Consider the following 115,343-nt stretch of genomic DNA (forward strand, 5'->3'; position numbering starts at 1 on the left):
AAGGCAATAGCGTTACTTACGGCAAATGAAGTAATTACCCACGTACCCTGCTCCGAACTCACCCCCAGGTTGCCGGAGATAGTGGGCAACGCCACGTTGGCGATGGTGGTATCGAGCACCTGCATAAAGGTCGCCAGCGACAGGCCAATGGTGGCAAGCACCAAGCTGGGCGGGGAAAAAGACGCGTTTGTACTCATCGCAAATCCTTTAAAACTCGGGCTGCAGCCCTGCCCGTGCGGCAGAGCTTATGGATTGGCGAATCAGCGTTGAGCCGCAGTGTTGCCCGTCAAGGCGCTGTTGCTGTCAATCAAGCGCGTAATCATGGCTTCGGCGTCCGCCAGCTGCTGCTCGTACACATTGGTGGTGAACGACGCTTTTTGCGGCGGCTGCTGGGCCAGCACCGGGCCACTCTGGTCACGCAGGTTCACATCGACCGTGGTCGACAAGCCGACACGCAGTGGATGCTTTTCCAGCTCCTGGGCATTGATATGAATACGCACCGGCACCCGCTGCACGATCTTGATCCAGTTGCCGGTGGCGTTTTGCGCCGGCAAGAGGGCGAATGCGCTGCCGGTACCGGCACCGATACTGTCGATGCTGCCGCTGTACTTGACGTCACTGCCATAGATGTCCGACTCGATGTCCACCGGCTGCCCGATGCGCATCTTGTGCAACTGGGTTTCCTTGAAGTTGGCATCGATCCACAACTGATTCAGCGGAATGACGGCCATCAAGGCAGTACCCGGCTGAACCCGCTGCCCCAGCTGAACCGTACGTTTGGCCACATAACCGGTCACAGGAGCAATCAACGTGGAGCGGGCATTCGCCAGATAGGCCTGACGCAACTGCGCTGCAGCAGCCTTCACATCGGGATGATCGGCAATCGTGGTGTTATCCACCAGTGCACTGGTGGTATCGAGCTTCTGCTCGGCATTGCGCAAGGCACTTTGGGCAGAGGCCAGATCATCCCGGGCGTGGGACAGCTCTTCCTGGGAAATCGCCCCGCCTGCGGCCAGACTTTTACGACGGTTGTAATTGTCCTGGGCTTTTTGCACCTCGACTTTTTGCGCCGAGACCTGGGCCTTCATGCCGTTCACATCACTGAACAGGCCGCGGACCTGACGCACGGTGCGGGCCAGATTGGCCTCGGCACTCTGCAGGCCAACCAGTGCATCGCTTGGGTCGAAGTTGAGCAGCACCTGCCCCTCATGAACCAGATCGCCATCATCGGCGCCAATACTCACCACCGTTCCGGTGACCAGCGGGGTGATCTCCACCACATTGCCGTTTACATAGGCGTCGTCCGTGCTCTCACTCCAGCGACCATAGAGCTCATGCCAGGCCCAGACGCCCAACGCGACCAGGATCACCAGAATCGCCAGCCCGCCGAGCCAGAGCTTGCGTTTGCGCTGATTGCCAGCGTCCTGGTTTTGTTGCGTTTCATTCGGTGTTTGCACAGTGGCCATGACGAGTACCTAAATTTATTCTGCCAGCGAGGCTTGAGTGGGAACGGCCGCAGCCGTGTTGCCGGGCTCAAAGCCACCGCCCAGGGCTTGCATCAGTTGAATCGAAAGATCGATCTGCTCAGCATTCAGGTCCGCCAGCTGGCGCTGGGCCTGGAGCAGTTGTTGCTCAATGCTGAGGACATCAAGGTAATTGCCCACGCCCGATTCATAGCGCTGCAACCCGGTGTTGTAGGACTCTTGAGCAATATCCGCCGCACGCTGCTGCGCGCCGATTTGCAGCCCCATGGCTTTTAGCTGCTCCAGGGTATCGCTGACATCACCGAGTGCCGCCACCAGGGTCTTGTTGTACTGCGCCACGGCCAGATCGTAGTTGGCGTCTTCAGCATCCAGACCGGCACGCAGGCGCCCGCCATCAAAGATCGGCAGCGAAACCGCAGGTGCAATATTGAAGAAGCGGCTGGCCGAGCCGAACAGCGCATCCCCCAGCAACGACTGGGTACCCGCCGCCGCAGTCAAATTGAGGTTGGGATAAAAACGCGTTTTGGCGGCAGCAATGTTCTTGCTGGCAGCCTCTACCCGCCAGCGGGCAGCGACCAGATCGGGACGACGACCCAGCAGCTCGGCCGGCAAAGTGCTTGGCAACGCCACGGCACCGGGTGCCAGAATCTTCGGCCGGGCAATCTCGATGCCCCGGTCAGGCCCCTTGCCCAACAACACTGCCAACGCAATACGGGCGCTTTTGAGTTGTTTTTCGGCATTGATTACCTGCTCCTGGGAGCTGGCTTCAAGGCTTTCGGTTTGCTGGTATTGATAGTGACTGTCAATCCCGGCTTGCAGGCGCCGCTTGCTCAAGTCGAGCATTTGGCGAGTACGCGCCAGATCGTCATTGGCCAGATCACGCACGCTGTAGGCATGCCCCAGGCTGCTGTAAGCCCGCGCCACATCAGCAGCCAGAGTCAGGCTCGCGGCCTGGCCGTCGACCTCGGCGGCACGGGCTTCGCCCAGAGCGGCCTCCCAGGCATCACGCTGACCGCCCCACAGATCGAAGGTGTAATTGAACGTCAGATTGACGTCGCGCACCGTGTCATAAACACCGCCGCGACCGCTCGGATCCTGGGAGCGCGCCAGGCGCGAACGCGTAACGTCCGCCTCGGCATCCAGGGTCGGCATGCGTGCGGCATTGGCTGCACCGGCCGCTGCGCTCGCCTGGTGAGCCCGGGCACTGGCAATCTGCATATCAGGGCTGTCGCGCAATGCTTCCTGAATCAGGCCGTCGAGCTGCCCGTCGCCCAGGCGTTTCCACCAGTCCTTCTGCGGCCAGGCGGCAGGCGTGACGCTGACACCCTTGAGCGTCTGCGCTGCCTTGAGGCTTTTGGCTTCAAGGCTGGCACCCTCGGTGCCCAGGCCGCTATAGCTGGCGCAACCGGCCAACGCCATGCAGACAAATACCAGGCTCAGGCCTGTACGTAGCGTTTTGTTGCTCATTTTTCACCCAAGCGCATGACAGTGATCGGATCACCGGCCGCCAGCAGTATTTTTTTGAGGATCTGTTCCAGGCTCTGTAACTCTTGCGGGCTGATAGCAGCCGCCAACTGGTTCATGGCATCGGCGCCAACCTGCGGTAGCAAGGCCGCCAGTGCTTGCCCGTCATCGGTGAGTACCAGTCGCACCTGACGCCGGTCAGCCTCGGATCGCTGGCGTATAAGCAGGTTTTTTTGCTCCAGCCGATCAAGCATGCGAGTCATCGAGCCGCTGTCCAGTGACAGGTGGCGGCAGAGTTCGGCCGGGGTATCGACGTCGAACTGGGCCATGATGATCAGCACTTTGAACTGCGCCGCAGTGATGCCGAAAGGCTCCATGTGGCGGTCAATGATGCGGTCTTTGAGCATGGCAGTACGCCCCAGGAGCAAACCCAGGGTGCAATTTTGAAAAGTATCGGGATGGAAATGCTTCATCAGGAAGCTGCCCAGGCAGTAATGTTTCTAAATGTTACTGCCTAGGCAGCTAATGTCAAGCCGACTATTAGCCGGCTATCTATTTGCCTGTCTGAATGTGCGTAGCCGCTGACGCAGGGAGGAGGCTTATGCCTGGGCTGGAACGCCGCTATGGAAACGGAACTCAACATCCGGCGACTCGATCAGTTCCTGCTCGGCCGCCCGCACCCGTTCGATGACCTGGGCAATATCCTTGGCATCGCCGTATTGGTAGGCGAGTTTCAAGTAGCCCTGGAAGTGTCGCGCTTCGCTTTTGAGCAGACCGAAATAGAACTTGCCGAGCTCTTCATCCAGATGCGGCACCAGGGCTTCGAATCGCTCACAGCTGCGCGCTTCGATAAAGGCCCCCACCACCAGGGTATCCACCAGCTTCACCGGTTCGTGATTGCGCACTACCTTGCGCAGCCCTGAGGCATAGCGCCCGGCCGAGAGCTGACGCAGTTCGATCTTGCGCTTTTTCATCAGGCGCATGACTTGCTCGTGGTGAACCAGTTCTTCACGGGCCAGACGCGACATCATGTTGATCAGATCGACGTGGGAATGGTACTTGGCGATCAGGCTCAACGCGGTGCTGGCTGCCTTGAACTCGCAATTCTTGTGGTCGATCAGCAAGGTTTCCTGATCCGCCAGGGCAGCCGCAATCCAGCCGTCAGGGGTACGACAGCCCAAAAACTCATGAATTTCTGGAAGAATCACGGGCGCGCTCCCGAACATGGGGGGGTGCACAGCAGACCGGCAGTGTTTTGAAAAATCGCTGACATGTGGCTCACAAAGACTGGATTGAGGCGAGGGCCGCTGATTATACGGGCCCCGCGTCGCAGCACCAGCCGCACGACTTGATATGTATCAACACGGCTACAACTGACGAGCAACTATAGTGACTTCAAATCGCCTGAAAACATTTGGAGCTACCGGTCATGCAAACCATACGCAGCCTTTTGGTCGTCATCGAACCCCAATTGATGGAAAGCCTCTCCCTCAAGCGTGCCAAGGAAATCGCCAACAGCACCAAGGCGCACTTGCACCTGTTGATTTGCGATAAGGAAAATGACCATTCAGCCTTGCTCAGCGTGTTGCAAAGCAGCCTGGCGAGCGAGGCTTACAGCGTAACGAGCAACCAGACCTGGTACGAAAACCAGCACACCACCATCATCAAGGAGCAGCAAGCCAGGGGTTGTGCGCTGGTGATCAAGCAGCACGCTCCCGATTCCATGCTGAAAAAACTGCTGCTCACGCCGGAAGACTGGAAATTGCTGCGCGATTGCCCGTGCCCGGTATTGATGGTCAAACACGCCAGAAGCTGGAGCGGCGGCGTGGTGCTGGCGGCAGTGGATGTGGGCTGCAGCGATGACGAACACATGGTTTTGCACAAAACCATTATAGACCAGGGTTTTCGTGTCGCCAGCCTCGCCCACGGCCAGCTGCACGTGGTCAGCGCCCATCCAGCACCCATGCTGGCAGCAGTCGATGCGGTCTACCCCGTGGACACCCAGTACGAAGCCAGCTACAGAGCGGCCTGCAAAGAGTTCCAGAACCAGTACGAAATCGACGACAGTCGCCTGCACATCAATGAAGGGCCGGCGGACATCATCATTCAACAGGTCGCCAAAAAGCTGGATGCCGTGGTAACAGTCATCGGCACCGTAGCCCGTACCGGACTGTCCGGGGCGCTGATCGGCAATACCGCAGAAGTGGTGATCGACAAGCTTGAATGCGACATTCTGGTGCTCAAGCCCGATGACATCATCCAGCACCTGGAGCAAAAAGCGGCCAAGGCCTGATCCTTATGGCTACAACCTCACCACTGCAGGAGCCTGCCGGCGATGGCTGCATCGCTGGCAGGCCAGCACCTACAAGATCGCATCCTTGAGAAAGCCGGGCGCGATATAGCGCTCGTAGTGCGCTTCGGAAAGCAGGAAGAATTCCCGATCAATGGCGTCGCGCAACTCGGGCAGACCCCAGTCACGAAACTCCGGCAACAGCACCATGCCGTACATCTCCAGCTGATTGATCACCCGCGCCCCCCGGGCAATCAACTGGTAGGCCCAGCAATATTCCGACTGATGCGGCACAAAACGGATCTTGCGGGCCACCAGCTGAGCGCGCAACGCAGCCGGGTCGAAAACCTCCACCTTGCCCGTCATCACCTGCACCAACAGTTGCTCAAGACGTAGCCAGACCGCACGTTTGGCCTGTTCGTCATAGCCGTTCCAGTTGATCACTTCGTGATGGAAACGCTTGCAACCGCGGCACACAAGGTCGCCGTAAACCGTAGAGCAGAGGCCGATGCAGGGAGTCTTGATGGTTTGATTGGACATGGCGAAATAGAGCACTGCAGAGCGAAACAGGTGCACATGTTAGCCCTTTGTCTAACGCAGATCACCCCTCAACCTTCAGGGGCTAACTTACCTTTAACAATTTTTTACCGTAGAATCGGCCTGCCTTTTAAGGCGCCAATGTCCGTTAGAAGCTGTTTTCAAAGCGTCACGAGCACAGTTGATCCCGAAGAACGGTGTTGGTGTGGGGTGTTTGCACTGCAAATGCCCGCATCAACATTCATCACCCTCCCCGTTCGGAAGGCGTAAAACTTTGAAAACAGCTTCTGTTGGGAATCCTTGAACTCTGGCTAAGCGGCTCAAAAAGCCCCGCAGCGCATGGGTGCTCGGCATTCCTGGATGAGCGTCCCGGACACCCATTTGGGACCAATGATGAGGGTAATAACTGTGCTTGAAGCCTACCGCAAACATATCGAAGAGCGTGCAGCCCTGGGTATCGTTCCCCAGCCGCTTAACGCCGAACAAACCGCAGGCCTGGTCGAGCTGCTGAAAAACCCGCCTGCAGGCGAAGAAGCATTCCTCGTCGACCTGATCACCAACCGTATTCCACCTGGTGTTGACGAAGCCGCCTACGTGAAGGCCGGCTTCCTGTCCGCCATCGCCAAAGGTGAAGCGACTTCCCCGCTGATCGACAAAAAACGCGCTGTTGAACTGCTCGGCACCATGCAAGGCGGCTACAACATCGTGACTCTGGTCGAGATGCTGGACGATGCAGAGCTGGCACCGGTTGCCGCCGAGCAACTCAAGCACACCCTGCTGATGTTTGACGCCTTCCACGACGTCGCTGAAAAAGCCAAAAACGGCAATGTCCACGCCAAAGCCGTGGTGCAGTCCTGGGCTGACGGCGAGTGGTTCAAGAACCGCCCTACCCTGGCTGACAAAATCAGCCTGCGCGTATTCAAGGTTACCGGCGAAACCAACACCGACGACCTGTCGCCGGCACCGGACGCCTGGTCACGCCCTGATATCCCGCTGCACGCCCTGGCCATGCTGAAAATGGCTCGCGACGGCATCGTGCCGGACGTGCAGGGCTCCATCGGTCCGATGAAGCAAATTGAAGAAATGCGTAACGCCGGCTTCCCTATCGCTTACGTCGGCGACGTAGTCGGTACCGGTTCTTCGCGTAAATCGGCAACCAACTCCGTACTCTGGTTCTTCGGCGACGACGTTCCTTACGTGCCGAACAAGCGTGCCGGTGGTTTCTGCTTCGGCAGCAAAATCGCTCCGATCTTCTACAACACCATGGAAGATGCTGGCGCACTGCCAATCGAATTCGATGTCAGCAACATCAACATGGGCGACGTGATCGACCTGTACCCGCACGCCGGCAAGGTTTGCAAACACGGTACCGACGAAGTCATCACCACCTTCGAAATGAAGACCCCGGTTCTGCTGGACGAAGTTCGCGCTGGCGGCCGTATCCCGTTGATCATCGGCCGTGGCCTGACCGAGAAGGCCCGCGCCGAACTGGGTCTGGGTCCATCCGACCTGTTCAAAAAGCCGGAAGCGCCTGTTGAAAGCACCAAGGGTTTCACCCTGGCGCAAAAAATGGTCGGCAAGGCTTGCGGCGTGACCGGCGTTCGCCCGGGCACTTACTGCGAACCGAAGATGACCACCGTAGGTTCTCAGGACACCACCGGTCCAATGACCCGTGACGAACTGAAAGACCTGGCGTGCCTGGGCTTCTCGGCCGATCTGGTCATGCAGTCGTTCTGCCACACCGCGGCCTATCCAAAGCCGATCGACGTGACCACGCACCACACCCTGCCAGACTTCATGATGACCCGCGGCGGTGTTTCCCTGCGTCCGGGCGACGGCATCATCCACAGCTGGCTGAACCGTATGCTGCTGCCGGATACCGTCGGCACTGGCGGCGACTCCCACACCCGTTTCCCGATGGGCATTTCGTTCCCGGCCGGTTCCGGCCTGGTGGCCTTTGCCGCAGCCACTGGCGTAATGCCACTGGATATGCCGGAATCGATTCTGGTTCGCTTCAAAGGCGAAATGCAGCCAGGCATCACCCTGCGTGACCTGGTTCATGCCATTCCTTACGTCGCTATCCAGAAGGGTCTGCTGACGGTAGAGAAAAAAGGCAAGGTCAACGAATTCTCCGGTCGCATCCTGGAAATCGAAGGCCTGGACAACCTGAGCATCGAGCAAGCGTTCGAACTGTCCGACGCCTCGGCAGAACGTTCGGCTGCTGGCTGCACCATCAAGCTGTCCAAAGAATCCATCACCGAATACCTGAACTCCAACATCACCCTGCTGCGCTGGATGATCGGTGAAGGTTACGGCGACGCCCGTACCCTTGAGCGTCGTGCTCAAGCGATGGAAGCCTGGGTTGCCAACCCTGAGCTGATGGAAGCCGATGCTGACGCCGAATACGCTGAAGTCATCGAAATCGATCTGGCTGATATCAAGGAGCCTGTGCTCTGCGCGCCAAACGACCCGGATGATGCACGCCTGTTGTCCAGCGTTGCCGGCGAGAAAATCGACGAAGTGTTCATCGGTTCGTGCATGACCAACATCGGCCACTTCCGCGCTGCGGGCAAGTTGCTGGACAAGGTCAAGGGTCAGCTGCCAACCCGTCTGTGGCTGTCGCCGCCGACCAAGATGGACGCTCACCAGCTGACCGAAGAAGGCTACTACGGCATCTTCGGCAAAGCCGGCGCGCGCATGGAAATGCCAGGTTGCTCGCTGTGCATGGGTAACCAGGCACGGGTTGAACCGAACTCCACCGTGGTATCGACTTCGACCCGTAACTTCCCGAACCGTCTGGGCGACGGCGCGAACGTTTACCTGGCTTCGGCCGAGTTGGCGTCGGTAGCCTCGATCCTGGGTCGCCTGCCTACCGTAGAGGAATACATGGTCTACGCGGCAGAGATCAACACCATGGCGGCGGACGTGTACCGCTACCTGAGCTTTGATCAGATCGCCGAATTCCGTGAAGCGGCAGCCACTGCCAATATCCCGGTTATTCAAGCGTAAGCTGATGCAGTAACGAAAAAGCCCCGGCTCTTGTGAGCCGGGGCTTTTTTATGTGCGGGGTAAAAGCTCTAAAGCAGTGGTGCGACGATTTGCTGCTCCCGCGGCCAGGCATCCAGTACGGCCTTGAACAGGGTCGCCAGCGGTATCGCGAAGAACACCCCCCAGAACCCCCACAACCCGCCAAACAACAGCACCGCGCAAATGATTGCCACCGGGTGCAAGCTCACTGCCTCGGAGAACAGCAAGGGCACCAGCACATTGCCATCCAGGGTCTGAATGATGCCGTAGACCGCCATCAGATAGATGAACTGGTCACTCCAGCCCCACTGAAACAGCGCAATCAGCAGCACCGGAACCGTCACCACCACTGCCCCCACATACGGCACCACCACCGAAACGCCCACCAACAGCGCCAGCAGCGCCGCGTAGTTCAGGCCCATGGTGACAAATGCGATGTAGGTCACACCGCCGCAAATAATGATCTCGATGACTTTGCCGCGAATGTAATTGGCAATCTGGCGGTTCATTTCTTGTGCGACACGGGTAATCAACGCCCGCTCACGAGGCAAATAACCACGCACCCAACGGCCGATCAGCGCCCGGTCTTTAAGGAAGAAGAACACCAGAATCGGCACCAGCACCAGATAGATCATGATGTTGACCAACAACGGCAAACTGGACAGGGAAAAGGTCAGTGCCAGCTGCCCGAATTTGCCGATTTCACCGCGGGCGACTTCAATGGCCTGCAGCACTTGCTCATCCGACACCAGATGGGGATAGCGCTCCGGCAACAGCAACAACAGTGACTGCCACTTGGCCAGCATGCCCGGCAGCTCGTTGAACAGCGTGATCAACTGATGCCAGAGCAACGGCAGCACCACTACGATAAACACCAGCAGTAACCCCATGAACAGCGCAAATACCAAGCCGACCGCTGCGGCAGCCGGCACCCGCAGCCGCTCCAGAGCCACCACCAGCCCCTGCATCAGGTACGCCAGCACCATGCCTGCCAGTACCGGCGCCAGCATGCCGCCCAAGGTCAGCACGGCGGTAAAGGCCAGCACCAGCAACACCGCCAGCACCACCGCCTCTTCATCAGAGAAATAGCGCTGAACCCAATCACGCAACACTTTGAACATCGATATTCCTTAGAAGAAGGCCCGCATCTCAGGCCTTGCGTAACCAGTAGCAATAGGTGCCGGCATCATTCTCTTCACGCAGCAGTTCATGGCCTGCCAAACGTGCAAAGGTCCGAAAATCTCGCTGCGAACCGGCGTCCGTGGCGATCACTTTGAGGGTCTGACCACTGACCAGGCGATTAAGCTCCAGCTTGGCCTTGAGCAGAGGCAACGGGCAGTTCAGGCCACTGGCATCCACCAGCGCATCATGCGCCAACGCATCAGTCATTACGTGCTCCTTCAGAGTCGGCATTTTGCGGCCGGTTAGAATACCCCAAGCGGACCCGCTACTGGTCGCCAGACACGTGTGCGGCTACAGTAAGCGCTTTACCGACCAGAGCTTTGTGCATGACTTTTCTGCGCCCGACCCTATTGACGCTCGCTTGCCTGCTCGCATCACCGAGTTTTGCCGACGATTTACCGTCTCTGGGTGACGCCAGTTCGTCCATCGTCTCCCCCCAACAAGAATACCAACTGGGTCGCGCCTGGCTGAGCATGCTGCGCGGCCAGGTGGCGCAACTCAACGATCCGCAGCTCAAGGACTACGTCGAAACCAGCGTCTACAAACTGGTCGAAACCAGCCAGGTACAAGACCGGCGTCTGGAATTCATTCTGATCGACAGCCCGCAGCTCAACGCCTTTGCCGCGCCCGGGGGGATCATCGGCGTCAATGGCGGCCTGTTCCTCAACGCGCAAACCGAAGGTGAATATGCCTCGGTGATGGCGCACGAACTGGCTCACTTGTCGCAACGCCACTTCGCCCGGGGCGTAGAAGCCCAGCAGCGCATGCAGCTGCCGATGATGGCAGCCTTGCTCGCAGGGATCATCGTCGCGGCCTCTGGTGCCGGCGATGCCGGGATCGCCGCCATTGCCGGGAGCCAGGCTGCCGCGTTACAGGAACAGCGCCGCTTCTCGCGACAAAATGAACAAGAGGCCGACCGCATCGGCATCCTCAATCTGGAAAAAGCCGGCTACGACCCGCGCTCGATGCCGACCATGTTTGAACGCCTGATGCGCCAGTACCGCTTTGACGCCAAACCGCCGGAATTCCTGCTGACTCACCCGGTGACCGAGTCGCGTATCGCCGACACCCGTAACCGCGCCGAACAGGCAAGGGTCGGTGGCACCGAAGACAGTTTGCGCTACCAGCTGATTCGCGCCCGCGTACAGCTCAACTACGAAGAAACACCGGGTATTGCCGCCAAGCGCTTTCGCCAGCAACTGGATGAAAACCCGAAAAACGATGTGGCGCGTTATGGCCTGGCAATAGCCCAGATCAAGGGCAGCCAGTTCAACGAAGCGCGAGAAAACCTCAAGCCGCTGCTGGACAAGGCACCGAACGACATCACATACAACCTGGCGCAGATTGAGCTGGACACCGACAGCAACCGCCTGGCGGAAGCCCAGCAACGGGTCGATCGAATGCGCACCCTGTATCCGGGCAACTACCCGCTCAATCAGGCCAGGGTCGATCTGTTGCTCAAGCAAAACCGCCCGGCCGATGCCGACAAGGCGCTGGAAGCATTGCTCAAGAGCCGTCCGGATGACCCGGATGTGTGGTACTCGGTCGCCGAAACCCGGGGGTTATCGGGCAACATCATTGGCCTGCATCAGGCCCGCGCCGAGTATTTCGCTCTGGTCGGTGATTTCCGCCAGGCCATACAACAGCTGGATTTCGCACAAAAGCTCACCAACAACTTCCAGCTGTCATCGCGCCTGGATGCCCGCAAGCGCGAGCTGATGGATCAGGAACGTGCGCTCAAGGACATGATGAACTAACCCGCCCCACCCCTGTAGGAGCGAGCTTGCTCGCGAGCTCTATTCTCGCGAGCACCTCGTTGGTACATAGGGAAAAGCTCGCGAGCAAGCTCGCTCCTACGGTTTGTTTAGTCGTTATCAGGCATTGCCCGCCAGTTTCAAACGCGCGGCCTGGGTGAAATCCAGCATGCGTTTAAGCGGACGAATGGCCTGAGGCACCAGCGCCGGATCGACAAAGATCTCATTGCTCCCCTGCTGCAGGCACTCAAGGGTGCGCTCCAGGGTGTTCATCGCCATCCACGGGCAGTGAGCGCAACTGCGGCACGCGGCACCGTTACCTGCGGTAGGGGCTTCAATAAACACCTTGTCCGGGCACAGCTGCTGCATTTTGTAAAAAATGCCGCGATCGGTGGCCACGATAAAGGTTTTGTTCGGCAGGTTTTGCGCCGCCGCGATCAGTTGGCTGGTAGAACCTACCGCGTCAGCCAGATCAATCACCGACTCCGGTGACTCCGGATGCACCAGAATGGCCGCATCGGGATACAGCGCCTTCATGTCTTCCAGCTGCTTGGACTTGAACTCTTCGTGGACGATGCAAGCGCCGTCCCACAGCAACATGTCGGCTCCGGTCTGGCGCTGAATGTAACGCCCGAGATGCTTGTCCGGCCCCCAAATGATCGTCTCGCCGTTGTCCATCAGGCTTTCGACGATTTCCAGTGCGCAGCTGGAGGTCACCACCCAGTCAGCCCGGGCCTTGACTGCCGCCGACGTGTTGGCATAAACCACCACGGTGCGCTCGGGATGCTTGTCGCAAAAGGCCGAAAACTCTTCAACCGGGCACCCCAGATCCAGCGAACAGGTCGCCTCCAGCGTGGGCATCAGCACGCGTTTTTCCGGGGTAAGGATTTTGGCTGTCTCGCCCATAAAGCGCACGCCGGCCACCAGAATGGTTTTGGCAGGATGGGCAGCACCAAAACGGGCCATCTCAAGGGAGTCGGACACACAACCACCGGTTTCTTCGGCCAGGGCCTGAATGACCGGATCACAATAAAAATGCGCCACCAACACCGCGTCGCGGGCTTTAAGCTCAGCCGCGATCTGTGCCCGCAGGCCCTGTGCTTGAGCCTCGGTCAAAGGCTTGGGCTGCCTGGCATCGAGGTGGGCTTGAACCAGAAGTCGTTCAGAAATTTGCGTCATGTTCGCAAGACCTGCAAGCGCTAGTGCGCGAAAGTCGAGTGTACCACCAGCTCTGGACCCTTCGAGTCCCGCTGGGAGAATGTGTGTGTCATCAGGCACGGACAAGCAATGAAGCGCGACAAGGCTACAGAATATCCTTGGGATTCAAAAGTTTATTGTTGCCATGAGCGGCGGATAAGCGATGCCGGACGGACGGCCCGGCATCGGTCTGAAACGGCTGCTATCTCAACCGCAAGGTTTGGCAGCGGCCGGGGTTACTTGATGGCGGCCAGCACCAGATCTGCCACCGGACCGCCGGACGCAGGATTTTGCCCGGTAATCAGCCGCCCGTCGGCAATGGCAAAGGGTGCCCAAGGCGTGCCGGCCTTCAGATACTGAGCGCCACGCTTCATCAACTCACTCTCGGTCAGATACGGCACAACGTCAGCCAGGCCTGCCAGTTTCTCTTCTTCATTGGAAAAACCGGTGAGCTTTTTGCCCTTGATCAGCAACTCGCCGTCAGACAGTCGGATATTGAGCAGCCCCACTGCACCGTGACAAACCGACGAAACCACCCCGCCCCGCTCATAGATATGGCGACTCAACGCCTGCAACTGCGGGTTGTCCGGATAGTCCCAGATCACCCCGTGGCCGCCGGTGTAATAAATGGCGACGTAATCATCCGGGTTGACCTGGTCCGGCTTGAGCGTTGCCCCGAGGCGATTCATGAAGCCCTTGTCGTGATACCACTCCCAGTCAATCTGCGACGCCATGTCCTTGGCCAGACTGTGGGGATCGATCGGCGTGTAACCGCCCTGCGGACTGACATAGTCAACGGCATACCCCGCGGCCTCGACCTTGTGCACAAAATGCACTGCCTCGCCCAGCCACAACCCTGTGGCGCGATCGAGGTCGGGGTATTTTTCGACACTGGTCAGTACCACCAGAATTTTCTTGCTCATCGTTAACCTCCTGCTGAGAGAGACAACCCATAGGTGCTGCAGGGTAGACCATGCTGATCAGGCAACCGTTCAGCCGCTGCCGCCCCGTTGGTCCCTCAACAGGCCCGCAGTGCTTTGACCGAAGTGCCCGCTTTTGAGCCAGGGACCAGAACAGGCCATAAAGACAGGAGCGAATACAAATTCACTGCATATGGTAATAATTACTATTTACATATGCGAATAAATCTCTACCATTCCGCCCTGCGTAGTCTTTGCCATACGTCTGGCGCCCCGCTGCAAGGTGTCCGCAAAGGCGACACGTCTCCCTCCCCTCTACAGGATCTCTGAGATGCTTCGTCCCTTTATGCCCGTGATGACCGGTTCTTTGCTGTTGGCTTTTTCGGCGGCGGCCCTGGCGGCTGACGAATCCGCCGACCGGCAAGCACCAGCCGCAGGCCCGTTGACCCTCGACAGCGTCAATGTGAATGCCGAAGCCGGTATTTCAGGCACCGCCACCACCGAAGGCAGCGGCTCGTACACCACCGGGGCCATGAGCACTGCCGTCGGCCTGCCGTTGTCGATCCGCGAAACACCGCAGTCGGTGAGCGTCATGACCCGCCAGCGCATGGATGATCAGGGCATCAAAGACCTCAACGATGTGGTCAAGTACGCACCGGGCATCACCCTGCGCAAGTTCGGCGGTGACCGCCAACAGTTTCTGGCCCGCGGCTTTACCATCGATAACCTGATGTACGACGGGCTGCCCACCAGCCTCAGTACTTTCACCCTGGACACCATCGCCGGGGCTGACCTGGCGATGTATGACCGCGTGGAAGTGGTACGCGGCGCCACCGGCCTGATGACCGGTGCCGGCAGCCCCTCGGCCACCCTGAACCTGGTGCGCAAGCGCCCCACTGCTACGCCGCAAGTGAGCATCACCACCAGCGCCGGCAGCTGGGATCGCTACCGCACCGAGGTCGACGCCTCGAACAGGCTCAATGACACGGGGACCATTCGCGGGCGGGTAGTGGCCGCTTATGAAGACAACAAGAGCTATATCGACGTACGCGACAATCAGCGCCAGACCTTCTACGGGGTTATGGAAGCCGACCTGAGCGACGCTACCACCTGGACCCTCGGGGCCTCGAAACAGCGTGACGATGCAACCTCGGACTGGGGCAGCCTGCCGGCCGGACCCAATGGTGAAAACCTGCACTTGCCACGCTCGACCTTCCTGAGCAACGACTGGGCCTACTGGGATCGGGACAACGTCTCGCTGTTCACCGACCTCACCACCCGCTTCGACAACGGCTGGACCTCAAAGCTGGCATTCGCCAAAATCTGGGCCGAGTCCAACACCTTCTCCAGCTACCTGAGCGCTGCCAAGGGCGGCGGATTCAACCAATCGTCAGGGCAATATGACACCACCGACGTGCAGACCAATCTGGATGGCTCGCTCTCGGGCCCGTTCAGGTTGTTTGGCCGTGAACATGAACTGACCCTGGGCGCGAGCCGGCGTCAGGAAAAGTTCGACCAAAAAGGCGGCTTCTGGTCCAAGGCGACTCCGATCGATATCTACAACTTCGATCCGGGGGTCATTCCCAAGCCGGACATTGCCGATCGCACCCCGTACCAGAGCCAGAATACGGCTACCGAAGAAGGCGTTTACGCCGCCGCCCGCTTCAACCCCATCGACCCTTTGCACCTAATAGTCGGCAGCCGGCTGAGCTGGTACGACTACGACAATCGCTCGGGCACCGGCGATTACAAAGTCACCCAGCAAGTCACGCCCTATGCAGGCGTCATCTACGACCTCAACGACACCTACTCGGTTTACGCCAGCTACACCGAAATTTTCAAACCGCAAACCCAGCAGGACGTCAGCGGCGCGGTGCTCAAACCGATGACCGGTGAAAGTTATGAAGTGGGGATCAAGGGTGAGTACTTCGACGGCGAGCTGAATGCCTCCCTGGCGCTGTTCGACATGACCCAGGAAAACCGTGCCTATGCGCTGGACACCCAGCCCGCCAGTTGCCTGGCCACCAACCGCACCTGCTATGAAGCCGCCGGCGAAGTCCGCAGCCGCGGGCTGGACGCTGAAATCAGCGGTGCCCTCACCCCGTACTGGCAAGCCTCGGCTGCCTACACCCTGGTGCTGAGCCAGTACGTCAAGGACAAGTCCTTTGACAAAGGCAACCTGTTCGCACCCAACCAGCCCAAGCACCTGTTCAAGGCCGCCACCACCTATCACTTGCGCGGCGACCTGGAAAAACTGCGCATCGGCGCCGACGTACTGGCCCAAAGCGAAACCTACGGCCGGGTCGGTAATGGCCATGCGGTACAGGATGCCTATGCAGTTGTCGGCTTGATGGCAGGCTATCGCCTGGACGAGCACTGGGACGCCCGGGTCAACCTGAACAACCTGTTCGACGAAAAATACTGGCAGGGCATCCCCACCGCCAGCGGCAGCGGGACCTACGGCGACCCGCGCAACCTGATGGTCTCGCTGAAGTGGACGTTGTAAGCCAGCACCTCAGACACCGCGCGGGCCTCAGGCGGTCAGCGCGGCAATGACCTGAACTTCAATGCGATAATGCTTTTTCGCCATGGGCGATTGCACACACACCCGCACCGGCGCCCCCACGCCTGTCAGCCAGGCATCCCAGGCCTGATTCATGGCCTCATAGTCCGCCATGTCAGCCAACCAGATCTGCGCCGACAGTAGATGGTTCTTGTCTGAACCTGCGGTGGCCAGCAAGGCATCGATTTTACCGAATACGTCCTGCGCCTGGTCGCTGATATCACCCTCAATCAATTGCGAGACCTGACCTGCCAGATACGCGGTGTGCTGATGGATGACGATTTGGCTGAAACGCGTGGTGGTGCCGAGACGTTGAATAGCAGAGGTCATGATGCAGATCCGTTTGGGTTAAAAGATGGGTATTTAGTTGTTGTCGCTCAGTCCGGCACCGGCGCCCAGTAGCCGCGATGCTTCGGTAGCGGGCACGTAGGTACGGGCGGCCAGTGATTGCAGATAGGCAAGGTCAGATTCGGCGACCGGGCGAACGCTGCCGGCAAGCGCACTGGCCGGATCCAGAGCATCCGTGCCTTGCTTGCAGCACACACTGACTGCGCGCTGCTGGCCGAGCCCCCCTGCGTCATTCAGAAAAACCCCGCCCAGACTGTCGAAGCCCAGGCTGCAACCCGGCCACGAGAGCTCGACGGGCGCCTTGAGGCGTCTGGCCATGGCGCTGACAAAGGGGATCAGTAACTGCGGGCTGGCCACATCGTTCAACAGAATCTGTCCGTGGCTACCCAGCAGATAAGCGTGGTCACTGAGGGCCGCGCCTGTGATCAAGGGGCACAGCGCAGCGCTGGCCCCGTGCCAGGCGCCAGCGCCGATCACTGGCGCCAGCTCGCTATAAACAACCCCGTCGTCACGCCGCAACTGCCCGGCAATCACCTGCGGGCCATCGAGACCATGGGCCGACAACCATTTCGCCGCCTTGCCGGCCTCCTCCGCCAGCCCCCAGGACATGCCCGCACCACGGGCGGCCTTTTTGCACAGACTTTCGATCTCATTCAACGATGCATGCATGGCGCTGCTCCTGACTGCCAAGACCGGGATAAGACCAGTCATCGGCCAACACCTGACTCAACTCATGGGGAAAGGGGGCGTTCTGATACATGTTGATGCGCACCCAACGATCGGAACGCGGGTCGAACCGGGTGGCGCCGAAGAACGAAAGTTTGCAGCGCAGCAAATCGATCGGCAGCAGAGCCCGGTCAATCAAGTTGTCCTGTATATCGGCGTACGGGCAGCCCGGCGCCAGCTGCACACGCCTGACCACATGCCGGTGCTCGGGATGCTCCAGCAGGAAGGTGGCCACCGTCTGCCCGTCGTCGCAACCATTGAGGGCCTGCTGCAGCCGGGAAATATCCCGCGCCACTGCCAAAGGCTGCTCCAGTGCTTCGCCCGGCTCGCTGAAGCGCTGCCCGATCCGCGGCTCGAGCTTTTCCTCGGACACATACCAGAACAGCGAGTGACTCTGTTCGGTGGAAAAATCGATGGCCGCGACCCAGGCGTAATCAGTGGCAAGAATCTGTTTAAGGGCACCCACCCCCATGCTGCCGTCCACCGCGAAACCCAGCTGTTCATCGGCCTGCATGGTTTGCCCCAGATCGTCGATCAAATGCCCGTAGGGCTCGAGCAACAAAGACACCAACTGCTCTTGTGCCTCCAGCGACAGCCGGTTTTCGGCCCAGCGATAAAGCGCATCCCATGGATACTCGCGCTGCAGAATGCCTTCGCCCATACACAGTTGCAGGGCCTTGAAGTCCTGTTGCAACTCGAGGATGCGCTGCCCTTGCAACGGGTGGTCCGAGTGCCAGCTGCGGGCGTCGGCTTGTGCGCGGCGCACAAAATCCACAAACATTCCCTGCTCCGCAGGCGTTGGCCGGCGCACTGCACGCACCCGCTGCAGCGCTGTTTCCCGGGCTTGCACCCAGTTGTTTAAAAGCATCGGGTGATTCAACAGAAAAGGTGCCATGCCCAGGCCCGTGGAGTTGCCTAGGCCGAAACGGCGGCGAATTCCGGGCTCCAGCACTACCGCCGTGCCCGGGGCCTGAACCTGTGCCAGATGCTCCACCAGATCGACGCTAAAGGCCCGAATCAGGAACACCGTGAGCATTTCCGCCTGAAAAGGTGCCGACAGCTCGGGGCGCGCGGCCACCGACTCACGATCGGCCGCGCCAAACTTGCCGCTGCCATAGACCGCCGTGGTGCGCATCAGGTAACCCACCTGCTCGACAAAAGCGCAGTCCGGCTGGCGGCCTGCGGCCAGTTCCTGCAGCACATGGTCAAACAGGCGCACCGAGCGGTTAGCTCGCGCCATGCACAGCTCACGGGACGACACGCGGCCCGCTTCCTGTTTCGGCACATTGGCTTGCAGGCGCTGCAGCTCGACTTCATCAGGAACCCCGTCGAACAAAGCGAAAGTGGCATCCCAGGCCGTGGCAATCACCCGGTCAGAGCGCAGCGCAGGGTCCAGATCATGGGCAAAGGCCACCAGGCTATATGCGCGCTCCGGCCCCCGGGCCACATACACGGCCCGGCCGACGCCCTGCCCGTCGATGCTCCAGACCGTGCGCTGGAACTGCCACTGCTCGCGCTTCAAGCGGCGCAGCAGTTGGCGCATGAACGACAGCCGGGACTGATGAAAGGCACCCAGGCGCGCGGCCTTCATGACACTGGAAGGTGGTCGCAGTTGCATATCAGATCACTCCCTGGTCACGCGCCATCTGCCGGGCAATGCGCACGGCATCCCACACAGAGGGCAAAATCAGGATCGACACAGGTACTGCCGTGATCACGATAAACGACTGCAAAGCTGTGATTCCGCCTTCACCCAGGGTGATCAGAATGGCGCCGACCACTCCCATGCCGACCGCCCAGAACACCCTCAGCCAGGTTGGCGACTCGCCATGATCGGTACTGATGGCCATGGCCACGGTGTAGGACATCGACCCGGCACTGGTCACCACCGAGAAAAAACTCAGGAACAGAAACAGTGCTGAAATCAAAGTAGGCATCGGCATCGCTTGGGCAACCCCCAGCAACAGTGCTTCAGGTTGCACCCCGTGGCTGACCACACTGCCCGGCGAACTCAGTTCCAGGCCAATGCCGGTACCACCCACCAGGGTGAACCAGACCATGGTGATCAGGGGCGCCGCCACCGACAGCAAGCCCACCACTTCGCGGATGCTGCGGCCGCGGGAGACCCTGGCGACGTAGATCCCCATCATCGGTGCATAACCGATAAACCAGCCCCAGTAGAACAGCGTCCAGCTGTTGAGCCACTGGCTGTCGTCACGGTACAGGGCAGTCTGGAAAAAACTGGTCACATGCAAGGCCAGGCCTTGCACGAAGGTCTCACTGAGAAACAGAGTCGGGCCAAAGATAAACAGAAACGCGGCCAGCCCCAGCATCAGCCACACATGGACCTTGCTGACCAGACGCAGACCGCCCAGGCCCACCACGCACGACAGGGTGTAGATGGTCGTGACCGCCAGAATCACCATGGCCTGGGTAGTAATGGTATCGGGCACGCCCCACACCGAGTGCAGGACAAAGGCGATTTGCAACCCCAGAAAACCCACTGGCCCGATGGTGCCGGCAACCACGGCAATAATCGCCGAGGCATCCGCAATCACGGCGATGGGCCCTTTAAGCGCTCGCTCTCCCAGCAATGGATAAAGCAGGGTTCGCGGCATCAGCGGCAGTTTTTTCTCGTAGTGCAGGTACATGTACACCACGGTCAACAGGCTGCCGAGAACGGCCCAGGCCATGAACCCCCAGTGCAGGAATGACTGCGAGAGTGCCGCCACCGCGGCCGGCGCACTCTGCGCCGCCACGCCGAAGTAAGGCGCAGGTTTCATAAAGTGCGACAAGGGTTCGGCAGCCGCCCAGAAAGCGCCGCCACCGGCCAGCAGTGCACACATGATCATCGACACCCAATTGAAGGTGCTCATGCCCGGTGTGCTGTTCACCCCGCCAAGGCGGACCCGGCCGACCCGGCTGAAACCGATATACAGGCTGGAGGCAAATGTCAGCAGCATCAGCACTTGCCAGTACAGGCCAAAGTAATGGGTGCCCCAGGAAAACGCTCCGCCGATCAGGCCGGACAGGGTTTTCAAATCAATCAGGGCAATGATCAGGAACAGCAGGAAGAAGCCGCCACTGATCCAGAACGTTGACCAGTCGAGTTTGCCGATAGCACTTTTACGAAGCGTGCAGGGTTCACTCCCCACCAAAACTTCAGTTGGAATTTCCATTGAGCCTCCCCTCCGAAGAGAGTTGTCGATCGCCAGTATTGTTATTGTTGGAAGTACTTTTGTTGTTATTGCGCGATGTCCTTGTCGGCCTTGCAGTTGCGAATCCGGGTGGCTGAAATACTTTAAATCGCGATATCTACGGTGCGAGCCGTGGTGCTATTGCGGGCATCTTCGGGTACAAAGCCCGCTTCGAAAAACCGTAGCCAGTTGCCACCCATCAGGGCCGCTATATCGGCAGGCCCGAAGCCTGTGGCAGCGAGGCCTGCTTCAATGTTCACGAAGTCGCGATTGTCACGGAACCATTCGGGCTGGTCTGGAAACCCCGGATTTGCCGCAGAACCTTCGCCGTAGTCGACTTCCTTGGTCCAGCGCCCCACCCGCATCCACTCAACCACGCTGTAAGGCTGGTCCTGGCACAGGTCGGAACCCAGCCCGAGGTGTTCGACCCCCACCAGATCGGCCGTGCGGGCGACCATCTCGCAAAAACTTTGCAAGGTGCAGGCGCTCTTGCCGTGCAGGTGATGGGGGTACAGAGAAAAACCGAACATGCCGCCGCTTTGGCCCAGCGCCTTGAGCACCTGGTCGGACTTGTTGCGCAAGGCCGGATGCCAGAACGCCGGGTTGGCATGGGTGATCGCAATCGGTCGCTGCGAGTGCTCAATAGCCTCCAGGGTGGAGCGGTCGGACGAGTGCGACATGTCCACCACCAGCCCCACACGGTTCATCTCGCGCACCACCTGCTTGCCCATGCGGGTCAGCCCGGTGTCATGTTGTTCATAACAGCCGGTGGCCAGCAGCGACTGGTTGTTGTAAGTCAGCTGCATAAAGCGCGCACCCAGGGCATGGACCACTTCCACCAGGCCTATGTCGTCTTCGATCGGCGACGGGTTCTGAAAGCCGAAGAAGATCGCCGTGCGCCCGGTCTGGCGCGCCAACGCGATGTCGCCGGACCATTTGCCGTGCAGGATCAAATCGCTGAAGCGCTCGAACAACAGGTTCCAGGCTTCGATATTGGCCACCATTTCACGAAAGTTTTCGTGATAGGCGATGGTGACGTGCACCGCATCAACCCCGCCGTCGCGCATCTGCCGGAAGATTTTCTCTGACCAGTTGCCGTATTGCATGCAGTCAACCCGGGGCCCGCGCACAGCGAATGGTCGGGCCGGATTCATAGCGGCTCTCCTGCGGCGATGTAGCCGGTTTTTACATGGGTATAAAACTCGACGGCCGACCGGCCTTGTTCCCGCGGGCCATAACTGGAATCACCGCGCCCACCGAAGGGCACGTGGTAGTCAGTACCGGCGGTTGGCAGGTTGACCATGACGCAGCCGGCCCGGGCATTGCGCCGGAAATGGCTGGCACGGGCCAGCGAGCGGGTCATGATCCCGGCAGTCAGGCCAAAACGCGTGTCATTGACCAGCGTCAGGGCTTCATCATAACTGCCGATCTTGATTACACAGGCAATAGGCGCAAACAGTTCCTGGCGATTGATCAACATGCTGTTGCGGGTTTCAACGAACAACGCGGGGGCCATGAAGTGACCGGGTGTGGCCAGTTCCAGAGGATTGCCTCCGGTGATCAATTCAGCGCCTTCCTGGCGCCCCAGCTCGACACTGGCCAGGTTGCTGGCCAATTGCGCAGCGCTGGCAACGGGGCCGATCTGGGTTCCCGCTTCCAGGGCGTGCCCCACTTTCAACGCCCGGGTAGCGGCGACCAGCTTTTCGACAAAGGCATCGTGCACGCGCTCGTGCACGATCAGCCGCGAGGACGCAGTGCACTTTTGCCCGCTACCGCCGAACGCACCGTTAACCGCGCAGGTCACGGCAAGGTCCAGGTCGGCATCATCCATGACTGCGAGGGCGTTCTTGGAGCCCATCTCCAGCTGCACCCTGGTCATATTGGCCACGGCAGCGGCGGCAATCCCCTTGCCAACTTCAACCGAGCCGGTAAAGGAGATGGCACTGATGCCCGGATGTTCGATAAGGGCCTGACCAATTTGCGCCCCGGCGCCCATCACCAGATTGAACAGGCCTTTGGGAATGTCCTGGCGGGAAATGATTTCGCTGAGGATGACAGCACAGGCCGGGGTCAGATTGGCCGGTTTCCAGACCACGGCATTGCCGAAGGCCAGTGCCGGAGCAATCTTCCAGCAGGCCGTGGCCATCGGGAAATTCCATGGCGAGATAATGGCCACCACACCCACCGCCTCGCGACGCACATCGATTTCAATGCCATCACGTACCGAGTCTGCGCTATCCCCCATCTGGCGCAGGGTTTCGGCTGCGTAATAGGTGAAGAACTGGCCGGCCCGATACACTTCGCCAGCACCTTCAGCCAGTGGCTTGCCCTCTTCACGGGACAGCATCTGACCGATTTCGGCGCTGCGATTGATCAACTCCTGACCAATGGCCATCAACACTTTGTAGCGCTGTTCGATACCGCAACGGGCCCAGAGTTTTTGCGCATGGGTGGCGGCTTCGATGGCTGTTTCCAGTTGCTGCGAAGAAGCCTGTGCGTAGAGGCCAATCAGATCCCGGGTATCGGAAGGGTTGCGGTTTTCGACTTCAGCCTGGCCCTTGAGCCACTCACCGGCGATGTAATTCAAATTGCTGTACGTCATGAATTCCTCCTGACTGGCATGCCATGAATCGGCATCGCCTGTAACTGTTATGGAGGAGATTATGAGCGGCCAGACTATTAAGTAAATCTAGTAAATTTTAACGATAGTTAAGTATTATTTAAACAAAGCCTTAATCTGCGAACTGACCGCCATGAGCATCAAAATCACCAATTTGCAGTTTTTCGTCGCTGTCGCCACCAGTCAGAGCCTGACCCAGGCCGCCCAACGGGTGCATCGCACACCGGCGGCCGTCTCGCTCTCGCTCAAGCAACTGGAAGAGGAGTTGGGCGGCGCGCTATTTGAAGGCGAGCGCAAAAACCTGCTCAGCCCCCTGGGCAGGTTTGTCTTGCAGGAGGCGCAACGCGAGCTGACCCACTTCGAGCGCACCATCACCACCATCAAGACCTATGCCAAGGCCGAAACCGGGCTGGTGCGGGTGGCAGCGGTGCCGTCATTCGCTATCACGCTATTGCCACCGCTGCTCAAGCACTTCCATGAGCAATACCCGCAATTCCACCTTGATATCCGCGACATGGACTCCGAAAAAGTCGTCCAGGCGGTACTGGCCGGCGAAGTGGATATTGGCATCGCCACCGTGCCGGCCAGTATTCCGAACATCAATCAGGACTTTCTGTTCTCGGACGCCTTTTGCGTGGTCTGCGCGGCCAATAACCCGCTGTGCTCACTCGCCCGCCCGGTACGCTGGAGCGATCTGGAAGGTCATAACTTCATCAACAGCGGCCTGGGAGCAGACATCAATGCCGCGGAGTTTCGTCACATCAGAGACCAGTCGACCCTCAGCGTCAGAAACACCACTTCATTGCTGGCTCTGGTTGCCCAGGGCATGGGCGTGACGCTGCTTCCCGAATTGCTCAGGCGCTCGGCCAGTAGCACCGACCTGCGCTTTCTACCCCTGGAAGACGAGCGGATCATGCGCTCGGTCAGTGTCATCACCCCGCCCAGGGACTCGCTCAACCACGCCTCGTACACCTTTGTGAAAGCCCTGAAGGCCAGTCGTTTTCCGTAGGGACGCCGCTGGCTGTACGACTTACTGCACCAGCAACAGTGATCCCGAAACGAAAGCGAAGATCAGCACGAACCGGCGCAGGCGTTTCTCGTTGATCATGTGCCGGGCCCGGTAACTGGCAAGCACGCCGAGCGCCAGGGGCAAGCACAGGATCAGCACCGGTTCGACTTGTCCGGCCCGTAGATGACCGCCTGCCGCCAGTACCGCCAGCGAGATCAATTCGCCCACCAGAAAGCACAGGGCAACCGAGCCTCTCAAAGTGGCAACCGGAGAATGCTGGTACACCAGAGCCAGAGGCGGACCGCCCACCCCGGTGGCCGTTTCGGTGATGCCGGTAATGACTCCCGTCGAAATAAGCGCCCGCCGGCCGGGGACGAATGAGGGGGCCACCCAGGTGGCGATGCAGGCCGCAATCGTAGACAGGCCGATCAATATGTTGAGTTGCGAGAGCGGCAGCCAGAACAGAATCCAGACCCCGCCAAAGGTTCCTGCAAAGCGCCCCAGAGTGATCCACGAACTGCCTCTGAAATCGATTGCCGCCCGTTCGCGCCAGGCGATGGCGGCATTCAGGGGCAACATCAGGATCAATAAACTGATGGGCAATGACTCTGGAGCCAGCAAGCCCATGACCGGCGCCACGATAAGGGCGAAGCCCATTCCGGTGGTGCCCTGGATCAGGGCACCACATGCGACGGCTATAGCGATGATGTAAATCGGATCGAAAGGTAAGCTCATGTTTTACTCATCTACTCGCCGCGCAAAAGCACAGACGGTAACGGATGGACTTTATGAATGGGTGCCCGACTCACAACATCCCGGGCCAGAGCATCCACTTGACGCATGAGGGCCCGGGCATCCCAGTCGGTGGGCCAGCCCTGCCACAACCGCACCTTGCCCTGCACCACAACGGCCTGGATCTGATCGCGGTTGGCCAGCCGGACCAGGTCCCAGGTCAGGTTCCAGGACGGCAGCAGTTCCGGTACCGCCAGGTCCACCAGCAGAAAATCGGCCGCCAGACCGGGGGCAATTTGCCCCGTGACCTTGCCTAACCCCAGCACCTGGGCTGCGTCCCGGGTGCCCATGTCGAGCCACAGTTTGCCGCTGCCGCACACCGAGTCCCCTACTGGCAAGCCGTGGGCGAAACGCTGGGCGGCTTCGGCATAATCCAGAAGGCGGAACCCGTCACCGCGGGTACCGTCTGTGCCCAGCCCCACTGGAATACCCAGGCAGTGCATCAGATGCGCCTGTGCCACCGCATTGCCTTTCCAGGCACTGGCAACCGGGTTGTAGCTCACGGCGGCGCCACTATCGCGCAACAGGCAAATTTCATTCGGTGTGAGCAATGTGGCGTGTGCAAGCAGAGCCCCGGGGCCCAGCGCTCCGGCCCGGTGCAGGTGCTCCAGGGGGCGCACGCCATAGAGTTCCAGCGAACGTTCGACGGCCACCAGGTGTTCATTGACATGGCTCTGGAATATGCGTCCCGCCTCGTGGCACAGACCGTAGACCGCCTTGAGGGTCGAGTCGGTGGCTATTTCCGGAATGGGGATTGCCAATGAAGGCGTGACCAGTGTGTCGTTGTCCCACTCTGACAGGTGCTGCTCTGCCCTGGCGAGAATCGCACCTGCCTCCAGTACCTGCCCGCCCTGAAGGTCATTGCAGGTCTTGGCCAATACACAGCGGATGCCCACTTCATGGACGGCCCGGGCAATTGTCTCGACCCCCTCTCTGGATCGGGTACCCGCATCACATACGGTGGTGAAACCACCCCGCAGGGATTCAAATGCCGCCAGCTTGCTGGTCAGGTACAGCAGGTCGGTATCGAGGGAGCCTTCCAGTGGTATCCAGATACGTTTGAATATTTCTGAAGGCTCACCGAACACCAGCCCCTTGCCGAAACTCTGGCTCAGATGGTGATGGGTATCGATAAACCCCGGCATCAATAATTGATCATCAAGGCGCAGCACTTGATGATCGGGATAACGGCCCTGCAAAAGTGCCAAAGGCCCCACATCGGCGAAGCAGCCATTTTCAATCAGCACGGCATGTTCGCGGCGCGGCCCCTCAGGGAGCATTAGCCATTGGGGAGCCAATAATTGACCAGAGGCAACAAGCTGTTGCGGTGAAGACAGTAAGTGAGTCGCAGAGCTGGAATCCATGGAGATGCCTTTTTGTTTGAATCAGTTAATCAGCTTGGTCTTGGCGGCAACTGAGGCTGGCTGGCGACCAACGCAATGGAATACAAAGTTCATCAGTGCCGCAGTCAAGGCCCCCATGGCGACGCCGTTGCCCAGCAGGCCGGCAAGGCCGTCCGGGAAGTGGCTGTAGACCCCCGGGACCAGAATCGGCAGCAGCCCCACGGCCAGGGCCACAGACACCACGTACATGTTGCCGTGGTCGCGCAGGTCCACTTTGCGCAGCATGTCGATGCCCATGGTGCCGACAATGGCAAACACGATAAGGCTGGTGCCGCCGACCACGGCTTGGGGCACGCCCTCGATCAAACGCGCCAGTGGCGCAAGCAGTGCAAAAAGCAGTAACAGCAGCCCTGAAACGGCAGTGACATAACGGGAGCGGACCCCGGTGGCACGAATGACACCTATGTTTTCTCCGCTGGTAATAATCAGTGAGGTGCCCATAAACCCGCCCAGAATCGAGGCCAGCGCATCCCCGCGGATGGTTCGCACCACATCGCGGTTTATATCCAGGGGCTTGTCGACGGCTTCACTGATGGCGACGGTCTGGCCCGTTGCTTCGACCATGGACACCAGACAGAACAGCATCAGCGGAATGGAGGCGAACAGATCGAATTGCGGGACCCCGAACGGCATCAACGTGGGCAGGTTCAGCAGGGGCAACAGGCTCAACCGCGAGCTGTCGAATGCCCCCAGAGCCACGGCCAGCAAGCTGCCACCAATCAAGCCAAGCAAAATAGACAGCTGACCGAAGGTTCCACGCAGCAGGCGTGAACACAGCACCGTGATAAAGATGGTTGAGAAGGCCAGCAGGAGTTGCTGTGGCGCGGCGAAACCGGCAGTGCCCGGCTCCCCCACAATGAGCTGGCCCGAGAGTTTGACCAGATTGACCGACACCAGCAGCAACATGGTACCGACCACCACAGAGGGAAAAAAACGCAGCAGCCGGCGAAAAACCGGGAGTACCAGAAAGTAGAAAAAACCCGTCAGGATCACTGCGCCCGAAGCAGTGGCGACCCCGTTTTGCTGGGCAATCAATATGAACAGCATGATCGGGGCTCCGCCGGGGAGCATGATGAAAGGCAAGCGCGAGCCACATCCGCGCAAGCCCAGTGACTGCAAGAGCGTCCCCAGGCCGCAGACCAGAAAGGTGGCACTCAACAGCTGAAGGGTTAAGTCGCTGGAAAATCCAAGGGCGGTCGCCATCAGAAAAACCGACGCTATGGGTGACGCCGCCATCACCAGCACATGCTGGCCGCCAAACAGCAGCAGTTGGCGCCATGGCAGAAACTCATCAACAGGGGAAACGGGTTTCTTATTGTTATCCGACATATCCCACCTCTACGTTAAGCCAGCATCAACGGCTCATTGAGTGATTGTTCCAGACGCAGCCTTAACGATGAACATGCAGATAAATCCGCGCCAAAATCGATTTACACATGCCGCCCAAATCGATTTGGGTGGAATGTAGTCCTGTTCAATTAACCTGTCAACGGCAGACACCGGGCAACCCGGCTTGAGTAGCTGATCCGGGTCAGGAGGCGTATAACTCGGCCCATCGTTTATTGAGTTTCCCTACCTATGCCCAGCAGCAGCTCTCGTCGCCCCACCATTGCTGATGTAGCCAGTGCCGCTGGTGTGTCGCGTACCACCGTCTCCCATGCGCTCAATGACCGCGGCCAGGTCGACCCCCAGACCCGGACCCTGGTAAAGGAAGTCGCCGCCCGCTTGGGCTATAGCCCGAACCTGCGGGCGCAGCGCCTGCGCACCGGGCGCGCCAACTCAATAGCCCTGCTGTCATCCATGCCCTTTGCCGTTGCCGGCGGATCTTCACGCCTGGGGTTTTTGATGGAAATCGCTGCCACCGCGATGGAGGCTGCATTACGTCAGGGCGTGGCTCTGGTTCTGGTGCCACCGATGGAGGGAGCGCAGGATTTGCTGGATACCCTGGATATTGACGGGGCAATCATCATCGAGCCGGTGGCAAACGACCCGCACATTGCCCGCTTGCGCAAGAGAGGAGTGAAGCTGATTTCAATTGGACGCCAGCCCGAGACCGACGATCCGGTGCCGTACATTGATATGCATGCAGACGTTGCAGGTGCCCTGTTGCTGGAGCACTTGCACGCACAGGGCGCCCGCCGGACCGGTCTGATAATCGGCGCTCAAAGCAGGCACTCCTATGTCGATATGGAGCATGCCTATCGCGCTTACTGCGCCTCCACTGACCAGCCCGTCGCCATCGTGCGGGCGGATGAAGCCGGAGGCGAATCAGCCGGCGCTGAGGCCTGCCTGCAATTATTGGAGGAGTACCCGCAACTGGACAGTTTGTGCGTCCCGGTGGATGCCTTCGCCACTGGCGCCGTACAGGCGTTGACGGCAAGAGGCTTGAAGGTGCCGCAGGATGTAAAAGTGGTGACGCGCTATAACGGCTTGCGGGCGCGGGAATGCAACCCGCCCTTGACGGCCGTGAACATGCATCTCGAACAAATCGCGGCCCAGGCCATCGAGTTACTGTTCGAGCAAATCAACAATACCGGGCAACGTCAGCGCATGGATGCGCCCCTGGTGACCCTGGTGGTGCGAGACTCAAGCGCACAGTCAGACGGCCCCGCCCGGCACTGACCCCTACAGCGGCACCACAGCGGATGGACCGCCCTGGCCGACAGCGCCGGTCACAAACTTCGCCACCTGGGCATGGGACAATGCCCGGGCGTCCGCCAGCTTCTGCAGCCACATTGCCAGGCGCGTCACGCAACCGGGCTCCTGTCGGGCGACCGGGTCCAGATGGGCAAACAGATCCTGCACCAGCACCTCGGCCGACTGGCTCAGATACTCCGACTTTATTGCCCCGGCAATTTGCCCGGCCAGTTGCGCGACATCCGGGTTACTGGCTTCCAGCTCGAGCATTCGCTGCGCATAGGAGGACGTGACGGGTAACGGCATAAAGGGTTTTCCTGGGTGATGGAGGGTTAATAGAATTCTTCCCGGGATTTAACCACGCTCACCGGCTTGCGCTCCCCCGTGCCCGTAATCTCGTAAACCGTCATGACGTAGTTATCTGCTATGACTGTTTCGATGAGGTAAGCGGTCTTGGGTTTTGGGGTAAAGACTTGAGTCTCAGGCTGAGCCGCTATGGCGTAACCGAACATCGAGTGCATGGGAATGCCGTTGAGGGTCGCAACCTGTTGCTTGACCAGCGCATTGACCTTCAGCGGTTTATTGGCCTCTACCAGCGTGTCGATACTCGACGTCCCACCGGCCATTTTTTTCAGGTACCCGGGTATGCGCTTGAAATAAGCCGTGTCATACACCTGTTCGCCAGCAGACTGCATGCCGAATCGACCGGCGTCACTCGGCCCGGTGGAGTAGCTGACGGGATGGTCACCTGCGCCGCCGACAGTGCGGAACGCAAGGCTTGCATGCTGCTCATCCGCGGGTATCGTCACCAGCGGCTCTGGCGTGGATTGAACGGCAGACTGGCGGCTGGCGCAGCCGGTAATTGACAGGGCCAGGGTTATTGCGAGGGTAAAAACCAGAGTTGTTTTCATTCGATCCTTGAATTTTCATGTGTCGGGAGCAGCTATGGACTTCAATTTCTCCGGAAGGTGCCACAACCGGCGGATCAGTCAGCGCCGAGTTGCAGTTCCATTGCCTGGGACATCAGGCCGCAGCCATCACGCAGGGGTTCCAGAGGGCCGACCGGACGAAAGCCAGATGCCTTGTACAGGCCCATTGCCGGCGTGTCTGCGGCCGTTACGCCCAGGCAAACACGGCGTACACCAACACTCTTTGCCCACTCCAGCGCTTCATGCAGCAGTGCACCGCCAGCGCCCAGGCCACGGCGCGCAGGATCAACCCACATCTGAAAAATTTCGGCCACGCCGGCTTCCGGCAACTTGCACCAGACCAGCCCGCACATTTGCTGGTGATCGAGCGCAACAAATATTCGCGCCTGCCCCGAGGATACGGCACCTGCAAGCCGTGAAGCCCAGACCTCATCGGTCCTGCCCGCCTCTGACTCATAGGTGCTGGCGAAAGCATCGGGAGAGTCTTGCAACGACTGCAGACGAAGGTCCCGGTAACTGCGCCACTCACCGGCCTCAACCGGACGTACTGAAATCATGCTGCTCCCCCTCCCTGTACCAGTGTCAATACGAAGTGGCGCAGACTAGCGTGCGCCCGGGTGAGGGACAACCTTGCGCTACACCGCGTTCACAATGGCGCTTGCCAATCCGCAATGGGGTGGCTACCTTCCAGTCCATGAGCACGTACCGTATCGCCTCGACCACCACCACTACCACGACCGCACAAGGCGGGCCGTGAGAAGTGTCGTGAGCTGAACCAAAACGAACTTCAAAGGCCCGCCAGCAATGCGCAGGGCCTTTTTTGTGCCTTGCTGTCGCTGGCTCACTCGCAAGGAAATGCACCATGTATGCACTACTGATTCTCGATATGCAGGTCGGTCTGGTTCAGGGCCCGGACCAGCCCTGGCAGGTGCCAGCGCTGATAAACACATTGAACAGGCTGATGAGCGATGCACGGCAATCCCGCGCCCCGATCTTCCTGGCCCGACACACTGGCCCGTCGGGGTCGCCCATCGAACCAGGCAGCCCGCTGACGCAAATCGTTGAAGAACTGGAGCTGCAGGGTGACGAAGTTATCTTCAACAAAAGCCGGCCAAGCGCATTTTGCATGACTGAGCTGGAGCAACAGCTGCAAGTGCGTGGATGCACGGGCATAGTCGTCACCGGAATGAAGACTCAATATTGCGTAGACAGCACCTGCCGGGCAGCCAGGGATCTGGGCTTTGATGCGGTGCTGATTGCCGACGGTCATACCTGCTCCGACACACCCTTGCTCAAGGCCCGGCAGATAGTGGCACATCACAATGCGACCCTGGCCGGACCTTTCTGCCGTGTTGTCCAGGCACAGGACTGGAGCTTTCAGGACCCCTGCGCTGACTGAATTGCCAGCAAAAAAACGCCGAAGCCGAGGACACAGATCATGCAAAGAACGGTAAGAATCGCCAATGAGACGGATATCGAGGTGATATTCGACATCCGCACCAGCGTGACAGAGAACCACCTGTCCCGTGATCAGTTAACGCAAATGGGCATTACCCCCGAAGCCATACGCCAGGCGATGTCCCGGGCGCCGTGCCTCTGGATCGCGGAGGCCGATGGCACCCCGGTGGGGTTTTCCATGGTTGATCTCGAAGAAGGCTGCGTGTTTGCGGCATTCGTGCGGGCTGAATTCGAGGGTCACGGCTTCGGCCGACGCCTGATGGAAAAAGCCGAAGCCTGCCTGTTCCGGCAGCACCCGACGATCTGGCTCGAAACCGCCGGGGCTAGCCGCGCCAGTGGCTTCTACCGCAAGCTCGGCTGGCAAGCGGTGGAGAACCTGGAGCAAGGTGATGTGCGCTTTGAGAAGCAGCGCCCATAAACCCTGCACGGCGGTCGCCTGATGTTCATTGCCGGACAGCAGGCGCCCGCCCGGTACTTCGCGCTAGCATTGCGCCCCTTCCCCCCGGCAATCGGACATCACATGCAAAGGCTCGAAGACAACGCAGCACTGGTGATCATCGACATGCAGAAAGGCATTGATCATCCCAAGCTGGGCAGACGCAACAACCCCCAGGCCGAGTTGCGGATCGAGGCGTTACTGAGTGCATGGCGACGGTCTGCAAGGCCGGTGGTTCACGTGCGGCACATATCGCGATCAGCCGACTCGGTATTTCACCCGGGACAACCCGGCTGCGAGTTTCAGGAGGCGTTTGTGCCTCTGGCCCATGAACACGTTGTGGAAAAGAACGTCCCGGATGCCTTTACCGCCACCAGCCTTGAGCGCTGGCTGACCACCCGTTCAATTCGGCAACTGGTGATCTGCGGTGTTGTTACCAATAACTCGGTGGAGTCGACGGTGCGCTCGGGAGGCAACCTGGGCTTTGAGGTGATAGTGCCTGCGGACGCTGCTTACACGTTCGATCAAAATGATCTGACAGGCCGCCACTGGAGTGCAGAGGATATACATGCAATCTCTCTCAGCAATCTGGCAATGGACTACGCGACCATTGTCGAGACCGGGCAGATTTTAAACCTTATCTGAAGCCCCGCTGGTGTTGACGCCACTTGAAGTGCAATCCGGCCAACAGCGAGCCGGCAAGATCGCCCACCCCCCTGGGCAGGTGCTTTTGGCTGGCTCCGGAGCAGGTGATTTCCCTGCGCGAAACCTTGCACAGCATCGACCGCCGATGCCGGCTGAAATAGTTTAGCGATGGAAAAACGATTTCCGTTCATACAGCCCATCATGGCCACTACAATGCCACCCCACAATGGACGTGATATTGGGCAGGACGATGGAATTTCGAAATAACATCAATGCGTTACGGGCACTCGCCGTTATTTCGGTGGTGCTTTTCCACTTCAAGGTTCAAGGGTTTGGTGGAGGATTTGCAGGGGTCGACGTATTTTTCGTCATCTCGGGCTTCCTGATGACCGGAATCATTTTCACCGGTCTACAAACGCAGCGCTTCTCCCTCCTGGGGTTTTACGCATCAAGAGCGCGCCGCATCATCCCGGCCCTTTTGACCCTGTGCATTGCACTGTTGATATTCGGCTTCGTATTTCTGCCCCTGGATGATTATCGGGATGCCATAAGGACGCTCAAAAGCAGTCTGCTTTTCAGCTCGAACTTCACATTCGCCAAAGGCGGCAGTTACTTCGACGCTCCGCTGCACGAAAACTGGCTACTGCATACCTGGTCACTTTCGGTTGAGTGGCAGTTCTATATGCTTTATCCGTTACTGCTGATGGCGCTCTACAAGTTTGTGGGTGCCAAAAACACAAGAAGTACCTTGGTACTGCTGGCTTTGATCTCGTTCGCGGCCTCTGTCGTTCTGACCAGGACCAGTCCCGTATTTGCCTTTTATATGCTGCCCACCCGAGCCTGGGAGATGATCGCAGGCGGGCTGGTATTTTTGTACCCGCTGCAACTTGGCAAGCGCAGCAGTTCGATTTGCGAAGGCCTGGGCCTTGTGGCCATCCTGGCCAGTGTGATGTGTTTTTCCGAGCAGGATCAGTGGCCCGGTTATTTAGCGTTGCTGCCGGTTCTCGGAACAGCGCTGGTGATTTACGGAAATACCCAGTCGGCTTTCAGTACCAACAGAGCCCTGCAATACACCGGCAAGATCTCTTACTCGGTTTACCTTTGGCATTGGCCGCTGGTGGTATTGCTCTATACCTGTGGCCTGCTGACGAGCTGGCCGTACGTGACCGGCGCAATTATTCTTTCGTTCGTGCTGGGTGCCCTGTCGTTCTATCTGGTGGAGTCACGGGCGAACAGCGCTACCTCCGCTACGAAAACCATCATCAAGTACGCCTCATATGCGCTTGGCGCAGTCGCCTTGTCAGCCGTCACGTCCTCGGTAGTAAAAGACTACCCTGGCGTCAGGTTTGCCTTTGTGGACCTGGGCCAACCTGCGTATTCCGGCACACTGTACTCGCAGGAATGCTTCCCCAACGACTATGCCGCCGCCGATTGCAAACTCGGTACGGGCGAAGTGTCGGTCATTCTGTTTGGTGACAGTCACGCTCAATCAACGGCAGCAGCGGTCCAGCTCGAGAACAAGCAAGCCGCTTTATCCTGGGCGCGCGGTGGTTGTCCGACCCTGCAAAACTTTGAAATGCGTGACAAAGAACTGCAGCGCCAATGCCAGGCGTTCAACCAGGAAAAACTGGAAGTCCTGAAGAACTCCTATAAGGGAATCCCAGTGGTGCTGTTCAGTCGGGCAGCGCTGTACTGGGACCAGAGCCGAAACAACAAGCACCGAATTTTCTTCCCTGAGGCCAAAGACCCGGATGGCTCATCTTTTGTCGAAACCTACACCGCGAAATACATCGACGTCGTCTGCTCGATCGCACAAAACCATCCGGTTTATATCGTAAAGCCGATTCCGGAAATGCCCTTCAGTGTCTATAAAGGCCTGAATCTGCACAGGCGAATATTCCAGCACACCACGGATATTTCGATCCCGCTGCATGAATATGAAAAGCGCAACAGGATTGCCATTACCGCGATCGAAACTGCAGCAAAGCGTTGCAACGCAACCGTAGTGGATCCAACCCCATATCTATGCCCTGACGGCAAATGCATGGGGTCCAGGGACGGGGTTCCGTTGTATTACGATGACAACCATCTCGTAGACGCAGGCAACGAACAGTTGAAGGGATTGTTTAAAGACGTGTTCAAAGGAATTTAGCCGCGTACAGGCTCGTGGAGGCTCGACAGGGGGGCCGAAGCAACTGAGGCTGGACTCACCCCGGAAACGACGCCAACTTGCGTTGTCGACCTGTGCGGGCCTTGGCCCGCCATGGTGGCTCTTCTCTGCGTGCCACCCTGCACCCACAAATCCCGGGCACAAAAAAGCCGGTTAATCCTGAGGATTAGACCGGCTGTTTTGGTGTTGCATATGGTGGGTCGTGTGGGATTCGAACCTACGACCAATTGGTTAAAAGCCAACTGCTCTACCAACTGAGCTAACGACCCGCTTCGTTGTGGGACGTATAATACTGATTTTTAACGAGAATTCAACACCCAGTTAAAAATAAATGCGAAATAATTCAAAAATAGCGGGTTGGGTCAGTAATTCCGGCCGCTGCAAAGCCTTCAGCACGCAGTCGGCAGCTGTCGCATTTACCGCACGCACGGCCCTGAGCGTCTGCCTGATAGCAGGAAACCGTCAGGGAGTAGTCAACACCGAGCTTTACACCGGTCTGGACGATTTGCGCCTTGCTCAGGTTTTGCAGCGGAGCCTGGATGCGGAACCCGTTCCCCTCCACGCCGGCCTTGGTCGCAAGGTTTGCCATGACTTCGAATGCCTGAACAAATTCAGGACGGCAATCCGGGTAGCCCGAATAGTCCACCGCATTGACGCCGATGAAGATGTCCCGCGCTTGCAGCACTTCTGCCCAGCCCAGCGCCAACGACAGGAACACGGTGTTACGTGCAGGCACGTAGGTGACCGGGATGCCTTCGCCAAGGGTCTCTGGCACGTCAATGGAACTGTCAGTCAGAGCCGAGCCGCCAATGCCGTCCAGGTTCAGGCCGATGACTTTGTGCTCTATCGCGCCCAGGTCACGGGCTACACGCGCAGCGGCGTCGAGTTCGGAACGGTGACGCTGACCATAATCAAAGCTCATGGTGTAGCAGCTGTAGCCTTCGGCGCGCGCCATGGCCACCACAGTCGCGGAGTCAAGACCGCCAGACAGCAGGATTACGGCTCTTTTTTCGGTGACAACAGTTTGTTCGGTCATTTCAGCGCCCCGGCTCGTCGTTCCAAAGATATTTGTGCAGCTGCATTTGCAAGCGTACTGGCAGGTTATCCGCCACGATCCAGTCCGCCAGATCGCGGGCCTTCAGGTCGTGGTGACTTGGCGAGAACAAGACTTCGCCAGCCCGTCGCTCCAGGCCGTACTCGATCAGCTTGGAGACCGCCCAGTCATAGTCTTCCCGCGAGCAGATCACAAACTTGACCTGGTCATTGGGTGTCAGCAGCGCAATGTTTTCATAGAGGTTGCGATGGGACTCTTTGGAGCCCGGCGTCTTCAGGTCGAGCACCCGACTGACACGCGGGTCGACCGCAGAGATATCCAGCGCTCCGCTGGTCTCGATCGAGACCTCATAACCCGCATCACACAGTTGCTTGAGCAGAGGGATGGCATTGGGCTGCGCCAGAGGCTCCCCTCCCGTCACACAAACATAACGCGGACGAAACCCGGCCACTTGCTCAAGGATACTGTCGAGGGGACGTACGGTGCCGCCACTGAACGCGTAGGCACTGTCGCAATATTGACAGCGCAAAGGACAGCCGGTCAGGCGTACAAAAACGGTGGGCAGGCCAGCCGTTCGCGTTTCACCCTGTAAAGAGTAAAAAACTTCGGTAATTCTCAATGTGTCTTGCATATCCGCCACGGGCGTAACAGCTAAACAGGCTGTCCGCCTCCGTCAGGCACTCCAAAGAATCTGCCTGCGCAGGACTCAGAAGAGCGTATTTCATAAAAGGGCGTGGATTCTAACGAAAAAACCCGCGACAGGCGCGGGTTTCTCGATGAAAGCATTGTGTTGCTTACATGCGCTGCAGATCTCGCTGCGCCAGCTGTGCCGCCGAAGTACCAGGGTACTGGGCGATCACTTGCTGCAGAATGCCTTTAACCTTGTCGGTATGACCGAGGCGGCGCTCTACATCAGCGAGCTTGTAAAGCGAATCCGGCACTTTGGCATGCTTGGGATACAGCTGACTGACCTTGGCAAATGCCTGGCCAGCGGCCTGCAAATCACCTTTGGCCAGATTCACTTCACCCAACCAGTACTGGGCATTGCCCGCATACTGACTGTTCGGGTATTTGCGCAGAAAGGCAGTGAACGCCAGACTGGCCTTGTCGAAGTCCTTGGCTTTGATCAGGTCGAAAGCAGCATCGTAATAGAGCTTTTCTTTCGCCGGATCGCCAGGTTCCGAACTGGCAGCGGCCTGAGAAGCAGGTGCTGCGCTATTACCGGCGGCATTAGCACCACCGGCAGAAGAATTATCAGGAGCGGCAGCAGGAGCAACGCCGGTTCCTATTCGCCGATCAAGTTCCTGGTATCGCTCCAGGCTTTCTTGCTTCATCCGCGAAACATCATTTTGCAGAACTTCGATCACACCTTGTTGGCGGGCAATCTGCTCCTGCATTTGTTGCAACTGGTTGAACAGCTCGCCCTGTGCCGAGATAGGGGTCGAAACCCCTCCCCCGGCATAGGCGCCGCTCGCACCGTAACCCGTAGCCGGATTACTCCCCCCGCTATTGTTATAGCCAGAGTTGTCATCGACCACAGGAACCGCAGCCCATGCCGCTAGCGGCATGAGGCTGAGAGTCAGAATAGTTACAGCACGGCGGCACGTTCGCATGACGAATTACTTACGCAGTTCGACGCGACGGTTTTGAGCCCACGACTGTTCGTCGTTGCCAGTAGCGATTGGACGCTCTTTACCGTAGGACACCAGCTCCAGCTGTGCTGGAGAAACACCTTGCAGTACCAGGTAGCGTTGAACGGCTTTCGCACGACGCTCGCCCAGTGCCATGTTGTACTCACGAGTACCACGGGCGTCAGTGTTACCTTCCAGAACAACGCGAGCGCCGTTAGCTTTCAGGTCTTTAGCGTGTACGTCCAGAGCGCGCATTGCTTCTGGTTTCAGGTCCGAACTGTCGTATTCGAAGTAGAAAACAGTGATCGCGCGCAGAGCAGCTTCTTCACTCAGGGAGCCATCAACAGCGCCTGTGTTTGCGCCGTAACCAGCGTTTGGATCAACAGCAGCGCCTTCACCGGCATTGTCGCCGCCTTTGGACGAGCAACCTACAGCTACAGCCATGGCCAGTGCCAGCGCAGCGAATTTACCAAACTTCAGCATTTCCATCGTAAAACTCCTAATGAACCCCAAGTGTTATATGCAACGTAAAGCTATCACCACGTCAGTTCAGGTAAGGGGACCAGGAAGGTTCTCTGACTTCGCCTTGAGCGGTAGGAAGAGGGAGCCTTACGCGTCCGTTAATGGACACGAGCATCAAGACTCCCCGGCCCTGCTGGCGGGTGGCGTAGATTACCATGGTGCCGTTGGGTGCAACAGTAGCTGACTCATCAAGGTTGGTATCTGTGAGGATTTTCACGGTTCCACGCTGCAAATCTTGCGCTGCAACACGGAAATTAGTGAAACCGTCCTGACGATGGATCATTACCAGGGTCTTTTCGTCAGCCGAAAGCTTCGGACTGGCGTTGTAGTTCCCGATAAAAGTTACGCGCTCTGCATTACCGCTACCAACTGTGGTCTTGTAGATTTGCGGTTTACCGCCCCGGTCAGAGGTGAAATAGATGGTATTGCCATCTTTACCCCAGAACGGTTCGGTATCAATTGCCGGATTGTTCGTCACGCGAGTCAGCTGACGCGAAGCCAGTTCCATCACGTAGATCTCGGCATTACCGTCTTTGGACAATACAAACGCCAGCTTGGAACCATCCGGCGACCAGGCAGGCGCACCGTTCAGGCCTTCAAAGTTGGTGATCTGCTCACGACGGCCAGTATCAATGTTCTGCATGAAGATACGCGGACGCTTCTGCTCGAACGATACATAAGCGATACGCTTGCCGTCCGGAGCAAAACGCGGCGACAGAATAGGCTCGCGCGACTGCAGCAGGGTAACGGCACGGGCACCATCGTAGTCCGAACGCTGCAAGGTGTAGCGGGTGTTGGTCGCACTGGCACGTTCAGCCGTTACATAAAGCAGACGTGTAGAGAATGCACCTTTAATACCGGTCAGTTTTTCAAATGACTGGTCAGAGATGTAATGCGCCATGTCCCGCAGCTGATCAGTGGTACCCGACACGCTGCCGGTCAACACTGGCTGCTCGGTCGCCACGTTGAACAAGGCATATTGAACCTGCAGGCGACCGCCCGCCGGGACAATATTACCAACCATGACGTACTGGGCGCCCAGGGCTTTCCAGTCACGGAAAATGACTTCGCTGGCCTGGGTCGGCAAGCCAATCATGTTCTGCTTTGGAATCGGCGCGTAATAACCCGAATTGCGCAGGTCATTGCCAATGATTTCAGCCATGTCGTCGGGCAGGACGGTACCGCCCTGCCAGCCGAAAGGAACAACTGCAATTGGCGTTGCCCGGTCGCTACCACTGGTAACCAGAATGTTCTTTTCATCTGCTACCGCCATCCCTGCCACGCAGCAGACGATGACTAGCAGTCCTCGAAAAAATTTAATCACAAGGCTAGATCCTCAGGTGTGAATGTCATCTTGAATGATCGGTAAGGATTAAAATCGCTGGGCTTCATGCCCTGCATTTCCGTTAAACGGCCAATATTCTTGACCGCTGCCACAGCCGAGCTATCAAACGGGCCATCACCACTGGACTTGGCAACCGTCACCGACGTTACCGTGCCATCTGGCAACATGCCAATTTGCAGTACCACTGTCATATTCTTGCGGGCCGAAGGTGGACGAGCCCAGCCTTCTGCTGCTCGAGCACGAATCAAGTCATCGAAACTGCCGGCGACCTCATCGCCCTGCTCATCAGCCAGGGCTTGCTGGCGTTGTGGCGTATCGGAAAGCAAATCAGCCAGTGCTTGCGCCTTTTTGTCTTCGGTCGATTTACGCGCTGCTTCTACGGCCTTTTTCTTGGCAGCATCGGCAGCCGCCTTTTTCTTCGCATCTTCGGCGGTTTTCTTCTTCGCCTCGTCTGCTACGGCCTTTTTCTTGGCATCTTCAGCAGCTTTCTTCTTCGCATCTTCGGCCGCTTTTTTCTTCGCGTCTTCAGCGGCCTGTTTCTTGGCCTCTTCTTGCGCAGCCTTCTTGGCCTCTTCCTCAGATTTCTTCTTGGCTATATCAGCCAGTTTCTTCTCTTCGGCTTTTTTGGTTTCTGTAGCCTTTTTGGCATCGTCGGCTTTCTTGGCGTCATCTGCCTTCTTCGCCTCGTCTGCCTTTTTGGCTTCGCTCGCCTTGGCTTCATCAGCCTTCTTGGCATCAGCAGCTTTTTCGGCAGCCTCTTCTTTCTTTTGTTCCGCGGCTTTTACAGCCTCTTGCTCAACCTTCTTTTGTTCCATCTGTTCGACTTCGGTCTGGCGTGCGGCGGATTTCTTCGCCTCACCCGCAATCTTTTGATTGGTCTGGGTGGTCGCCTGACTTTTGGACTTCAGTTGATACAAGGTTGCCTGAACAATCGGCTTGGACGGCGGCAGTTCCGGAGTCATGGCAAAGCTGGCGAACAGCATGCCAAAAATCAGGATGTGCAGCCCTACCGCCCAGACTGTAGGCCAAAAATAGTTTTCAGAGGCGGACGGCTCCCGCTGTTCGCGCATCAGGGAGCCTCGGTTATCAGGCCAACGTTACCGACCCCGGCCTTCTGCAGGCCACCCATGGCGCCCATCACCGCGCCGTAATCCACAGTTTTGTCACCGCGGATAAAGACTTGGGTGTGCTTGCCGCCTTCGTTGCCCGCGCGAATGATTTTAGTCACTGCGTCAGTCATCTGCGGCAAGGTCATGGCCTTGTCCATCTGCTTTTCGGTGTCGACTTCACTGCCAAGGTTCCAGAAATAGGTCTTGTCAGCCTTGATCGAAATGGTCAGAACCTGAGTGTTGTTGTCCTGCGGCAAAGCCTCGCTGGAGACCTTGGGCAAATCAACCTTCACACCCTGGTTGAGCATCGGTGCGGTCACCATGAAGATGACCAGCAGTACCAGCATCACGTCGATGTATGGCACTACGTTCATCTCGGCAACCGGCTTGCGCTTTTTGCGCGCTCGAGCGATTAAAGCCATTGGAAATTACCTGCTTATTCTTCGCTGGTGTGCACTTTGCGGTGCAGGATCGCCTGGAACTCATCGGCGAAGGTGTAGTAGCGGCTAATCAAGGTTTCGCTACGTGCAGCAAAACGGTTGTAAGCGATAACTGCCGGGATCGCAGCGAACAGACCAATCGCCGTGGCAACCAGTGCTTCGGCAATGCCCGGGGCAACAGTCGCCAGAGTCGCTTGCTGGGCAGTGGCCAGACCCCGGAAGGAGTTCATGATGCCCCAGACCGTACCGAACAAACCGATGTACGGGCTGACAGAACCCACGGTTGCCAGGAACGGCAGGCTTTGCTCAAGCTTCTCTTCTTCACGGGAGATGGCTACACGCATGGCACGTGCAACACCTTCCATAACGGCTTCCGGATCAACACCCGACTGCTGGCGCAGACGAGAGAACTCTTTGAAGCCGGCACGGAAAATCTGCTCGACTCCGGAGTCCGGGTCCGGGTTGCTACCCGCCTGACGATACAGCTTCGACAAGTCGATACCGGACCAGAAACGCTCTTCAAAGCTTTCCAGGGCACGTCGACCGGCGCGCAGCATGGTGCTGCGCTGAAAAATCATGACCCATGAGGTAACCGATGCGGCCAGCAGGATCAACATTACCAACTGCACAACAATGCTGGCATTGCTGACCAAGCTCCACATGGAGGAATGGTCGACGACGTTAGCTTCCACGCTTTATCTCCTGCTCTAAATGTTTACCCGCGCCGCTCACGTCGGCAAAGGCCGTACGTAAAGCTTCGGGAATGGCCCGGGGTTTAAAACTATCGGCGCGCACACAGGCCACCAAAAACTGCCCCTCACAGAGCAGTGTTGCATCTGTCGCCCGCCAGACCTGCTGCTTGAAACGCAGGCTTGCACGGTTGAGCTCTGTCACTTGCGCACTAACCAACAGTTCATCGTCCAGTCGCGCCGGAGCGTGGTAACGCGCCTCGCTGGAATGCACGACAAATAACAGGTTCTCCCCCACCAGCTCGGACTGGGAAAAACCCAGCTCCCGCAGCCTTTCGGTTCGAGCCCGCTCCATAAACTTTAGATAATTTACGTAATACACGACGCCACCCGCATCGGTGTCTTCGTAATAAACGCGACAGCGATGTGCGAACGGCTCCAGCCTGTTTTGCGCGCGCATACTCTAGTGCTTACTCCTCAGGTTGCCAATCCGCCAATCGACTGTTTTTTCATTCTTCCCGGACTTTAAGACCCGGGATTTTCAGCGCCAGCCCTTGAGACAGCAAAAACGCCGAAAAAATCGACTGCCGACCGCTTATTAATCATCTAAAGCATTCAAAAACTCGTCTACGACCGGCATTTCGCCCAGGCGCGACGGAATGTTCAGTCCGAAGTGCAAATACGCGTGCCGGGTCACAACGCGACCACGGGGCGTGCGCATGATATAGCCCTGCTGGATCAAATACGGCTCCAGCACATCTTCGATCGTATGGCGTTCTTCACTGATTGCAGCGGCCAGACTGTCGACTCCGACCGGACCGCCGTCGAACTTCTCGATCATGGTCAACAACAGGCGCCGGTCCTGATGATCGAAACCATGCTCGTCGACATCCAGCAGATTCAACGCCAGGTCGGCCACCGGCTTGGTGATATGACCCTTGGCCCGCACCTCGGCAAAGTCCCGTACACGACGCAACAAACGGTTGGCGATGCGCGGTGTGCCACGTGCGCGCCGGGCAATTTCGTAGGCGCCTTCCGGATCGAGGGGCAGACCGAAGATTTTGGCCGAACGGCTGACAATCGTTGCCAGGTCATCCGTGCTGTAAAACTCCAGCCGCTGCACGATGCCGAACCGGTCACGCAACGGATTGGTGAGCATCCCCGCGCGGGTAGTCGCTCCCACCAGGGTGAACGGTGGCAAGTCGAGCTTGATCGAGCGTGCGGCCGGCCCTTCACCAATCATGATGTCGAGCTGGAAATCCTCCATTGCCGGGTACAGCACTTCCTCAACGATGGGCGACAAGCGATGGATCTCATCGATAAACAGCACATCGTGCGGCTCAAGGTTGGTCAGCAACGCGGCCAGATCACCCGGTCGTTCCAGCACCGGACCCGAGGTGCTTTTGATCGACACCCCCATTTCCTGGGCAATGATATTGGCCAGCGTAGTTTTACCCAGCCCGGGCGGACCGAAAATCAGGGTGTGATCCAGCGATTCCGAGCGCCCGCGGGCAGCCTGGATAAACAGCTCCATCTGCTCGCGCACCGTCGGCTGACCAATATAGTCGGCCAGGCTCAAAGGACGAATCGCCCGATCCTGAACCTCTTCGCGGTCCCGCCCGCCTGAGGCGGTTATCAAACGGTCAGCTTCAATCACTTAAATCATTCCCTTGAGGGCACGACGAATCATATCTTCACTGCTCAACGTTTTATCCTTGATCGCGGATACCGCCTTGCTTGCTTCCTGAGGTTTATACCCCAGAGAAATCAAGGCGCTGACCGCATCGCTTTCTGCACTGGCCACCTGCAACGGCGCGTCCGGCTGGTTTGGCACCAGCGCAAACATGCTCGGCACCTGCTCCCAGGCCTTGAAACGATCCTTGAGCTCAACCAATAGTCGCTCGGCGGTTTTCTTGCCCACCCCCGGAACCTTGGTCAAGGCAGATGTGTCCTGCGCCTGCACGCAGCGCACCAACTCGTCTACCTCCAGGCTCGACATCAACGCCAAAGCCAGTTTGGGGCCGACACCGTTGAGCCGGATCAGCTCACGAAAGAAGTCACGCTCACGCTTGCCGATAAAACCATAGAGCAACTGGGCGTCTTCGCGAACCACCAGGTGGGTGTGCAAGGTCAGCGGCTCGCCTATGGACGGCAGCCGATACAGCGTGGTCATCGGCACTTCAAGCTCATAGCCCAGGCCATTTACATCAAGAATCAGGTGCGGCGGCTGTTTTTCAGCCAGAGTACCGCGCAAGCGTCCAATCACGTTTTAGATCCTTTTCTCTGGCCAGATCAATGGCTCACAACTGCAACGAGCAGGCTGCATCATTGCAGATAGAGCCCTGCCAGCAAGCTTAATTACATTAATAAACGTGTTTCAGAGCCGCAAACGCCCACCCCGGCTACGCGCCGCACCCAGGCCGTGGGGCAACAGGCTGGAACGAGTATGTGCATGGCACAAGGCAATCGCCAGCGCATCCGACGCATCGATTTGCGGCTTGGTCGTGAGCTTGAGCAAATGCATGACCATCATCATCACCTGCTCCTTGTTGGCTCCCCCGGTACCCGCCACGGCCTGCTTGACCTGAGTGGCCGAGTACTCGGCAATCTCCAGGCTTTCTTCAGCACCCGCCACAATGGCGGCGCCCCTTGCCTGGCCCAGCTTGAGCGCCGAGTCGGCATTGCGGGCCATGAACACTTTTTCGATGCCCATGGTTACCGGCCCGTAAGTCTGAATCACCTCGCGCACTCCGCGATAGACGATCTGCAACCGCTCATGCAACTCGCCACTGCCCGTACGAATGCATCCCGACGCCACGTACACGCAACCACGCCCGGTGTCTCGCACCACGCCATAACCGGTGATTCGCGAACCAGGATCAATACCAAGAATAAGAGTCATAACGCCTACAGCTTATGAAGTGACGCCCACGGGAACATGCCCGAACAGCTTAAAGGCAGAAGCCGGAGGTGCACAGCGTAGCGATCATCGCAACGTTGCACCTCCGGCCTCAGGTTTGTAGCACGTTATCAGGCTAGCTGTTCCAGCACCGCATCAGGAATTTCGGCATTGGAATACACGTTCTGTACGTCATCCAGGTCTTCAAGCATATCGATCAGCTTGAGCACCTTCTGCGCACCGTCCAGGTCCAGCTCGGCGCTGGTGGTCGGCAACATCACAATCTCAGCGTCTGCCGGGGTGAAACCCGCGGCTTCCAGTGCGTTGCGAACCGCGTAGAAGCTTGAGAACGAAGTGAATACATCCATGGAGCCGTCTTCGTTGGTCACCACGTCGTCGGCATCCGCCTCCATCGCAGCTTCCATCAACGCATCTTCATCAATGCCCGCGGCATAGGATATCTGCCCTTTGCGCTCGAACAGATAAGCCACCGAGCCGTCAGTACCAAGATTGCCGCCACACTTGCTGAACGCATGACGCACGGCGGCTGCGGTGCGATTACGGTTATCCGTCATGCACTCAACCATCACTGCAACGCCACCCGGACCGTAGCCCTCGTAGCTCAACTCGACCATGTCGTCGGTATCGGCGGCACCGGCACCGCGAGCGACGGCACGGTCAATGATGTCACGGCTCATGTTTGCACCAAGGGCCTTGTCCAGCGCCAGACGCAGGCGCGGGTTCGAACCCGGATCAGCCCCGCCCTGACGGGCAGCGACGGTCAGTTCACGAATCCACTTGGTGAAAATCTTGCCTTTTTTGGCATCCTGACGCTCTTTGCGGTGCTTGATGTTCGCCCACTTAGAATGACCTGCCATAACGCACTCCGAATCCTTTATGAAACCTTGCCGGTCCTGACACGTGCCACGAACCGGCAATAAAAATTCTCGACCCGAATAGCAAAGGCGCATCCGGAGATGCGCCTTTGCAGGTCAGCTTTACTCAGCCTTAGGCTGTTCGCGCAAACGAATGTGCAACTCGCTCAGTGCCTTGGCATCAACTACACCAGGAGCCTGAGTCATGACGCAGGCAGCGCTCTGGGTTTTCGGGAAGGCAATAACTTCACGAATCGACTGGGCACCGGTCATCAGCATCACCAGACGATCCAGACCGAACGCCAGACCACCATGGGGTGGCGCGCCGTATTTCAGGGCATCCAGCAGGAAGCCAAATTTCTCTTCCTGCTCGGCTTCACCGATACCCAACAGACGGAAGACCGCCTGTTGCATTTCCTTGCGGTGAATACGGATCGAACCGCCACCCAATTCGGTACCGTTGAGCACCATGTCGTAGGCACGGGACAGCGCGGTGGCCGGGTTGGCCTCCAGCTCTTCAGGCGAGCACTTGGGTGCGGTGAACGGGTGATGCAAGGCGCTGAAGCTGCCGTCGGTGTTCTCTTCGAACATCGGGAAATCGACAACCCACATCGGAGCCCACTCACAGGTCAGCAGGTTCAGATCGTTACCGACCTTGATACGCAGTGCACCCAGCGCTTCGCTAACGATCTTGGCCTTGTCGGCACCGAAGAACACGATGTCACCATCAACCGCACCGACGCGATCGAGGATCACATTGAGGTTGGCCTCAGGGATGTTCTTGACGATCGGCGATTGCAGACCTTCAACACCTTTGGCGCGCTCGTTGACCTTGATGTACGCCAGGCCACGGGCACCGTAGATGCCGACAAACTTGGTGTAGTCGTCGATCTGTTTACGCGGCATGCTCGCGCCGCCAGGAACGCGCAAGGCAGCAATACGGCATTTAGGGTCGTTGGCCGGGCCGCTGAACACCTTGAATTCCACATCTTTAAGCTGATCGGCAACGTCAACCAGTTCCAGCGGGTTACGCAGGTCAGGCTTGTCGGAGCCGAAGCGGCGCATGGCCTCTTCCCAGGTCATGTGCGGGAATTCACCGAATTCCAGACCCAGCACTTCCTTGAACAGGTTGCGGATCATTTCTTCGGTCAGACCCATGATCTCGGCTTCGTTCATGAAGCTGGTTTCGATGTCGATCTGAGTGAACTCAGGCTGACGGTCGGCACGCAGGTCTTCGTCACGGAAGCACTTGGCGATCTGGTAGTAGCGGTCAAAGCCGGCAACCATCAACAACTGCTTGAACAGCTGCGGCGATTGCGGCAGAGCAAAGAAGGAGCCGGCGTGGGTACGGCTTGGCACCAGATAGTCACGCGCGCCTTCCGGTGTGGCACGGGTCAGGATCGGTGTTTCGACGTCCAGGAAGCCGTTCTCGTCCAGGAAGCGACGGATGCTGGTGGTCATGCGCGAGCGCAGACGCAACTTCTCGAGCATTTCCGGGCGACGCAGATCGATAAAGCGATAGCGCAGACGGGTTTCTTCGCCAACGTCGGAGAATTCGTTGAGCGGGAACGGCGGGGTTTCCGCTTCGTTCAAGACTTCCAGCTCGTAGCCCAGTACTTCGATCATGCCCGAAGCCATGTTGGCGTTGCCGGCACCGGCCGGACGCAAGCGCACCTTGCCGGTGACCTTGACCACGTACTCGCTGCGCACACGGTCTGCGGCGGCGAAGGTCTCGGCGCGATCCGGGTCAAACACCACCTGGGCCAGACCATCACGATCACGGATATCGAGGAAAATCACCCCACCGTGGTCACGGCGACGATGGACCCATCCGCAAAGGGTAATTTCCTGGCCTTCCAGGCTTTCGTTCAGTTGGCCGCAATAATGGCTGCGCATCATGGTAGTGGTTTCACTTCTCGTAATTCGAAATTCGGTGGAGGTCTTGCGCACCGTCAGTGCTGGTAACAATGCAAGAGCCCGCTTGTGTTCAGACTGCTTTGGTTCAGCCTCAGTCGGATTTGTCGCCGCCTGCCAGATTCTTTTTCGAGCCTGTCTTGAAGTCTGTTTCATACCAGCCGGTGCCGCTAAGGCGGAAGCCTGGCATGGACAGCATTTTCTTCAGCTCAGGGGCCTGACAGGCAGGACAATCAACCAGTGGCGAGTCACTGATCTTTTGAATGGCTTCCAGTTGATGACCACAGGAAGCGCACTGGTAATCGTACATGGGCATTGGCGTGTCTCGACAATCCGTTAGCGGCAACCCATAAGGAGGGTTACGCAGCAAAGCGCGAGATTATATCTGGTAAATCGAGCCATTGCAGCCGCATGAACAGCCATAAGACCTTAAAGGCACCATGATTCGCAAAAGATTACAAGCCACCGAACAACCTGCTCCGGCCCCACACCCCGAATCGCCCGGCAAACCGGTATTTTTCAGCAGCTTCGGGAGAAGCTCTCCGAGCCTGGGTACATGCCAACCCAATGAGGCAGTCAACGTCTTGCACCCTCCATGCCCCACTATCAACTTCCCGATCAATGCAAGAACGCCAGGCATTTATCAAACAAGGGTTCTTACCCTCAATATAAAACCCCACCTGCTGATATATATCGGCAAACCGGCGACAGTCCTCCAGCCAGACCAAACTGGAAAGGGGCCAGGGCAAGTTCTTTTCGAAATCAAAAAATACAAACATCCATCCCGCCCTGCGCCCTGCACTTCTGCGCCAATATCAATCAACATCCAGCACAATCAAAGGTGGTTTTTTTGAAACAACCCCTTATGAAACACAGACCGCAAGCCTCTCAAGGCGGCATGCGCGCCCCGGGCCCGACCAAAGAACATGAACCTCTGAGCAAACTAACCGGGAACGACCAGGCTAAAGCCCTCGCGCCCATCCAGAACAGTTAAGGAAAATACAATACCCCCACTCAGCGTCTGGTACTTCAGCGTTAAAAAATACCCGCCCGCAACGACAACTGACACTTTATGCATGATCAAAAAACCACAAAACCGTACTCATCCAGATCATGCTCGGCACTCAAGCACCGCCTTTTAAATCACATACTACAAGCCCCCTATCACTCATAGTTTAAATACGAGCCAGCACGACACTTTCAGTACTTGAGCAACCCATTATTTTTGTCAATTCATAGCAGATTATAAATACAACTCCTTCCAGGGCTCTGCCCCCTGGAAATATGACCAACGGTCATGCCTGTACCAACATCGGCATAGGATGCTGTAACCAGCCACAATCACCCGACGCCATCAGATGCCGCCTGAAATGGGCTGCACACCTCTAGAACAAGGCTCTACCACTAAAAAACGCGGGGGATCATCATGTGCTGTGCAATCACATCAACATCCCATCAATACGCTTAATTTGAGAAGGCCCAAGCTTTGCTGTTAAATAGGCGGCGTGTCGCCTTCGTCAAGCCTCTGGCGACGGCGCATAGGCTGATGCCCGTACGTGTCTAGCGCCTCCATCATTTTCAGAAGCGAACCGTACGCAATCAGCTCTTCCTTGCGATCCGTCTTAAATGTGAGTTTATTGAAATGTTGAAAATCGTCCACCTGCTAACGGGCGCAGCTGCATTGCTGCTGTCCTTCATTCCTAGCCTGCAACCTGAAGCTATACCTTACCTGCAACACGCCGATGCTCTGTATCTGGCTTTTTTTGGTCTCCTTAACCTGACACTGGCTCCAGTCATTCCGTTCTGGAATAAAGGCCCCCGTCATCAACTGCAAAATCTGGTCAGCGCTCTATTGGTGCTGGCTGTTGTCCTGCAAACCCTAACCCTGTTCGGCCTGTTGTTGCCGATCGGCGATCAGCCAGCAATTTTGATCAGTCTCGTTCCTGCTGTAATTGCCGTGTTGCTGCATCTTGTAGTCAGCTTCTACAAATCATCACCTTCGTCGACTTCGCAAAGCTATGACATGACCAACCGCGATACAGGCACTGTAAAGTGGTTCAACACCTCCAAGGGGTTCGGCTTTATTTCCCGCGACTCCGGGGATGACATTTTTGTCCACTTTCGCGCCATTCGCGGCGAAGGTCACCGGGTACTGGTGGAAGGACAACGTGTCGAGTTCTCGGTGATGAACCGCGATAAAGGCCTACAAGCTGAAGATGTGATTGCAGCGTTGCCACGCCGCTAATTTCAGCAAAAAAAAACCGCGATCCAGCCCTGGCTGATCGCGGTTTTTTATTGCCTGCTCAAAAATCAATAATGCGGCGGCGGAGCTTCTTCCTCAAATGATTCGAACTGTCCGCCCATTTCTTCCTGGCGCTTGAGCAGCGCAGCCATCTGCATTTGCAAACGGTCGACGGCGTTCTGCTGCATCACCAGTACATCATTCAATGCCTGAATGGTGTCATCCTGAAAAGCCAGACGGCTCTCAAGGTCCATTACCCGCGCCTCAAGGGTCATCATTGCACCTCTGAAAAAGTGAACTCGACACCAAGGACCGATTTCAACTTGTCCTGGATCGCGCCCACCTCTGCCTGGGTATACGGCCTTGCCGGGTGCTTGCCCCAGACCGGACCGGGCCATGCAACATCGGCCTGGTACCGAACAATGACGTGCATGTGCAGCTGGCTGACAACATTACCCAGCGTCGCGACATTCATTTTGTCCGCGCCGAATGCATCCTTCAGCGTCCGCGCCAGGGCTGTTGTCTCAGCCCACATCAACTGCTGATCATGTTCATCCAATTGAAACAATTCACTTATACCCTCGCGCCGTGGCACCAAAATAAACCAGGGATAATTCGAATCATTGGAGAGCAACAGACGGCACAAGGGGAAGTCCCCTATCAGCCAGGTATCCTCGTGAAGGCGTGTATCCAAAACGAACACTGGGTGTTCTCCTGTTCAACGGGCAGTTTCAGTTCAACCGGCGCCTGACGACACGTATCAACCGCCAGGCGAAAGAGCTGCAGGATACCCTTGATTGCTCCATACATCACGGCAGCAAGCATTGATTTCCACCAGCAGCGCAGCAACAAGGGCTCAATCAACAGTCATCAAACACTTGTGCACCAAAAACGCACAATATGAATGTTTTTAGTGCACCAAAACGTCACCGACCACCCCAACAGGTGTTTACCGGTAACGTTTGAGGTGTTTCCCTGCGCCAGAACCTGGCCTTTACAACGGAAAAACTGGCAGCCAGCCCTGCAATATTCCCGTTTAACCCAAGCAGCGTCTGGATTTTCAGACTGGAAATGCCCAAAAAAATATTTTTCGAGCTATTGGGTAATTTGAGCATGCTTGTTGCATAAGCCACTGACACAGTCGTCCAAGTGTCTGCCGGAGTGCGGTCACCGGGCGATAAATAACAATAGCTGCGCCGCTAGAGTCCGGGATTTAAATGTGTAGGCGCAACGTAGTTTCCATGTAGCCACAGCTGTAAACAGCACTTTAAACATGCTGAAAAACGGCATACAGCTATGCGCCTGCGACATGCGGGGTAGCAATTTGCGACACGGCTGTAAAGAAACTGAATGCTTATGAGAGCAAGTATCGCCAACATGGCCGGCGTGATATAAGTTTGCGCCGACACAAAAAGAAAGAGCCGCCCCAGATAATAATTCAGGTGGGACGGCAGTACTCTTCCTAAAAACCAAAGGAGCAAATCACGATGCGCGTGATGAAGTGGAGCATGATCGCCCTGGCTGTTTCAGCCGGTACTACCCAGTTCGCAATGGCCTCATCGCAGGACGATGCTAAAGGTTTCATTGAAGACAGCACGCTGACTTCCAAAACTCGCATGCTGTACATGAACCGTGATTTCCGTAACGGCGCTGGCAACATCGCCAAGCCAGGTGGCGGCTTCAAAAGCGGCTACCGCGAAGACTGGGGCCTGAGCGAACTGCTCAACTACCAGTCCGGCTTCACCCAGGGCACCGTCGGTGTCGGTGTTGACGCTTTCGCCATGGGCACAGTACGCCTGGACGGCGGCGCTGGTCGCCAGGGCAACGGCCTGTTCGCTACCAAGGGCGACGGTTCTCCGGAAGATACCCAATCGAAAATCGGCGGTGCTGTAAAATTCCGTCTTTCCGATACCGTTCTGAAATACGGCAACCAGTTTGTTGCCAGCCCGGTTTTCTCTACCGATGACAGCCGTTTGCTGCCAGAAGTAGCTACCGGCACCTTGCTCACCAGCAAGGAAATCAAGGGTCTGGAACTGAGCGCCGGCCGCTTCACAGCGCTGAGCTCGCAAACTGGCATGGCTCGTGACAGCATCAACGGCCCAGGCCAGCCTGGCCTGACCTCTGCCAACATTGCTGGCGCAACCTACCAGTTCACCGACAACCTTGTCGGTGGTGTGGCGGCATCCGATGTTGATGACTACTTCAAGAAGCAGTACGTCAACCTGAACTACACCCTGCCGATCGCAGACTCTCAAGCCCTGAACTTCGACCTCAACGGCTACAGAACTTCGAGCCAGGGCCAGGAACTGGCTGGCAACGTAGACAACAAAATCTGGAGCTTGGCAGCTGCCTATAGCCTCGGCGCCCACAAGTTCACCATTGCTCACCAGCGCTCCACCGGTGACAGCGGTTACTACTACGGCGTAGACGGCGGCGGCACCATTTTCCTCGCCAACTCCGTGCAGTACTCCGACTTTAACGCCAAAGACGAGCAGTCCTGGCAGGGTCGTTATGACCTGAACATGGCCAGCTACGGCGTTCCAGGCCTGAGCTTCATGGCTCGCTACGTTCGAGGCACCAACATCTCCACCAATGACGGTGAAGGTAAAGAGCACGAGTTCGACTTCGAAACCAAGTACGTGTTGCAGGAAGGCCCGGCCAAGGACCTGTCTTTCCGTCTGCGTAGCGCTATTTACCGCACCACCAGCAACTACGGCAATGACGTCAACGACGTTCGCCTGATCGCTGAGTACCCACTGAACATCCTGTAATCGATGCCTTCGGGCTTTAGTTACAAGTACTGTGTTTAGTAAAAACCACGCCCCTGCCTCAGGGGCGTGGTTTTTTATTGCCCGGGGCAACGTATATATAGCAAGCTAACTAACAACCCGGTAACCAACAACTTCTTGGCCCCTGCCCCCATCGCCCCGTATGAAGGTACTAAAACAAATAAAGGGGCATATTCGCCCCTTTAATTGTTCCTGCACCTGATGATCAAGTGTGGTGCGCAGTATTAGTTCGCAGCCACTTCCTGAACCATACGGATGACTCGCTGAGGAAACGGAATGTCCACACCCTCTGCCCGCAGGCGATCACGTGCGTGCTCGTTGAACATGAACAGAACATCCCAGTAGTTCGGCGTATCCACCCAAACCCGCAGCGACATCGTGATAGCACTCTCACCCAGGGCGGATACCACCACCACCGGGGCCGGATCTTTAAGTACCCGCGGATCATCTGCCAGCATCAGCAGCACCTCACGCACCTTCTGCAGATCCGCGTCGTAATCAACACCGACGTCAAACACCACCTTGCGTGTCGGTTGACGGTTGTAGTTGGTGATGATGCCGTTGGACAGATTACCGTTTGGCACGATCACGGTTTTGTTGTCACCGGTACGCAACACCGTGTGAAAGATCTGAATGCTATCGACGGTTCCGCTCACGCTTTGCGCTTCGATCCAGTCACCGATCTTGAACGGACGGAACAACAGAATAAGCACTCCGCCGGCAAAGTTCGCCAGGCTGCCCTGCAACGCCAGGCCAATAGCCAGGCCTGCCGCACCAATGGCCGCGACGAACGACGTGGTCTGGATGCCAATCATTGAGGCAACGCTAACAACCAGCAACACCTTGAGAATGATATTGACCAGGCTGCTGATGAAACCCTGCAACGCCAGATCAGCCTTCCTCAACGCCAGCAAGTGCGCCAGTTTTGCCGTCAACCGGTTGATCAACCACCAGCCTACCGCCAGGGTGATCACTGCCAGCAGCACACGGCTGCCGTATTCCATAATCATCGGGATCCAGGCCTGTGAGGCCTTGATCAACTGATCAACTTCAGCATTCAAATCCACTTGTATCTCCTTGCACCCATATCCGGCGACTTCATTCGTTCAGCGAGACGATAGGACTGCTCAATCGTTTTTGCAGGTCCAGGGAAAATCGGACGTAGATAATCGCCATAGGTTCCCCCGTATTCAGTCACGGAAGTTATTGAACTGCAGCGGCATATCGAAGGTTTTGGCCCGCAGTGCAGCGATCGCTTCTTGCAAGTCGTCACGCTTCTTGCCAGTGATACGCACTTGCTCGCCCTGAATGGAAGCTTGAACCTTGAGCTTGGCGTCCTTGACGTGAGCAACGATTTTCTTCGCCAGCTCCTTGTCGATGCCTTCCTTCAATACGGCTTCCTGCTTCATCAATTTGCCAGAAGCGTAGGCATCCTTGATCTCAAGACATTGCGCATCAATCTTGCGCTTGATCAGGGCCAGCTTGAGGATCTCAATCATCGCTTCAAGCTGAAAGTCAGCCTCGGCGGTCAAGTTCACGGTCAGGTCCTTCTCCTTGAACTCAAAAGTACCCTTACCCTTGAGGTCATAACGACGATCCAGCTCCTTGACCGCGTTTTCAACGGCGTTGGTGACTTCGTGCTTGTCCAGTTCGGATACCACGTCGAACGACGGCATGTAGTTTTCTCCAATAATAAAGGGCGTGCTCAACACAGATGGAGCACGCCTGACCTGACAGTTAAAATGCGCGGGCATTATAGCGGTTCTTCGACTTCATTCACTTGCGAGTACACATGCCAAATTCGGCCTTGCCTCAAACTTCCTCCAATATGCCGACGCCGTGGCACATTCTCGGCGCCGGGAGCATGGGCATGCTGTGGGCCGCGCGACTGGCGCGTGCCGGCCTGCCTGTCACGCTGATCCTGCGCAACGGCGCGCGCCTGCAAGCCTATCAAGCGGCACAGGGGGTAACTTTAGTTGAAGGTGAGCACTCGCAACTGATACCCATCCGCGCCCAAACACCCGAGGCCGACGAGCCAGTTCAGCGCCTGCTGGTGACCTGCAAGGCCTATGACGCAGAGCACGCCGTCAGGCAGATTGCCGGACGGCTCAGCCCCGATGCCGAACTGATCCTGTTGCAGAATGGCCTTGGCAGTCAGCAAATCGTCGCCGACCTTGTCCCACACAACCGCTGCATCTTTGCCTCAAGCACTGAAGGCGCATTTCGCCAGAGCGACTGGCGCGTAGTATTTGCCGGCCAAGGCCAGACATGGCTGGGAGATACCAGCGGCGGCGAAGCACCGCAATGGCTTGAAGAACTGCAGCGCAGCGGCATAGCCCACCAGTGGAGCCCGAATATTCTGAGCCGTTTATGGCGAAAACTGGCCCTTAACTGTGCGATCAATCCGCTGACCGTACTGCACGACTGTCGTAACGGCGGTTTGCAAGCACACAGTGGCGAAGTCGGCACGCTGTGCACCGAACTCAGTCGCTTGCTTGAACATTGCGGACACCCTGAGGCTGCGATCGATTTGACTGCCGAAGTCAACCGCGTCATCCAGGCCACTGCCAACAACTTTTCTTCCATGCACCAGGATGTCACCCAAGGCCGGCGCACCGAAATCAGCTATCTGCTGGGCTATGCCTGCGCAGCCGCTGCCAATCACCAACTCGCGGCCCCGCACTTGCAGGCGTTGCAACAGCGGCTCAGCAATCACTTGAAGCAGCGTGGATTGCCCTGCAACTGAGGCCCGCGCTACTCTGCGGCCTTGTTCTTCTTGAATGCGACGACCCATGCCCTTGCGCCAGCGCCTTGAAAACCTCCCGGTAGGCCAGAAGTTGCTGGCCGCCCTCCTCGTATTGCTGGCTACCGTGTTGCTGGTGGCCAACCTGACGTTTATCAGTGCTGCGTACTGGATCTCCCACGAGAGCACTGCACCACAAGCCTTGCAGACACTGGGGCAGCTGGCGTCGAAACCCGCACTTATCGCTCATGCACTGGACTCCGAACACAACGCCGAAGCCCTGCTTGAGGAAATTGGCAGCTACGCCCCTCTGCGGGCCGCTGCGATTTATGACAGTGCGGGTAATCTTCTGGCGCAATTGCAGCACGGAGAGCACCTGCCGCTGCCCGAGCACTACCGCCAGATCGAAGCCTGGCGCCTGACCGAACTGCGCAGCAATCAACTCGCGAAACTCCCCCGGGACCAGGGCCCTCCAGGGCATTTACTGCTGGTCGCCAGCAGCGAACTGCCCATGGCGTTTTACACCGGCACACTCACCGCCAGCCTGGGGATTTTGATCTTCAGCACCTTGCTCTGGTTCGTGATTGCCCGGCAGATCAAACGCCTGATTACCCAACCCATTTACCGACTTGAAGAGCTGTCGCGCCAGGTCACCCGGGAAGAGAACTACGCCTTACGGGCTGCGCCGGGCAACAACGACGAAATCGGCAGCCTCGCCGAGGCATTCAACACCATGCTGTCGCGCATTGAAGCGCGTGAACAGGAACTCAAGCGTGCGCGGGATGAAGCACAAGCAGCGTACGATCAAGCGCAGGCACTCGCAGAAGAAACCCGCAACACCAATCGCAAGCTGGAGCTGGAAGTCCAGGTACGCAGCAAAATCGAGAAAAAACTGACCGGGTTTCAGAAATACCTGAACAGTATTATCGACTCCATGCCTTCGGCCCTGATCGCTCTGGACGAACAACTCTATGTCACCCAGTGGAATCAGGAGGCCAGCGTACTCTCGGGAACGCAACTGGATGAGGCCTTGAATCAGCCGATTGACCTTGCCTTCGAACCCCTCCAGCCCTTCCTGCCACAGCTCAAGGACACCATCGAAAACCACCGGGTCGCTAAAATTGAACGCGTGACCTGGGGCCAGGGCGAAGATGCACGGCACTATGCTCTGACGTTCTACCCGCTGATGGGCGGTGGCGGCCGCGGTGTGGTTATCCGGATTGACGACATTACCCAGCGCCTGTCACTGGAAGACATGATGGTGCAATCCGAGAAGATGCTCTCCGTGGGCGGCCTGGCCGCCGGCATGGCACACGAAATCAATAATCCGCTGGGCGCCATCCTGCATAACGTGCAGAACATTCGCCGGCGCTTGTCCAGCGACCTGCCAAAGAATGTGGAACAGGCGCAGCAGGCCGGTATAGAACTGGAGGCTATCAATCGCTACCTGCAAGCCCGTGAAGTACCCAAACTGCTGGATGGCATCCAGCAGGCAGGGGCCAGAGCCGCAAAAATTGTCACCCACATGCTCAGTTTCAGCCGGCGCAGCAATCGACAAATGAGCCCCTGCGATCTGTCTGCGCTCATCGATCAGGCCATAGATATCGCCAGCAATGACTTTGACCTGAGCATTGGCTTTGACTTCAAGGGGCACGCCGTTACGCGCCAGTTCGATCCGCAGCTAGGCCCCGTGCCCGTTATTCCCAACGAGCTTGAACAGGTGTTGCTGAACCTGCTGAAAAACGCCGCCCAGGCGATTCACCAGCGCACCGACAAGCGCGAACCGGGACGCATCATCCTGCGTACCAAGCTCAACCCGCCGTGGGCGCAAATACAGGTTGAAGATAACGGCGTCGGCATGCCGGAGCACGTGCGCAAACGGATTTTCGAACCCTTCTTTACCACCAAGGAAGTTGGCCAGGGCACAGGGCTCGGCCTGTCAGTGTCGTACTTCATCATTACCAACAACCACAAGGGCCAAATGGAAGTGCATTCAACCCTGGGTCAGGGCACCTGCTTTACCCTGCGCCTGCCGTTGGCTGGTAACCTGATAGCCGCACAGGAATCAACCAAGGTGGAACTCTAGACATGGGCTTTCGTTTATCGAAAATTTATACCCGCACGGGCGACAAGGGCGAAACCGGCCTGGGTGACGGGCGCCGTGTCCCCAAGGACCATCCGCGAATAGAAGCCATTGGTGAGGTCGACAGCCTTAACAGCCAGGTCGGCCTGTTGCTGGCCGGACTCACCGAGCACAGCGCGCAATGCCCGGGGCTCAATGAGCTGATTGAAGTACTTGAGCCGTGTCAGCATCGGCTGTTTGATCTGGGCGGCGAGTTGGCCATGCCGGCCTACCAGGCGCTCGACAACCTTGAAATCGAAAGACTTGAAGCGGCGATTGACCGCTGGAACGAAGAACTGGGCCCTCTGGAAAACTTCATTCTGCCCGGCGGCTCGAGCCTGATCGCACAAGCTCATGTTTGTCGCAGCCTGGCACGCAGTGCCGAACGTCGCTGCCAACAACTCAATGCAGTTGAGCCCATGACCGGGGCAGGCCTGGCGTATATCAACCGTCTGTCAGATTTACTGTTCGTCGCAGCCCGCCTGATCGCCAAGCGGCAGGGGATCGCTGAAATTCTATGGCAGGCAGCAGCAAAGCCCGGGGCTTGATGGCAGCTCAAAAAGTGCCACCCGCGCGAAGTCACGCACAAGGTTGCGGTCAAAAAGCAGAAAGAGACTAAAGCGCTGCCCGAAGCGGGCCAGATGCAGGCGGGGGTAAAACATGAAGGCAGCCACTGGGGCTGCCTTCATTTGACATCAGGCTACCGGATTGATTGGCTTTTCCGGGTACCACACGTCCAACAGCGGGCTAACTTCAACGCTGGTCAGCTCTGGGCGAGCTTTCAACCAGGCTTCAACAGCGGCACGCTGCTCTTCGCTGACCGAGCCGCGCTTCTGCAGGCAAACCAGACCGTAGTCGTCGCCGCCAACATAGCCCAGACCGTTAGCTTCCATGGCTTCTTTCAAAAACGCTGCGAGGAATGCATCGATAGCCTCTTCCGACAGGTCTTCTTTGAAATCCAGGTTCAGCTCAAAACCCAGCTCCTGAAATTCATCAACGCACAGTTTTTTGCGCAGACGCTGGGAACGATTAGTAGCCATTGAACAATCCTCATAAGTAATTACGGGCGGCACTTTAGCAGCTTAAGGCCGCAGTTGCCCGGTTCCATGTGAACGGTTCATCGTTTTCTGTATTTAATCAGCCAATACCTGCATCACAGCGATGCACAAGCCCGCTGACCTTGGGGCATAATGCCGATACTTTTATGACTATCGAGGGCTTATTTATCATGCCCTCTTATTTTCTCCCCTCGCCTGCAGGGTTTTACTTCATATGATCAAATCTTTACGACCATTGCTTCTGGCCAGCCTGTTTTTGCCGCTCGCCTTCGGCGCCAACGCCGCCCCCGTCAACACCACCCTTTCGCCAAAAGTCCAGCAAGCCCTCAAGACCAACAAGCTGCAAAATGATGCACTGTCATTGGTCATGATCCCCCTGGATGGCCCCGGCACTCCAACAGTCTTCAATGCCGACGTATCGATGAACCCCGCCTCCACCATGAAGCTGGTGACCACCTACGCGGCCCTGGAAATGCTCGGCCCGACCCATCAGTGGAAAACCGAGTTCTATACCGATGGCACCCTGAGCAACGGCATCCTGCAGGGCAACCTGTACCTCAAGGGTGGTGGCGATCCCAAGCTGAACATGGAAAAACTCTGGCTGCTGATGCGCGACCTGCGAGCCAACGGCGTGCAGCAAATCACCGGCGACCTGGTGCTTGACCGCAGTTTCTTCGAGCAACCACAGCTGCCGGTGTTTGATGACGACGGTAACGACAAGAACAAACCGTTCCTGGTCAAACCCGACTCACTGATGGTCAACCTTAAAGCCCTGCGCTTTGTTGCACGTAATGATGCCGGCAAGGTGCTGATCTCGGTCGAACCACCGATTGCCAGCATCCGGATCGACAATCAGGTAAAGGCCGTCAACACCAAGCAATGCACGGGTGATGTTCGCTACAACCCCGTTACCCAGGCCGACGGGTCGGTCCTGGTCACCGTCAGCGGCCAGCTGGCCGATGGCTGCAACTCCCAGACCTACCTGTCCTTGCTCGACCATGCGACTTATACCGCCGGTGCGGTACGCGCCATCTGGAAAGAACTGGGCGGCAGCATTCAGGGGCAGAACCGTCAGGCCGCCGTGCCCAAAAATGCCAAATTGCTGGCCCGGGCCTACTCACCGGATCTGGCAGAGATCATTCGCGACATCAACAAGTACAGTAACAACACCATGGCCCAGCAACTGTTCCTGAGCCTGGGCGCGCAGTTCCGTAGCGATGCCGATGGTGACGACGCCAAGGCTGCACAGCGTGTCATACGCCAGTGGCTGGCCAAGAAAGGCATTACCGCGCCCCATCTGGTCATGGAGAACGGCTCCGGACTGTCACGGGCCGAACGTGTCAGCGCGCGGGAAATGGCGCAAATGCTCCAGGCCGCCTGGAAAAGTCCGTATGCGGCCGAGTTCATCAGCTCTATGCCCATTGCCGGTAAAGACGGCACCATGCGTAAACGTCTGAAAACCACAGCCATGAACGGCCAGGCCCATATCAAAACCGGCACCCTCAATACCGTGCGCGCGATTTCAGGCTTTAGCCGCGACAGCAACGGTCATACATGGGCAGTCGTGGCCATCCTCAACGACCCTCGCCCATGGGGCGCTTCATCGATTCTCGACCAGGTACTGCTCGACCTGTATCGCCAGCCTGCCTTGGCCAACAGCTCGGTATCTATCGCGCAATAAATTTGCAGGCCATAGCCACTATGATTCTGTAGCGCCGCGGGCATTTAGCCCACAATTAAAAACGCCCCCGATCACAAGATCGGGGGCGTTTTTATTTATGCCGGTGTCACTGCTCTTAACGAGCCGTGATTTTCCAGGCACGGTGGATTTTGCTGTTGCGGGCAAAGTCCGGATCGATGGTGCTGGCGGTAATTTCTTCTACCGCATAACGCGCTTCCAGATTTTCATCGAGGATGAATTTGCGGAAGTTGTTCGAGAAGTACAACACGCCACCCGGCGCCAGACGCGCCATGGCCAGGTCCAGCAACTGCACATGATCACGCTGGACATCGAAGATGCCTTCCATGCGCTTGGAGTTGGAGAAGGTCGGCGGATCGATAAAGATCAGGTCGTACTCTTCACGGCAGGCATCCAGCCACGCCATCACATCGCCCTGCTCCAGACGGTTCTTGTCCGAGAAACCGTTAAGGGACAAGTTGCGTCGCGCCCAGTCCAGGTATGTTTTCGACAGGTCGACGCTGGTAGTGCTGCGTGCGCCGCCCTTGGCCGCGTGAACGCTGGCGGTTGCGGTGTAGCAGTACAGATTGAGGAAACGCTTGCCGGCCGCTTCTTTCTGAATGCGCATCCGCATCGGGCGGTGGTCAAGGAACAACCCGGTGTCCAGATAGTCCGTGAGGTTCACCAGCAGCTTCACGCCACCCTCATTGACCTCAGTGAACTTACCCTGGGCGCTTTGACGCTCGTACTGCTTGGTGCCGCTCTGGCGCTCGCGACGTTTGACGATGACGCGGCTTTTATCGATGTTCAGCGCCTGCGGAATTGCCGCCAGGGCATCGAACATACGGGCCGAGGCTTTTTCCGGATCGATGGATTTTGGCGCCACGTATTCCTGGACGTGAACCCAGTCGTGATACAGGTCGATAGCCATCGAGTACTCAGGCATATCGGCGTCGTATACACGGTAGCAATCAATACCTTCGCGCTTGACCCACTTGCCCAGCGCTTTGAGGTTCTTTTGCAGACGGTTGGCAAACATCTGCCCGCCTTCGCTCAAGCGCGGCTGCTCGATCACCACAGGAGCCGGCTTGATCGGGTTGCCGTTCTTGTTGAACTTCTCGTACTTGCCCGGAGCTTCGATGTTGGACGGCAGATCAGATTCGACCTGCTCACGCTCAGCCTGACGCTGCTCAGGCGTGCGGCGCTCGCCAGTGACGAACTGATCCGGGACGACCTTGATCAGCAACAACTTGCACGGCAAGGCGCCGTTCCAGAACGAATACTGTTTGTGACTGCGAATACCCATGCGCTTGCCCAGATCCGGGGCGCCGGTAAACACTGCCGCTTCCCAGTTCAGACAGGCCTGACGCAGGCGCTCGCCAAGGTTCTGGTAGAGATAGAGCAAGCTAGCCTCATCCCCCAGACGCTCGCCGTACGGAGGGTTACAGATAACCAGACCTTTCTGGTTCTGATCAGGACGCGGCTCAAAGGTCGCGACTTCACCCTGGTAGATCTTGATCCAGTGACTCAAGCCCGCACGTTCAATGTTGTTGCGGGCAGGCTGGATCAGACGCGGATCAGCTTCATAGCCACGAATCCACAACGGCGGTTTGGCCATGCCAGCCTCTGCACGCGCCGTGGCTTCTTCATGCAGCTTCTTCCAGATTGCCGGCACATGGCCCAGCCAGGCGTCAAAACCCCAGTGAATACGGTTGAGGTTTGGCGCCATATCGGCAGCAATCATCGCGCCTTCGACCAAGAAGGTACCCACACCGCACATCGGGTCAGCCAGGGCTGCGCCTTCGGCGGCCATACGCGGCCATCCGGCACGGATCAAAATGGCTGCTGCCAGGTTTTCTTTCAGCGGTGCAGCACCTTGCTGCAGACGGTAGCCGCGCTGGTGCAAGCTGCTGCCCGACAAGTCCAGGGACAAAATCGCTTCGCCGCGATCAAGGCGCAAGTGAATGCGAATATCGGGACTGATCTTGTCGATGGAAGGACGCTCGCCGGACGGCGTGCGCAGCTTGTCGACGATGGCGTCTTTAACTTTCAGGGCGCCAAAGTGGGTGTTATCGATGCCTGAGCCATGGCCACTGAATTCAACGGCGAGGGTGCCGTCCGGAACCATATGGTCTTGCCATTCGATATCCAGCACACCGTGGTACAGGTCTTCCGCATCTTTCATCGGGAAGCGCTTGAGCACCAGCAACACTCGGTTGGCAAGACGCGACCAGAGGCACAGGCGGTAGGCAGTTTCCATAGTTGCCATGCCACGAATGGCCGAGGTGTGCTCGCGGGCTTCCTCAAGACCAAGGCCGGTAGCCTCCTCAAGGAGAAGGCCTTCAAGGCCTTTGGGACAAGTAAGGAAGAATTCGTAACGATCCGACATGGGATTCCTGAGCTTTTAGCTATCAGTGAGCAGACAACGCATTGCCTGCTCCGTTTTCAATCAAGCGCTTTTCTTGAAGAGCGCTCGTGTGGCACGAAACTGTGCCGTTCCACCCCCGCGATCAGTCATGCCCTGAGGCACGAAGAGTTTAGACGCAGAGGCAGGTCATTCATCGAGAAACAAATGGTCATGATCAGACCCTTCGTCGAATAGTCTCCCAGCGCTATGGATAGGTATTCGCAGCAGAGAATGAAACACATCATCTTTGTAAACACTCGCCCTATCAGGCTTTGGGCGAAACCGGCCATGCAAAAGCAGCCGTTCTTATGGCCTTAACACCATTATCGTTACGTCCTTATGACAAAACGATCATTCACACGCCTTGGCGCATTGGTTAGAACTGAACCTAGGTTGTCGCCGCACAGGCGCCAACAAAATGCTCGCCACGCCGGCAGCGAGCACACCAACGGCAGAACACTCTGCCCCGACCCTTGGTAGGTCGACGCTATATAAAACAGTCAACAAGTGAGGGCAACACCCTATGAGAAGACTTAAGCGTGATCCGTTGGAAAAAGCTTTTATACGCGGATATCAATACGGCGTTCATGGAAAGTCCCGTGAGCTTTGCCCTTTTACTCTACCGTCGGTACGCCAAGCCTGGATTAACGGCTGGCGCGAAGGACGCGGCGACAACTGGGACGGTATGACTGGCACTGCGGGCATCCACAAACTCAACGAACTCCACGCCGTCGGCTAACACCGGGCATAATCCGACATCACCTCGAAGATGTAACGACTTAACCATGCCGTCCTATCCGGGCGGCGGGCTTCGGCCCAAGGGCTCCTTTTGGGAGCCCTTTTTTATGCCTGCCTGTCGACGCAATTACCCTTTTGCAAACTGTTATTTTCGAACCAGAGCAGAAATGGCGTCGACCGACTCACGAATCAAGGCTGGCCCCTTGTAGATAAAGCCCGAGTAGAGCTGGACCAGGCTAGCACCAGCAGCGATTTTCTCGGCTGCGTACTTGCCTTCAGTGATCCCGCCGGCGGCAATGATCGGCATGCGCCCTGCCAGCTCTGCCGCCAGTACCTTGACCGTATGGGTGCTCTTGTCGCGAACCGGCGCGCCAGACAGACCACCGGCCTCGTCACCATGCTCCATACCCTCAACCCCGACACGACTCAGGGTGGTGTTGGTCGCAATCACTGCATCCATCCCCGTCTCAAGCAGTGCCTGGGCTACCAGGACGGTTTCTTCGTCAGTCATGTCCGGGGCAATCTTGATCGCCAGCGGTACTCGTTTGCCGTGGCGTTGCGTCAGTTCGTTCTGACGCAGTTGTAGGGCTTCAAGCAATTGCTTGAGCGAATCACCGAATTGCAGGCTGCGCAATCCAGGTGTATTCGGCGAACTGACGTTGACCGTTACATAGCTGGCGTGGGTATACACCTTGTCCAGGCAGATCAGGTAGTCGTCGACTGCGCGCTCAACCGGTGTATCGAAGTTCTTGCCAATATTGATGCCCAGAATACCGCTGTACCTGGCAGCCTGAACCCGCGTCAGCAGGTGATCAACCCCAAGGTTGTTAAACCCCATACGATTGATGATTGCCTGTGCTTCAGGCAATCGAAAGATTCTCGGTTTCGGGTTGCCTGGCTGAGGGCGCGGCGTAACCGTACCAATCTCGACGAAGCCAAAACCCAGCTGTGCAAAGCCATCAATGGCCGCACCATTTTTATCGAGACCTGCCGCCAACCCCACCGGGTTCGGAAAATCGAGTCCCATGACGGTCACTGGCAGTTTTGCCGGTGTCTTGCACAACAAACTGTTGAGCCCCAGACGGCCACCCGCACCGATCAAATCCAGGGACAGATCGTGAGAGGTTTCTGGGGATAGTTTGAAGAGCAACTGGCGGGCCAGGTTATACATGGGCTCAATGGTCTCGAAGATGACTTGAATAGGGGCGCGATTATAGCCGCGCATCCCCTGCGCAAGCGAGGGGCAGACGCATCACAATGCCCCTGCCGGGCTAAATCGCAGGCAAAGAAAAACCCGGCCTAAGCCGGGTTTTTCTGAACAGCCTAGCTAAAAATTACTTAGCTTCTGCTTGAACGGTAGCTTCTACGCGACGGTTCAGAGCACGGCCTTCTTCAGTTGCGTTGCTTGCAACTGGGTTAGCTTCACCGTGACCAACAGCGTCTACACGGTTAGCTGCAACACCTTGGTTAACCAGAGCTGCACGAACAGCGTCAGCACGACGTTGCGACAGTTTTTGGTTGTAGGCGTCTGGACCGATGCTGTCAGTGTAACCAGCAACAGTAGTGTTGGTCGCAGGGTACTGCTTCATGAAATCAGCAACGTTGTTGATGTCAGGCATGTACTGCGATTTAACAACCGACTTGTCGAAGTCGAATTTCACGTCAAGTTCAACGCGAACCACTTCAGCGATCGGAGCTTCTGGCTCTGGCTCAGCAACTGGTGCTGGCGCTGGAACTGGAGCAGGAGCTACTTTACCGCCGTTGCCGCCGAAGTTCACACCCAGGCCAACGGTAGGAGCGTAGTCCCACTTGCCGTTGTCCAGTTTGTAGTCAGCTTCAACGCCTGCACGGGCGAACAGGTTGTCAGTGATGTACCACTTAACACCAGCGCCTGCAGTCAGGAAAGTCGACTTGTCGCGACCGCTGTGGCCATTGGCCTCAACGCCGGTCATGCTCTTGTGAGCAACACCGCCGGAAACGTATGGACGCAGAGCGTCACCTACGGTGCCGAAGTGGTACTGAGCGTTCAGACCAAAGTTGTCGCCTTTGATTTTCTGATGGTCACCCTTGGTGGAACGGGTGTGGTTAGTCGTGTCGTAGGTCAGGTTCAACGAAACGTCGTCGGTCAGGAAGTAACCGATCGATGCGCCTGGGTTGTAACCGTCTTCTACGGACTTGACGCTGTCGTTGTACTGTTTTTTGTAGAACAGTTCACCCTCGACCGCGCCTTGGCCTTGTGCCAGGGCACCGAACGAAGTTGCGGCTACAAAGGAACCAATGGCAATGCCCAAGGTGTTTTTCAGTTTCATCCGTTAAATCCCCATCTGGTGATTGTAAAGCAGTCCCACATATCCGGGGGACAACTCGGCGACAAGTCTATCAGACCTTGCCTACACGTAGAGCAATTTGCGCTGAACTAAGTTTCAGCAATACCTGCAAATTTCTCACGTAATTTATCAAGAGCACGCTTGTAACGCATCTTTGTCGCACTCAAACCCATATGCATTATGTCTGCGATTTCCTGAAATTCCAGTTCTGCGACAAAACGCAGCACTAAAATTTCACGATCTATCGGGTTCACATGCACCAGCCAGCGATCAAGTCCGCCCTTTTCCTCAGGTTTCGGCGCCTTTTCTTCGGACGCTTCCTCGAGGGGGTCAATACTTAATGCGTCCATCAAGCGACGCTTTCGCCGTTCCTTTCGATACTGCGTAATACATTCGTTGTAAGTAATACTATATAGCCATGTTTTGAATTTCGATTTGCCCTCGAAATTCTTCAGACCATACAGCACCTTTAGCATCACTTCCTGACAGACATCATCAGCGTCCCTATCGTTCCCTAAATATCTTGAACAAACGTTGAACAAGGTGCGCTGATAGCGTCGCATCAGTTCTTCATAGGCGCGCGTGACGTGAAACAACTCATCATGCGCGCGCGCCACCAACTCCTCATCAGAGAGCTCGCGGGGGTCGTAGCGCATGGATAGCGATTGGGCTTTATTCAAAACGAGTCGTGCCGACAGTCAGGTCAATGTCCGCCGCAGCCTTGGAAACAGGCTTTTTTGCGGTGGCATACATTAGCAGGGTTTGCCGCATCAGCGGCTGGTCACGTGCTGCTCCAGCAAGATCCGATTAGAGATGGAGACTAGCTCACCCTCATCAGTCAGCAACGTGGTTTTAACCGTGCCTATTTCTTCAATCTGACCTGCAACCTCACCCACTCGAACGTCCTGCCCAACCTGATACAGCTCACGCACATAGATCCCGGCGAGGATCTGCCCTGCAATCTCCCGACTTCCCAGCCCCATGGCCAGGGCCACAGCCAGGCCAACGGTAATCAGTACAATCACAATTACATGGTTAAGCAGGTCAGTCTTGACCTCCAGCTGGCTGATTGCCACGGAAATACTGATGATGATCACCAGACCCTGTGCCACACGCCCCAGACCGCCTGCGTAATCAAACCCGACACTCTCGGCAGCGCCACGTACAAGACCGTTGAGCAACTGTGCAACCAGCACACCTACCAACAACACTAGCAGCGCACCAAAGACCTTGGGCAAATACAGCGTAAAGATGTCAAGCGTAGCAGAGACACGTTCCAGCCCCAGCGACTGCGCGGCGGAGACCAGAAAGATCAGCAGAATAAACCAATAGACGATTTTGCCAATCAGGGTCGAAATCGGGACCTGAATGCCTGCGCGCCCCAGAATCTTGGTGAGACCGGTACCGCCCATCAAACGGTCAAGACCCAACTTGGCGAGCAGCTTCGACAGCAGGGTATCCAGCAGCTTGGCTACAACGAAGCCCAGCAGCACCACCACCAACGCCCCGAAAAGGTTAGGGATGAAGTTGGCAATTTTAGTCCACAAGGCAGTCATTGCCGTGACCAGGCTCTGGGTCCAGAGATCAAGTTCCATGTTCAATCAGCCTTATCAGCAGGGCGAGCAACAGGTTTGCGTCGCGAAACGGGCGCAATATGAGCCGAACCGCTGTTCAAAGCAATCATCAGTGCTTGCACCCAGCGCCCCAGCAAGCTGAAAAGATCGCCCGCGCCTACCTGGCGGTTAGCGGTTTTCAGTACTCGGCCCAGGCAGGCGTCATCGTCCCGCGTGGACGGCGGCGCCTTGAGCATTTCACGTAATGACTGTTCAAACGGATCGTGCATAAGCACCTCTCGGTATGTCTGTAAAAGACGCGAACAACTTTATCGGCGTCACATGCGCCCCGTTCAAAGCCACTGCAAACGACGATAAAACCACCACTGACCGACACCAATGATCAGCATCAAAATGCAAATCACGGCAAAACCATAGGGGTCGTTGGAGAGCGGTACACCGCCCACGTTGATCCCGAGCAAACCGGTAAGAAAGGTGATGGGCAGGAATATCCCGGTAAGCACGCCGAAGCGATACATGATGCGGCTCATGCGCACATTCAAACGACGATCTTCAGCCTCAAGTACCAGCCCCACGCGCTCGCGGGTCAACTCGAGTTCTTCCAGATAGCGGGTCAGGCTGTTGTTCAGTTCGTTCCAGTAATCAGCATCATCAGAGCTGAACCACGGTAATTTTGTCCGAGTGAGCTGTCCGAAAATATCCCTTTGCGGTGCCAGAAAACGACGCAAAGCGGCAGCCCTCCGACGAATCTGCAGAATAGATCCATGCTCCGGCGTATACCGTTCGTCGGCATCTATTTTATCTTCTTCATCATCGACGATTTCTGACAGCTCGCTTATCAAATCCTGCACCTTCAATGTCAGGTGCTGAGCCAGATAAAGGATCAGTTCAGCCGGATTTTTTGGGCCTTCACCCACGGCAAACTCACCGAGCAGCTCGTCAGTGGCCCGCAACGGACGCATCCGCAAAGAAATAACCCGCTGGGCACTGCCAAAGATCCGCAGCGAGACCATGTCTTCGGGCTCTGCTCCGGGGTTCAGATTGACCCCGCGCAAAAACAGCAGCAGCTCACTGTCGGGCAGTGACAGCAAACGAGGACGGGTGTTTTCTTCAAGCAGCAAATCACAGCTGAAGTCACTTAAACCACTGGAGTCCCGCAACCAGCTCTGGGTTTGCGGGTGACTGCGATCCCAATGCAACCAAATGCTTTCATGCGCCTGCAACTGCAGACCGTTCAGCTCGGTACGAGCGATCGAGCGCGCACCGCCTTCACCGTCCAGCACCAGCGCATGCACCAGCCCCCATTGAGCGTTTTCGTCCTCGAACATCCATGATCCTTAGTGTTAAAGCGTTTAGTCCGGCATTTTCAGAGCAACTGGAGAAATGATAACGCCATTGTTATCGGCGTAAATGAATTCTCCGGGACGAAATGTGACACCTGCAAACGTCACTGGCACATTCACATCACCAAGACCACGCCTGACGGACTTCAGCGGGTGGCTGGCCAAGGCCTGCACCCCCAGGTCAGTTTGAGCGAGAACATCGACATCACGGATACAACCGTAAATCACCAGCCCTTCCCAACCGTTCTTCGATGCTTTTTCGGCAATCATGTCGCCCAGCAGGGCATGACGCAGAGAGCCCCCGCCATCAACAACCAGGACTTTGCCCTTGCCATTGAGCTCGGCTTGCTCCTTGACCCGGGAATTGTCCTCGAAGCACTTGATGGTCACGATCTCACCACCAAAGGAGTCCCGTCCGCCAAAATTGCTGAACATCGGCTCAAGCACCTGGACAGACTCAGGGTAGGCATCACACAGATCGGGAGTGATGTAGTGATTCATGGAATAACTCCTGTTTCGGATGGCGCAGCAGGGAGAAATACGACAACACTACTTTATAGACGCTCTGGTACAGGCTGACTGTATATGTTTACGCATCCATCAGCGAGATCAGAGCACAAGCCAGGACGCCAAATGTGACCATAATCACAAGCGGCGTCACCGACCTGCCAGCACCTGCAGCACTCAGCGCCCCGGATTAAAAACCGCTGACCCGGGCATGCCCTTCTTCGGCCGCCGGCACGGAGTGCTGCATCAACCAGTTACGCACCAACGGCCAGACTTCCTGCCGAGCCGCCTGGCTAACCAGCATTTCTACGTGACTGAAGTCAGAAGTGAAACCCTGCTGGCGCCCCAACGTGACAAAAGTACGCTGCTGCGAGCCCAACTGATCGTAGAGTTTTCGGCACGCCCACTCCGGCGTTTGCTGATCGCCCGCGGCAGCAACGGCCAGTACCGGCACCTGAACCTCGGCCAGCCCTGCCCACCAATCTCTTTGCGCATCTTTGAAGCCACCCATGAAACCATTCCAGCGCAAGGTTTCCAGGGCCATGCTGATGGGCTCGTCTTCCGGACCACGCTTAAGCCGCGAACCCGAGAGCTGCGCAAAGCGCTTCAACAGCAGATAAGCGCACCACTGCACCGGCGGAATTTTCAGTGACCAGTAACGGCGGTTGATCTGGCACCCAAAAAATGCCGCCGAGGCCACGTCCTCATCCCCCAGATACTGTCCACCAAGGGCCGCTGCCAGGCTGATGCCGCCTTGAGAGTGACCGATCCAGTGCGGGATATCCCCGCTTTGCTCGCGCACGAATGCGCCGATGGCCGGCAAATCATAACGGGCGTAATCCGCCACCCGATTCTTGCCCCAATGGATATTGCGTGACGAAAGACCATGACCGCGCATTTCGGGCAACCACACATCAAAGCCGGCCCGGGCCAGAAATGCCCCCAACCCCACACCTTTGGGCGAGTACCAGAACCGACGATTGGAAAAGCTGCCGTGCAACAGGATAACCGGCACACCGCGCACTTCGCTGGCGTCAGCCATGCCCAGGCGCGTCACCACCAGCTCCACGGAAATGTCCGGGCTATTGGCGGGTTTCAAGCGATAAACGTCTTCGCTTAGATCACCCCGACGCTCAGCGCTAATCAGGGCAACGGGAAAAAGATGACTGCTGCTTTGCATAATGCTCTTGCACAAAAAAGGGCGACTCCATAGAGGAACTCGCCCTACCACTGCTTATAAAGAGCAGAGCAGCCCATTGGCTGCCCCGCCCTTCTCTCAACGACTCAAGCCTGGGCTTGACCTTCCGCCAGGAAGAACCAGGTTTCCAGCACGGTGTCAGGGTTCAGGGACACACTTTCAATGCCCTGCTCCATCAACCACAGCGCCAGATCCGGATGATCGGACGGGCCCTGACCGCAAATACCGATGTACTTGCCAGCCTTGTTGCAGGCCTGGATAGCATTGGACAGCAACTTTTTAACTGCCGGGTTACGCTCGTCAAACAAATGTGCGATGACACCGGAGTCGCGGTCCAGTCCCAGGGTCAACTGGGTCAGGTCGTTGGAGCCGATGGAGAAACCGTCGAAGAACTCAAGGAACTCTTCAGCCAGAATCGCGTTGGACGGCAACTCGCACATCATGATGATGCGCAGGCCGTTTTCGCCACGCTTGAGGCCGTTTTCAGCCAGCAGGTCGATGACCTGGCTCGCCTCACCCAGGGTGCGCACGAACGGCACCATGATTTCGACGTTGGTGAAGCCCATCTCGTTGCGCACACGCTTGAGGGCGCGGCACTCGAGCTCGAAACAATCGCGGAAGTTTTCGCTGATGTAACGCGAAGCACCGCGGAAGCCCAGCATCGGGTTCTCTTCTTCCGGCTCGTACAGCTTGCCGCCGATCAGGTTCGCGTATTCGTTGGACTTGAAGTCCGACAGACGCACTATCACTTTTTTCGGAGTGAAGGCACCGGCCAGGGTGCTGATACCTTCAACCAGTTTCTCGACATAGAAACCGACCGGGTCGTCATAGCCAGCGATACGCTTGTCGACGCTGTCCTTGATTTCCTGAGGCAGACCGTCGTAGTTCAGCAGTGCCTTGGGGTGCACACCGATCATACGGTTGATGATGAATTCCAGACGGGCCAGACCCACACCTGCGTTCGGCAACTGTGCGAAGTCAAAGGCGCGATCCGGGTTACCGACGTTCATCATGATTTTGAACGGCAGTTCCGGCATGGCATCAACCGAGTTTTTCTTGATGTCGAAGCCCAGTTCGCCTTCGAAGATGAAACCGGTGTCACCTTCGGCACAGGAAACAGTCACGCCCTGGCCGTCTTTCAACAACTGGGTTGCGTTGCCGCAACCGACCACGGCCGGAATCCCCAGCTCGCGCGCGATGATCGCCGCGTGACAGGTACGCCCGCCACGGTTGGTGACGATGGCGCTGGCGCGCTTCATGACCGGTTCCCAGTCCGGGTCAGTCATGTCAGAGACCAGAACGTCGCCCGGCTGGACTTTGTCCATCTCGGACACGTCCTTGATGATGCGCACCTTGCCTGCGCCGATACGCTGACCGATTGCCCGACCTTCCACCAGCACCGTGCCGGTTTCTTTCAACAGATAGCGTTCCATGACATTGCCGGCACTGCGGCTTTTCACGGTTTCAGGACGCGCCTGAACGATGTACAGCTTGCCGTCGTCACCGTCTTTGGCCCATTCGATGTCCATCGGGCACTTGTAGTGCTTCTCGATGATCATCGCCTGCTTGGCCAGCTCGCTGACTTCAGCGTCGGTCAGGCAGAAGCGGGCACGGTCGGCCTTGTCAACGTCGATCACCTTGACCGACTTGCCGGCGCTGGCTTCTTCGCCGTAAATCATCTTGATTGCCTTGCTGCCCAGGTTGCGGCGCAAAATCGCCGGGCGACCGGCTTCCAGAGTCTGCTTGTGGACGTAGAACTCGTCCGGGTTGACCGCGCCCTGCACAACGGTTTCGCCCAGGCCGTAGGCGCCGGTGATAAACACTACATCACGGAAACCCGACTCGGTGTCCAGGGTGAACATCACACCCGCGGTGCCGGTTTCGGAGCGCACCATGCGCTGCACACCTGCCGACAGGGCGACCAGTTTGTGGTCAAAACCCTGGTGCACGCGGTAAGAAATCGCACGATCGTTGAACAAGGAGGCAAATACCTCTTTGGCCGCACGGATCACGTTCTCGACACCACGGATGTTCAGAAAAGTTTCTTGCTGACCGGCAAAGGAGGCATCCGGCAGATCTTCGGCGGTGGCCGAGGAGCGCACGGCAACAGCCATGTCCGGGTTGCCCTGGGACAAGGTTGCGAAAGCGGTACGGATTTCTGCGTTGAGCTTTTCCGGGAACTCGGCTTCCATGATCCATTGACGGATCTGGGCACCGGTGCGGGCCAGGGCGTTCACGTCATCGACATCCAGCGCGTCCAGCGCCGCATGAATCTGATCGTTCAAGCCGCTCAGCTCAAGAAAATCACGATATGCCTGGGAGGTGGTGGCAAAACCACCGGGAACCGAAACACCAGCGCCTGCAAGATTACTGATCATCTCGCCGAGGGATGCGTTCTTGCCCCCCACATGCTCTACATCATGGACGCCGAGCTTATCGAGGGAAACTACGTACTCTACCAAGGTGATCTCTCCACTAACTGTGTTGGAAAAGCTCAGGGCGCTGAATGCTCATCTGGGGGGCATCGCAGCGATTGTGGCCTGGACCTGGAAAATAAGTGACACTGCCGGCCATGTAGCGCGACAAATCGCACCTATCATATCCAACAATCGTCACCAGCTTAAGGCCCAAGGCGCAAATGAAACGATCTGCTTTCTTTATCTCCGATGGCACCGGCATTACTGCCGAAACCCTGGGCCAAAGTTTGTTGGCACAATTTGAAAATGTGACCTTCAGCAAGTTCACACGCCCCTATATAGACAGCGTGGACAAAGCGCGGGCAATGGTACAACAAATCGACAACGCCGCCGAAAAAGACGGACTTCGGCCGATTATCTTCGACACTATCGTCAATCAGGATATTCGCGAGATCCTCGCCACCTCCAATGGCTTCATGATCGATATTTTCTCCAGCTTCCTTGCACCACTGGAGCAAGAGCTGGATGAGCATTCCTCGTACTCGGTGGGCAAATCCCACTCCATCGGCCACAACTCCAATTACATGGAGCGAATCGAAGCCGTGAACTTTGCCCTCGACAACGACGATGGCGCCCGCACCCACAAGTACGACAAAGCCGACCTGATCCTGGTGGGCGTGTCACGCTGCGGCAAAACCCCGACCTGCCTTTATATGGCAATGCAATTCGGCATTCGGGCGGCCAACTACCCGCTGACCGATGACGACATGGAAAGCCTCAAGTTGCCGGCGGCCTTGAGCGCCCACAAACACAAACTCTTCGGCCTGACCATTGACCCTGACCGCTTGACCGCCATTCGCAACGAGCGCAAACCCAACAGTCGCTATTCAAGCTACGCCCAATGCGAGTTTGAAGTGCGCGAGGTCGAGCTACTGTTCCAGCGCGAAAACATTCCCCACATCAATTCCACGCATTTTTCGGTGGAAGAAATCTCGGCCAAAATCCTGGTCGAAAAAGGCGTGGAGCGACGTTTCAAATAACCCCGGCCCTTACTCTGTGGGAGCTGGCAATCCAGCTCCCGCAATCATTGCTCTGGGGCTACAGCCGGTTTACATCACCAACAAATCCACAAATGTATGAACCGGTGTCGCCTCCAGCGCCGCCTGGTCCTTGCACAGCGCAAAAATCTGCTTGCAACGCTGGCCCACAAAGCGCGTCGCCAAATTGGCCTTGAACTTGTCTTCCAGCAACGGAATACCTTCGGCACGCCGCCGACGATGGCCAACCGGATACTCCACCACCACTTGCCCGGTGCTGCTGCCATCGCTGAAAAACACCTGAATCCCGTTGGCTATCGAGCGCTTGTCGGCCTCCAGGTATTCGCGGGTAAAACGCGGCTCCTCAACAATCACCATCTTCTCGCGCAACTGATCGATGATCGGATGCGCCGCGTGAAAATCATCCTCGTACTGCTCCGCCACCAAATTGCCAAAGGCCAGCGGCACAGCCGTCATGTATTGAATGCAGTGATCCCGATCCGCTGCGTTGGCCAATTTGCCCTGCTTGGAAATGATCCGAATCGCTGATTCGTGGGTTGTAATCACAATTTTTTCGATCTCATGCAGACGATCCTTGACCTGAGGATGCAAGGTTACCGCCGCTTCACAGGCGGTTTGTGCATGAAATTCGGCCGGAAAACTGATCTTGAACAGCACGTTTTCCATCACATAAGTGCCATAGGGCCGGGACAGGCTGAACTGACGCTGGCCTTCAGGCTTGAGCGCCAGATCCTTGTTGGTATGGCTGAACAGCACATCGTAAAAACCCCACTGCGGCGCCGTCAGCACCCCGGGAACCCCCATCTCGCCGCGCATCGCGATATCCGCCAGACGCACGCCACGACTCGACGCATCCCCGGCCGCCCAGGATTTTCGCGACCCGGCATTGGGTGCATGGCGGTAGGTGCGCAGCGCCTGGCCATCGACAAAGGCATGGGACAATGCCGACAGCAACTGCTCGCGGTCAGCCCCCATCAGCTTGGCGCAGACCGCCGTCGAAGCGACTTTCACCAACAGCACGTGATCGAGTCCTACACGGTTGAAGGAGTTTTCCAGGGCAATCACCCCCTGAATCTCATGGGCCATAATCATGGCCTCAAGCACCGCCCTCACCCTCAGCGGCGCTTCGCCATTGGCCACCCGCTTTTGCGACAGGTGATCGGCCACCGCCAGAATGCCCCCCAGATTATCCGAAGGATGACCCCACTCCGCCGCCAGCCAGGTGTCGTTGTAATCCAGCCAGCGCACGATGCAGCCGATGTCCCACGCCGCCTTGACCGGGTCCAGCCGCAACGAAGTCCCCGGCACACGGGCACCAAAGGGCACCAGCGTGCCCTCGACTATCGGCCCCAGGTGCTTGGTGCACTCCGGAAAACGCAACGCCAGCAAGCCACAGCCCAAGGTGTCCAGCAGACAGTGGCGGGCAGTGTTCAGGGCTTCGGGCGAAGTGATGGTGTAAGTCAGGACGTAATCGGCAATGTCCTGCAAGACGCGGTCATAGTCGGGACGATTGTTGAGGTCGACGTTGGCACTCATTGATAATTGCTCCAGTGCGGATAATTAAAAGGTGTGTTCCATCCTCAGGCTCGGCGTGATCATGCGGGTCTGGAGCGCCCGCTCAAGTAGGTTTCTACAGTCAGACAGCCTCCCACTGTAGAGGGCTTAAGTCGTACTTGCGTTCAGCTGCGGGTTAAAAAGGCGTCTGCCAGCAGCCGGTTGCGCGCCAGCCCCGCCAGAAACAAACGCTTGGCGAAGGCCTCGACACTGTCGGGGTGACCGCAGACCAAAGCATGGGTCTGGCGCGAATCCACCCTCAGCCCGGCCAGAAAGTCCGCTAACCGGGCACGTTCAACCCACTCGACCTGCAGATTTGGCTCAGCGGCCGCCAGCGCCTGCAGTTCAGCCTTAAGGTAGTGTTCAGCGGCATCCCGGGCCACATGGATCAGACGGATCGGCCCTTGATGGTCCTGACGCAGCGCCTCGCGCAGTACGCCATACAACGGCCCCAGCCCGGTGCCGGACGCCAGCAGCCAGAGCGGCTGCTCCTGCCAGTCGGGGTCGTAACGCAGGGCGCCGCCACGCAGCTCCCCCAACCGCAGCGGATCGCCAACCCGCAACTGACGCGCGGCACTGACAAACTCACCGGCATGGGCGCAATCGAGGTGGAATTCCAGAAACCGCTCTTCATCCGGCAGGCTGGCTAGCGAATACGGACGCGCGACACCGCTGGCTGTCCACAACACCATATGCTGACCGGCGCGATAACGCAGCGAACGCCCGGGCAACAACCGCAAGCGCAGCACCGTCGGGCTCAACCAGTCGACACTCAGCACCTCGGCGGGCAAGCCATCGCGGATCGGATCGAAGGCTTCAAGCTGCAAGTCCTCCACCACCTGACACTGACAGGCCAGGCGCCAGCCTTGTTCGCGCTGGGCGCGACTCAATGCCTCGGGCTTGAGATCGGCCGGCTCGCCACGCACACAACGCACCAGACAGGCATGGCAACTGCCGGCACGGCAGCTGTAAGGCACCGCCACACCGGCCTGATTGAGGCTATCGAGCAAATTGGCATCCTGGGGAACCGACCAGCGCCGGTCAGCGACGTGTAACTCGGGCACTTCATATGTCCTGTAAGAGATTCAGTGCTGCATGATAATCCGATAAGCCTGTAGCCGCTGCCTGCCACAGGCCGCGCAGCGGCCCCGAATATGAAAAGCCAAGGTCCGGCGCAGCCTTCGCCAGCGGCTACAAATACCCCCGACCTTCGTTTATACCCCCCGCAGGTGTATCAAGTCGTACGCCGGGTTATACTGCCGCGCCTTTTTTGTACCGGCCCTCCGTGCCCGGTATGCCCAGCAAAGATGTTTTCGACAGACCGATAGACCCAGGTCGCAAACACCTTATTGAATGTTCCCGTCTTATAGAGGAGCGCGACCCATGACCGTGATCAAGCAAGACGACCTGATTCAGAGCGTTGCTGACGCCCTGCAGTTCATTTCCTACTACCACCCCGTGGACTTCATCCAGGCCATGCACGAGGCTTACCTGCGCGAAGAATCGCCAGCGGCCCGTGACTCGATGGCGCAAATCCTGATCAACTCGCGCATGTGTGCCACCGGCCACCGCCCGATTTGCCAGGACACCGGCATCGTCACCGTATTCGTGCGTGTGGGCATGGATGTGCGCTGGACCGGCGCCACCATGGGCCTGGACGACATGATCAACGAAGGCGTGCGTCGCGCTTACAACCTCCCGGAAAACGTCCTGCGGGCTTCGATCCTGGCCGACCCGGCCGGTGCTCGGCGCAACACCAAGGACAACACCCCGGCAGTTATCCACTACTCCATCGTTCCGGGCAACACCGTGGAAGTGGACGTAGCAGCCAAGGGCGGCGGCTCCGAAAACAAGTCGAAAATGGCCATGCTCAACCCGTCCGACTCGATCGTTGACTGGGTACTCAAGACCGTTCCGACCATGGGTGCAGGCTGGTGTCCACCGGGCATGCTCGGCATCGGTATCGGCGGCACGGCTGAAAAAGCAGCGGTAATGGCCAAGGAAGTGTTGATGGAATCCATCGACATCCACGACCTGATCAAGCGCGGCCCGTCCAGCCGTATCGAAGAGATGCGTATTGAGCTGTTCGAGAAGGTCAACCAGCTGGGCATCGGCGCCCAGGGCCTTGGCGGCCTGACCACCGTGCTCGACGTAAAAATCATGGACTACCCGACCCACGCCGCTTCCTTGCCGGTGTGCATGATCCCGAACTGCGCGGCCACCCGCCATGCGCATTTTGTGCTCGACGGTTCCGGCCCGGCCGAACTCGAGGCACCACCGCTGGACGCCTACCCGCAAATCGTCTGGGAAGCAGGTCCATCGGCACGCCGTGTAGACCTGGACACCCTGACCCCGGAAGACGTGCAAAGCTGGAAGCCGGGCGAGACCGTTTTGCTCAACGGCAAAATGCTCACCGGTCGCGACGCTGCGCACAAGCGCATGGTCGAAATGCTCAACCGCGGCGAAACCTTGCCGGTCGACCTCAAGGGTCGCTTCATCTATTACGTGGGCCCGGTTGATCCGGTAGGCGACGAAGTAGTGGGGCCTGCCGGTCCGACCACAGCCACGCGGATGGACAAGTTCACCCGCCAGATCCTTGATCAGACCGGCCTGCTGGGCATGATCGGCAAATCCGAGCGCGGCCCGACCGCTATCGAAGCGATCAAGGACCACAAAGCCGTGTACTTGATGGCGGTTGGCGGTGCAGCGTATCTGGTGGCTCAGGCCATCAAGAAATCCCGCGTAGTCGCCTTTGCCGAACTGGGCATGGAAGCGATCTACGAGTTCGACGTAAAAGACATGCCGGTTACCGTGGCTGTCGACAGTAAAGGCGAGTCGGTGCACATCACCGGCCCGGCAATCTGGCAGAAGAAAATCAGCGAAAGCCTGGCCGTTGAAGTGCAGTAAGCCCTTCTAAGCCAGACACAAAAAAACGGCCGGGTTAATCACCCGGCCGTTTTTTTATGCCACTTCACTGTAGGAGCGAGCTGGCTCGCGAGCTTTTCGTTGCTGCGCTAAAAAGCGCGCTCCTGCGGGATGTTAAAACGCATTACGGAAGATTTCTTCAATCTGCCCCTGATCTGCCTTGCGCGGGTTGGTAAAACCACAGGCGTCTTTCAGCGCGTTGGTTGCCAGAATCGGGATGTCATCCAGCTTGGCCCCCAGATCCCGCAGCCCCGCCGGAATTTCAACATCCTTGGCCAGGGTCCGAATCGCCGCAATGGCTGCTTGCGCACCCTCCTCCGGACTCAAACCCCGGACATCGGCGCCCAGCGCGTGGGCCACGTCGGTCAGGCGAGCCGCACATACATGAGCGTTGAAGGTTTGCACATGGGGTAGCAGTACCGCGTTGCACACCCCGTGCGGCAAGTCATAGAAGCCACCCAACTGGTGCGCCATGGCGTGCACAAACCCCAGCGACGCATTGTTGAACGCCATGCCCGCCAGGAACTGCGCGTAGGCCATGTTCTCCCGGGCGGTCAGATCCTTGCCGTCGGATACTGCCTGACGCAAGTTCTGACTGATCAGCTCCATGGCTTTAATTGCACAGGCATCGGTAATCGGGTTGGCCGCCGTCGACACATAGGCTTCAATGGCGTGGGTCAGCGCGTCCATACCGGTCGCAGCCGTAAGCCCCTTGGGCATTGCCACCATCAGTTGCGGGTCGTTGACCGACAGCAGCGGTGTTACGTTGCGGTCGACAATTGCCATTTTCACATGGCGCTCTTCGTCAGTAATGATGCAAAAACGCGTCATCTCACTGGCCGTACCCGCCGTGGTGTTGATCGAAACCAGCGGCAGTTGCGGTTTGGCCGACCGATCGACGCCTTCGTAATCACGAATATGCCCGCCGTTGGTGGCGCACAGCGCAATCCCCTTGGCACAGTCGTGGGGCGAACCGCCGCCCAGCGAGACAATAAAGTCGCATTGATGCTGCTTGAGGACCTTCAGGCCCGCCTCTACGTTACCAATGCTCGGGTTCGGCCTGGCGCCGTCGAAAACCACCGATTCGATATCCTGCAAGCCCAGCTTTTCTGCGATCAGCGTCGCTACCCCGGCCTTGGCCAGCCCGGCATCAGTCACGATCAGCGCCTTGCGAAACCCATAATTGCGAATCGCGCTCATCGCTTCATCCAGACAACCGTTACCCATTATGTTCACGGCGGGAATAAAAAATGTGCTGGTCATGGCGAGTCCTCTAAGGCGGGGTGCAGCCCGCGACGCTGAATAAATCCATGTGCATAGCTTCAACCTGTTTTGGTACACCAATGTTGATCTGGCTCAACACTTGAGCGTGATAAAGTCCTGCTTTGCCCCCGCCTTGAGACGATATTTGCCATGACCCCCTTCCAGGAATTTGATGCAGAACTAGAAGACTGGAATGCACTGAGCACCGGCACAGCGTGCAGCGGACTGCTGATTGGTAACGGCGCAAGCATGGCCGTGTGGCATGACTTTTATTACGACTCGCTATTCGAAAAAGCCAAAAGCGTCGCCGAAAAGCCCCTCAGCCAGACCGAACTCAGCGTGTTCGAAGCACTGAGTACGCGCAATTTCGAGCACGTGTTAAGTGCACTCAAAACCGCAAGCAAGGTCAACAAGGCCCTGGCCATCAACTCGGCTTCGCCGCGCAAACGCTACTACGCCATCAAGGAAGCCTTGATCAACAGCACCCAGGACGTACATATCCCCTGGCGCCTGATTCAACCCGAAACCCTGGCATGCTGGAACCAGGAGCTGGCGCGCTACGCCACGGTGTACTGCTCCAACTACGACCTGCTCACCCCCTGGGCTGTGATGCAGGCGCCAAAACAGTTCAATGACTTGTTCGACAGCCCCGGGGCTACCTTCGAACTGGGTGCAGCACTGGGCAAGAGCAAATCCACCCGCGTGCTTTACCTGCACGGCGGCCTGCACCTGGTGAAAAACCAGGAAGGCAAGGCGCGCAAGATCAACGCCACGCCACCCGTGCTGCTAAGTAACTTCGCGATTAATCACTCGATCAGCGCCCTGGACGATGTGCCGCTGTTTGTCAGCGAAAGCAACAGCGACGACAAGCGTAAATCCATTCGTCACTCGGATTACCTGTCGTTTTGCCATGAACAGTTGATGAGCCACAAAGACAGCTTGTGCATCTTTGGTCACAGCCTGGGAGAGCAGGATCAGCACCTGATTGATGCCCTGCGCCAGGCGCCGCTGAAAACCCTGTGGATCTCGATTTACCCGCGCAACGAAGCCTTTATCCGCTTTCAGAAGCACCACTACGCGGCGCTATTTGCAGACAAAAAGCTGACATTACGCTTCTATAATTCGAAAACCCACCCGCTTGGCTACACCAGGCACTCGGTGCCGGTGGAGGTCTGAATCCGTTCCCCTCCCGCTACGGGAAAAGGGCCCGCAATCCCTAGTCATCCCTGCTATTGACCACCACCAGCAACTGCGCCTGAACCTGCCCCACCGAACGTAAACGGTGGGGCTTTTGGGCGTTGAAATGCAAGGCATCGCCCTTCTGCAAAATGACCCGCTCAGTCATGAAGTCCACCTCTACTGCCCCCTCATGCACGAACAAAAACTCTTCGCCCGCATGCTCCTTGAAGCTGGGATCGGCGAATTCGAAAGGGGGGAACATCATGAACGGCAGCAGGTTGCGCTCGCTGACCTGATGCGCCAGCACTGCATAACCAGGTGACTGCCCGGTGCCCGACAGCAACTGGCGCTGATCACTTCTCACCAGGCTGTAGTTGTCCAGCCGTGCGCTGTCCTCCGAGAACAGCTCCTCGACGTTCACATTCAGTGCCCTGGCCAATTTAAGCGCCGCGGCGATCGACGGCGTATTAAGGCCGCGCTCAACTTTGGACAGGTAACTCTTGGTCATGCCGGATTTTTCGGCCAGCACCTCAAGGGTAACGCCCAGTTTTTTTCTGAGTAATTTCAAGCGGATAGACATGTATAGCAATTAATCCATCAAAGGAGACGCGGGTTTCTCTTGCCAATGACACTTTGTGTCATATAGCCTCTTAAGTGTCATATGCGCTGCCCCGCCACTTTCCAGGCTACGGGGCAGGCAATCCGGCAATCACTGCAAAGGACACCGACATGGCCAAGACATTAGCACTCCCGAAAGAGCAGCTGGTCAAGCAAGCGCTTGTACAGATGCAAAATACGCTGGCGGATAATACGTGGACTGACCGGCAAAAGCTGGCCCTGACCTGCCGCATCCTCTTTGAAAACGGCCACGACTCTGGTCTGGCCGGGCAAATCACGGCTCGCGGGCCACAACCCGGCACCTATTACACCCAACAACTGGGCCTAGGATTCGACGAAATAACTGCCGGCAATCTATTGCTGGTCAATGAAGACCTGGAAGTACTCGAAGGCCACGGCATGCCGAACCCGGCCAACCGCTTTCACAGCTGGGTCTACCGCGCCCGCCCGGATGTGAACTGCATCATCCACACTCACCCGACCCACGTAGCCGCACTGTCGATGCTGGAAGTGCCGCTTGAGGTGTCGCACATGGATCTCTGCCCGCTGTACGAAGACTGCGCTTTTCTGGAAGGTTGGCCGGGGGTGCCGGTGGGTAATGAAGAAGGTGAAATCATCACCCGGGCGCTGGGCGCCAAACGCGCGATCCTGCTCTCGCACCACGGCCAGTTGTCGAGCGGGGCCAGCATCGAAGAAGCCTGCGTGATCGCGCAACTGATCGAGCGCGCCGCCAAGCTGCAACTGCTGGCGATGGCGGCCGGCACTATCAAACCCGTCGAGCCGGCGCTGGGTCGCGAAGCCCATGACTGGATCAGCCGTCCTAAACGTCACGCTGCCGCATTCAATTACTACGCCCGGCAAAACCTGCGTCGTCATGCCGATTGCCTGAACTGAGCCCACCTACCTGTTGAAACGGAGATACTTCATGTCGACCTCAAACATTCACGGCATCATCGGCTACACCATCACCCCGTTTACCGCCGACGGCGAACAGATTGACCTGAGCGCACTGGGACGCTCCATCGACCAACTGATCGACAGCGGTGTTCACGCCATTGCCCCCCTGGGCAGCACCGGCGAAGGCGCGTACTTGAGCGACGCCGAATGGGATCAAGTCAGCCAGTTCACCCTGGCCCATGTCGCCAAAAGGGTACCGACCATAGTCAGTGTGTCCGACCTGACCACTGCCAAGGCTGTGCGGCGCGCGCGCCTTGCCGAGCAATATGGCGCCGATGTGGTGATGGTCTTGCCGGCCGCCTACTGGAAACTCAGCGAAGCCGAAATCCTCGCTCACTACCGCGCCATTGGCCACAGCATCAGCACTCCGATCATGCTCTACAACAACCCGGCCACCAGCGGTACGGACATGTCGGTCGAATTGATCCTGCGCATTTTCAATGCGGTTGAAAACGTCACCATGGTCAAGGAAAGCACCGGCGACATTCAGCGCATGCATCGCCTGCAACAGCTGGGCGAGGGGCAGATCCCGTTTTATAACGGTTGCAACCCGCTGGCACTGGAAGCGTTCGCGGCCGGAGCCAAAGGTTGGTGTACGGCTGCACCGAACCTGATTCCGGCACTCAATCTGGGGTTGTATGAAGCGGTACTGGCCAACGACCTGAAAACAGCCCGCGAGCTGTTCTATCGCCAATTGCCACTTCTGCAGTTCATTCTAAAAGGCGGCTTGCCCGCAACTATCAAGGCAGGCCTGCGCCTTACCGGCATTGAGGCTGGGGACCCGCGCCTGCCGGTATTTCCACTGTCTGAAAGCGCCGTTTCACAATTGCAGCAAATCTTGAAAATCCTGCGCTGACGCTCCCGCAACACCCGGGCCTGCTGCCGAAAATGACACTGATGTTTTGCCCTTGAAAACCCAGTGACACCTTCGCCAGCAGGCTCAGACCAATGGGGTCATCAAAATTTTTCTTTGATCTGCGTGGTCGGCCCGTTGGTTTTGACGCTGGCTATGCCTTTGTCCCGCGCCGCCTCGGCGCTGTACTGCTCGCTGGTACCAATGATCTGGTGATTCGCCGCCTTGAGGTTGAAGTACGGCTTGCCGTCTTTGGCGACCTTCTTCTCATAGCGCTCATCATGGGGGCTATTGGCCTGCACCGAGGCAATCCCGGCTTTGGCCGCCGCCAGGGTGGTGTAGTGCTCACTGACCAAAATCGTTTCGGCGTTTGCCGCCTTCAAGACAAAACGGAACTGTCCGTTGCTGGTTTTGCTCAACTCGTACCAACCTGACATAACCACTCTCCTGCTGTAGTAGGGATTTTTCCCTTCTTCAGTAAAGCGGCCACAGGGTATTTAGCCATTTATCCGCCGCAATAAGCGCAAAGATGAATTTCCAGCGAGACAAATAGCAATAATTCTCGATACCATTCGCGACTTGTTTGCATCGCTGCATCCTTAAGGATCTTCATGTCCCGCTTCAAACCTGACCCGCCAGTGGCCGAATCCTTGCGCGAGTTCTACACACAGATTCTGCACTTCCTGCGCAAACGCACGGACAACGCCAGCGATGCAGCTGACATGACCCAGGATGTATTCACCCAATGGCTGGGTTATCAGGACCGGGCCAAAGTCGAGCAGCCGCGGGCCTTTCTGTTCCAGATGGCGCGCAATCTGTTACGCGATCACTGGCGTCGCCAACAGGTACGCCAAGCGGTGCACAGCGAACAGAGTGCGGGTCAACCCGAGCCCCTGACCGACGAGAGGGATGAGCCGATGGCTGGCGCACAACGCCTGCAATATCTCGAGCAACTCAAAGCCGTGCTCGCAGAACTCTCGCCCAGACGCCGCGAAGCCCTTATGCTGCATCGTTTTGAAGGCTTGAGTCAGGCGCAGATTGCCGAACGTATGGGAATCTCCGTCAGCATGGTGGAAAAGCACATTGCCTTTGCCTTGCTTCACTGCAAGCGACATTTACAACGGGACAGCGGCAAGGAGCAGCCACAATGACCCCTTTTCAAATGACCGCTCACGAGAGCATCGACGCACAGGCGGCCACCTGGTTTGCGCGTAATCGCAATCAACCCGACAGCAATTGCCGCGAGCAATTCAACAGCTGGAAGGCCGTCCCTGCCCATGCCCGGGCATATGCCGAATTTGAGTCTCTGTGGGCCGATCTCGGCGAACTCAAGCAGTTGAATAAACCCGTGCCCCAGCCCCGGCGCCGCCGCTCAGTGTTTGCCCTGGCAACGGCCGCAGCAGTGTTATGCGCCGTGTTTGCACTCAATATCGGTACCCCGGTACAGCTGCATCAACAACAGATCGCAACCCAGAGTCAGGACGCAAAAACCGTCAGACTGCCCGACGGCAGCACCTTGACCGTCAATGCCAACACCCGTTTGCGCATCGACTTCAGCGCCAGTCAGCGGGACATCTATCTGGATCGGGGCCAGCTCTATATCGAAGTGGCCGCCAATAAGGAACAGCCGCTGGTGGTACACGCCGGCCATGCGCGGGTCCGGGTCGTCGGCACCGGTTTTGATGTGCGCCGCAGCCAGCGTCAATTGGTGGTGAGTGTCGCCCACGGGCAAGTCGCGTTTATCCCCGATGGCAAGTCGGCCGCCTTGCTGGGCGCCTCACAGCGTGCCACTTACGACTACGCCAAAGGCTCGCTTGAGGAGCAAAGTCTCAGCCCGGGTGAAGTGGCTGACTGGCGCAGCGGGCATCTGTCCTTTCGCAATCGTGAACTGGCCAGCCTGGTGGACGAGCTGGACTTATACCGCCCCGGGGTGATCGAGCTGGCAGACGGCCCGCTTGGCCGCTACAAGGTCTCGGGCAATCTGGATGTCAGTGACCCCTTGGCTCTGGTCAAGGCTTTACCCGCGCTGATCCCGGTGAAAAATCACCTGCTGGATAACGGAAAAATCCGTATCGAGCCCCGCTAAAAAACATATGCGAATATTTTTCATTCGCATATGTGGTTTTCTCTTTGTGCCGCGTCTTCCTTCGGTCTGCTAACGCATGTCTTTTTTGGCCTTTGTTGCCGCACCGGGGGATTTCATGTTTCGCGCACCACATCACTTCTCGCACTTGTGCACACGTACTGGATTGCTCGCTGCGTGTATGGCGGTCAGCCTGCACGCCCATGCCGAATCGATCCAGTTGCAACTGCCGGCGCAATCGCTGGCCAGCTCATTGAGTGATGTGGCACAGCAGGCAAAAATCCAGCTGCTGTTTGACGAAGCCTTGTTACGCAATGTGCAAGCCCCGGCCCTAAGTGGCACTTTCAGCCCGCAAGAGGCGATCAACCGGTTGCTCAAAGGCACGGATTTCAGTCTGATCCAGGTCGACCGCACCTATGTTGTGCGCCCCCGGGAAGAAGGCATCACCACCAGCAACAGCCTGGAGCTGGGCGCGGTCAGCGTGGTAGGCAACGGCAACGAAGTCGACTCCAGCAACGTCGGCAAGTCGACCATGACCCAAACCGAAATCAACAGGTATCAGGCCAATAACATTCCCAGCCTGCTGGCCACCTTGCCGGGCATCAACCTCGGCGGCTCCCTGAAACCGGGCGGCCAGACCATCAACATCTGGGGCATGGGCGAAGCCGAAGACGTCCAGATGACCGTTGATGGCGCGACCAAAAGCGGTTTTGAGCGCTACAAGCAAGGCACGATCTTCATCGAACCTGAACTGATCAAACGCCTTGCAGTAGAAAAGGGCCCCCACGATTTCCGCACCGGCAATGGCGGTTTTGGTGGCGTCGTGCACATGGAAACCAAAGACGCACCGGACCTGCTGGAAGAAGGCAAAGACCTGGGCGCCATGCTCAAGTACGGTTACAGCAGCAACGACCATCAACAGGTCTACAGTGGCGCCGCCTACGGCCGGACCGAGGATGGCCGCGCCGATGCGCTGGTGTACTACACCAAACGCGACGGCGATGACATGAAGCTCGCGGATAACATGCCCAACCCCGGCAATGTCTACCCGGTGAACCCCTTGCGCCTGCCCAATACGGCCCAGGACCTGGATGCGCAACTGCTCAAGCTCAACCTGCACCTGACCGACGAGCACAGCGTCGCAATGTCCTACTCGCAATCGAACAACCACTTGTGGGTCCCGTTCTCGGCTGTCAGCTACCCGGCGCCGCCGAGCCAGGCCAACATCGATAAATACGGTTACGACATTGCTTCGCAGCGCTACCTGTCCACCCGTTCGACCGTCGACACCACCTGGTCGGCCAAATACAACTACGAGCCCATCGATAACCCTCTGCTTGATCTGGAAGTGAAGTACTCGCACTCCAACACCGAGCAGACCGACGAGCGCGGCGAACAGGCCTTCATCCAGCCCACCAGCGGCGGGCGCAAGATGGAAACCGGCTACACCGATGACATGCTCCAGATCGAAAACATCAGCCTGTTTGCCACCGGCCCCTTGGACCATGCAGTCACCACCGGCGTGCAGTTTCGCAAACATGAACGCGATGTGAACATGTGGATGCCGGGCAAGACCTACGAAGTAGAAAAATACAACTATGGCCATTACCAGCCAGGCTTTATGCCCGCCGGCAAGGTGGACACCAACAGCTTTTATATCCAGGACGCCATCACCCTCGGTGATTTCACTCTGACGCCGTCGATGCGCTATGACCATGTTCGAAATCGTGGCCAGGAGAACGATGCGCCCTACTACAACCACCTGGAACTGGGCCATGACTACAGCGCCAAAACCTACACCGGCTGGTCGCCGCGCCTGTCAGCGTTCTGGAAAATAACCCCGCAGACCGCCCTGTTTGTCGACTACAGCAAAACCTGGCGCGCCCCGGTGATCGACGAACAGTACGAAGTCCAGGCCATTGGCGGCCGAACGTCCACCAGCCTCGGCCTCAAGCCGGAGCGCATCACTGGCTGGCGCGGGGGCAATATCACCACGTTCGATCAGATCTTTGGCGACAGCGACCACGCACTGATCCGCACCACCCTGTTCAGCAACAAGATCGACGATGAGATTTTCAAAGCCACGGGCGTGGGTTGTGCAGCGCAAACCGCGTCAGGCGGCATGACACAAGACTGCGGCCCCAACATGCCGAACTACCGCAACATTGGTAGCGTGACCATCAAGGGCTTTGAGATCGAAAGCTTCTACGAGGCCACTTACCTCTTTGGATCGCTGTCGTACGCATGGATGACCGGCAAACACCAAGGCGCCTACACCAATCCCTGGGGCCCCGACGTATGGGCCCGAGATGTTCCTGCGCCCAAGTGGGTGGCCGTACTGGGCACGAAAATTCCGGCCTGGGATGCCCGAATCGGCTGGAAAGGCGAGTTCGTGCGCAAGACTGACCGCTTGCCGAGCGATAACTACTACAGCAGCGATATCAGTGCCCTGGGCGACCGCTACTGGGACCACTACGACAATGACGGCTACAACGTACAGGGCCTGTTTGCCAACTGGAAACCGACTCAGCCCTACCTCAAAGGCACCGAGGTCAACTTCACGGTGGATAACCTGTTCAACAAGAGCTATCGCCCGATGCTCAGCGGAGAAAATGCCTACAGCCAGGGCCGTAACGCCAAAGTCAGCGTGACCCGGTTCTTCTAAAACTGCAGATACCTCGCACACCGACCTCAGGACAGCTTCGCCACCGGATGCAGCCTGTCGGCAGCGGCTACAAGAGAGTGGCTCAACCCTGCTTGCGCCCCACCAAATTCAATTCCGGCGCCTGCACCCGGCGCTGGCTCAGGTAGCGGCTGCAACTTACCCGCAGGAACGAGGCGAAGTTGACCACTTCGCCCCGATAATCCATCACCTCTTCGTAGAGCTTGGCCACCAGCTGGTTGGTGGTCATGCCATCGGTTTCAGCAATCTCGCTGAGGATGTCCCAGAACTGGTTTTCCAGGCGCAAGGTGGTGACCACGCCGCAAATACGCAAGGAGCGCGAGCGCGACTCGTAAAGAATCGGATCGGCTTTGACATATAGCTCACACATGGTCGCACCCTCTTCTTACAAGGTAATGGTCGTACCCAACAACCCAAGAAACGCCGCCAGCCAGGCAGGATGCGCCGGCCACGCAGGCGCCGTCGCCAGGTTGCCTTGCACATGGGCCTTGGTCACGTCGATATCAATGTAAGTACCGCCGGCCAATCGCACTTCCGGGGCGCAGGCCGGGTAAGCACTGCACTCGCGGCCTTGCAGCGTTCCGGCAGCCGCCAGCAATTGCGCGCCATGGCACACAGCAGCAATTGGCTTACCGGCCTTATCGAATTCACGAACCAGTTCCAGAACCTTTTCGTTCAACCGCAGGTATTCCGGAGCTCGGCCACCTGGTACCACCAGCGCGTCATAGTCACTGGCCCGGACTTTGTCGAAATCGAAATTCAGGGCGAATAGATGACCCGGCTTCTCGCTGTAGGTCTGATCGCCCTCGAAGTCATGAATCGCCGTGCGAACGGTCTGCCCCGAGGTTTTGCCGGGGCACACTGCGTGAACCTGATGACCCACCATCAACAGCGCCTGAAACGGCACCATCACTTCGTAGTCTTCAACGTAGTCGCCAACCAGCATCAGAATTTTTTTCGCCGCCATGGTGAGTTCTCCTCCGGGGTAAGCCTTGGACTGATAAGAGTAGCCAAGGTACCCCCTGAGGGCCCACGCGGGTAATAGCCAGGTACTACGTGCCCGCCCGCAGGCTTGTTACAGGCTTACTTCAACAAACCGTCCGCCTGCAGCAAGGTTTCCAGGCAGTGCTCCTGAATGTTGTAAAACGCCTTGAGCTCCTGGATTTTCACCAGCAACTGCGCCGGGTCCAGGGGTTCGTCGCGTTTTACCGCGAGGATCATTTTGTTTTTGTTGGTGTGTTCCAGGGAAATGAACTCAAACACTTTGGTTTCATAACCGCAGGCCTCAAGGAACAGCGCACGCAAGCTGTCGGTGACCATTTCGGCCTGCTGGCCAAGATGCAACCCGTATTGCAGCATCGGCTTGAGCAGCGCCGGGCTCTGGATCTGCAGGCGAATCTGCTTATGGCAGCACGGCGAGCACATGATGATCGCCGCCCCCGAACGAATGCCCATATGAATCGCATAGTCGGTGGCAATGTCACACGCATGCAGGGCGATCATCACGTCAATCGGGGTCGGCGCAAAGCTGCGTACGTCACCATGCTGAAAGGACAGGCCCGGGTGCTCCAGGCGCTGGGCGGCGTTGTTGCACAGCGTGACCATGTCTTCACGCAGCTCAACCCCGGTGACCACACCTTCAGCCTTGAGGCTGTGACGCAGGTAATCGTGAATGGCAAAGGTCAGGTAACCCTTGCCCGAACCGAAATCCACCACCTTGACCGGTTGATCGAGCTGGAGCGGCGAGTTGCTCAAGGCGTGGGAAAACACCTCGATGAATTTGTTGATCTGCTTCCACTTGCGCGACATCGCCGGGATCAGTTCTTGCTGCTTGTTGGTGACCCCCAGATCCGCCAAAAACGGCCGGGTCAGGTCCAGGAAGCGATTTTTCTCACGATTATGCTCAGCCGACGGCAGTTCACGCTCCTGCTGGCTTTTACCTTTGAACAGCGAGCTTTTGCCCTTTTTGCTGTATTCCAGCTGCACTTCGTCGGTCAGGGTCAGCAAATGCGCGTTTTTAAACGCTTCAGGCAACAGCCCGGCGATATTGGCCACGCCCTCTTCAAGGGGGAAGTTCTTGGTGATATCGCGGGTTTTGTAACGGTACACAAACGACAGGCAAGGCTGATCCTTGACCGTGACTTGCTTGATGATGATCCGCTGCAGCTCGGCCTCTGGCCCGACATACTTGGCCAGTACCAGTTTGATAAAGGAGTTCTGGGCCAGGCCGGTTTCCAGCAAGTGCAAAAATTGCGCACGATGATCCGGCACAGACGGGGCGGTGGTAGCAGTCACTGACATTGAAAAAGGTGCCTCGGGGGATGCAGGAGGGGGAATCTGAAAAGCAATGGCGGCTATTTTAGGCGCGTTCGCCGCCAGGGGCACGGGGTTATTTCAGCCAGCGGCGATTACAACATCACCAGCCGATTGGGCAATTGATTGCGCGGATGGGTTTTCGGCACATGCCGCTCCAGCAGTTCGGCACAGGCATCGATGCAGGAAATAAAGCCTTCAGCCGTATGACCCAATGCCACACGGCGCGTGAAATCACTGACGATGCTGCCCCAATCGCTGTCGTCCAGATGTTGCGATATCCCTTCGTCCACCAGAATCTCGACATAGCGCTCGGCTTCGCTGACAAAAATCAGCACGCCGGTGCGATCCCGGGTGTGATGCAGTTTTTGTTCGAGAAACTGGCGCCGGGCAAGATTGCTCGCGCGCCAATGCCGAATGCGCGGCGGGATCAAGCGGGTGGTGATGGCCGGCAGGCGAAAGATCAGGCTGAGGAAGACGAAGCAGGCCCACTGCAACATCAGCAAGCCGTAAATCTGCAGACCGCCGATCAAAAAGTGCACCAGAGCGGGTACCACCAGGGCGATCAGGCTGGCCCATAACAAGGGGATATAGCTGTAATCATCCGCGCGCGGCGCCAGCACGGTGACAATTTCGGCGTCGGTACGCTGTTCGGCGCGGGTTACCGCGTCGGCAACCTGCTGTTGTTGCTGTGGGGTAAGTAAAGCCATGAGTGTCGATGCCCGTTAAATAAGTGAATTACCAGCCGCCGGAAGCTCCGCCGCCGCCAAAACTGCCGCCGCCACCCCGAAAGCCGCCACCGCCTGCGCCACCGAAGCCCCCGCCACCGAACCCGCCGGAGCGGGTGCCACCGCCGCCGCCCGAGTTGCAAATGCCGTAAAACTGGCAGACAGCCACGACCACAACGAACAACAGAAATAGCAGTAACACCACACCGGGGTGCTCGGTCATCAAGTCACTGCCATCGCCCTGCCCGCTGGCGTAGGCCGGCTCAGGCACGGGATCGCCACCCAACACTTGCAGGATCGCGGCAACACCGTCGCTGATGCCCTGGCTGAAGTTACCGGCTTTGAAGGCCGGGGTAATGATCTGATTAATGATGACCGAGGATTGCGCATCGGTCAGGCGGCCTTCCAGACCGTAGCCGACCTCGATCCGCAGTTTGCGGTCATCACGCGAGACGATCAGCAGGGCGCCGTTGTTTTTATCCTTTTGCCCGATACCCCAGGCCCGGCCCAACTGGTAGCCGAAATCCTCAATGGGAGTCCCTTGCAGATCCGCCACCGTAACCACCACCACTTGCTCGCCGGTGGCTTTTTCGTGGGCTTCCAGTGTTTGCGCCAGTTGCTGGCGTGTGGCGGGGTCGAGCATCTGCCCGTCATCCACCACCCGCCCGCTCAGCGTCGGAAAAGTGAGTGCCTGTGCGGTGGCTATAAATAGCCACAGCAACAGACCCAAACCCGGTTTTGATACGCGCATCAGCACCTCGGCAGCTTGCCCCCCAGTAAGTGCAGGGCCAGGCGGTGGTTAGAACTTCACTTCCGGGGCTTTGTCGGCATCCGGTGCGGTGGCCTCGAAAGTCGGGCGAATCGGCAAGTCGCTGTACATCACGGCATGCCACAAACGGCCGGGGAAGGTGCGGATTTCGGTGTTGTAACGTTCAACTGCCTGGATGAAGTCGCGACGGGCCACGCTGATGCGGTTTTCCGTGCCTTCAAGTTGCGACTGCAAGGAGAGGAAGTTTTGATTGGACTTGAGGTCCGGATAGCGCTCGGACACCACCATCAGACGGCTCAAGGCTCCGGTCAGCTGGTTCTGTGCATCCTGGAACTGTTTGAGTTTTTCCGGATTGTTCAGGGTGCTGGCATCCACCTGGATCGACGTTGCCTTGGCCCGTGCCTCAATCACTGCGGTGAGGGTCGCCTGCTCTTGCCTGGCCGCACCTTTGACCGTTTCCACCAGGTTGGGGATCAAGTCGGAACGCCGCTGGTATTGGTTCTGCACTTGCGACCAGGCCGCCTTGACCTGCTCGTCCAGGGTCGGAATGGTATTGATCCCGCATCCCGCCAGCAGACTGCTCAACGCCAGCAGCGCGATGACTTTCCAGCCCGAGGACCTAACGCTTTGTAATTCCATGCTTGTGACGCTCCGAAATAACCCGATTGAGTTTATTGACCGCATACCCTGTGGAAAAACTCCCTCACCGTGACTGAATATCTCCCGGCAACACTGGATTGCTGGTAGCTAATCAGCTAAAAGACTGCCTGCCATGTGGGAATACTTACCTTAACGATAGGGTAATTTTTAAGTTAAGTAGTCCTTACATCCCCCACAGAACAATATCGCTTCAAAAGCGCGGGCCATCCCTCGCTTTAAGAGAGCGGCCGCGTAGAAGAATGTCATGAGAAATATGTATTTGCTGGGCCTGGCCCTTAGTCTGGCCAGTCACTCGGTTTTAGCCCAGAACCCGCCGACACCGCTCCCGCCCAAAGATGTGTTTGTGGCTGATCTGCTCAAACAAATGACGGTCGATGAAAAGATCGGCCAACTACGCCTGATCAGCATCGGCCCGGAAATGCCCCGCGAGATGATTCGCAAGGAAATCGCTGCAGGCCGTATCGGCGGCACGTTCAACTCGATCACCCGCGCCGAAAACCGTCCGATGCAGGATGCCGCTCAACGCAGCCGCCTGAAAATCCCGATGTTTTTTGCCTACGACGTGATTCACGGTCATCGCACCATTTTCCCTATCAGCCTGGCCCTTGCCTCCAGCTGGGACATGGACGCCATCGGCCTGAGCGGCCGGATTGCCGCCAAAGAAGCCAGCGCCGACGGTATTGACCTGACCTTCGCGCCGATGGTCGACATTGCCCGCGACCCGCGCTGGGGGCGCACCTCGGAAGGTTTTGGCGAAGACACCTACCTGGTATCGCGCATTGCCAAAGTCATGGTCCACGCCTATCAGGGAGTTTCACCCGCCCTGCCCGGCAACATCATGGCCAGCGTCAAGCACTTCGCCCTGTATGGCGCAGTGGAAGGTGGCCGGGACTACAACATCGTCGACATGAGCCCGGTGCGCATGTACCAGGATTACTTGCCTCCGTACCGCGCCGCAATTGATGCCGGCGCTGGCGGGGTGATGGTGGCGCTGAACTCGATCAATGGTATCCCGGCCACCGCCAACATGTGGTTGATGCAGGATTTGCTGCGCAAGGACTGGGGCTTCAAAGGGGTCGCCGTCAGCGACCATGGCGCTATCATCGAGCTGATCAGGCACGGCGTCGCCAAGGACGGGCGCGAAGCCGCCAAGCTGGCAATCAAGGCCGGCATCGACATGAGCATGAACGACAAGGTCTATGGCGAAGAATTGCCGGGCTTGCTGAAGTCGGGCGAAGTGCCACAAAGCGATCTGGATAATGCGGTGCGCGAAGTGCTCGGGGCCAAATACGACATGGGTCTGTTTGCCGACCCGTACCTGCGGATCGGCAAGGCCCAGGACGATCCGGCCGATGCCAACGCCGATAGCCGCCTGCACCGGCGCGAAGCCCGCGAAGTGGCGCGCAAGAGTCTGGTCCTGCTGAAGAACCAGGACCAGACCCTGCCACTGAAAAAACAGGCACGCATCGCTCTGGTGGGCCCGTTGGCCAAGGCACCGATCGACATCATGGGCAGCTGGGCGGCCAATGGCCAGCCGGCGCAATCGGTCACCGTGTTTGACGGCATGCGCAACGCACTCGGCCAGCAGGGCACGCTGATTTATGCCCGGGGCGCCAACATCACCGACGACCAGAAAATCGTCGACTATCTGAACTTCCTGAACTTCGACAGCCCGGAAGTGACCAACGACCCGCGCCCGGCCCATGTGATGATTGACGAAGCGGTCAAGGCGGCGCAGCAGGCCGATGTGGTGGTGGCTGTGGTGGGCGAGTCGCGGGGCATGTCCCACGAGTCGTCGAGCCGCACCAGCCTGGACATGCCAGCCAGCCAGCGCGCCCTGATCACAGCCCTCAAGGCCACTGGCAAGCCGTTGGTGCTGGTGCTCATGAATGGCCGGCCGCTGTCGATCGACCTGCAACAGCAGCAGGCCGATGCCGTGCTGGAGACCTGGTTCAGCGGTACTGAAGGCGGCAATGCCATTGCCGATGTCCTGTTCGGCGACTACAACCCCTCCGGCAAGCTGCCCATCACCTTCCCGCGCTCTGTGGGGCAGATTCCGACCTACTACAGCCACCTGAGCATTGGCCGGCCCTTTACCCCGGGCAAGCCGGGCAACTACACCTCGCAGTACTTCGACGAGGCAAACACCCCGCTGTACCCTTTTGGCTATGGCCTGAGCTACACCGATTTCAGCCTGTCGGCCGTCAGCCTGTCCGCCAAAACCCTGAAACCCGGGGCATCACTGACCGCCAGCGTGACCGTGAAAAACACTGGCAAGCGCGATGGCGAAACCGTGGTCCAGCTCTACCTGCATGATGTCGCCGCCTCCATGAGCCGGCCGCTCAAGGAGTTGAAGGACTTCCAGAAAATCATGCTCAAGGCCGGAGAGCAGAAAGTCGTGCAGTTCAACATCGACGAGAACGCGCTGAAGTTCTACAACCCGCAATTGAAATACGTCGCCGAGCCCGGTGAGTTCGAGGTGATGATCGGCCTTGATTCGCAGAACGTGCAGCAAAACAGCTTCCAATTGTTGTAATTTCCCGCATCTGCCGCAAAGGTCAGCCAAGGCCTTTGCGGTGTCTTGAAACACCAATATCCCCTTGACCTTTCCTATCTTTGCACGCGCCTGAAAATGCGTTCGGACAGCGCTGTTTTTTGTGGTAGGGTTCGCGCCCTCAAAATTCAGTCCGGGGCGTTTAATCCGGCAAAATTTGGTGACAAACGGTCTGAAGCCGAGCCCATGGGGCCTACACGGTTTTTTACGCTTTCATACACAAAACACGCAGTGATTCAAGCCAAGATCCTACGTTGCAGAGACTCGGCAAAACGCATATCTTGTATCTATTCGGCCAAACAACCCCACATATAGGGTTTTAGGCCAAAAACCCAACACAACTCAGACGAGAATTTCAAGTCCTTTTCTCGCGCCTGTCGGGTTTGAGTAAACACGCTTTTAAAGTCCAAACCGCGCATGCGGATGGCAGCCGGTTTCCAGCGTAAAAGCCGGAAAGCGGCCCGGGTGTTGCAGTAAAAATACTGTCACCCATCAGGAACAGGATTTGCGCCGGTACGCGCAACCCCAGGACTTCGGCACGGAAGCGGCTTAACCCCCCTTTCTGTACGTCCCGAAGTTGTTATACCCGGCTTGATCGTCGGTTGTAGTGCTTCAGGACGGAACGGTGGGCCCCCAAAAGGTGCCCAAACAAACATAGAGAATGTGGAGACACCCCCCCATGCAAACCGACACAACTCGCGAGAACTCGCAGGGTTCCGATTCAAATCTGGATCTGTCTGCGACCGCGCCAGGCCAATTGCGCGTGATCAAACGTAACGGGACTGTTGTTCCTTACACCGATGACAAGATCACCGTCGCCATCACCAAAGCGTTTCTCGCAGTTGAGGGTGGCAAAGCTGCCGCCTCGTCCCGCATTCACGACACTGTTGCGCGCCTGACTGAACAAGTCACCGCGACCTTCAAGCGTCGCATGCCATCGGGTGGCACCATCCACATCGAAGAAATCCAGGACCAGGTTGAACTGGCCCTGATGCGCGCCGGCGAGCAAAAAGTGGCTCGCGACTACGTGATCTACCGCGATGCCCGCTCCAAGGAGCGTGCTAACCGCGCCCCGGCCGAAGACACTGTCCAGGCTCACCCGTCGATTCGTATCACCCGCGCTGACGGCACGTTCGCACCTCTGGACATGGGCCGCCTGAACACCATCGTCACCGAGGCCTGCGAAGGTCTGGCAGAAGTTGACGGCGACCTGATCCAGCGCGAAACCCTGAAAAACCTCTACGACGGCGTAGCCCTGAGCGACGTCAACACCGCCCTGGTGATGACCGCCCGCACCCTGGTAGAGCGTGAGCCAAACTACTCCTTCGTAACCGCTCGCCTGCTGATGGACACCCTGCGTGCCGAAGGCTTGAGCTTCCTCGAAGTGGCAGAAAGCGCGACTCACCACGAGATGGCCGATCTGTACGCCAAAGCCCTGCCGGCCTACATCGCCAAAGGTATCGAGTTCGATTTGCTGAACCCGGTGCTGGCGACCTTTGACCTGGAAAAACTGGGCAAGGCGATCAACCACGAGCGCGATCAGCAGTTCACCTACCTGGGCCTGCAAACCCTGTACGACCGTTACTTCATCCACAAGGATGGCGTGCGTTTCGAACTGCCGCAGATCTTCTTCATGCGCGTGGCCATGGGCCTGGCAATCGAAGAGAAGCAAAAAGAAGACCGTGCCATCGAGTTCTACAACCTGTTGTCGTCCTTCGACTACATGGCTTCGACTCCGACCCTGTTCAACGCCGGCACCCAGCGTCCACAGCTGTCCAGCTGCTACCTGACCACAGTTCCGGACGACCTGTCGGGCATCTACCACGCGATCCACGACAACGCCATGCTGTCCAAATTCGCCGGTGGCCTGGGCAACGACTGGACTCCGGTACGTGCACTGGGTTCATGGATCAAGGGCACCAACGGCAAATCCCAGGGCGTGGTCCCGTTCCTCAAAGTAGTGAACGACACCGCCGTAGCCGTTAACCAGGGTGGCAAGCGCAAAGGCGCTGTCTGTGCCTACCTGGAAACCTGGCACATGGACATCGAAGAGTTCATCGAGCTGCGCAAGAACACCGGTGATGACCGTCGTCGTACCCACGACATGAACACCGCCAACTGGATCCCTGACCTGTTCATGAAGCGCGTCTTCGATGACGGCCCGTGGACCCTGTTCTCGCCATCCGAAGTACCGGACCTGCACGACCTGACCGGCAAGGCCTTCGAAGAGCGTTACGAGTACTACGAAGCCCTGTCCCAGTACCCGGGCAAGATCAAGCTGTTCAAGACCATTCAGGCCAAAGACCTGTGGCGCAAGATGCTGTCCATGCTGTTTGAAACCGGCCACCCGTGGCTGACCTTCAAAGACCCGTGCAACCTGCGCAGCCCGCAGCAGCACGTGGGCGTGGTCCACAGCTCGAACCTGTGCACCGAGATCACCCTGAACACCAACAAGGACGAAATCGCGGTCTGCAACCTGGGCTCGATCAACCTGCCGAACCACATCAAGGACGGCAAGCTCGATACCGACAAGCTCAAGCGCACCATCGATGTAGCCGTACGCATGCTCGATAACGTAATCGACATCAACTACTACTCGGTGCCACAAGCCCGCAACTCGAACTTCAAGCACCGTCCGGTCGGCCTGGGGATCATGGGCTTCCAGGACGCGCTGTACCTGCAGCACATTCCATACGCCTCGCAAGCGGCCGTGGAATTTGCCGACAAGTCGATGGAAGCGGTCAGCTACTACGCGATCCAGGCGTCCTGCGACCTGGCAGACGAGCGTGGCGCTTACGAGACGTTCCAGGGTTCGCTGTGGTCCAAAGGCGTACTGCCACTGGACTCGCAACAGATCCTGATCGAACAGCGCGGCCAGAAGTACATCGACGTTGACCTGAACGAATCCCTGGATTGGGCACCGGTTCGCGCCCGTGTTCAGAGAGGCATCCGTAACTCCAACATCATGGCCATCGCACCGACCGCCACCATCGCCAACATCACTGGCGTATCGCAGTCGATCGAACCGACTTACCAGAACCTGTACGTGAAATCGAACCTCTCGGGCGAATTCACCGTGATCAACCCGTACCTGGTTCGCGACCTCAAGGCCCGCGACCTGTGGGACTCGGTCATGATCAACGACCTGAAGTACTACGACGGTTCCGTGCAGCAGATCGAACGCATCCCGCAAGAGCTTAAAGAGCTGTATGCCACTGCGTTCGAAGTCGACACCAAGTGGATCGTTGACGCCGCCAGCCGTCGTCAGAAGTGGATCGACCAGGCTCAGTCGCTCAACCTGTACATCGCCGGCGCTTCGGGCAAGAAGCTGGACGTGACCTACCGCATGGCCTGGTACCGTGGTCTGAAAACCACTTACTACCTCCGTGCCCTGGCCGCGACCAGCACCGAGAAGTCCACCGTCAACACCGGCAAGCTCAACGCGGTGTCCAACGGCAACAACAGCGAAGACGTGGTTGCCGCGCCTGCCGGTCCTGCACCGGTGCCAAAGGCTTGCGCCATTGACGAGCCGGATTGCGAAGCTTGCCAATAAGCTGAGCCGTCAGACGGCTTGACCGCCTGACCGAAACCCCCGTTAAACCCTGGTAACAGTTGGGTTTAACGGGGGTTTTTTTATGGGCAACACACCCGCGTCCAGCGCTGGCAAGCCGGCCCCCACAAGGAGGTCACCAGCCCGTTGTCGGAGCCGGCGATTGGCCATAAGCACCCACAACGGTGCATCAGCGCTACAAAATGAATCACTCTGCACACCTCTGCCCGCCAATCCCCTTCAAATATGTTCAACCTGAACACCGACCTCTATGCCCTCTGCCCGCTTTTTTCTGTTTTGACATCTGGCCCGAAACAGGCCCGCTTATTGCTCTAGCCCCAGGGTGCCACTGACCACGGCCCTACCCATTCGAGGCGGAGAAATACAACATGAGTGCACCCGGCGAATTTCCTTTAAGCGAAGCCCCGCGTTCTGCACGCAAGGGGCTGCTATCGATTTCCATGGTGTTGTTCAGCTTCACGTTCTTTACCGGCACCATGTTCGCCGGCGGCAAACTGGGCATGGCGTTCAACTTCGTCGACATGCTGTGGATTGCGGCCATCGGTAACAGCCTGCTGGCCCTGTATGCCGCCGCACTGGCGCTGATTGCCGCCCGCAGCGGCCTGAATACGGTATTGATGGGGCGTTTTTGCTTTGGCGAGGCCGGCAGCCGTCTCTCGGACTTTCTGCTGGGTTTTGCCGAGCTAGGCTGGTTCGCCTGGGGCACGGCCACCGTGGCCATCGTACTGGTGAAAATGCTCGGCCTGGCAGAAGGCTTCACCTGGCCGCTGATGGTGTTTTTCGGGCTGGGCTTCAGTATCACCGCGATTATCGGCTACAGAGGGCTGGACGTGCTGTCGCGGGTCTCGGTGCCGCTGATGTTTGTCCTGTTGATCGTGTCCATGTACATCGCCACCCGCCATGTCGGCGGCTTCAAGGGCCTGGCAGCGGTAATCCCCCACGAAGCAATGACCTTCTCGGCCGCCATCACCATGGTCTTCGGCACGTTCGCCAGCGGCGCGACCCAAGCCACCAACTGGACCCGGCTATCGCGCACCGGGCGGATTGCCGTCATCGCCAGCGTGGTCAGTTTTCTGCTGGGCAATGGCCTGATGATAGTGGCCGGCGCATGGTGCGCCATGGTCTATCAACAGGCCGACATCGTCAGCGTGATGATGCTCCAGGGCCTGTCGTTCGCCGCGGTAGTCATGCTGTGCCTGAACCTTTGGACGATCCAGGGCCCGACCATCTACAACGTGTCGGCGGCAGCCTGCCATCTGGTGCGCAGCGAACGGCGCCGCACCATGACCCTGATCGCCGCTGCCGTCGGCGTGGTGCTGGCCATTGGCGGCATGTATGAAATGCTGATCCCGTTTCTGGTGCTGCTGGGCTCGATCATCCCGCCCATCGGGGGCGTGATCATGGCCGACTTCTGGTATCGCCATCACGGCAAATACCCGACGCTGGCCAGTGTGAAACTGCCGCGCTACAACGTCCCGGGCCTGACCGCCTACGCCTTCGGCGCACTGCTGGCCTACTGCTCACCGTGGATTGCGCCGCTGGTTGGAATTGCCGCATCCGCCGCGTGCTACATCCTGCTGCTGGAAATCAGCCGCCGGCGTGCCGTGCTGCCCGTCGTGCAGGAGGACATTTGAGCCTCACGGTTGCAGAAATTCTGGGGCTGGCCGGCCTGGAAGAAATGACCCTGCGCGCCGGTGCCTGCAACCTGCAACGCAACGTGCGCTGGCCCTACGTGGCCGAGAACGAAGGCCTGAGGCAATGGGTCATGGGCGGCGAACTGGTGTTCGTCACCGGCATCAACCATCCCCGGGACGAGGCCAACTTGCTGCGCCTGGTGCACGAAGGCGACGCCAGCGGCATTGCCGGGCTGGTGATCCTGACCGGAGATGCCTTTATTCAGCGTATTCCGGACTCGGTCATAGCACTGTGCGAGGAATACGGTCTGGTGCTGATCGAACAGCCGTACTTGCTGAAGATGGTTATTGTCACGCACCTGATCGGCACGGCGCTGGTACAAATGGGCCAGACCAAGCGTTCACGCCACGACATTCTGGCGCAGTTGCTCAGCGGCGATTATCCGAGCCTGGCCACTGCCCGCCAGCGTGCGGCGCACTTGAAACTGCCTCTGGACGGCCCGCGACGCCTGGTGGCAATGCGGCTGTCGGCGGTCAGCGTGCTGTTCGACAACCATGCCCCGGATGCCGCAGAACGGTTATTGCAAAAAACGCGACAGGCCGTACAGGATCATCTGGATATCTGGGCCCGTGCCCTGCCCCGCGCGCTGCCGGTCATCGTCCAGGGGGATCTGTTCATTCTGCTGCTGAACGAGGGCGAAACCATTCGCGCCGAACTGGGCTGCCTGTATCGCGACTTGCATGCCATGATCGGTGACATGGCGCTGTTCATGGGGGTGGCGAGCAAGGCAGAGGATTGCGGGCACTACCATCAGGCGCTGAACGAAGCGCGCCAGGCCCTGGATGTTGCAGAAAATCTGCGCCCGGCCAGCGGTTTCTGTGATTTCAGTGAGCTGGGGGTGCTGCGCCTGTTGCAGGCCATTGGCGAACGCTCGGTGATCGAGGCATTCGTGCAGCAGACCCTGGGTTCCATGATCGAGCCCCGGCGCAAGCAACCCCACAGCCTGCTTGAAACCCTGGACGCCCTGCTCCAGGAAAACGGCAATGCCCTGCAGGCGGCCCGGCGTTTGAACATTCACCGAAACACCATCAACCAACGGATACAACGCATCGAGCAACACAGCGGACAATCGCTCGATGACCCACTTTTCAGAATGAATGCTTCGGTTGCCCTCCTCGTGTGGCGCATGACCGAAGCCCAACGACAGGACCAAGCATGAACATCATCAATGCCACGCTACGTAAAACTCCAGGCCTGTATACGGTCAGCTGCGAGGGCGAGCGCATTAGCGCCATAACCCTGCAGTGCGCCAGTGTGATGGCGCAGGCGGGCGATATCGACGCTCAAGGCCAATTGCTGATCGCGCCCCTGGTGGAACCGCATATCCACCTGGATGCCGCCCTCACGGCGGGCCAGCCCGAGTGGAACCTGAGCGGCACGCTGTTCGAAGGCATCGAACGCTGGGCGCAGCGCAAGGAAACCATCACCCATGAAGACACCAAACAGCGCGCCCACACCACCATCCGCATGCTGGCCGAGCATGGCATTCAGCATGTGCGTACCCATGTCGACGTCACCGACCCGACGCTGGCTGCCCTCAAGGCGATGATCGAGGTCCGTGAAGAAGCCCGGGGGCTGATCGACCTGCAAATCGTCGCCTTCCCCCAGGAAGGAATCGAGTCCTACGCCGGCGGCCGTGAGTTGATGATCCGTGCAGTGGAGATGGGCGCCGATGTGGTCGGCGGCATTCCGCACTTTGAAAACACCCGCGAGCAAGGCGTCAGCTCGATCAAGTTTCTGATGGACCTGGCTGAGCGCAGCGGGTGCCTGGTGGACGTGCACTGCGACGAAACCGACGACCCGCACTCGCGCTTTCTTGAAGTGCTGGCCGAAGAGGCCCGGGGCCGCGGTATGGGCAGCCGGGTAACCGCCAGCCATACCACGGCCATGGGTTCCTACGACAATGCCTATTGCTCGAAACTGTTTCGCCTGCTCAAGGCTTCGGGGATCAATTTCGTTTCGTGCCCGACCGAAAGCATTCACTTGCAAGGGCGCTTTGACAGCTTTCCAAAACGCCGCGGCGTGACCCGCGTGGCCGAACTGGACCGCGCCGGGATGAACGTGTGCCTGGGCCAGGACTCGATCAAGGACCCCTGGTATCCGCTGGGTAACGGCAACATTCTGCGGGTGCTGGATGCGGGTTTGCACATCTGCCACATGATGGGCTTCGAAGACCTGGCACGTTGCCTGGACCTGGTCACCGACAACAGCGCCCGCACCCTCAACCTTGGCGAGGGTTATGGCATCGCCGTCGGCCGGCCGGCGAACCTGGTGATACTGGACGCCGACAGTGATTACGAAGCAGTACGCCGCCAGGCCAAGGCCCGGGTCTCGATCCGTGCCGGCAAGGTGCTGATGACCCGGGTACCGGAACGGGTTGAATTCAACAGACCCTGAAGCCAGCGATACAAACGACGCGGTAGAGCTGCAACACCGCACCGCTGCAATCGCCAGCAGGCTGGCTCTCACAATCAGTAGCAAGCCCCCTGCTTCAACAACAAAAAGCCCCGGCATTGGCGTGCCGGGGCTTTTTGTCGTGCTGCCCGCTATCAGGTCATCTGGATAATGGTCTGCATGATGGTGCTTTGGGTCGAGATGGTCTTGGCGTTGGCCTGGTAGTTGCTCTGCGCCTTGATCAGGTCCACCAGTTCACTGGTCAGGTTGACGTTGGAGTCTTCCAGCGAGTTGGACTGGATCGCGCCCAGGCTGCCGACCTTCGGCGCATCGTAGCCGGCCAGGCCCGAAGCGAAAGTCTCTTTCCAGGCAGTACCGCCCGCCGGCTGCAGGCCTTGTTCGTTGGTGAAGCTGGCCAGCGAGATCTGGCCAATGGCACGGCTCTGGTTGTTGCTGAAGTTGGCGAACATCACGCCTGAACCGTCGATGGTCAGGTTGTTGATCTGGCCGGTAGCGTAGCCGTCCTGGGTTGGCGGGTTGCGCGAGGTGTCGGTGTTGTACTGGGTGGTACTGGCCATGTTGATGCCAAAGCCGTCATCTTTGGCCTTGGCGCCGTTGGACACCCATGCACCATTGACGGTTGCGCCAGGCATCCAGTCCGCGACAGTCAAAGTGCTGCTGATGATGTCCGGGCCTCCGGCAACCGGGTTCGGCGTCGTGACGCTGACCAGGGCACCGGTCGAATCGAAACTCATGGTCGAGGCCACCGGATCTTTGGCGCCGGCGCCGCTGACCGGGCTGCCATCAGGGTTGCGGCCGTCGATCAGGGTGTAGGTCTTCCAGGTGTTGGAACCGGTCTTCACCATGTACTGATCCATCGGGTGCGGGTTGCCCTGGGTATCGTAGACGGTGGTGTTGAATTTTTTGCTGTAGCTGGCGGTCTCGCCCGGGTCGAACTTGTTCGCGACCTGATCAATAGTGTCGGCATTGGAGTTCAGGTTGATCGTGGACTCCACCGAACCGGTCGGCTTGGGCGCCAGGTTGGAAGTATCGATACGCAGGTCGGTCAAGGTGCCGTTGACGATATTGCCGTTGGCATCCACGCCATAGCCCTGCAAGCGCGACGTGCCGTCTGTGCTGGTCACGTAACCGTCCTTGTCGGACTTGAAGGTCCCGGCGCGGGTGTAGCTCAGGGAGCCATTGTCACTGAGCACGAAGAAGCCGCTGCCGGAGATGCCCATGTCCAGCAGGTTGCCGGTGTTATTGATCGCCCCCTGGCCAAAGTTTTGCGAGACCGCCGCCAGGTTGACGCCGCTGCCGACCGTCTTGCTGCCGATCCCCAGCTTGCTGGCCGAGTAGATATCGGCGAACTCGGCACGGGACGCCTTGAAGCCGGTGGTGGCGACGTTGGCGATGTTGTTGCCGGTAACGTCAAGTTGCTTGTTGGCCGCATACAGGCCGCTAAGGCCGATATTGAATGACATGTGTCTCTCCTTGGGTCGGCTTAGAGGCCAATGGTCTGGACTTTGGATATGCCAATGCTGCCCAGGCCTGCGAGGTTGAGCATGATTTCACCGCCGGTCTTGCTCAGGGTCACGCTGTTGACCGTGGCTGGCAGGTAGGTGGTGAGCGCGGTAGTGGTCGTGTCGGTTTTACTGGATGCGGTAAAGGTGTAGTTACCCTTGTCCAGCAACAGGCCGTCGTCATCCTTGCCGTCCCAGGTGAAGTCGACATTGCCGGCTTTCTGGGTGCCCATGTCGATGGTCCTGACCACCTCACCGTCCGCATCGGTAATAGTGATGGTGGGTTTGGAATCGGCATCCTTGACCACCACGGTGCCGTTAAACGGCTTGCCGCTGGCGGGGTCGACATAGGCTTCGCCGGTTTGCACTATCACCGAACGGCCCACCAGCGACGACGCCTGCAAGGCTTGCGACGACTGCAGGCCACCCGTGATGGAATTCACCGAATCGTTCAGGGTGGTGATGCCCTCCAGGCTGCTGAACTGCGCCAGCTGGGCAACGAACGCCGTGTTGTCCTGCGGGTCCAGCGGGTTCTGGTTTTTCAGCTGGGTGACCAGCAATTGCAGGAATGCATCCTTGCCCAGGGAGCTACTGCCGGCAACGGCCTTGGACGCCCCGCCCAGGCTGGTGTCGGTGGTCGTGGTCCGGGCCGAGTTGGCGAGTACCTGATTAAGGGTCGGGCCGCTGGTGGAATCGGTCACACTCATTTGCGTCGTCCCTTATCACTGACCGAGGGTCAGGACCTTCTGCATCATGGTTTTGGCGGTGTTCATCATTTCCGCGTTGGTCTGGAACGAACGGCTGGCAGAAATCATGTCAGCCATTTCTTCAACCACATTGACGTTGGGGTAGTACACGTAGCCCTTGGCGTCGGCAGAAGGATGGCTGGGCTCGTAACGGGCCTGGAGCTCGCTCTGGTCCTCGACCACACCCAGCACCTGCACGCCTTTGCCTGCACCGTCCTGGTTCTGGAACAGTGAACCATCGGTGCCGTTTTGCGCGCCCTGAAACATGGTGGCAAACACCGGGTGCCGCGCGCGGTAAGTCTGGTCGATGCTCGACGACACGGTATCGGCGTTGGCGATGTTACTGGCCACGGTGTTCAGGCGCGTGGTCTGCGCGCTCATGCCACTACCGGCGATATTGAAAACACTGGCTAGAGACATGAATTACTCCCCGCGCAGGGCTGACATCAGCCCTTTGAATTTGCTGTTGAGCAAAGTGAAGCTGGCCTGAAAGTTGACCGCATTCTCTGCGTAGTTCGACTGTTCCAGCTGTGCATCCACCGTGTTCTGGTCAATCGACGGTTGCATCGGCACCCGGTACTGCAGGGACTCGTCGCCACTGCTCAGGCCCTGGGCTTCGATGTGCCGGCCGTTGGTCTTGTTCAACGCAAACGTGCCGTTCTGGTTTTTGTCACTTTGTGCGGCGAGCACGGAGGCAAAATCCAGGTCCCGAGCCTTGTAGTTCGGGGTATCGGCATTGGCGATATTGTTCGCCAGCACTTCGGCCCGCTGTGCGCGGAAGCCCAGGGCCTGTTCGTGGATACCGAGCGCTTTATCGAAGCTGATGCTCATGTCGGGAAACCTTTGTGGGCTGACCTGAACGCAATTCAGGCTTTATATGACATGAACTGAGCAAACCCCGTGCCAATTACCTAAGGCCCATATTTCAGGGCTTTGCAGGGAGATGGGGCGCGGCAATGTCATAAAAGCGGCAATGCCTGACCGCTGACTGCCGTTTTTCTGCCGCCCCCTCCCTGCTCCTGCAGGGAAAGATTGGCAGGCATAAAAAAGGAGCCGTACAAGGGCTCCCGTTTTGCTTACTTGGCCTGGTAAATGATCCCCGGGCTGCATTGCACCATCTGGTAATGATCCGGCAAGCCATTAAGCGCTTCGGAGGCCCCCAAAAACAGGTAGCCGCCCGGCTTCAAGGTGCTGTGAATGCGCAGCAAGATGTCTCTCTTCACTTCAGCCGAAAAATAGATCAGCACGTTGCGACAAAACACGATGTCGAACTTGCCAAACCCGGCGTAGCTGTCCAGCAGGTTGAAGGAGCGGAACTCGACCCGGCTCTTGATTGCCGCTTTGAGCACCCAGCGCCCGGGCCCTTTGGGGTCGAAATAGCGCTGCAAGCGCTCTTGCGACAGACCGCGACCAATCGCCAGGTTGTCGTATTCGCCGGTTCTGCAGGTATTGAGCATCAAGCTGGAGAGGTCGGTGGCCACAATTTGCACCCCGGCTTTCAACTGTCCCGGATTGCTGCGCTCAAACTCGTCAATCGCCATCGACAGCGAGTAGGGTTCCTGCCCCGAAGAGCACGCCGCCGACCAGATACGCAGACGCTGACCGGGACTGGCCTTGATCTGCTCGGGCAGGACTTTGTTCTTCAGTACTTCATAGGGGTAGGTATCGCGAAACCACAGGGTTTCGTTGGTGGTCATGGCATCGACCACCTGCTCGCGCAACCCGCTGCGGGGCTGGCTCTGAATGCGCTGAATCAGCTCGCCCAGGGACTTGATCCCTTGCTGCTCCATCAGCTTGTTGAGACGACTGGAGACCAGGTACTGCTTGTTCTCACCCAGCAAAATGCCACAGGCTTTTTCCAGGAAAACCCGGAACTGTTGAAAATCCAAATTAGCCGTCGACAAATGATCGCGCCTCTTAAATCGTTTTGACCGCCAGGGATGAACCCTGGCTATGGTCTGCTGCTTTGATCCGGTCTACTACCCGGGATGCCAGGTCATCGGGGCGAAACTTGGCCAGGAAGTCATCGGCACCGACTTTCTTGACCATCGCCTGATTAAATACACCGGACAATGAAGTATGCAGAATGATGTGCAAATTTTTCATGCGTGGATCGTTACGAATCTCGGCGGTCAGGGTATAGCCGTCCATTTCCGGCATCTCAATATCCGAAATCATCATCAGAAGCTCTTCGGCCGGGTCCTTGCCCTCACCCGCCATGTTGCGCAGGTAGTCCAGCGCCTGACGGCCGTCGTTCAGCGATATCACCTCGACCCCGACCGTTTGCAGGCAACGGGCAACCTGTTTGCGCGCCACCGACGAATCATCGACCGTCAGCACCCGCAAAGACAGCGCTCTGGCTTGGGTTTCGACATCTATCACCCCCTGGGAAATGGTTTCCGGCGAAGGCGAAACTTCAGCCAGAACCTTTTCCACATCGATGATTTCCACCAGTTGCTCGTCCAGTCGCGTCACAGCCGTCAAGTAATGGTCGCGACCGGCACCCTTGGGTGGCGGATGAATGTCTTCCCAGTTCATGTTGACGATACGCTCGACCGAACGAACCAAAAAGCCCTGGGTCTTGGTGTTGTACTCGGTGATGATGACAAACGGGCTGCTTTGATCTTGCAGGGGACCCGACCCGGTGGCCATTGCCAGATCGAGAATCGGGATGGTCGCCCCGCGAATATTCGCCACTCCACATACCACTGGATGGGATTTGGGGATCATTGTCAGCTTGGGGCATTGCAGCACTTCCCTGACTTTGAACACGTTGATCCCGTAAAGCTGTGGCCCGTCCAGACGAAACAACAACAGTTCAAGGCGGTTTTGCCCTACCAGTTGAGTGCGCTGGTTAACCGCATCCATCACCCCGGCCATACTCAGCTCCTGTTAAAACTTTAAGTTACGACACACATTGCCCGGCAAACGGCACGGGCTTTGCTATTTATCTGCCATGAACGCTAAAACGACAAAATCCTGCCACGTGCCGCGCTGCTGTTTCAGCCTGCTTGCGGCCTTGTGCCTGACGGTTATCGGCATGCCGTCCCACGCCGATGAATTCACATCGCCTGATCAGCTTATCGGCGTGACCCAGGGCTTTCTTGAATTTACCGTCGAAGACTACCTTGCCACTGGTCAGATCGAGGGCCGCTATCAAATCCAGGTCAACAACCTCGACCCCCGGCTGCGCCTGGCCTGGTGTGACAAGGAATTGACAGCCAGCCTCGAGAGCCCGGCCCAACCCATGGGCCGCGTCATTGTGCGTGTACGCTGTGAAGGGCTCTCACCCTGGACCATCTTTGTTCCGGCACAGGTCAAACTGTTCCGCGATGTCGTCACCGTGACCCACCCCCTGCAGCGCGGCATGGTCATCGACTACGCCGATGTCACCCTGCGCGAGCGCGATATCAGCCTGATCAAACAGGGCTACCTGACCGCGACCGAGCTGGCAGTGGGGCAAAAGCTGCTGCGGCCCATGGTCACTGATCAGGTGCTGACCCTCACCCATCTGGAACAGGCTGCGGCCGTGCGTAAAGGCGATCACGTGGTGATCAGCGCACGTAGCGGCACATTAAGTGTCAAGATGCCCGGCGAGGCCCTGTCTGATGGTGGCCTCAGCGAACAGATCCGGGTTAAAAACCTGAACTCCAAGCGCGTCATCCGGGCACGGATTACCGCACCGGGCCAGGTTGAAGTAGCACTCTAGGAAAATTGGCATCAGTTTCGCGACTTTCCTACACTGTGCCTTGACGCAGGTCAGTACCGACAAGCAGTCAGCCATGATTAATCGCGCCTAAAGTTTTCCCGGATTTGGCCGAAAACATGGCAAGCGTCCAAATACCCAGAGGTTTTTCGTCATGGTCATCGACTTTAGCCGTCTCAACAGTGCCCCGCCCTTAAACGGCAGTACCCGCAGCAATGCCAACCAGGAAGCGGGTAGCGCCACGCAAGCGGCCCCTGCAAAAAAACCTGAACAAACCAGTGTCAGCGCCCCAAGCGGTGAATCTGTGCACCTCAGTCAAGAAGCTCAACAGTTGCAGAAAATCAGTGACTCGTTGCGTGACCAACCGGTGGTCGATAAAAATCGGGTTGCCGAATTGAAGCAAGCCATTGCCGATGGCAGTTATAAAGTCGACAGCAATCGGGTTGCCGGCAAACTGCTGAATATAGAAGCTGAGCGCTAGGCCCACGGCCAGTGCCAGGCTTTTGGACGCTTAACACCCATGAGCCCGACATGCACAACATCCACGATGAAAATTTGCTGCAACTGATCAATGACGATCTGGCACCGGCCGAGCAACTGCTCGGCCTGTTGCAGGACGAGTCCATTGCCCTCAAAAGCCGCGACATGCGGGTGCTGGAAAACATTCTGGCGCGTAAACAGTCGCTGATCATCCTGCTTGAACAGCATGGCCGCCGACGCAGCGAGATACTGGCAAGCCTGGGCTTGACCACCAACCGCCGCGGCCTCGAAAGCCTTGCCAGCCACTCCAGCGTGGGCGAGCAATTACTGACACAGAGCGATCTGCTGAACCAGTTGCTGGCCCGGTGCCAGGCAGCCAACCTGCTAAACGGCCAATCGATCCAGACGCAACAGGCGATCACCGCCAATCAGTTGCGCATCCTGCACGGCGGCGAAGCGCCTTCGCTGTATGACGCCCGCGGCTCGACCTCAATGCTGGATAAACCCCGCGCTTACAGCCAGGCCTGAACCTGCACGGTCACGCTATCTAGACACGCAACACAATGGCAAAATGCCACCCCCTGCGTGTTGCTGTTTATTGTCCGGAGACCGCTGAACCGTGTTCGATTCCCAAGATGCTCCGCAGCCACCCAAGGTGCTTTCCACACCTTTGGAAGTGGCCTCCAGCCTGCGCATGCTGCAAGAGAGCCATGACCCGCTGATTATTACGTTCCAGGACCGCAGCCAGCGCTTCCAGAGCTATGTGGTCGAAGTGGATCGTGAGGGCAACTCCATGGCCCTGGACGAAATGATCCCCCGTGACGGCGAGCGTTTTCTTCAGGACGGCGTACCGTTTCGGGTTGAAGGTTTCCATGAAGGCGTACGCATCGCCTGGGAATGCACCAGCCGCCTGACCATTGACGACGCCCATGACCACCGCTGCTACCGCACCGCCCTGCCGGGCGAAGTGCTGTACCACCAGCGGCGCAACGCATTTCGCGCGGCGCTAAAACTGGCCAATCTGGTGAATGTCGAAGTGGCGGGCGAAAAGCTCAAGGCGCCGCTCAAGGGCAAGCTGCTTGATGTATCGGCCACGGGCTGCAAATTGCGCTTCGAAGGCAATATCGGCGAGAGCATGCAATTGGGCCAGGTGTATGAGCGCTTCAGTGCCGCCCTGCCCTTCGGCGCCATGACCACGGCCGTGGAGTTGCGCTACCTGCATTTTGAAGAGCGCCTCAACGTCACCTTTGCCGGCCTGCGGTTTCACAACATCAGCGGGGCTGTGCAGCGTCAGGTCGAGCGTTTTGTCTATCAACTGCAGCGCGAAGCGCGCCAGTTCGATAAAGACGACTACTGATAAGCCTGTAAAAAAGAAATAAACCTGTAGGAGCGAGCTTTTGCTCTCTCGTTGAAGAGCTCGCGAGCAAGCTCGCTCCTACAGTCAGCTCGCTCCTGCCTTCAGGGCTCAGGCCTGGTTTCAGGTTCTGAACGCCCGGTTTCAGGCTCAGGTTCAGGCTCCGGCGCGATGTTGTCCACCATCTGATCCTGCACCACCTGCTCATCCACCCGCGGGTCAAGCGCTGCCACCAGCGGTGAGCTGGACATGCTGTCAGGCATGGCAACGTGATGCAGAGGCGCATCGTCGACCTGGTGCAGGTTGGTGACCGCATTCGGCCGTATGCGCCAAACCAGCAGTAACCCCGCAACGCTGAAAAACGCGTAGAGCATATGGCTGCCAAACAGTTTCATCAGCACCCCGGTCACCAGAGGGCCGATGCTCGCGCCAATGCCGTAGGTCACCAGCAGCATGGCTGTCAGCGAAACCCGGCGCTCGCCTTCAATGTGGTCGTTGGCAAACGCCACAGCCAGCGGGTAAATACAGAACTGCACCAGCGCACTCAGGCAACCTGCTGCAAACAACACTTGCAGCGGCACTGAAGGCAGGATTGCCAGCGGCAATGAAACCACCGCCAGGATCAAGGCAAAGATCCGGATCAGCAAAGGCCGGTCATAACGGTCCGACAGCCAGCCCAGCGGCCACTGCACCAGCAGGCCGGCGAAAATGCAGCAGCCCATATACAGGCCGACCAGTTCGGTGGACAGCCCTTGCTGCGACGCATACAGCGGCGCCAGGCCGTAAAAGGAGCCGACCAGCGAGCCGGCGCCCAGTACCGCAATCAATGACTGCGGTACCCGTTTCATAAAAAATTTCGGGTCCATCGGTGCCGGGTGCAGCGGCGCCGGGTGAATCCGCCGGGTCATGGCCACGGGCACCAGGCACAGGGCAAAACACAACGCCACCAGCATCAGCAATTCAGGGCCCAGGGCCGGATGAATCACCAGTACCAGCTGGCCGAGTACCAGACCCAGGTAGGAAGCGATCATGTACAGACTGAACACCACCCCACGCTGCTTGGCATCAGCCTGCTCGTTGAGCCAGCTTTCGATGACCATGTACTGGCACATCATGCCCAGACCGACGATCACCCGCAGCAGCAACCATATCGGCAACCAGTCCGTCAGGCCGTGGCACAGGACTGCTGCCCCGACGATACCGGCGCAGGTGGCATAGGCCCGGATATGACCGACACGGGCAATCAGCCGGTGACCGATCTTGCCGCCCAGCACCAGACCAAAATAGTTGGCCGCCATCAATGCGCCGATCCACAAGCCGTCGACATCGTCGGCAGCCAGGCGCAGGGCAAGATAGGTGCTCAAAAGCCCCGAGCCGATCAACATCATCAGCGAAGCAAAATACAGGGCGCGAAAAGACTTCCAGATTTGGTGCATGGCGTTCCGTGCAGCTCCGTGTGCGGGCCGCCGGCAATCCTTCGATAGCCGGCGGCCACAGTGTCAAACGCTCATGCCAAGTGGCAGGCGCTTGAACGATTAAGCCTGAGCCGCCAATACACGACGCTCCCAGGGGGTGATTTCATCATAGAAGCTGGTGAGTTCCAGGGTCTTGGACGCAATGTAACCTTCGATGAACTCCTTACCGAACAGTTCAATCGCCAAGTGACTGCGTTTGAGACGCTCAAGGGCGGCATGCAAGGTACATGGCAGGGACAAAGAATCCGGCACTTCGAATTCACCCTGGATCGCAGCCGTCGGCTCCAGCTCGTTTTCAATCCCGTACAGGCCCGCCGCAAGGCTCGCGGCAATCGCCAGATAGGGGTTGGCGTCTGCCCCCGGCAAGCGGTTTTCGACTCGCCGGGCGACCGGTGAACTGGCCGGAATCCGCAACCCTGCGGCACGGTTGTCATGGGACCAGCAGGCATTGTTCGGCGATGCATAAGGGTGGCACAGGCGCTGATAGGAGTTGACGTTCGGCGCAAACAGCGCCGTAAAGTCGGCCATGCCCGCCTGTTGTCCGCCGATAAAATGACGGAAGGTAGCGGTCGGCTGCCCCGCCTCATCGCTGAACACATTACGTCCGCTGCCCAGTTCCACCACACTTTGGTGAATATGCATCGAGCTGCCGGCCGTGTGCGCCAGGGGCTTGGCCATGCACACCACGGTCAGGCCATGTTTGAGTGCAACTTCTTTAAGCAGGTGCTTGAACAAAAAGGTCTGGTCGGCCAGCAGCAGCGGATCGCCATGCAGCAGGTTGATCTCGAACTGGCTGACGCCCATTTCGTGCATGAAGGTGTCACGGGGCAAGCCCAGTGCCGCCATGCACTCATAGACTTCATTGAAGAACGGCCGCAGACCGTTATTGGAACTGATGCTGAACGCCGAAAAACCGTCTTCGCGACGACCGTCCAGACCCACCGGCGGACGGAACGGCTGGGTCGGATCGGGGTTGGGCGCGAACACAAAGAACTCAAGCTCTGTCGCCACCACCGGCGCCAGGCCGCGAGCGGCATAACGGGCGATGACCGCCTTCAACTGGCCACGGGTCGACAAACGCGAGCTTTCACCGCTGAATTCATCCGCGTCGCAAATGGCCAGCGCCCGGGGTTGCTGGCTCCAGGGCAAGGGATAGATGTGGGCCGGGTCAGGCACCAGTGCCAGATCGCCATCATCGCTGCCGTAAAAGCGCGCCTCGGGATAACCGCCCATGATGCATTGCAGCAACACCCCCCGGGCCATTTGCAAACGCCGCCCTTCGAGGAACCCCGCTGCAGTCATTACCTTGCCCCGGGGAACGCCGTTCAAATCGGCAGTCACACATTCAATCTCGTCAATGCCGGTCAATCGCTGTGCGAGAGAGCGCTGGTCATCGGTCGTCATGACACTTTCCTTGTTGTGGTACGGGCCGCGAACGGCAATCCGTACAAAATACGCACCACCCGTTCGGGATTTCAAGCAGTCGCCGAACAATTCCTGGAATACCCTCGTAGTCGCTGCCGAGGAACGAGGGCTGCGATAAGGGCCGCAGGCCTTCAGATGTTCAGCTCGCTGAATCTGCCCTCGCAGTCTTTGTTCCTTGACCGCAACGACGTAGAGCGTGATTGCGCGAAAAAACGCCGATACCTATGCAACGGCAACACAAGCCATTAGGGTGGCGATTCTATTTTTCTTCGCAGTGCCCGGCATGCCTAAAGACGACACTCACTTGATCACCGCCCACGACGTCGCGCGCCATGCCGGAGTCTCCCGTTCAGCGGTTTCACGCACCTTCACCCCGGGCGCCAGCGTGTCGCCGCTTACCCGCGACAAGGTCATGGCTGCGGCCCGGGCCCTGGGTTACCAGGTCAATCTGATCGCCCGCACCATGAACAAGGGCTACAGCAATTTCGTCGGCGTGGTCACCGCAGGTTTTGAAAGCCCGTTTCGGGCCAGCCTGCTCAGTCCGATCACCGAGGCGCTGAACAAACAGGGGTTGATGCCACTGTTGATGAACGCCGATGACCCGCGGCAACTCGAACAGTCACTGCACGAACTGCTCAGCTACCAGATTGCCGGGGTGATTCTGACCTCGGCATCACCGCCGCTGTCGGTGGTTCAGCATTACCTGAAACACCAGATCCCGGTGGCCATGATCAACCGCGGACACGAACTGGAAGGCGCCGAGGTAATCGGCAGCGACAACCGCGGCGGCGGCCGCCTGGCAGCGGCCACCCTGCTCGCCGGTGGCGCCAGACGCCTGGCCTTCATCGGCCAGGGGCAAAACAACTTCAGTAGCCGCGAACGCTGGGAAGGCTTTCGCGACCGGCTCGCCGAAGCGGGCCTGAGTCCGGTCGCGGTTCTGGATGCAGCGCCCAGCTATGACGGCGGACTTGGCGCCGTACAACAATTGTTCAGCGGCCGCGAGCGACCGGACGCCCTGTTCTGTGCCACCGACATGCTGGCCCTGGGCGCGCTGGACGGGCTGCGTTACAAGTTGCAGTTATCGGTGCCGAACGACGTGCAAGTCATAGGTTTCGACGATATTCCCCAGGCTGCGCACCTGGCCTACAACCTCACCACCCTGCGCCAGAACAGCAGTGAACTGGCAAAAAGCGCGGTAGCCGCAATTGTCGCCCGTCGCAAAAATTTTCAGCACTGTGGCCTGCACGGCTCTATTGCGGTGTCTCTGGTTCGTCGCGGCAGCACAGTGGAATAATTGTTTTATTTTTATATTGAATTGAATTTTTGTTTCGTGTTGTATTAGCCCCAACAGTGAATCGCCCCCTGCCCGCCCCAAGGCAAAAAGGTCCATTCACTTTTTTTAAACAGCAGATTGCACACGTGTGCAATCCAAGGAAAAAAGCATGCCGGCAACCCTCACTGCTCATCTGGACCTCGACCCAAACCAGCCGCTGGCCCTCGAACATCGCTACCTGCAAGCCCAGCGCATCGCCGTACAGGCGGCGCAGCTGGGGCTTGAATACTATCGCCAGCGCGAAACCCTGGAAGTCGCGCACAAGGACGGTGTTGGCCAGGACGTGGTCAGTATGGCCGACCGCGAACTGGAAGATTTCATCAAGGGGCAATTGGCCCAACACTTCCCCGAAGATGGCTTTCTCGGCGAAGAAACCGGTGGCAGCGATTTGCAGGCACGCTGCATCTGGGTGGTCGACCCGATTGATGGCACCAGCTGCTTCGTCAACGGCCTGCACACCTGGTGTGTGTCCATCGGCTTGCTGGTGGATGGCGTGCCCAGCCTGGGCGCCGTGGCCGACGCCAACCACGACGAACTGTTCCATGCCTGCAAAGGCCTGGGCGCCTACGTCAACCAGACCCCCATCGTGGTCAACCCGGCTGTCGATCTGACCCTGGGCGTAACCGGAGTCGGTACCTCCCATCGACGGGGCAAGGAACACTTTCTGCCATTCATCAAACAGCTGCTGGATGAAGGCGGAATGTTCATTCGTAATGGTTCGGGTGCATTAATGATCGCCTACGTCGCCGCCGGGCGCCTGCTCGGTTACTACGAAACCCATATCAACAGCTGGGATTGCCTTGCCGGTCTGGTACTGGTCAGCGAAGCCGGCGGTCAATGCAGTGACTTTTTAAAGGACCGGGGCCTGATCGAAGGCAACCCGCTACTGGTGGCCGCGCCTCAGCTGTACCCGGCACTGGCCCGTATGATCGGGCCTTCTCTGAACAGCTGACTGCTGTGGCTGCAGGCTCAACCCGGCAAGTCAGATCAATCAGGCTGTACCGGACAGATCCAGAAAAGGTTTTACAAGCAGGC

The 115,343-nt window shown here is 57.9% G+C and carries 107 protein-coding genes and 1 tRNA gene (1 of these 108 only partly in view); 36 read left to right on the plus strand and 72 right to left on the minus strand.

All coding sequences use genetic code 11. The features are described from left to right. The 5 genes from JQ848_RS16055 to JQ848_RS16075 all read right to left on the minus strand — a co-directional run. A protein-coding gene (locus JQ848_RS16055; protein ID WP_060781813.1) for a DHA2 family efflux MFS transporter permease subunit crosses the window boundary here: on the minus strand, positions 1-197 show its 5' portion. The gene continues 1,333 nt to the left of window position 1, outside the view; only the first 197 of its 1,530 coding nucleotides appear in the window; its start codon is at positions 195-197; its stop codon lies off the left edge, out of view. Between the two features lie 63 nt (positions 198-260). Then, positions 261-1,466 (minus strand): HlyD family secretion protein, encoded by a 1,206-nt coding sequence (locus JQ848_RS16060; RefSeq protein ID WP_003441348.1) that lies wholly within the window; start codon positions 1,464-1,466, stop codon positions 261-263. Positions 1,467-1,481: 15 nt separating this feature from the next. Continuing rightward, a complete protein-coding gene (locus tag JQ848_RS16065; protein ID WP_010655841.1) occupies positions 1,482-2,951 on the minus strand; it encodes an efflux transporter outer membrane subunit in 1,470 nt (489 codons plus the stop codon). Then, the gene (locus tag JQ848_RS16070; protein ID WP_003441345.1) at positions 2,948-3,421 is read right to left on the minus strand and encodes a MarR family winged helix-turn-helix transcriptional regulator; all 474 of its coding nucleotides are present in this window, start codon (positions 3,419-3,421) and stop codon (positions 2,948-2,950) included. The genes JQ848_RS16065 and JQ848_RS16070 overlap by 4 nt, the downstream gene beginning before the upstream one ends. A 126-nt stretch (positions 3,422-3,547) precedes the next feature. Next, the gene (locus JQ848_RS16075; protein ID WP_003441343.1) at positions 3,548-4,156 is read right to left on the minus strand and encodes a MiaE family protein; all 609 of its coding nucleotides are present in this window, start codon (positions 4,154-4,156) and stop codon (positions 3,548-3,550) included. Between the two features lie 221 nt (positions 4,157-4,377). Between JQ848_RS16075 and JQ848_RS16080 the strand changes: the two genes are divergently transcribed. Then, positions 4,378-5,241, plus strand: a complete 864-nt coding sequence (locus JQ848_RS16080) for a universal stress protein (protein ID WP_003441340.1) — start codon at positions 4,378-4,380, stop codon at positions 5,239-5,241. A 69-nt stretch (positions 5,242-5,310) separates the two neighbouring features. Here the strand turns inward: JQ848_RS16080 and JQ848_RS16085 are convergent, their stop codons facing one another. Beyond that, on the minus strand, positions 5,311-5,778 hold the full coding sequence (locus tag JQ848_RS16085; RefSeq protein ID WP_003441338.1) for a DUF1289 domain-containing protein: 468 nt from the start codon (positions 5,776-5,778) through the stop codon (positions 5,311-5,313). Positions 5,779-6,183: 405 nt separating this feature from the next. On the opposite strand from JQ848_RS16085, the gene acnB reads away from it, so the two are divergent. After that, a complete protein-coding gene (gene acnB, locus JQ848_RS16090) occupies positions 6,184-8,784 on the plus strand; it encodes a bifunctional aconitate hydratase 2/2-methylisocitrate dehydratase (protein ID WP_003441336.1) in 2,601 nt (866 codons plus the stop codon). Positions 8,785-8,852: 68 nt separating this feature from the next. Here acnB and JQ848_RS16095 read toward each other — a convergent pair whose 3' ends face one another. Together JQ848_RS16095 and JQ848_RS16100 are read right to left on the minus strand one after the other, a co-directional pair. Then, a complete protein-coding gene (locus JQ848_RS16095; RefSeq protein WP_003441333.1) occupies positions 8,853-9,923 on the minus strand; it encodes an AI-2E family transporter in 1,071 nt (356 codons plus the stop codon). Positions 9,924-9,951: 28 nt separating this feature from the next. After that, entirely contained in the window at positions 9,952-10,191 is a 240-nt protein-coding gene (locus tag JQ848_RS16100; RefSeq protein ID WP_003441329.1) for a sulfurtransferase TusA family protein, read from the minus strand. 119 nt (positions 10,192-10,310) lie between these two features. Between JQ848_RS16100 and JQ848_RS16105 the strand changes: the two genes are divergently transcribed. After that, positions 10,311-11,741 (plus strand): M48 family metalloprotease, encoded by a 1,431-nt coding sequence (locus tag JQ848_RS16105; RefSeq protein ID WP_003441326.1) that lies wholly within the window; start codon positions 10,311-10,313, stop codon positions 11,739-11,741. 117 nt (positions 11,742-11,858) lie between these two features. On the opposite strand, the gene nadA is transcribed toward JQ848_RS16105, so the two are convergent. Both nadA and JQ848_RS16115 read right to left on the minus strand, forming a co-directional pair. Then, positions 11,859-12,917, minus strand: a complete 1,059-nt coding sequence (gene nadA, locus JQ848_RS16110) for a quinolinate synthase NadA (RefSeq protein WP_003441323.1) — start codon at positions 12,915-12,917, stop codon at positions 11,859-11,861. A gap of 254 nt (positions 12,918-13,171) precedes the next feature. After that, entirely contained in the window at positions 13,172-13,858 is a 687-nt protein-coding gene (locus JQ848_RS16115; RefSeq protein ID WP_003441320.1) for a type 1 glutamine amidotransferase domain-containing protein, read from the minus strand. 328 nt (positions 13,859-14,186) lie between these two features. Between JQ848_RS16115 and JQ848_RS16120 the strand changes: the two genes are divergently transcribed. After that, positions 14,187-16,361, plus strand: coding sequence for a TonB-dependent siderophore receptor (locus tag JQ848_RS16120; protein WP_003441317.1), 2,175 nt, complete (start codon positions 14,187-14,189; stop codon positions 16,359-16,361). Positions 16,362-16,388: 27 nt separating this feature from the next. Here JQ848_RS16120 and JQ848_RS16125 read toward each other — a convergent pair whose 3' ends face one another. The 6 genes from JQ848_RS16125 to JQ848_RS16150 all read right to left on the minus strand — a co-directional run bounded on the left by JQ848_RS16125 (position 16,389) and on the right by JQ848_RS16150 (position 23,291). Continuing rightward, positions 16,389-16,748, minus strand: a complete 360-nt coding sequence (locus JQ848_RS16125) for a RidA family protein (protein WP_202210940.1) — start codon at positions 16,746-16,748, stop codon at positions 16,389-16,391. 33 nt (positions 16,749-16,781) lie between these two features. Further along, complete coding sequence (locus JQ848_RS16130) at positions 16,782-17,435, minus strand: DUF3726 domain-containing protein (RefSeq protein WP_003441312.1); 654 nt, start codon at positions 17,433-17,435, stop codon at positions 16,782-16,784. Continuing rightward, a complete protein-coding gene (locus JQ848_RS16135) occupies positions 17,416-19,110 on the minus strand; it encodes a hypothetical protein (protein ID WP_160628247.1) in 1,695 nt (564 codons plus the stop codon). Before JQ848_RS16135 ends, JQ848_RS16130 begins: the two co-directional genes overlap by 20 nt. A 1-nt stretch (position 19,111) precedes the next feature. Further along, positions 19,112-20,671, minus strand: coding sequence for a BCCT family transporter (locus tag JQ848_RS16140; RefSeq protein ID WP_003441305.1), 1,560 nt, complete (start codon positions 20,669-20,671; stop codon positions 19,112-19,114). A 122-nt stretch (positions 20,672-20,793) separates the two neighbouring features. Continuing rightward, complete coding sequence (locus tag JQ848_RS16145; protein ID WP_202210941.1) at positions 20,794-21,843, minus strand: membrane dipeptidase; 1,050 nt, start codon at positions 21,841-21,843, stop codon at positions 20,794-20,796. Further along, positions 21,840-23,291: an aldehyde dehydrogenase family protein gene (locus JQ848_RS16150; protein WP_010655847.1), complete on the minus strand. Its 1,452-nt coding sequence runs from the start codon at positions 23,289-23,291 to the stop codon at positions 21,840-21,842. The genes JQ848_RS16145 and JQ848_RS16150 overlap by 4 nt, the downstream gene beginning before the upstream one ends. Positions 23,292-23,442: 151 nt before the next feature. Here JQ848_RS16150 and JQ848_RS16155 point away from each other — a divergent pair, with 151 nt between their 5' ends. Next, on the plus strand, positions 23,443-24,318 hold the full coding sequence (locus tag JQ848_RS16155) for a LysR family transcriptional regulator (protein WP_003441296.1): 876 nt from the start codon (positions 23,443-23,445) through the stop codon (positions 24,316-24,318). A 21-nt stretch (positions 24,319-24,339) separates the two neighbouring features. Here the strand turns inward: JQ848_RS16155 and JQ848_RS16160 are convergent, their stop codons facing one another. The 3 genes from JQ848_RS16160 to JQ848_RS16170 form a co-directional block, all read right to left on the minus strand. Continuing rightward, positions 24,340-25,053 (minus strand): sulfite exporter TauE/SafE family protein, encoded by a 714-nt coding sequence (locus tag JQ848_RS16160; RefSeq protein ID WP_010655849.1) that lies wholly within the window; start codon positions 25,051-25,053, stop codon positions 24,340-24,342. A gap of 11 nt (positions 25,054-25,064) precedes the next feature. After that, complete coding sequence (locus JQ848_RS16165; RefSeq protein ID WP_232286840.1) at positions 25,065-26,357, minus strand: amidohydrolase family protein; 1,293 nt, start codon at positions 26,355-26,357, stop codon at positions 25,065-25,067. 138 nt (positions 26,358-26,495) lie between these two features. After that, positions 26,496-27,842, minus strand: a complete 1,347-nt coding sequence (locus JQ848_RS16170) for a uracil-xanthine permease family protein (protein WP_003441288.1) — start codon at positions 27,840-27,842, stop codon at positions 26,496-26,498. Between the two features lie 249 nt (positions 27,843-28,091). Between JQ848_RS16170 and JQ848_RS16175 the strand changes: the two genes are divergently transcribed. Then, positions 28,092-29,135, plus strand: coding sequence for a substrate-binding domain-containing protein (locus tag JQ848_RS16175; protein WP_003441285.1), 1,044 nt, complete (start codon positions 28,092-28,094; stop codon positions 29,133-29,135). Between the two features lie 3 nt (positions 29,136-29,138). On the opposite strand, the gene JQ848_RS16180 is transcribed toward JQ848_RS16175, so the two are convergent. The 3 genes from JQ848_RS16180 to JQ848_RS16190 all read right to left on the minus strand — a co-directional run bounded on the left by JQ848_RS16180 (position 29,139) and on the right by JQ848_RS16190 (position 30,636). Continuing rightward, positions 29,139-29,456: a hypothetical protein gene (locus JQ848_RS16180; protein ID WP_003441282.1), complete on the minus strand. Its 318-nt coding sequence runs from the start codon at positions 29,454-29,456 to the stop codon at positions 29,139-29,141. Between the two features lie 26 nt (positions 29,457-29,482). Continuing rightward, the gene (locus tag JQ848_RS16185; RefSeq protein ID WP_003441279.1) at positions 29,483-30,061 is read right to left on the minus strand and encodes a hypothetical protein; all 579 of its coding nucleotides are present in this window, start codon (positions 30,059-30,061) and stop codon (positions 29,483-29,485) included. A gap of 74 nt (positions 30,062-30,135) precedes the next feature. After that, complete coding sequence (locus JQ848_RS16190; RefSeq protein WP_010655851.1) at positions 30,136-30,636, minus strand: GNAT family N-acetyltransferase; 501 nt, start codon at positions 30,634-30,636, stop codon at positions 30,136-30,138. A 305-nt stretch (positions 30,637-30,941) separates the two neighbouring features. Here JQ848_RS16190 and JQ848_RS16195 point away from each other — a divergent pair, with 305 nt between their 5' ends. The 4 genes from JQ848_RS16195 to JQ848_RS16210 all read left to right on the plus strand — a co-directional run bounded on the left by JQ848_RS16195 (position 30,942) and on the right by JQ848_RS16210 (position 34,770). Beyond that, the gene (locus JQ848_RS16195) at positions 30,942-31,478 is read left to right on the plus strand and encodes a cysteine hydrolase family protein (protein ID WP_202210942.1); all 537 of its coding nucleotides are present in this window, start codon (positions 30,942-30,944) and stop codon (positions 31,476-31,478) included. Between the two features lie 39 nt (positions 31,479-31,517). Then, positions 31,518-31,955, plus strand: coding sequence for a GNAT family N-acetyltransferase (locus JQ848_RS16200; protein WP_202210943.1), 438 nt, complete (start codon positions 31,518-31,520; stop codon positions 31,953-31,955). A gap of 102 nt (positions 31,956-32,057) precedes the next feature. Further along, positions 32,058-32,618, plus strand: a complete 561-nt coding sequence (locus JQ848_RS16205) for a cysteine hydrolase family protein (protein ID WP_003441268.1) — start codon at positions 32,058-32,060, stop codon at positions 32,616-32,618. Between the two features lie 250 nt (positions 32,619-32,868). Beyond that, positions 32,869-34,770, plus strand: coding sequence for an acyltransferase family protein (locus JQ848_RS16210; RefSeq protein WP_010655855.1), 1,902 nt, complete (start codon positions 32,869-32,871; stop codon positions 34,768-34,770). Between the two features lie 211 nt (positions 34,771-34,981). On the opposite strand, the gene JQ848_RS16215 is transcribed toward JQ848_RS16210, so the two are convergent. The 16 genes from JQ848_RS16215 to JQ848_RS16290 all read right to left on the minus strand — a co-directional run bounded on the left by JQ848_RS16215 (position 34,982) and on the right by JQ848_RS16290 (position 47,582). After that, positions 34,982-35,057 (minus strand) — tRNA-Lys (locus JQ848_RS16215). Between the two features lie 74 nt (positions 35,058-35,131). After that, positions 35,132-35,824 carry a 7-cyano-7-deazaguanine synthase QueC gene (gene queC, locus JQ848_RS16220; RefSeq protein WP_010655856.1) on the minus strand — a complete coding sequence of 231 codons (693 nt, stop codon included), beginning with the start codon at positions 35,822-35,824 and terminating at the stop codon, positions 35,132-35,134. A gap of 1 nt (position 35,825) precedes the next feature. Beyond that, the gene (queE, locus tag JQ848_RS16225) at positions 35,826-36,473 is read right to left on the minus strand and encodes a 7-carboxy-7-deazaguanine synthase QueE (protein ID WP_003441261.1); all 648 of its coding nucleotides are present in this window, start codon (positions 36,471-36,473) and stop codon (positions 35,826-35,828) included. Positions 36,474-36,636: 163 nt separating this feature from the next. Next, on the minus strand, positions 36,637-37,455 hold the full coding sequence (ybgF, locus tag JQ848_RS16230; protein ID WP_029612352.1) for a tol-pal system protein YbgF: 819 nt from the start codon (positions 37,453-37,455) through the stop codon (positions 36,637-36,639). A gap of 6 nt (positions 37,456-37,461) precedes the next feature. After that, complete coding sequence (gene pal, locus JQ848_RS16235) at positions 37,462-37,962, minus strand: peptidoglycan-associated lipoprotein Pal (RefSeq protein ID WP_003441254.1); 501 nt, start codon at positions 37,960-37,962, stop codon at positions 37,462-37,464. Between the two features lie 55 nt (positions 37,963-38,017). Then, complete coding sequence (gene tolB, locus JQ848_RS16240) at positions 38,018-39,268, minus strand: Tol-Pal system beta propeller repeat protein TolB (protein ID WP_050949469.1); 1,251 nt, start codon at positions 39,266-39,268, stop codon at positions 38,018-38,020. 47 nt (positions 39,269-39,315) lie between these two features. Beyond that, positions 39,316-40,410: a cell envelope integrity protein TolA gene (gene tolA, locus JQ848_RS16245; protein ID WP_003441249.1), complete on the minus strand. Its 1,095-nt coding sequence runs from the start codon at positions 40,408-40,410 to the stop codon at positions 39,316-39,318. Beyond that, positions 40,410-40,862 carry a protein TolR gene (tolR, locus tag JQ848_RS16250; RefSeq protein ID WP_162207799.1) on the minus strand — a complete coding sequence of 151 codons (453 nt, stop codon included), beginning with the start codon at positions 40,860-40,862 and terminating at the stop codon, positions 40,410-40,412. The genes tolA and tolR overlap by 1 nt, the downstream gene beginning before the upstream one ends. 23 nt (positions 40,863-40,885) lie before the next feature. After that, complete coding sequence (gene tolQ, locus JQ848_RS16255) at positions 40,886-41,581, minus strand: protein TolQ (protein WP_003441243.1); 696 nt, start codon at positions 41,579-41,581, stop codon at positions 40,886-40,888. Then, positions 41,571-42,038: a tol-pal system-associated acyl-CoA thioesterase gene (gene ybgC / locus JQ848_RS16260; RefSeq protein ID WP_003441239.1), complete on the minus strand. Its 468-nt coding sequence runs from the start codon at positions 42,036-42,038 to the stop codon at positions 41,571-41,573. The genes tolQ and ybgC overlap by 11 nt, the downstream gene beginning before the upstream one ends. Positions 42,039-42,176: 138 nt before the next feature. Then, on the minus strand, positions 42,177-43,235 hold the full coding sequence (ruvB, locus tag JQ848_RS16265; RefSeq protein ID WP_003441236.1) for a Holliday junction branch migration DNA helicase RuvB: 1,059 nt from the start codon (positions 43,233-43,235) through the stop codon (positions 42,177-42,179). Next, complete coding sequence (ruvA, locus tag JQ848_RS16270; protein ID WP_060694300.1) at positions 43,236-43,844, minus strand: Holliday junction branch migration protein RuvA; 609 nt, start codon at positions 43,842-43,844, stop codon at positions 43,236-43,238. 111 nt (positions 43,845-43,955) lie between these two features. Next, on the minus strand, positions 43,956-44,480 hold the full coding sequence (gene ruvC / locus JQ848_RS16275) for a crossover junction endodeoxyribonuclease RuvC (RefSeq protein WP_003441230.1): 525 nt from the start codon (positions 44,478-44,480) through the stop codon (positions 43,956-43,958). 128 nt (positions 44,481-44,608) lie between these two features. Beyond that, positions 44,609-45,355, minus strand: coding sequence for a YebC/PmpR family DNA-binding transcriptional regulator (locus JQ848_RS16280; RefSeq protein WP_127196578.1), 747 nt, complete (start codon positions 45,353-45,355; stop codon positions 44,609-44,611). Positions 45,356-45,475: 120 nt separating this feature from the next. Further along, a complete protein-coding gene (gene aspS, locus JQ848_RS16285) occupies positions 45,476-47,251 on the minus strand; it encodes an aspartate--tRNA ligase (RefSeq protein WP_029612355.1) in 1,776 nt (591 codons plus the stop codon). A 109-nt stretch (positions 47,252-47,360) separates the two neighbouring features. Further along, a complete protein-coding gene (locus JQ848_RS16290; protein ID WP_003441220.1) occupies positions 47,361-47,582 on the minus strand; it encodes an FmdB family zinc ribbon protein in 222 nt (73 codons plus the stop codon). A 1,326-nt stretch (positions 47,583-48,908) separates the two neighbouring features. Between JQ848_RS16290 and JQ848_RS22915 the strand changes: the two genes are divergently transcribed. Then, positions 48,909-49,511, plus strand: a complete 603-nt coding sequence (locus JQ848_RS22915; RefSeq protein WP_003441215.1) for a cold-shock protein — start codon at positions 48,909-48,911, stop codon at positions 49,509-49,511. Positions 49,512-49,576: 65 nt separating this feature from the next. Here the strand turns inward: JQ848_RS22915 and JQ848_RS16300 are convergent, their stop codons facing one another. Both JQ848_RS16300 and JQ848_RS16305 read right to left on the minus strand, forming a co-directional pair. Further along, positions 49,577-49,783, minus strand: a complete 207-nt coding sequence (locus JQ848_RS16300) for a SlyX family protein (protein WP_003441212.1) — start codon at positions 49,781-49,783, stop codon at positions 49,577-49,579. Then, a complete protein-coding gene (locus JQ848_RS16305; RefSeq protein WP_202210944.1) occupies positions 49,783-50,211 on the minus strand; it encodes an HIT domain-containing protein in 429 nt (142 codons plus the stop codon). The genes JQ848_RS16300 and JQ848_RS16305 overlap by 1 nt, the downstream gene beginning before the upstream one ends. A gap of 784 nt (positions 50,212-50,995) precedes the next feature. On the opposite strand from JQ848_RS16305, the gene JQ848_RS16310 reads away from it, so the two are divergent. Further along, positions 50,996-52,279, plus strand: a complete 1,284-nt coding sequence (locus JQ848_RS16310; protein WP_202210945.1) for an OprD family porin — start codon at positions 50,996-50,998, stop codon at positions 52,277-52,279. Positions 52,280-52,521: 242 nt separating this feature from the next. Here JQ848_RS16310 and JQ848_RS16315 read toward each other — a convergent pair whose 3' ends face one another. Both JQ848_RS16315 and JQ848_RS16320 read right to left on the minus strand, forming a co-directional pair. Further along, positions 52,522-53,364 carry a mechanosensitive ion channel family protein gene (locus tag JQ848_RS16315; RefSeq protein ID WP_003441197.1) on the minus strand — a complete coding sequence of 281 codons (843 nt, stop codon included), beginning with the start codon at positions 53,362-53,364 and terminating at the stop codon, positions 52,522-52,524. Positions 53,365-53,487: 123 nt separating this feature from the next. Further along, a complete protein-coding gene (locus JQ848_RS16320; protein WP_003441196.1) occupies positions 53,488-53,973 on the minus strand; it encodes a YajQ family cyclic di-GMP-binding protein in 486 nt (161 codons plus the stop codon). Positions 53,974-54,125: 152 nt separating this feature from the next. Here JQ848_RS16320 and JQ848_RS16325 point away from each other — a divergent pair, with 152 nt between their 5' ends. From JQ848_RS16325 to JQ848_RS16335, 3 genes are read left to right on the plus strand one after another with little or no spacing between them, the layout of a single operon-like run. Then, positions 54,126-55,043, plus strand: a complete 918-nt coding sequence (locus tag JQ848_RS16325; RefSeq protein ID WP_202211310.1) for a putative 2-dehydropantoate 2-reductase — start codon at positions 54,126-54,128, stop codon at positions 55,041-55,043. A gap of 46 nt (positions 55,044-55,089) precedes the next feature. After that, positions 55,090-57,126: a sensor histidine kinase gene (locus tag JQ848_RS16330; RefSeq protein WP_003441194.1), complete on the plus strand. Its 2,037-nt coding sequence runs from the start codon at positions 55,090-55,092 to the stop codon at positions 57,124-57,126. 2 nt (positions 57,127-57,128) lie between these two features. Next, positions 57,129-57,710 carry a cob(I)yrinic acid a,c-diamide adenosyltransferase gene (locus JQ848_RS16335; RefSeq protein WP_003441193.1) on the plus strand — a complete coding sequence of 194 codons (582 nt, stop codon included), beginning with the start codon at positions 57,129-57,131 and terminating at the stop codon, positions 57,708-57,710. A gap of 147 nt (positions 57,711-57,857) precedes the next feature. Here the strand turns inward: JQ848_RS16335 and JQ848_RS16340 are convergent, their stop codons facing one another. After that, a complete protein-coding gene (locus JQ848_RS16340; protein WP_003441192.1) occupies positions 57,858-58,202 on the minus strand; it encodes a YggL family protein in 345 nt (114 codons plus the stop codon). A gap of 232 nt (positions 58,203-58,434) precedes the next feature. Here JQ848_RS16340 and dacB point away from each other — a divergent pair, with 232 nt between their 5' ends. Continuing rightward, on the plus strand, positions 58,435-59,901 hold the full coding sequence (gene dacB, locus JQ848_RS16345) for a D-alanyl-D-alanine carboxypeptidase/D-alanyl-D-alanine endopeptidase (protein WP_003441186.1): 1,467 nt from the start codon (positions 58,435-58,437) through the stop codon (positions 59,899-59,901). A gap of 115 nt (positions 59,902-60,016) precedes the next feature. Here the strand turns inward: dacB and rlmKL are convergent, their stop codons facing one another. After that, positions 60,017-62,287 carry a bifunctional 23S rRNA (guanine(2069)-N(7))-methyltransferase RlmK/23S rRNA (guanine(2445)-N(2))-methyltransferase RlmL gene (rlmKL, locus tag JQ848_RS16350; protein ID WP_003441183.1) on the minus strand — a complete coding sequence of 757 codons (2,271 nt, stop codon included), beginning with the start codon at positions 62,285-62,287 and terminating at the stop codon, positions 60,017-60,019. 541 nt (positions 62,288-62,828) lie between these two features. Between rlmKL and rmf the strand changes: the two genes are divergently transcribed. Next, a complete protein-coding gene (gene rmf / locus JQ848_RS16355) occupies positions 62,829-63,044 on the plus strand; it encodes a ribosome modulation factor (RefSeq protein ID WP_003441178.1) in 216 nt (71 codons plus the stop codon). Positions 63,045-63,188: 144 nt separating this feature from the next. Here rmf and JQ848_RS16360 read toward each other — a convergent pair whose 3' ends face one another. From JQ848_RS16360 to ppsA, 9 genes are all read right to left on the minus strand, one after another. Then, on the minus strand, positions 63,189-64,214 hold the full coding sequence (locus JQ848_RS16360) for a quinone-dependent dihydroorotate dehydrogenase (RefSeq protein ID WP_003441176.1): 1,026 nt from the start codon (positions 64,212-64,214) through the stop codon (positions 63,189-63,191). A gap of 163 nt (positions 64,215-64,377) precedes the next feature. Continuing rightward, positions 64,378-65,352 carry an OmpA family protein gene (locus JQ848_RS16365; RefSeq protein ID WP_003441173.1) on the minus strand — a complete coding sequence of 325 codons (975 nt, stop codon included), beginning with the start codon at positions 65,350-65,352 and terminating at the stop codon, positions 64,378-64,380. A 107-nt stretch (positions 65,353-65,459) separates the two neighbouring features. Beyond that, positions 65,460-66,050, minus strand: a complete 591-nt coding sequence (gene sigX / locus JQ848_RS16370; protein ID WP_029612359.1) for an RNA polymerase sigma factor SigX — start codon at positions 66,048-66,050, stop codon at positions 65,460-65,462. A 90-nt stretch (positions 66,051-66,140) separates the two neighbouring features. Beyond that, a complete protein-coding gene (locus JQ848_RS16375) occupies positions 66,141-66,965 on the minus strand; it encodes a mechanosensitive ion channel family protein (RefSeq protein WP_003441169.1) in 825 nt (274 codons plus the stop codon). A 2-nt stretch (positions 66,966-66,967) separates the two neighbouring features. Next, positions 66,968-67,213, minus strand: a complete 246-nt coding sequence (locus tag JQ848_RS16380; protein WP_003441167.1) for a hypothetical protein — start codon at positions 67,211-67,213, stop codon at positions 66,968-66,970. Between the two features lie 63 nt (positions 67,214-67,276). After that, the gene (locus JQ848_RS16385) at positions 67,277-68,272 is read right to left on the minus strand and encodes a CorA family divalent cation transporter (RefSeq protein ID WP_003441165.1); all 996 of its coding nucleotides are present in this window, start codon (positions 68,270-68,272) and stop codon (positions 67,277-67,279) included. A 24-nt stretch (positions 68,273-68,296) separates the two neighbouring features. Beyond that, positions 68,297-68,788, minus strand: coding sequence for a ribonuclease E activity regulator RraA (rraA, locus tag JQ848_RS16390; RefSeq protein WP_003441164.1), 492 nt, complete (start codon positions 68,786-68,788; stop codon positions 68,297-68,299). Positions 68,789-68,984: 196 nt separating this feature from the next. Then, a complete protein-coding gene (locus tag JQ848_RS16395; RefSeq protein WP_003441162.1) occupies positions 68,985-69,974 on the minus strand; it encodes an alpha/beta fold hydrolase in 990 nt (329 codons plus the stop codon). Between the two features lie 104 nt (positions 69,975-70,078). Beyond that, positions 70,079-72,454 carry a phosphoenolpyruvate synthase gene (gene ppsA, locus JQ848_RS16400; protein WP_010655860.1) on the minus strand — a complete coding sequence of 792 codons (2,376 nt, stop codon included), beginning with the start codon at positions 72,452-72,454 and terminating at the stop codon, positions 70,079-70,081. A gap of 176 nt (positions 72,455-72,630) precedes the next feature. Between ppsA and ppsR the strand changes: the two genes are divergently transcribed. Then, positions 72,631-73,449: a posphoenolpyruvate synthetase regulatory kinase/phosphorylase PpsR gene (ppsR, locus tag JQ848_RS16405; RefSeq protein WP_003441157.1), complete on the plus strand. Its 819-nt coding sequence runs from the start codon at positions 72,631-72,633 to the stop codon at positions 73,447-73,449. A gap of 69 nt (positions 73,450-73,518) precedes the next feature. Here ppsR and prpD read toward each other — a convergent pair whose 3' ends face one another. Together prpD and JQ848_RS16415 are read right to left on the minus strand one after the other, a co-directional pair. Next, positions 73,519-75,003 carry a 2-methylcitrate dehydratase gene (gene prpD, locus JQ848_RS16410; RefSeq protein ID WP_003441141.1) on the minus strand — a complete coding sequence of 495 codons (1,485 nt, stop codon included), beginning with the start codon at positions 75,001-75,003 and terminating at the stop codon, positions 73,519-73,521. A gap of 143 nt (positions 75,004-75,146) precedes the next feature. After that, on the minus strand, positions 75,147-76,085 hold the full coding sequence (locus JQ848_RS16415; protein ID WP_127196585.1) for an iron-sulfur-binding ferredoxin reductase: 939 nt from the start codon (positions 76,083-76,085) through the stop codon (positions 75,147-75,149). A 319-nt stretch (positions 76,086-76,404) separates the two neighbouring features. Between JQ848_RS16415 and JQ848_RS16420 the strand changes: the two genes are divergently transcribed. After that, on the plus strand, positions 76,405-77,928 hold the full coding sequence (locus JQ848_RS16420; protein WP_003441135.1) for a fumarate hydratase: 1,524 nt from the start codon (positions 76,405-76,407) through the stop codon (positions 77,926-77,928). A 132-nt stretch (positions 77,929-78,060) separates the two neighbouring features. On the opposite strand, the gene yiaY is transcribed toward JQ848_RS16420, so the two are convergent. Further along, positions 78,061-79,209, minus strand: a complete 1,149-nt coding sequence (yiaY, locus tag JQ848_RS16425) for an L-threonine dehydrogenase (protein WP_010655863.1) — start codon at positions 79,207-79,209, stop codon at positions 78,061-78,063. Positions 79,210-79,359: 150 nt separating this feature from the next. On the opposite strand from yiaY, the gene JQ848_RS16430 reads away from it, so the two are divergent. Further along, complete coding sequence (locus tag JQ848_RS16430) at positions 79,360-80,385, plus strand: DUF4917 family protein (protein WP_202210946.1); 1,026 nt, start codon at positions 79,360-79,362, stop codon at positions 80,383-80,385. Between the two features lie 40 nt (positions 80,386-80,425). Here the strand turns inward: JQ848_RS16430 and JQ848_RS16435 are convergent, their stop codons facing one another. Next, positions 80,426-80,968 carry a helix-turn-helix domain-containing protein gene (locus tag JQ848_RS16435; RefSeq protein ID WP_127196588.1) on the minus strand — a complete coding sequence of 181 codons (543 nt, stop codon included), beginning with the start codon at positions 80,966-80,968 and terminating at the stop codon, positions 80,426-80,428. Between the two features lie 149 nt (positions 80,969-81,117). Between JQ848_RS16435 and JQ848_RS16440 the strand changes: the two genes are divergently transcribed. Further along, a complete protein-coding gene (locus JQ848_RS16440) occupies positions 81,118-81,900 on the plus strand; it encodes an aldolase (protein ID WP_202210947.1) in 783 nt (260 codons plus the stop codon). Between the two features lie 31 nt (positions 81,901-81,931). Then, positions 81,932-82,819: a dihydrodipicolinate synthase family protein gene (locus tag JQ848_RS16445; protein WP_003441121.1), complete on the plus strand. Its 888-nt coding sequence runs from the start codon at positions 81,932-81,934 to the stop codon at positions 82,817-82,819. Positions 82,820-82,920: 101 nt separating this feature from the next. On the opposite strand, the gene JQ848_RS16450 is transcribed toward JQ848_RS16445, so the two are convergent. After that, positions 82,921-83,253, minus strand: coding sequence for a YegP family protein (locus JQ848_RS16450; RefSeq protein ID WP_003441118.1), 333 nt, complete (start codon positions 83,251-83,253; stop codon positions 82,921-82,923). 174 nt (positions 83,254-83,427) lie between these two features. On the opposite strand from JQ848_RS16450, the gene JQ848_RS16455 reads away from it, so the two are divergent. The 3 genes from JQ848_RS16455 (at position 83,428) to JQ848_RS16465 (ending at position 87,564) form a co-directional block, all read left to right on the plus strand. After that, positions 83,428-83,967, plus strand: coding sequence for an RNA polymerase sigma factor (locus tag JQ848_RS16455; protein ID WP_003441114.1), 540 nt, complete (start codon positions 83,428-83,430; stop codon positions 83,965-83,967). Then, on the plus strand, positions 83,964-84,902 hold the full coding sequence (locus tag JQ848_RS16460; RefSeq protein ID WP_161719477.1) for a FecR family protein: 939 nt from the start codon (positions 83,964-83,966) through the stop codon (positions 84,900-84,902). Before JQ848_RS16455 ends, JQ848_RS16460 begins: the two co-directional genes overlap by 4 nt. A 115-nt stretch (positions 84,903-85,017) precedes the next feature. Next, complete coding sequence (locus tag JQ848_RS16465; protein ID WP_037001426.1) at positions 85,018-87,564, plus strand: TonB-dependent receptor; 2,547 nt, start codon at positions 85,018-85,020, stop codon at positions 87,562-87,564. Between the two features lie 82 nt (positions 87,565-87,646). Here JQ848_RS16465 and JQ848_RS16470 read toward each other — a convergent pair whose 3' ends face one another. The 6 genes from JQ848_RS16470 to JQ848_RS16495 form a co-directional block, all read right to left on the minus strand. Continuing rightward, complete coding sequence (locus tag JQ848_RS16470) at positions 87,647-87,952, minus strand: ribbon-helix-helix domain-containing protein (RefSeq protein ID WP_003441106.1); 306 nt, start codon at positions 87,950-87,952, stop codon at positions 87,647-87,649. Between the two features lie 15 nt (positions 87,953-87,967). After that, the gene (locus tag JQ848_RS16475) at positions 87,968-88,549 is read right to left on the minus strand and encodes a DJ-1/PfpI family protein (protein ID WP_003441103.1); all 582 of its coding nucleotides are present in this window, start codon (positions 88,547-88,549) and stop codon (positions 87,968-87,970) included. Positions 88,550-88,665: 116 nt separating this feature from the next. After that, complete coding sequence (locus JQ848_RS16480) at positions 88,666-89,883, minus strand: class I SAM-dependent methyltransferase (protein WP_010655871.1); 1,218 nt, start codon at positions 89,881-89,883, stop codon at positions 88,666-88,668. Positions 89,884-89,990: 107 nt separating this feature from the next. Beyond that, complete coding sequence (locus tag JQ848_RS16485) at positions 89,991-90,605, minus strand: TPM domain-containing protein (RefSeq protein ID WP_003441098.1); 615 nt, start codon at positions 90,603-90,605, stop codon at positions 89,991-89,993. A 28-nt stretch (positions 90,606-90,633) separates the two neighbouring features. Further along, positions 90,634-91,374, minus strand: coding sequence for a TPM domain-containing protein (locus JQ848_RS22860; protein ID WP_003441095.1), 741 nt, complete (start codon positions 91,372-91,374; stop codon positions 90,634-90,636). 48 nt (positions 91,375-91,422) lie between these two features. Continuing rightward, positions 91,423-92,031, minus strand: a complete 609-nt coding sequence (locus JQ848_RS16495) for a LemA family protein (RefSeq protein WP_003441093.1) — start codon at positions 92,029-92,031, stop codon at positions 91,423-91,425. Positions 92,032-92,296: 265 nt separating this feature from the next. On the opposite strand from JQ848_RS16495, the gene bglX reads away from it, so the two are divergent. From bglX to codA, 5 genes are all read left to right on the plus strand, one after another. Beyond that, the gene (bglX, locus tag JQ848_RS16500) at positions 92,297-94,588 is read left to right on the plus strand and encodes a beta-glucosidase BglX (RefSeq protein ID WP_010655873.1); all 2,292 of its coding nucleotides are present in this window, start codon (positions 92,297-92,299) and stop codon (positions 94,586-94,588) included. Positions 94,589-95,285: 697 nt separating this feature from the next. Continuing rightward, positions 95,286-98,159, plus strand: coding sequence for a ribonucleoside-diphosphate reductase subunit alpha (locus JQ848_RS16505; protein ID WP_003441086.1), 2,874 nt, complete (start codon positions 95,286-95,288; stop codon positions 98,157-98,159). Positions 98,160-98,545: 386 nt separating this feature from the next. Further along, entirely contained in the window at positions 98,546-99,811 is a 1,266-nt protein-coding gene (gene codB / locus JQ848_RS16510) for a cytosine permease (protein WP_003441082.1), read from the plus strand. Beyond that, positions 99,808-101,031 carry a PucR family transcriptional regulator gene (locus JQ848_RS16515; protein ID WP_202210948.1) on the plus strand — a complete coding sequence of 408 codons (1,224 nt, stop codon included), beginning with the start codon at positions 99,808-99,810 and terminating at the stop codon, positions 101,029-101,031. The genes codB and JQ848_RS16515 overlap by 4 nt, the downstream gene beginning before the upstream one ends. Further along, positions 101,028-102,269, plus strand: a complete 1,242-nt coding sequence (gene codA, locus JQ848_RS16520) for a cytosine deaminase (RefSeq protein ID WP_202210949.1) — start codon at positions 101,028-101,030, stop codon at positions 102,267-102,269. The genes JQ848_RS16515 and codA overlap by 4 nt, the downstream gene beginning before the upstream one ends. A 152-nt stretch (positions 102,270-102,421) precedes the next feature. Here the strand turns inward: codA and flgE are convergent, their stop codons facing one another. The 6 genes from flgE to JQ848_RS16550 form a co-directional block, all read right to left on the minus strand. Further along, complete coding sequence (gene flgE / locus JQ848_RS16525; RefSeq protein WP_160628276.1) at positions 102,422-103,750, minus strand: flagellar hook protein FlgE; 1,329 nt, start codon at positions 103,748-103,750, stop codon at positions 102,422-102,424. Positions 103,751-103,770: 20 nt separating this feature from the next. Further along, positions 103,771-104,496: a flagellar hook assembly protein FlgD gene (gene flgD, locus JQ848_RS16530; protein ID WP_003441059.1), complete on the minus strand. Its 726-nt coding sequence runs from the start codon at positions 104,494-104,496 to the stop codon at positions 103,771-103,773. A 15-nt stretch (positions 104,497-104,511) separates the two neighbouring features. Next, complete coding sequence (gene flgC, locus JQ848_RS16535) at positions 104,512-104,955, minus strand: flagellar basal body rod protein FlgC (protein WP_003441056.1); 444 nt, start codon at positions 104,953-104,955, stop codon at positions 104,512-104,514. A gap of 3 nt (positions 104,956-104,958) precedes the next feature. Beyond that, positions 104,959-105,366 carry a flagellar basal body rod protein FlgB gene (gene flgB / locus JQ848_RS16540; RefSeq protein WP_003441054.1) on the minus strand — a complete coding sequence of 136 codons (408 nt, stop codon included), beginning with the start codon at positions 105,364-105,366 and terminating at the stop codon, positions 104,959-104,961. A gap of 245 nt (positions 105,367-105,611) precedes the next feature. Further along, positions 105,612-106,439 carry a protein-glutamate O-methyltransferase CheR gene (gene cheR, locus JQ848_RS16545; RefSeq protein ID WP_003441051.1) on the minus strand — a complete coding sequence of 276 codons (828 nt, stop codon included), beginning with the start codon at positions 106,437-106,439 and terminating at the stop codon, positions 105,612-105,614. 13 nt (positions 106,440-106,452) lie between these two features. Further along, on the minus strand, positions 106,453-107,415 hold the full coding sequence (locus JQ848_RS16550; RefSeq protein ID WP_127196593.1) for a chemotaxis protein CheV: 963 nt from the start codon (positions 107,413-107,415) through the stop codon (positions 106,453-106,455). Positions 107,416-107,575: 160 nt separating this feature from the next. On the opposite strand from JQ848_RS16550, the gene flgA reads away from it, so the two are divergent. The 4 genes from flgA (at position 107,576) to JQ848_RS16570 (ending at position 110,078) form a co-directional block, all read left to right on the plus strand. Further along, on the plus strand, positions 107,576-108,244 hold the full coding sequence (flgA, locus tag JQ848_RS16555; RefSeq protein WP_235972521.1) for a flagellar basal body P-ring formation chaperone FlgA: 669 nt from the start codon (positions 107,576-107,578) through the stop codon (positions 108,242-108,244). Positions 108,245-108,395: 151 nt separating this feature from the next. Further along, positions 108,396-108,722: a flagellar biosynthesis anti-sigma factor FlgM gene (gene flgM / locus JQ848_RS16560; protein ID WP_127196594.1), complete on the plus strand. Its 327-nt coding sequence runs from the start codon at positions 108,396-108,398 to the stop codon at positions 108,720-108,722. A 59-nt stretch (positions 108,723-108,781) separates the two neighbouring features. Continuing rightward, entirely contained in the window at positions 108,782-109,249 is a 468-nt protein-coding gene (locus tag JQ848_RS16565) for a flagella synthesis protein FlgN (protein WP_029612370.1), read from the plus strand. Positions 109,250-109,340: 91 nt separating this feature from the next. Continuing rightward, positions 109,341-110,078, plus strand: coding sequence for a flagellar brake protein (locus JQ848_RS16570; protein ID WP_010655880.1), 738 nt, complete (start codon positions 109,341-109,343; stop codon positions 110,076-110,078). Between the two features lie 101 nt (positions 110,079-110,179). On the opposite strand, the gene JQ848_RS16575 is transcribed toward JQ848_RS16570, so the two are convergent. Next, complete coding sequence (locus JQ848_RS16575) at positions 110,180-111,511, minus strand: MFS transporter (protein WP_010655881.1); 1,332 nt, start codon at positions 111,509-111,511, stop codon at positions 110,180-110,182. A gap of 99 nt (positions 111,512-111,610) precedes the next feature. Further along, complete coding sequence (locus JQ848_RS16580) at positions 111,611-112,852, minus strand: glutamine synthetase family protein (RefSeq protein WP_177412990.1); 1,242 nt, start codon at positions 112,850-112,852, stop codon at positions 111,611-111,613. 319 nt (positions 112,853-113,171) lie between these two features. Here JQ848_RS16580 and JQ848_RS16585 point away from each other — a divergent pair, with 319 nt between their 5' ends. Together JQ848_RS16585 and JQ848_RS16590 are read left to right on the plus strand one after the other, a co-directional pair. After that, positions 113,172-114,269 carry a LacI family DNA-binding transcriptional regulator gene (locus tag JQ848_RS16585; protein WP_202210950.1) on the plus strand — a complete coding sequence of 366 codons (1,098 nt, stop codon included), beginning with the start codon at positions 113,172-113,174 and terminating at the stop codon, positions 114,267-114,269. A gap of 148 nt (positions 114,270-114,417) precedes the next feature. Then, complete coding sequence (locus JQ848_RS16590; RefSeq protein ID WP_003440998.1) at positions 114,418-115,260, plus strand: inositol monophosphatase family protein; 843 nt, start codon at positions 114,418-114,420, stop codon at positions 115,258-115,260. Positions 115,261-115,343: the final 83 nt, after the last annotated feature.

Origin of the sequence: Pseudomonas paraversuta, assembly GCF_904067025.1 — a bacterium.
In the GTDB taxonomy this organism is placed as follows: Bacteria; Pseudomonadota; Gammaproteobacteria; order Pseudomonadales; family Pseudomonadaceae; genus Aquipseudomonas; species Aquipseudomonas paraversuta.

What these genes read in the sequence shown, in the direction of transcription:
- JQ848_RS16060 (WP_003441348.1), bottom strand. Translation starts at nt 1,466, where the DNA reads ATGGCCACTGTGCAAACACCGAATGAAACGCAACAAAACCAGGACGCT.
- JQ848_RS16065 (WP_010655841.1), bottom strand. Translation starts at nt 2,951, where the DNA reads ATGAGCAACAAAACGCTACGTACAGGCCTGAGCCTGGTATTTGTCTGC.
- JQ848_RS16070 (WP_003441345.1), bottom strand. Translation starts at nt 3,421, where the DNA reads ATGAAGCATTTCCATCCCGATACTTTTCAAAATTGCACCCTGGGTTTG.
- JQ848_RS16080 (WP_003441340.1), top strand. Translation starts at nt 4,378, where the DNA reads ATGCAAACCATACGCAGCCTTTTGGTCGTCATCGAACCCCAATTGATG.
- JQ848_RS16085 (WP_003441338.1), bottom strand. Translation starts at nt 5,778, where the DNA reads ATGTCCAATCAAACCATCAAGACTCCCTGCATCGGCCTCTGCTCTACG.
- JQ848_RS16095 (WP_003441333.1), bottom strand. Translation starts at nt 9,923, where the DNA reads ATGTTCAAAGTGTTGCGTGATTGGGTTCAGCGCTATTTCTCTGATGAA.
- JQ848_RS16100 (WP_003441329.1), bottom strand. Translation starts at nt 10,191, where the DNA reads ATGACTGATGCGTTGGCGCATGATGCGCTGGTGGATGCCAGTGGCCTG.
- JQ848_RS16105 (WP_003441326.1), top strand. Translation starts at nt 10,311, where the DNA reads ATGACTTTTCTGCGCCCGACCCTATTGACGCTCGCTTGCCTGCTCGCA.
- nadA (WP_003441323.1), bottom strand. Translation starts at nt 12,917, where the DNA reads ATGACGCAAATTTCTGAACGACTTCTGGTTCAAGCCCACCTCGATGCC.
- JQ848_RS16115 (WP_003441320.1), bottom strand. Translation starts at nt 13,858, where the DNA reads ATGAGCAAGAAAATTCTGGTGGTACTGACCAGTGTCGAAAAATACCCC.
- JQ848_RS16120 (WP_003441317.1), top strand. Translation starts at nt 14,187, where the DNA reads ATGCTTCGTCCCTTTATGCCCGTGATGACCGGTTCTTTGCTGTTGGCT.
- JQ848_RS16125 (WP_202210940.1), bottom strand. Translation starts at nt 16,748, where the DNA reads ATGACCTCTGCTATTCAACGTCTCGGCACCACCACGCGTTTCAGCCAA.
- JQ848_RS16130 (WP_003441312.1), bottom strand. Translation starts at nt 17,435, where the DNA reads ATGCATGCATCGTTGAATGAGATCGAAAGTCTGTGCAAAAAGGCCGCC.
- JQ848_RS16135 (WP_160628247.1), bottom strand. Translation starts at nt 19,110, where the DNA reads ATGCAACTGCGACCACCTTCCAGTGTCATGAAGGCCGCGCGCCTGGGT.
- JQ848_RS16140 (WP_003441305.1), bottom strand. Translation starts at nt 20,671, where the DNA reads ATGGAAATTCCAACTGAAGTTTTGGTGGGGAGTGAACCCTGCACGCTT.
- JQ848_RS16145 (WP_202210941.1), bottom strand. Translation starts at nt 21,843, where the DNA reads ATGAATCCGGCCCGACCATTCGCTGTGCGCGGGCCCCGGGTTGACTGC.
- JQ848_RS16150 (WP_010655847.1), bottom strand. Translation starts at nt 23,291, where the DNA reads ATGACGTACAGCAATTTGAATTACATCGCCGGTGAGTGGCTCAAGGGC.
- JQ848_RS16155 (WP_003441296.1), top strand. Translation starts at nt 23,443, where the DNA reads ATGAGCATCAAAATCACCAATTTGCAGTTTTTCGTCGCTGTCGCCACC.
- JQ848_RS16160 (WP_010655849.1), bottom strand. Translation starts at nt 25,053, where the DNA reads ATGAGCTTACCTTTCGATCCGATTTACATCATCGCTATAGCCGTCGCA.
- JQ848_RS16170 (WP_003441288.1), bottom strand. Translation starts at nt 27,842, where the DNA reads ATGTCGGATAACAATAAGAAACCCGTTTCCCCTGTTGATGAGTTTCTG.
- JQ848_RS16175 (WP_003441285.1), top strand. Translation starts at nt 28,092, where the DNA reads ATGCCCAGCAGCAGCTCTCGTCGCCCCACCATTGCTGATGTAGCCAGT.
- JQ848_RS16180 (WP_003441282.1), bottom strand. Translation starts at nt 29,456, where the DNA reads ATGCCGTTACCCGTCACGTCCTCCTATGCGCAGCGAATGCTCGAGCTG.
- JQ848_RS16185 (WP_003441279.1), bottom strand. Translation starts at nt 30,061, where the DNA reads ATGAAAACAACTCTGGTTTTTACCCTCGCAATAACCCTGGCCCTGTCA.
- JQ848_RS16190 (WP_010655851.1), bottom strand. Translation starts at nt 30,636, where the DNA reads ATGATTTCAGTACGTCCGGTTGAGGCCGGTGAGTGGCGCAGTTACCGG.
- JQ848_RS16195 (WP_202210942.1), top strand. Translation starts at nt 30,942, where the DNA reads ATGTATGCACTACTGATTCTCGATATGCAGGTCGGTCTGGTTCAGGGC.
- JQ848_RS16200 (WP_202210943.1), top strand. Translation starts at nt 31,518, where the DNA reads ATGCAAAGAACGGTAAGAATCGCCAATGAGACGGATATCGAGGTGATA.
- JQ848_RS16205 (WP_003441268.1), top strand. Translation starts at nt 32,058, where the DNA reads ATGCAAAGGCTCGAAGACAACGCAGCACTGGTGATCATCGACATGCAG.
- JQ848_RS16210 (WP_010655855.1), top strand. Translation starts at nt 32,869, where the DNA reads ATGGAATTTCGAAATAACATCAATGCGTTACGGGCACTCGCCGTTATT.
- queC (WP_010655856.1), bottom strand. Translation starts at nt 35,824, where the DNA reads ATGACCGAACAAACTGTTGTCACCGAAAAAAGAGCCGTAATCCTGCTG.
- queE (WP_003441261.1), bottom strand. Translation starts at nt 36,473, where the DNA reads ATGCAAGACACATTGAGAATTACCGAAGTTTTTTACTCTTTACAGGGT.
- ybgF (WP_029612352.1), bottom strand. Translation starts at nt 37,455, where the DNA reads ATGCGAACGTGCCGCCGTGCTGTAACTATTCTGACTCTCAGCCTCATG.
- pal (WP_003441254.1), bottom strand. Translation starts at nt 37,962, where the DNA reads ATGGAAATGCTGAAGTTTGGTAAATTCGCTGCGCTGGCACTGGCCATG.
- tolB (WP_050949469.1), bottom strand. Translation starts at nt 39,268, where the DNA reads ATGGCGGTAGCAGATGAAAAGAACATTCTGGTTACCAGTGGTAGCGAC.
- tolA (WP_003441249.1), bottom strand. Translation starts at nt 40,410, where the DNA reads ATGCGCGAACAGCGGGAGCCGTCCGCCTCTGAAAACTATTTTTGGCCT.
- ybgC (WP_003441239.1), bottom strand. Translation starts at nt 42,038, where the DNA reads ATGCGCGCGCAAAACAGGCTGGAGCCGTTCGCACATCGCTGTCGCGTT.
- ruvC (WP_003441230.1), bottom strand. Translation starts at nt 44,480, where the DNA reads ATGACTCTTATTCTTGGTATTGATCCTGGTTCGCGAATCACCGGTTAT.
- JQ848_RS16280 (WP_127196578.1), bottom strand. Translation starts at nt 45,355, where the DNA reads ATGGCAGGTCATTCTAAGTGGGCGAACATCAAGCACCGCAAAGAGCGT.
- aspS (WP_029612355.1), bottom strand. Translation starts at nt 47,251, where the DNA reads ATGATGCGCAGCCATTATTGCGGCCAACTGAACGAAAGCCTGGAAGGC.
- JQ848_RS16290 (WP_003441220.1), bottom strand. Translation starts at nt 47,582, where the DNA reads ATGCCCATGTACGATTACCAGTGCGCTTCCTGTGGTCATCAACTGGAA.
- JQ848_RS22915 (WP_003441215.1), top strand. Translation starts at nt 48,909, where the DNA reads ATGTTGAAAATCGTCCACCTGCTAACGGGCGCAGCTGCATTGCTGCTG.
- JQ848_RS16300 (WP_003441212.1), bottom strand. Translation starts at nt 49,783, where the DNA reads ATGACCCTTGAGGCGCGGGTAATGGACCTTGAGAGCCGTCTGGCTTTT.
- JQ848_RS16310 (WP_202210945.1), top strand. Translation starts at nt 50,996, where the DNA reads ATGCGCGTGATGAAGTGGAGCATGATCGCCCTGGCTGTTTCAGCCGGT.
- JQ848_RS16320 (WP_003441196.1), bottom strand. Translation starts at nt 53,973, where the DNA reads ATGCCGTCGTTCGACGTGGTATCCGAACTGGACAAGCACGAAGTCACC.
- JQ848_RS16325 (WP_202211310.1), top strand. Translation starts at nt 54,126, where the DNA reads ATGCCGACGCCGTGGCACATTCTCGGCGCCGGGAGCATGGGCATGCTG.
- JQ848_RS16330 (WP_003441194.1), top strand. Translation starts at nt 55,090, where the DNA reads ATGCCCTTGCGCCAGCGCCTTGAAAACCTCCCGGTAGGCCAGAAGTTG.
- JQ848_RS16335 (WP_003441193.1), top strand. Translation starts at nt 57,129, where the DNA reads ATGGGCTTTCGTTTATCGAAAATTTATACCCGCACGGGCGACAAGGGC.
- JQ848_RS16340 (WP_003441192.1), bottom strand. Translation starts at nt 58,202, where the DNA reads ATGGCTACTAATCGTTCCCAGCGTCTGCGCAAAAAACTGTGCGTTGAT.
- dacB (WP_003441186.1), top strand. Translation starts at nt 58,435, where the DNA reads ATGATCAAATCTTTACGACCATTGCTTCTGGCCAGCCTGTTTTTGCCG.
- rlmKL (WP_003441183.1), bottom strand. Translation starts at nt 62,287, where the DNA reads ATGTCGGATCGTTACGAATTCTTCCTTACTTGTCCCAAAGGCCTTGAA.
- rmf (WP_003441178.1), top strand. Translation starts at nt 62,829, where the DNA reads ATGAGAAGACTTAAGCGTGATCCGTTGGAAAAAGCTTTTATACGCGGA.
- JQ848_RS16360 (WP_003441176.1), bottom strand. Translation starts at nt 64,214, where the DNA reads ATGTATAACCTGGCCCGCCAGTTGCTCTTCAAACTATCCCCAGAAACC.
- JQ848_RS16365 (WP_003441173.1), bottom strand. Translation starts at nt 65,352, where the DNA reads ATGAAACTGAAAAACACCTTGGGCATTGCCATTGGTTCCTTTGTAGCC.
- JQ848_RS16375 (WP_003441169.1), bottom strand. Translation starts at nt 66,965, where the DNA reads ATGGAACTTGATCTCTGGACCCAGAGCCTGGTCACGGCAATGACTGCC.
- JQ848_RS16380 (WP_003441167.1), bottom strand. Translation starts at nt 67,213, where the DNA reads ATGCACGATCCGTTTGAACAGTCATTACGTGAAATGCTCAAGGCGCCG.
- JQ848_RS16385 (WP_003441165.1), bottom strand. Translation starts at nt 68,272, where the DNA reads ATGTTCGAGGACGAAAACGCTCAATGGGGGCTGGTGCATGCGCTGGTG.
- rraA (WP_003441164.1), bottom strand. Translation starts at nt 68,788, where the DNA reads ATGAATCACTACATCACTCCCGATCTGTGTGATGCCTACCCTGAGTCT.
- JQ848_RS16395 (WP_003441162.1), bottom strand. Translation starts at nt 69,974, where the DNA reads ATGCAAAGCAGCAGTCATCTTTTTCCCGTTGCCCTGATTAGCGCTGAG.
- ppsR (WP_003441157.1), top strand. Translation starts at nt 72,631, where the DNA reads ATGAAACGATCTGCTTTCTTTATCTCCGATGGCACCGGCATTACTGCC.
- prpD (WP_003441141.1), bottom strand. Translation starts at nt 75,003, where the DNA reads ATGAGTGCCAACGTCGACCTCAACAATCGTCCCGACTATGACCGCGTC.
- JQ848_RS16420 (WP_003441135.1), top strand. Translation starts at nt 76,405, where the DNA reads ATGACCGTGATCAAGCAAGACGACCTGATTCAGAGCGTTGCTGACGCC.
- yiaY (WP_010655863.1), bottom strand. Translation starts at nt 79,209, where the DNA reads ATGACCAGCACATTTTTTATTCCCGCCGTGAACATAATGGGTAACGGT.
- JQ848_RS16430 (WP_202210946.1), top strand. Translation starts at nt 79,360, where the DNA reads ATGACCCCCTTCCAGGAATTTGATGCAGAACTAGAAGACTGGAATGCA.
- JQ848_RS16435 (WP_127196588.1), bottom strand. Translation starts at nt 80,968, where the DNA reads ATGTCTATCCGCTTGAAATTACTCAGAAAAAAACTGGGCGTTACCCTT.
- JQ848_RS16440 (WP_202210947.1), top strand. Translation starts at nt 81,118, where the DNA reads ATGGCCAAGACATTAGCACTCCCGAAAGAGCAGCTGGTCAAGCAAGCG.
- JQ848_RS16445 (WP_003441121.1), top strand. Translation starts at nt 81,932, where the DNA reads ATGTCGACCTCAAACATTCACGGCATCATCGGCTACACCATCACCCCG.
- JQ848_RS16450 (WP_003441118.1), bottom strand. Translation starts at nt 83,253, where the DNA reads ATGTCAGGTTGGTACGAGTTGAGCAAAACCAGCAACGGACAGTTCCGT.
- JQ848_RS16455 (WP_003441114.1), top strand. Translation starts at nt 83,428, where the DNA reads ATGTCCCGCTTCAAACCTGACCCGCCAGTGGCCGAATCCTTGCGCGAG.
- JQ848_RS16460 (WP_161719477.1), top strand. Translation starts at nt 83,964, where the DNA reads ATGACCCCTTTTCAAATGACCGCTCACGAGAGCATCGACGCACAGGCG.
- JQ848_RS16465 (WP_037001426.1), top strand. Translation starts at nt 85,018, where the DNA reads ATGTTTCGCGCACCACATCACTTCTCGCACTTGTGCACACGTACTGGA.
- JQ848_RS16470 (WP_003441106.1), bottom strand. Translation starts at nt 87,952, where the DNA reads ATGTGTGAGCTATATGTCAAAGCCGATCCGATTCTTTACGAGTCGCGC.
- JQ848_RS16475 (WP_003441103.1), bottom strand. Translation starts at nt 88,549, where the DNA reads ATGGCGGCGAAAAAAATTCTGATGCTGGTTGGCGACTACGTTGAAGAC.
- JQ848_RS16480 (WP_010655871.1), bottom strand. Translation starts at nt 89,883, where the DNA reads ATGTCAGTGACTGCTACCACCGCCCCGTCTGTGCCGGATCATCGTGCG.
- JQ848_RS16485 (WP_003441098.1), bottom strand. Translation starts at nt 90,605, where the DNA reads ATGGCTTTACTTACCCCACAGCAACAACAGCAGGTTGCCGACGCGGTA.
- JQ848_RS22860 (WP_003441095.1), bottom strand. Translation starts at nt 91,374, where the DNA reads ATGCGCGTATCAAAACCGGGTTTGGGTCTGTTGCTGTGGCTATTTATA.
- JQ848_RS16495 (WP_003441093.1), bottom strand. Translation starts at nt 92,031, where the DNA reads ATGGAATTACAAAGCGTTAGGTCCTCGGGCTGGAAAGTCATCGCGCTG.
- bglX (WP_010655873.1), top strand. Translation starts at nt 92,297, where the DNA reads ATGAGAAATATGTATTTGCTGGGCCTGGCCCTTAGTCTGGCCAGTCAC.
- JQ848_RS16505 (WP_003441086.1), top strand. Translation starts at nt 95,286, where the DNA reads ATGCAAACCGACACAACTCGCGAGAACTCGCAGGGTTCCGATTCAAAT.
- codB (WP_003441082.1), top strand. Translation starts at nt 98,546, where the DNA reads ATGAGTGCACCCGGCGAATTTCCTTTAAGCGAAGCCCCGCGTTCTGCA.
- codA (WP_202210949.1), top strand. Translation starts at nt 101,028, where the DNA reads ATGAACATCATCAATGCCACGCTACGTAAAACTCCAGGCCTGTATACG.
- flgE (WP_160628276.1), bottom strand. Translation starts at nt 103,750, where the DNA reads ATGTCATTCAATATCGGCCTTAGCGGCCTGTATGCGGCCAACAAGCAA.
- flgD (WP_003441059.1), bottom strand. Translation starts at nt 104,496, where the DNA reads ATGAGTGTGACCGATTCCACCAGCGGCCCGACCCTTAATCAGGTACTC.
- flgC (WP_003441056.1), bottom strand. Translation starts at nt 104,955, where the DNA reads ATGTCTCTAGCCAGTGTTTTCAATATCGCCGGTAGTGGCATGAGCGCG.
- flgB (WP_003441054.1), bottom strand. Translation starts at nt 105,366, where the DNA reads ATGAGCATCAGCTTCGATAAAGCGCTCGGTATCCACGAACAGGCCCTG.
- JQ848_RS16550 (WP_127196593.1), bottom strand. Translation starts at nt 107,415, where the DNA reads ATGGCCGGGGTGATGGATGCGGTTAACCAGCGCACTCAACTGGTAGGG.
- flgA (WP_235972521.1), top strand. Translation starts at nt 107,576, where the DNA reads ATGCCGTCCCACGCCGATGAATTCACATCGCCTGATCAGCTTATCGGC.
- flgM (WP_127196594.1), top strand. Translation starts at nt 108,396, where the DNA reads ATGGTCATCGACTTTAGCCGTCTCAACAGTGCCCCGCCCTTAAACGGC.
- JQ848_RS16575 (WP_010655881.1), bottom strand. Translation starts at nt 111,511, where the DNA reads ATGCACCAAATCTGGAAGTCTTTTCGCGCCCTGTATTTTGCTTCGCTG.
- JQ848_RS16580 (WP_177412990.1), bottom strand. Translation starts at nt 112,852, where the DNA reads ATGACTGCAGCGGGGTTCCTCGAAGGGCGGCGTTTGCAAATGGCCCGG.
- JQ848_RS16590 (WP_003440998.1), top strand. Translation starts at nt 114,418, where the DNA reads ATGCCGGCAACCCTCACTGCTCATCTGGACCTCGACCCAAACCAGCCG.